Origin of the sequence: Rhodoblastus sp. (genome assembly GCF_019449565.1) — a bacterium.
Taxonomy (GTDB): domain Bacteria; phylum Pseudomonadota; class Alphaproteobacteria; order Rhizobiales; family Beijerinckiaceae; genus Rhodoblastus.
Genome location: NZ_JAGRPM010000040.1, coordinates 1 through 93,410, shown reverse-complemented (window position 1 = coordinate 93,410; position 93,410 = coordinate 1). Strand labels below are relative to the sequence as shown.

The 93,410-nt window shown below is 62.2% G+C and carries 70 protein-coding genes and 3 pseudogenes; 37 read left to right on the top strand and 36 right to left on the bottom strand.

Features of this window, described 5'->3' with window-relative positions; all coding sequences use genetic code 11:
* Together QZ409_RS10710 and QZ409_RS10705 are read left to right on the top strand one after the other, a co-directional pair.
* Positions 1-295: pseudogene (locus QZ409_RS10710) on the top strand (hypothetical protein); the annotation flags it as partial.
* Between the two features lie 327 nt (positions 296-622).
* Entirely contained in the window at positions 623-1,564 is a 942-nt protein-coding gene (locus QZ409_RS10705) for a formate/nitrite transporter family protein (protein WP_296710557.1), read from the top strand.
* Positions 1,565-1,606: 42 nt separating this feature from the next.
* Here QZ409_RS10705 and QZ409_RS21715 read toward each other — a convergent pair whose 3' ends face one another.
* The 8 genes from QZ409_RS21715 to pflB all read right to left on the bottom strand — a co-directional run bounded on the left by QZ409_RS21715 (position 1,607) and on the right by pflB (position 10,699).
* Positions 1,607-2,113 (bottom strand): potassium channel family protein, encoded by a 507-nt coding sequence (locus QZ409_RS21715; RefSeq protein WP_342394836.1) that lies wholly within the window; start codon positions 2,111-2,113, stop codon positions 1,607-1,609.
* A gap of 24 nt (positions 2,114-2,137) precedes the next feature.
* Entirely contained in the window at positions 2,138-2,971 is an 834-nt protein-coding gene (gene scpB / locus QZ409_RS10695) for a methylmalonyl-CoA decarboxylase (protein ID WP_296710554.1), read from the bottom strand.
* A 72-nt stretch (positions 2,972-3,043) separates the two neighbouring features.
* Positions 3,044-3,517, bottom strand: coding sequence for a hypothetical protein (locus QZ409_RS10690; RefSeq protein ID WP_296710550.1), 474 nt, complete (start codon positions 3,515-3,517; stop codon positions 3,044-3,046).
* Positions 3,518-3,673: 156 nt separating this feature from the next.
* Positions 3,674-4,891: an acetate/propionate family kinase gene (locus QZ409_RS10685; protein WP_296710547.1), complete on the bottom strand. Its 1,218-nt coding sequence runs from the start codon at positions 4,889-4,891 to the stop codon at positions 3,674-3,676.
* 5 nt (positions 4,892-4,896) lie between these two features.
* Positions 4,897-5,865, bottom strand: a complete 969-nt coding sequence (locus QZ409_RS10680; protein WP_296710542.1) for a phosphate acetyltransferase — start codon at positions 5,863-5,865, stop codon at positions 4,897-4,899.
* Between the two features lie 63 nt (positions 5,866-5,928).
* Positions 5,929-7,533 carry a YidE/YbjL duplication gene (locus QZ409_RS10675; protein ID WP_296710540.1) on the bottom strand — a complete coding sequence of 535 codons (1,605 nt, stop codon included), beginning with the start codon at positions 7,531-7,533 and terminating at the stop codon, positions 5,929-5,931.
* A gap of 54 nt (positions 7,534-7,587) precedes the next feature.
* Positions 7,588-8,418, bottom strand: a complete 831-nt coding sequence (gene pflA, locus QZ409_RS10670) for a pyruvate formate-lyase-activating protein (RefSeq protein WP_296710536.1) — start codon at positions 8,416-8,418, stop codon at positions 7,588-7,590.
* A 13-nt stretch (positions 8,419-8,431) separates the two neighbouring features.
* On the bottom strand, positions 8,432-10,699 hold the full coding sequence (pflB, locus tag QZ409_RS10665) for a formate C-acetyltransferase (protein WP_296710534.1): 2,268 nt from the start codon (positions 10,697-10,699) through the stop codon (positions 8,432-8,434).
* A 347-nt stretch (positions 10,700-11,046) separates the two neighbouring features.
* Between pflB and QZ409_RS10660 the strand changes: the two genes are divergently transcribed.
* Together QZ409_RS10660 and QZ409_RS10655 are read left to right on the top strand one after the other, a co-directional pair.
* On the top strand, positions 11,047-11,622 hold the full coding sequence (locus tag QZ409_RS10660) for a hypothetical protein (RefSeq protein WP_296710532.1): 576 nt from the start codon (positions 11,047-11,049) through the stop codon (positions 11,620-11,622).
* A gap of 118 nt (positions 11,623-11,740) precedes the next feature.
* The gene (locus tag QZ409_RS10655; RefSeq protein ID WP_296710530.1) at positions 11,741-13,003 is read left to right on the top strand and encodes a DUF2254 domain-containing protein; all 1,263 of its coding nucleotides are present in this window, start codon (positions 11,741-11,743) and stop codon (positions 13,001-13,003) included.
* An 84-nt stretch (positions 13,004-13,087) separates the two neighbouring features.
* Here QZ409_RS10655 and QZ409_RS10650 read toward each other — a convergent pair whose 3' ends face one another.
* A complete protein-coding gene (locus QZ409_RS10650) occupies positions 13,088-14,770 on the bottom strand; it encodes a SulP family inorganic anion transporter (protein ID WP_296710528.1) in 1,683 nt (560 codons plus the stop codon).
* Positions 14,771-15,022: 252 nt separating this feature from the next.
* Between QZ409_RS10650 and QZ409_RS10645 the strand changes: the two genes are divergently transcribed.
* From QZ409_RS10645 to QZ409_RS10625, 5 genes are all read left to right on the top strand, one after another.
* Entirely contained in the window at positions 15,023-15,916 is an 894-nt protein-coding gene (locus QZ409_RS10645; RefSeq protein ID WP_296710525.1) for a transporter, read from the top strand.
* A gap of 184 nt (positions 15,917-16,100) precedes the next feature.
* Positions 16,101-17,207: an AI-2E family transporter gene (locus tag QZ409_RS10640; RefSeq protein ID WP_296710522.1), complete on the top strand. Its 1,107-nt coding sequence runs from the start codon at positions 16,101-16,103 to the stop codon at positions 17,205-17,207.
* A 44-nt stretch (positions 17,208-17,251) separates the two neighbouring features.
* Entirely contained in the window at positions 17,252-18,130 is an 879-nt protein-coding gene (locus tag QZ409_RS10635) for a carbonic anhydrase (RefSeq protein ID WP_296710519.1), read from the top strand.
* Positions 18,131-18,450: 320 nt separating this feature from the next.
* On the top strand, positions 18,451-18,732 hold the full coding sequence (locus tag QZ409_RS10630; RefSeq protein ID WP_296710518.1) for a hypothetical protein: 282 nt from the start codon (positions 18,451-18,453) through the stop codon (positions 18,730-18,732).
* Between the two features lie 332 nt (positions 18,733-19,064).
* Complete coding sequence (locus QZ409_RS10625; RefSeq protein ID WP_296710517.1) at positions 19,065-20,393, top strand: TAXI family TRAP transporter solute-binding subunit; 1,329 nt, start codon at positions 19,065-19,067, stop codon at positions 20,391-20,393.
* A gap of 780 nt (positions 20,394-21,173) precedes the next feature.
* Here QZ409_RS10625 and ggt read toward each other — a convergent pair.
* The 5 genes from ggt to QZ409_RS10600 form a co-directional block, all read right to left on the bottom strand.
* On the bottom strand, positions 21,174-22,841 hold the full coding sequence (ggt, locus tag QZ409_RS10620; RefSeq protein ID WP_296710566.1) for a gamma-glutamyltransferase: 1,668 nt from the start codon (positions 22,839-22,841) through the stop codon (positions 21,174-21,176).
* A gap of 499 nt (positions 22,842-23,340) precedes the next feature.
* Entirely contained in the window at positions 23,341-25,362 is a 2,022-nt protein-coding gene (locus QZ409_RS10615; RefSeq protein WP_296710514.1) for a S8 family serine peptidase, read from the bottom strand.
* A 123-nt stretch (positions 25,363-25,485) separates the two neighbouring features.
* Complete coding sequence (locus tag QZ409_RS10610) at positions 25,486-27,342, bottom strand: RiPP maturation radical SAM C-methyltransferase (protein WP_296710513.1); 1,857 nt, start codon at positions 27,340-27,342, stop codon at positions 25,486-25,488.
* A gap of 356 nt (positions 27,343-27,698) precedes the next feature.
* Positions 27,699-28,022 carry a hypothetical protein gene (locus QZ409_RS10605; RefSeq protein ID WP_296710511.1) on the bottom strand — a complete coding sequence of 108 codons (324 nt, stop codon included), beginning with the start codon at positions 28,020-28,022 and terminating at the stop codon, positions 27,699-27,701.
* Positions 28,023-29,119: 1,097 nt separating this feature from the next.
* Positions 29,120-30,439, bottom strand: coding sequence for an HlyD family type I secretion periplasmic adaptor subunit (locus QZ409_RS10600; RefSeq protein WP_296710507.1), 1,320 nt, complete (start codon positions 30,437-30,439; stop codon positions 29,120-29,122).
* 150 nt (positions 30,440-30,589) lie between these two features.
* Between QZ409_RS10600 and QZ409_RS10595 the strand changes: the two genes are divergently transcribed.
* The 7 genes from QZ409_RS10595 to QZ409_RS10565 all read left to right on the top strand — a co-directional run bounded on the left by QZ409_RS10595 (position 30,590) and on the right by QZ409_RS10565 (position 41,343).
* The gene (locus QZ409_RS10595; protein ID WP_296710504.1) at positions 30,590-32,305 is read left to right on the top strand and encodes a type I secretion system permease/ATPase; all 1,716 of its coding nucleotides are present in this window, start codon (positions 30,590-30,592) and stop codon (positions 32,303-32,305) included.
* Complete coding sequence (locus tag QZ409_RS10590) at positions 32,302-33,594, top strand: OmpA family protein (RefSeq protein WP_296710501.1); 1,293 nt, start codon at positions 32,302-32,304, stop codon at positions 33,592-33,594. Before QZ409_RS10595 ends, QZ409_RS10590 begins: the two co-directional genes overlap by 4 nt.
* A gap of 20 nt (positions 33,595-33,614) precedes the next feature.
* Positions 33,615-35,756 (top strand): SUMF1/EgtB/PvdO family nonheme iron enzyme, encoded by a 2,142-nt coding sequence (locus QZ409_RS10585; protein ID WP_296710498.1) that lies wholly within the window; start codon positions 33,615-33,617, stop codon positions 35,754-35,756.
* 186 nt (positions 35,757-35,942) lie between these two features.
* Positions 35,943-37,682 carry a hypothetical protein gene (locus QZ409_RS10580; protein WP_296710494.1) on the top strand — a complete coding sequence of 580 codons (1,740 nt, stop codon included), beginning with the start codon at positions 35,943-35,945 and terminating at the stop codon, positions 37,680-37,682.
* Between the two features lie 229 nt (positions 37,683-37,911).
* Positions 37,912-39,771, top strand: coding sequence for a cyclic nucleotide-binding and patatin-like phospholipase domain-containing protein (locus QZ409_RS10575; protein WP_296710491.1), 1,860 nt, complete (start codon positions 37,912-37,914; stop codon positions 39,769-39,771).
* Complete coding sequence (locus tag QZ409_RS10570; protein ID WP_296710488.1) at positions 39,768-40,457, top strand: hypothetical protein; 690 nt, start codon at positions 39,768-39,770, stop codon at positions 40,455-40,457. Before QZ409_RS10575 ends, QZ409_RS10570 begins: the two co-directional genes overlap by 4 nt.
* 202 nt (positions 40,458-40,659) lie before the next feature.
* Complete coding sequence (locus QZ409_RS10565) at positions 40,660-41,343, top strand: FecR family protein (RefSeq protein ID WP_296710485.1); 684 nt, start codon at positions 40,660-40,662, stop codon at positions 41,341-41,343.
* Here QZ409_RS10565 and QZ409_RS10560 read toward each other — a convergent pair.
* Positions 41,261-43,315 carry an adenylate/guanylate cyclase domain-containing protein gene (locus QZ409_RS10560; RefSeq protein ID WP_296710482.1) on the bottom strand — a complete coding sequence of 685 codons (2,055 nt, stop codon included), beginning with the start codon at positions 43,313-43,315 and terminating at the stop codon, positions 41,261-41,263. The two genes, QZ409_RS10565 and QZ409_RS10560, sit on opposite strands and share 83 nt — an antisense overlap.
* Complete coding sequence (locus QZ409_RS10555; protein ID WP_296710480.1) at positions 43,308-44,012, bottom strand: Crp/Fnr family transcriptional regulator; 705 nt, start codon at positions 44,010-44,012, stop codon at positions 43,308-43,310. Before QZ409_RS10555 ends, QZ409_RS10560 begins: the two co-directional genes overlap by 8 nt.
* Before the next feature lie 286 nt (positions 44,013-44,298).
* Here QZ409_RS10555 and QZ409_RS10550 point away from each other — a divergent pair, with 286 nt between their 5' ends.
* On the top strand, positions 44,299-44,916 hold the full coding sequence (locus tag QZ409_RS10550) for an ABC transporter permease (protein WP_296710477.1): 618 nt from the start codon (positions 44,299-44,301) through the stop codon (positions 44,914-44,916).
* A gap of 267 nt (positions 44,917-45,183) precedes the next feature.
* Positions 45,184-45,618, top strand: coding sequence for a hypothetical protein (locus QZ409_RS10545; RefSeq protein WP_296710475.1), 435 nt, complete (start codon positions 45,184-45,186; stop codon positions 45,616-45,618).
* On the opposite strand, the gene QZ409_RS10540 is transcribed toward QZ409_RS10545, so the two are convergent.
* Together QZ409_RS10540 and QZ409_RS10535 are read right to left on the bottom strand one after the other, a co-directional pair.
* Positions 45,611-45,949, bottom strand: a complete 339-nt coding sequence (locus tag QZ409_RS10540; RefSeq protein WP_296710472.1) for a hypothetical protein — start codon at positions 45,947-45,949, stop codon at positions 45,611-45,613. The two genes, QZ409_RS10545 and QZ409_RS10540, sit on opposite strands and share 8 nt — an antisense overlap.
* A 331-nt stretch (positions 45,950-46,280) precedes the next feature.
* A pseudogene (locus QZ409_RS10535) lies at positions 46,281-46,433 on the bottom strand (IS21 family transposase); the annotation flags it as partial.
* Positions 46,434-46,535: 102 nt separating this feature from the next.
* Here QZ409_RS10535 and QZ409_RS10530 point away from each other — a divergent pair.
* Entirely contained in the window at positions 46,536-47,012 is a 477-nt protein-coding gene (locus QZ409_RS10530; RefSeq protein WP_296710468.1) for a cyclic nucleotide-binding domain-containing protein, read from the top strand.
* Between the two features lie 244 nt (positions 47,013-47,256).
* On the opposite strand, the gene QZ409_RS10525 is transcribed toward QZ409_RS10530, so the two are convergent.
* A complete protein-coding gene (locus tag QZ409_RS10525; protein WP_296710465.1) occupies positions 47,257-47,394 on the bottom strand; it encodes a hypothetical protein in 138 nt (45 codons plus the stop codon).
* A gap of 26 nt (positions 47,395-47,420) precedes the next feature.
* On the opposite strand from QZ409_RS10525, the gene QZ409_RS10520 reads away from it, so the two are divergent.
* Positions 47,421-49,280 (top strand): cyclic nucleotide-binding and patatin-like phospholipase domain-containing protein, encoded by a 1,860-nt coding sequence (locus QZ409_RS10520; protein WP_296710463.1) that lies wholly within the window; start codon positions 47,421-47,423, stop codon positions 49,278-49,280.
* Positions 49,281-49,387: 107 nt separating this feature from the next.
* Here QZ409_RS10520 and QZ409_RS10515 read toward each other — a convergent pair whose 3' ends face one another.
* From QZ409_RS10515 to QZ409_RS10505, 3 genes are all read right to left on the bottom strand, one after another.
* On the bottom strand, positions 49,388-50,164 hold the full coding sequence (locus QZ409_RS10515) for a hypothetical protein (RefSeq protein WP_296710460.1): 777 nt from the start codon (positions 50,162-50,164) through the stop codon (positions 49,388-49,390).
* A gap of 192 nt (positions 50,165-50,356) precedes the next feature.
* Positions 50,357-51,676, bottom strand: coding sequence for an HlyD family type I secretion periplasmic adaptor subunit (locus tag QZ409_RS10510; RefSeq protein ID WP_296710457.1), 1,320 nt, complete (start codon positions 51,674-51,676; stop codon positions 50,357-50,359).
* Positions 51,677-51,786: 110 nt separating this feature from the next.
* Positions 51,787-53,625, bottom strand: coding sequence for a type I secretion system permease/ATPase (locus QZ409_RS10505; RefSeq protein ID WP_296710454.1), 1,839 nt, complete (start codon positions 53,623-53,625; stop codon positions 51,787-51,789).
* 900 nt (positions 53,626-54,525) lie between these two features.
* On the opposite strand from QZ409_RS10505, the gene QZ409_RS10500 reads away from it, so the two are divergent.
* Together QZ409_RS10500 and QZ409_RS10495 are read left to right on the top strand one after the other, a co-directional pair.
* Positions 54,526-55,530 carry a hypothetical protein gene (locus QZ409_RS10500; RefSeq protein WP_296710451.1) on the top strand — a complete coding sequence of 335 codons (1,005 nt, stop codon included), beginning with the start codon at positions 54,526-54,528 and terminating at the stop codon, positions 55,528-55,530.
* 161 nt (positions 55,531-55,691) lie between these two features.
* Positions 55,692-56,999 carry an IS701 family transposase gene (locus tag QZ409_RS10495; RefSeq protein WP_296710563.1) on the top strand — a complete coding sequence of 436 codons (1,308 nt, stop codon included), beginning with the start codon at positions 55,692-55,694 and terminating at the stop codon, positions 56,997-56,999.
* 11 nt (positions 57,000-57,010) lie between these two features.
* Here QZ409_RS10495 and QZ409_RS10490 read toward each other — a convergent pair.
* Positions 57,011-57,229: pseudogene (locus tag QZ409_RS10490) on the bottom strand (transposase); the annotation flags it as partial.
* Between the two features lie 168 nt (positions 57,230-57,397).
* Complete coding sequence (locus QZ409_RS10485; RefSeq protein ID WP_296710448.1) at positions 57,398-58,171, bottom strand: hypothetical protein; 774 nt, start codon at positions 58,169-58,171, stop codon at positions 57,398-57,400.
* Positions 58,172-58,341: 170 nt separating this feature from the next.
* Between QZ409_RS10485 and QZ409_RS10480 the strand changes: the two genes are divergently transcribed.
* Positions 58,342-59,049, top strand: a complete 708-nt coding sequence (locus QZ409_RS10480; RefSeq protein ID WP_296710446.1) for a Crp/Fnr family transcriptional regulator — start codon at positions 58,342-58,344, stop codon at positions 59,047-59,049.
* A 3-nt stretch (positions 59,050-59,052) separates the two neighbouring features.
* On the opposite strand, the gene QZ409_RS10475 is transcribed toward QZ409_RS10480, so the two are convergent.
* The 3 genes from QZ409_RS10475 to QZ409_RS10465 form a co-directional block, all read right to left on the bottom strand.
* Positions 59,053-60,111 (bottom strand): adenylate/guanylate cyclase domain-containing protein, encoded by a 1,059-nt coding sequence (locus tag QZ409_RS10475; RefSeq protein WP_296710443.1) that lies wholly within the window; start codon positions 60,109-60,111, stop codon positions 59,053-59,055.
* Between the two features lie 24 nt (positions 60,112-60,135).
* On the bottom strand, positions 60,136-61,518 hold the full coding sequence (locus QZ409_RS10470) for a serine/threonine-protein kinase (RefSeq protein WP_296710438.1): 1,383 nt from the start codon (positions 61,516-61,518) through the stop codon (positions 60,136-60,138).
* Positions 61,519-61,589: 71 nt separating this feature from the next.
* Positions 61,590-62,465: a DUF3365 domain-containing protein gene (locus QZ409_RS10465; protein WP_296710434.1), complete on the bottom strand. Its 876-nt coding sequence runs from the start codon at positions 62,463-62,465 to the stop codon at positions 61,590-61,592.
* Positions 62,466-62,541: 76 nt separating this feature from the next.
* Between QZ409_RS10465 and QZ409_RS10460 the strand changes: the two genes are divergently transcribed.
* Positions 62,542-63,879, top strand: a complete 1,338-nt coding sequence (locus QZ409_RS10460; protein WP_296710430.1) for a peptidoglycan-binding protein — start codon at positions 62,542-62,544, stop codon at positions 63,877-63,879.
* 691 nt (positions 63,880-64,570) lie between these two features.
* On the opposite strand, the gene QZ409_RS10455 is transcribed toward QZ409_RS10460, so the two are convergent.
* The 5 genes from QZ409_RS10455 to QZ409_RS10435 all read right to left on the bottom strand — a co-directional run bounded on the left by QZ409_RS10455 (position 64,571) and on the right by QZ409_RS10435 (position 69,432).
* Entirely contained in the window at positions 64,571-64,951 is a 381-nt protein-coding gene (locus QZ409_RS10455; protein WP_296710426.1) for a methylglyoxal synthase, read from the bottom strand.
* A complete protein-coding gene (gene pgi, locus QZ409_RS10450) occupies positions 64,942-66,627 on the bottom strand; it encodes a glucose-6-phosphate isomerase (protein ID WP_296710423.1) in 1,686 nt (561 codons plus the stop codon). Before pgi ends, QZ409_RS10455 begins: the two co-directional genes overlap by 10 nt.
* A 137-nt stretch (positions 66,628-66,764) precedes the next feature.
* Positions 66,765-67,715: a carbohydrate kinase gene (locus QZ409_RS10445; protein WP_296710421.1), complete on the bottom strand. Its 951-nt coding sequence runs from the start codon at positions 67,713-67,715 to the stop codon at positions 66,765-66,767.
* The gene (locus tag QZ409_RS10440; RefSeq protein ID WP_296710418.1) at positions 67,712-68,203 is read right to left on the bottom strand and encodes an RbsD/FucU domain-containing protein; all 492 of its coding nucleotides are present in this window, start codon (positions 68,201-68,203) and stop codon (positions 67,712-67,714) included. The genes QZ409_RS10445 and QZ409_RS10440 overlap by 4 nt, the downstream gene beginning before the upstream one ends.
* Positions 68,203-69,432 (bottom strand): ROK family transcriptional regulator, encoded by a 1,230-nt coding sequence (locus QZ409_RS10435; protein WP_296710415.1) that lies wholly within the window; start codon positions 69,430-69,432, stop codon positions 68,203-68,205. The genes QZ409_RS10440 and QZ409_RS10435 overlap by 1 nt, the downstream gene beginning before the upstream one ends.
* Before the next feature lie 270 nt (positions 69,433-69,702).
* Between QZ409_RS10435 and QZ409_RS10430 the strand changes: the two genes are divergently transcribed.
* The 10 genes from QZ409_RS10430 (at position 69,703) to QZ409_RS10385 (ending at position 83,647) form a co-directional block, all read left to right on the top strand.
* A complete protein-coding gene (locus QZ409_RS10430) occupies positions 69,703-71,307 on the top strand; it encodes a sugar ABC transporter ATP-binding protein (RefSeq protein WP_296710412.1) in 1,605 nt (534 codons plus the stop codon).
* 56 nt (positions 71,308-71,363) lie between these two features.
* Positions 71,364-72,341, top strand: coding sequence for a ribose ABC transporter permease (locus QZ409_RS10425; RefSeq protein ID WP_283364728.1), 978 nt, complete (start codon positions 71,364-71,366; stop codon positions 72,339-72,341).
* A gap of 32 nt (positions 72,342-72,373) precedes the next feature.
* A complete protein-coding gene (locus QZ409_RS10420; RefSeq protein WP_296710408.1) occupies positions 72,374-73,303 on the top strand; it encodes an ABC transporter substrate-binding protein in 930 nt (309 codons plus the stop codon).
* 27 nt (positions 73,304-73,330) lie between these two features.
* Positions 73,331-74,770 carry a carbohydrate porin gene (locus QZ409_RS10415; RefSeq protein WP_296710405.1) on the top strand — a complete coding sequence of 480 codons (1,440 nt, stop codon included), beginning with the start codon at positions 73,331-73,333 and terminating at the stop codon, positions 74,768-74,770.
* 171 nt (positions 74,771-74,941) lie between these two features.
* On the top strand, positions 74,942-76,420 hold the full coding sequence (gene zwf / locus QZ409_RS10410; RefSeq protein WP_296710402.1) for a glucose-6-phosphate dehydrogenase: 1,479 nt from the start codon (positions 74,942-74,944) through the stop codon (positions 76,418-76,420).
* Positions 76,417-77,136 (top strand): 6-phosphogluconolactonase, encoded by a 720-nt coding sequence (pgl, locus tag QZ409_RS10405; protein WP_296710399.1) that lies wholly within the window; start codon positions 76,417-76,419, stop codon positions 77,134-77,136. The genes zwf and pgl overlap by 4 nt, the downstream gene beginning before the upstream one ends.
* A 39-nt stretch (positions 77,137-77,175) precedes the next feature.
* On the top strand, positions 77,176-79,008 hold the full coding sequence (gene edd, locus QZ409_RS10400) for a phosphogluconate dehydratase (RefSeq protein WP_296710397.1): 1,833 nt from the start codon (positions 77,176-77,178) through the stop codon (positions 79,006-79,008).
* On the top strand, positions 79,005-79,649 hold the full coding sequence (eda, locus tag QZ409_RS10395; protein ID WP_296710393.1) for a bifunctional 4-hydroxy-2-oxoglutarate aldolase/2-dehydro-3-deoxy-phosphogluconate aldolase: 645 nt from the start codon (positions 79,005-79,007) through the stop codon (positions 79,647-79,649). Before edd ends, eda begins: the two co-directional genes overlap by 4 nt.
* 293 nt (positions 79,650-79,942) lie before the next feature.
* The gene (locus tag QZ409_RS10390; RefSeq protein WP_296710560.1) at positions 79,943-80,347 is read left to right on the top strand and encodes a DUF3307 domain-containing protein; all 405 of its coding nucleotides are present in this window, start codon (positions 79,943-79,945) and stop codon (positions 80,345-80,347) included.
* 147 nt (positions 80,348-80,494) lie between these two features.
* Entirely contained in the window at positions 80,495-83,647 is a 3,153-nt protein-coding gene (locus QZ409_RS10385; RefSeq protein ID WP_296710388.1) for an autotransporter-associated beta strand repeat-containing protein, read from the top strand.
* Between the two features lie 43 nt (positions 83,648-83,690).
* Here the strand turns inward: QZ409_RS10385 and QZ409_RS10380 are convergent, their stop codons facing one another.
* Both QZ409_RS10380 and QZ409_RS10375 read right to left on the bottom strand, forming a co-directional pair.
* Positions 83,691-84,419, bottom strand: coding sequence for a FecR domain-containing protein (locus QZ409_RS10380; RefSeq protein ID WP_296710386.1), 729 nt, complete (start codon positions 84,417-84,419; stop codon positions 83,691-83,693).
* 102 nt (positions 84,420-84,521) lie between these two features.
* On the bottom strand, positions 84,522-86,756 hold the full coding sequence (locus QZ409_RS10375; RefSeq protein WP_296710384.1) for an adenylate/guanylate cyclase domain-containing protein: 2,235 nt from the start codon (positions 86,754-86,756) through the stop codon (positions 84,522-84,524).
* 151 nt (positions 86,757-86,907) lie between these two features.
* On the opposite strand from QZ409_RS10375, the gene QZ409_RS10370 reads away from it, so the two are divergent.
* The 3 genes from QZ409_RS10370 (at position 86,908) to QZ409_RS10360 (ending at position 91,264) form a co-directional block, all read left to right on the top strand.
* On the top strand, positions 86,908-87,369 hold the full coding sequence (locus QZ409_RS10370; RefSeq protein WP_296710381.1) for a cyclic nucleotide-binding domain-containing protein: 462 nt from the start codon (positions 86,908-86,910) through the stop codon (positions 87,367-87,369).
* 71 nt (positions 87,370-87,440) lie between these two features.
* On the top strand, positions 87,441-90,071 hold the full coding sequence (locus tag QZ409_RS10365; RefSeq protein WP_296710378.1) for an FAD-dependent oxidoreductase: 2,631 nt from the start codon (positions 87,441-87,443) through the stop codon (positions 90,069-90,071).
* Positions 90,072-90,199: 128 nt separating this feature from the next.
* Positions 90,200-91,264 (top strand): patatin-like phospholipase family protein, encoded by a 1,065-nt coding sequence (locus tag QZ409_RS10360; protein WP_296710376.1) that lies wholly within the window; start codon positions 90,200-90,202, stop codon positions 91,262-91,264.
* Between the two features lie 140 nt (positions 91,265-91,404).
* Here QZ409_RS10360 and QZ409_RS10355 read toward each other — a convergent pair whose 3' ends face one another.
* Both QZ409_RS10355 and QZ409_RS10350 read right to left on the bottom strand, forming a co-directional pair.
* Entirely contained in the window at positions 91,405-92,613 is a 1,209-nt protein-coding gene (locus tag QZ409_RS10355; RefSeq protein WP_296710374.1) for a TAXI family TRAP transporter solute-binding subunit, read from the bottom strand.
* Between the two features lie 98 nt (positions 92,614-92,711).
* The gene (locus QZ409_RS10350) at positions 92,712-93,308 is read right to left on the bottom strand and encodes a hypothetical protein (protein ID WP_296710371.1); all 597 of its coding nucleotides are present in this window, start codon (positions 93,306-93,308) and stop codon (positions 92,712-92,714) included.
* Positions 93,309-93,410 lie beyond the last annotated feature (102 nt).

Sequence of the window (93,410 nt, the reverse complement as noted above, 5' to 3'; positions counted from 1 at the left end):
GATCATCCGCGAATCGCACAAGGCGGGCGACCGGATCGACAATCAGCGCTTCAAGGACATTTTCAGGGAGCAGTTGCAACTCGTCGCGCTCGATCCCGAGCGGGCGATCGCCGCCTTGCCCAAACTCGCGCCTGCCGGAAGTCCGGAGGCGGTCAAGGCGTTGGATGCGCTGCATCTCATGATGGACGCGCGCGGCGCGCCGCCCGAAGAAGGCCAGCGCCGGCTCGCGGCGGTCGAGCAATTGCTGGGTCCGAGAGCAAGCAAGACCAAAGCGCTGGGAGGACGCGATGTATGACGCGCCGAAACAGATAGCGTTGAAGTTTCATTTTGCCCGGCGGCGAAAAGTCGAACGTCGCGCCATTGGCCCAGGCTGGGCCTTGCGGAGGCCCGCGAAAAGGCGGAAGCTGGCTGTAAAGCCTTGCTGAGGTTCGACCCGACGCCGGCATCGGCGTCGCGGCGCAGAATTCGCTCGTCAGCCAGCCGGAAGTTCGGGGCGAGGCGAAGACTTCCGGTGGCGGCCAGCCGGTCCGAAATCGGGATCAGGCTCAAAGCTCGGATGGTTGGCGCGACCGCGGCGCCGGGCGCGGCGATCTGACGAGGATTTTCTCGAGGATCTCTCGAAATGTTGGATCAATCTCCCGATAATTCGGTTGGGACGCCCGCCCGTTTCGGCGCCTTCGATTCTCTTCTGCCAGCGGCGATGGCGAAGCGCGCGGAGGAAACAGGCGCGCGCAAATGCGCGGTGGATCCGGTCTCCCTCCTAGTCCTGGCGGTTCTCGCCGGCGCCTTCATCTCTTTCGGCGCCATCTTCGCTACTACCGTCAGCTCCGGGAATATCGTTGGAACGATCGGCCCCGATGGCGCGAAGTTCACGGCGAGCTTGCCTTACGGAATAATGCGACTTGTGACCGGTGTTGTATTTTCCGTCGGTCTGATCCTAGTTGTCGTTGGGGGTGCCGAGCTTTTCACTGGCAACAACCTCATCGTCATCGCCTGGGCGAGCGGGCGTGTGAAAACAAAAGACCTTCTGACCAACTGGCTCATCGCCTTTGCCGGAAACTCTCTTGGCGCGGGACTTACGGCAGTCCTGATGTTCTTCACGACGCAATACACGTTCGGCGGCGGAGGCGTCGGCCTGACGGCCTTGTCCATCGCCAAGGCGAAGGTCGAACTCGGCCTGGTCCCGGCGTTTGCCCTGGGCGTCATGTGCAACACGCTCGTCTGCCTCGCCGTCTGGATGTGTTACAGCGCGCGAACGACCGCAGGCCGCATAATCACCATAGTCCCGCCGATTGCGGCCTTCGTCGCCGCCGGTTTCGAGCACAGCATTGCGAATGTTTATTTCCTGACGATCGCCCTCCTGATCAAGGACTGGGCGCCCGAGACATTCTGGCGGGCCATCAATCAGTCTCCGGCCGATTTCGGCTCGCTGACATGGACGTCCGCAGGGTTTGAGAATCTCCTCCCGGTCACCATCGGAAATATGATCGGCGGCTCAGTTATGGTCGCCGCTGTTTATTGGTTCATCTATCTCCGCGGCGCCATTCCGCCACAGGCGAAGTGAGAAGGCGCCAGCCGTCTCGCCAGACCGAATTGGCAATGACCTTCAACTCCGCCTGTCTGTCCCTTGAGCGTCCAAGGCGCGCACGGCGATGGCTGCAATAAGCCCCATGAGCACCACACCGACCATGCCAATAATTACCGCGCCCACGCGAGAAATGAAATGTTTCGGCGCGAAATCGCCGTAACCAATCGTGAGTCCCGTAATGGATGTGAAATAAAGAGATTCCCCTAGCGACCACTGTTCAATGTAGCCAGCGATTATGCCGAGTATAAATTGAATAAGGAGGAGGGCGGACACGATTGGCCATAATATTTTTAATTCCGCCCAGAGCGCCAATCGAAAGCGTCGCCTCATCTGCGCGCTGGTCAATTCAGTCTGCGGCATCACGCCCTCCATCAGATTGCCGAGTCGGCTCGCTGTGATTGCGGTCGATTTTACGAGCTCGCTTTGTGCATTGAAATGGTTTCGCCGCGTGAGGGGCTGACCAGAGGCTTCCTGTCGCAATGACAATTTTGATCGATCCCCGCTGACGCCATCGAGATCGTTCAAACGGCGCTGGCGCCAGCAATTCGTTCAAAATTTCGGCGGCCGTTTTTCCAGAAAGGCTGCGATGCCCTCACGGTAATCGGGACCAAAATAGACATCGCGGCGTAGTCCCTGCAGATATTCATATGTGTCCGGGTTGATGGAAACCGCGCCGCTGATCGCGCGCATGGCTTCCTTGAACGCGCCGATTGCCGCCGGTGAACGGGTGGCGATATGACGGGCGAAGGCCAGGGTCTCCGCCTCGAGCGCAGCCGCCGGAACGAGGCGGTTGATGACGCCAACCCGTTCCGCGCGCTCCGCCCCGATCGGGTCGGCGGTGAAGAACATTTCCTTCACGATGGCGAGCGGCAACTGGCTCATGAAATTGAGGATCCCGACCATGTTATAGGGAAGCCCGATCTTGGCGGGAGTGATCGCGAAGGCGCTGGTCTCATCGGCGACAACGAGGTCGCAGGCGATGACCAGATCACAGGCACCGCCCCAGACGGAGCCGTGGACCATGGCGATAACAGGAGCCGGAAACGCCTTCACCGCGCGCAAGAGTTGCTCCAGCGGGTCGTCATAGGGGAGAGGATCCTTGCCCGCCTTGGGCAATTCGTCCACCGAATAGCCGGCCGACCAGACGCTGGCGTTTTGCGCCGATCGGAGGATGACGACGCGGGCCTGCCGCGACCTGAAATTTTCGAGGGCGTCCAGAACGGCGGCGATCATCCTCTGGCTCAGCGCGTTGCGCTTGGCGTAATGGTCGAAGGCGATCACGCCGATATGATCCTGGAATGAGGTCTGGATCGGCGACGCCGACGCCACGGCGCCAGCGGTCTTGTCGGCTGCGGGCGTGGCTTCCTTGCTCCCGTCGTTCATGGCCGCGCATCCTGGCTATCGAGGATTTTCAAAAGCGGCTTCGGCTCGACGCCGAAGCCGCAACCGGCGTTCTCAAGGGCAGGTGTCCCAGAAGCCCGAACGCCGCGAAGCGTCTCTGTAATACCAGCACAATCCGGCGGCCGGCGCCCGTGTCGTGGCGTAAGCCGCGGCTGCCCCCGCCGTCAGGACGCCGACGGCGGCGCCGGCCGCGATCGCTCCGCCGGCTGGCCAGCCATAGCCGCGCCCCCAGGCGCCGCGTCCGCCGACGACGACCGTATTGCGGCCGCCGCGATATACATTGTGTCCCCCGCGATAAACATTGTGACCACCGCGATAAACCCCGGCCCGCGCGCCGCCTCCGCGATAGGCGCCGCCATGAACGCCGCGCGCTCCGCCACCATGGAATCCGCCGCCGCGCGCGCCGCCGCCGCGGCCGCCACGCACGAAAATCGGCGAAATCCCGCCAGAATCGTTCACGGAAGCGATTGGCATCGCCGCCGCAATGTCGGAAAACATGAAAAACGTCGCGACTGCCGCAATGAACATCCGCATTTTTCTTTGAACCATTGTCTTGCCCCTTTTTTCGGTTTGTCACCCGGCAGCGCGCCGTACTCTTGCATTCACGGATTATCAATCGCGGCGAAGGCGCCACGGCGCGGCGCAATTCAAGGGTTCATCAACCAGACGGCCCAGCGATTGGAATCAATCTGCGGTCTTCTCCTTCGTCGAACAGAACGCGTCTTGTTTTGAAAGCGTCTCCAGAGTGTGGCGCGCAATCATCAATTCCTCGTTGGTCGGCACGACATAGACGGGGACGCGACTTTCGGATGCGGAAATGACGGTTCGGCGTTCGCGATTGGCCTCGGCGTCAAGCGTTATGCCGAGCCAGGCGAGCCTCTGGACAATCCGTGCGCGCATGGTCGGAGAATTCTCGCCGATTCCCGCCGTGAAGACGAAACCATCCAACCCGCCCATGGCCGCCGCCAGCATCCCTGCGTTGAGGCCGACGCGATAAGCGAAATAATCGAGTGCGAAAACCGCTTTCGGATCGGCGCTGGCCTCAAGCTCGCGCACGTCGTTGCTGACGCCCGAAAGCCCCTTCAAACCGCATTCGCGGTACAACATGTCCTGCACCGCGCCGGGGCTCATGCCCTTTTCCATGATGAGGTAAAGCACCACGCCGGGGTCGATCTGCCCGGGCCGCGTTCCCATCGGCAAGCCGTCGAGCGCCGTGAATCCCAGAGTGCTTTCCACGCTTCGGCCGCCCGCGATTGCGCACATTGAAGCTCCGCTGCCGAGATGGGCAACGATGACGCGGCCGTTCGCGACTGCCGGCGCGATCTGACGCAGGCGTTCGGCGACATATTCGTAGGACAGCCCATGAAAGCCGTAACGCCTCACGCCTTCCTCGTAAAAGCGCAGCGGCAGCGCGTAATGGTCCGCCAATGCGCCGTGACCGCGATGAAACGAGGTGTCGAAACAGGCGACCTGCGGCAGCCCGGGGCGACGCTCCAGAAGCGCGCGCATCGGCGCCAGATTGTGCGGTTGGTGGAGAGGCGCGAGGGAAATATAACGACGGAGCCGCGCAATAATGTCGCGATCGACGCGAACCGGGTTGACGAAATCAGGCCCGCCGTGGACTACGCGATGGCCGACAGCGACCAGATCAACCTTCTGCGTCTCGCGCAACCACGCCCCGGCTTCAAAAATTGCCGCCTCGAGGTCCGGTATTTCGTTCGATTCAAAGGCCTTGTCGATCAGCGCCGCCCCGTCGCCAGCCGCCGCACGCAATCGGGGCCTCATTCCGACGCCATCGATCTGCCCTCTGACCAGACAATCGAGATCTTGCGATCCACTGATCGCAAAGACCTGAAATTTGAGGCTCGATGAACCCGCATTGACGACGAGGATCGTTTCCATGGCGCTCACTCCGCCGGGGGCGCTAAGTCGCGGCGGCGCGCGTCGGCATAAAGCGAGGCGATGGCGCAGGACGCCATGCGGGTGCGGACGGAATCGGCGCGCGAGGTCAGGATAATCGGGACGCGGGCGCCCAGCACGATTCCGGCGGCGTCGGCATTGGCGAGGAAACTGAGGTTCTTCGCCAGCATGTTTCCCGCTTCGAGATCCGGCACGACAAGAATCTGGGCCCGGCCAGCGACTTCGGATTTGATGCCCTTTATGCGGGCGGCTTCGAGGTCGATGGCGTTGTCGAAAGCCAGCGGTCCGTCGAGCACGCCGCCGGTGATCTGACCGCGTTCGGCCATCTTGCACAAAGCCGCAGCCTCGATCGTGGACGGAATATCGGGCGTGACGGTCTCGACAGCGGAAAGTATGGCGACCCGCGGGACGCCCATTCCGAGTCCGACGAACAGGTCGATCGCGTTCTGGACGATGTCGCGCTTGACCTTGAGATCGGGAAAAATATTGATCGCCGCATCGGTAATGAACAGCGCGTCGGGATAGGTCGGGACGTCCATGATGAAAACATGGCTGATCCGGCGCGCGGTGCGCAGGCCGGTCGTTCCGGACGTGACGGCGCGCATCAGTTCGTCGGTATGCAGGCTGCCCTTCATCAGGAGTTCGCCCTTGCCTTCGCGAATGAGCGCGACGGCCTGCGCCGCCGACGCCTCGCTGTGCGGCGCGTCGACGAGAGTGTAATGGGAAATATCGAGGCCCGCTTCGCGCGCGACTTTCTCGATTTTCGCCTTGGGTCCAACCAGGACCGGGACGATGATTCCGGCTTCGACGGCTTCGACGGCGCCCCTGAGCGAGGTCTCGTCGCAGGGGTGGGCGACGATCGTCGTCGCCGATGGCGCCTCCTGCGCCCGTGCGATCAGCCGCTCGTATTTCTCGTGGCGCATATGAACCGGTTTGTCAGCTTCGGGCAATGTCATGACAATCAAACCCCGTTCGAATGTTCTAATTCTGCTGTAATGCCTGGCTCGAGCTTTAGTTCATCACCCGCCTGCTCCCGTGCTCAAAAGCAGGCCGACGACCTGCACGGCGATGACCTTCGCGATCGTCATCGAAGGGAAAATCATCGCGTAGCCGATATCCGGACGTTCGGTCGGCGCCATGCGCGTGGAATAAACCAGAATGGCGGGGTTCCCGGTCGCGCCCGACGCGACGCCAACCAGATCGTCGAATGGGATTTTCATCACGAAGTGACCCACCAGCAGGACAATCAGCACGGTCGTCAGCAGGACGGCGGCGCCGATGAAAAGCATCGACAGTCCCGCTTCCGAAAGGGTCTTCACGAAGGGCTGCCCCGCGTTGACTCCGACCGCCGCGAGGAAAATCGCGAGTCCAAAATTCCTGAGAACGATATTGGCAGGCAGCGGCATGGTCCAGAGCATCGGCCCGGTGCGACGCAGCTTGCCAAGGATGAGCGCGACGATCAGCGGTCCGCCGCCGATTCCCAGCGTAACAACTCCGACGCCTGGAATCGGAATCGGGATCAGTCCAAGCAGGACGCCGAGGACCATGCCGATCCCGAGCGAGACATAGCTGAACTCGGCGGCCGCCTTCACGGAGTCGCCGAAAAACCGCCTGATATCTTCCTTGTGATCCGGCGACGTCAGCACGCCGACCCGATCTCCGAATTCGAGCTCCAGATCTGGCGCCGGCACCATGTCGGCGTCATATCGACGAACATGCAGAATTTCGTGCGGGAACCCCGGCGGCAGCACAAGTTTTTCGAGCGGCACGCCAACCACATTGGCCTTGCCCACGAAGACCCTGATATAATCGAGGTCGGAGCGATCCTTGAGAAGCCGGCCCTGCTCCACCTTCCCGAGCCGTTCGGCTTCTTGCGAAATCGTGGCTTTGCTTTCGGCGATGACGAACAAGCCGTCTCCAGGCGCGAGCATGATTTCGTCGGTGGGAAGAAGATTTTCTCCCGACTTGCGGATCATGGTGACCTGAAGGCCTTGCGGCAGTTTCGCGTTGAGTTCGTCGAACCTTTGTTTCGGGAACTGCTCGCCGAGCGAAATTTCCGCCATGTGGAAGTGCGGCGTCTTGTCCGGAAATTTCGGCTTGACCTTCTGGGTCATGAAATAGATGCACAGGATGGGACCGATCACGCCGAACGGATAGGCGATCGAATAGCCGATCGAGGGCTCCTTGTTCTGCATGACGTCCAATGCCGCCTGCAGGGTGGCGGTGCTCGTCATCGATCCGGCAAATATGCCGAGCGTGTGGCCGAGCTTGATGCCGAAAGCGTGGCCCAATCCGAGCGCCACCACGAGACCCGCCGCAACCGCGATGAGCGCCAGTAGATTATATCGCCGGCCAGCCGGCCCCGCCATGCCCTCGAAGAACTGCCGCCCGTAGAGGATGCCAATCCCGTAAAGAAACATGATCAGGCCGGTCAGGCCGATCGGACCGATGATCTGGGCCTTGGGCGCAAAAGCGCCGATCGCTAGGCCGACGAACAGAACGCCGCCAACCCCGAGCGAAAATCCGAAAATATTGATTTGGCCAACGAGATAGCCGAGACCGATGGCGAGAAACGCCGCAAGAATCGGTTGGCTCCCGATGATTTCGCGAGCAGCGTCTAACATGGGGGTCATTCCTGGCAAGGAGGAAAAAATGAATTCGCGCGGGCGCCGGCTAGTCTAGCGGACGTTGCAGCCCGCGTTTTGAAATTGCTCGAACACGCGCTCTATGAGATCCGGCGTAGGCGTCGGCGTGTCGACATGTTTGTATTCGAGCTTCATCGCCTTCCATTTGAATGCGCCGAGCTGATGGAAGGGTTGCACCTCCACCCATTCGACATTCTTCATCGGGGCGACAAAGCGCGCGATTCCCTCGACATTCGCCGGATCATCCGTGAAGCCCGGCACCAGCGTGAACCGGACCCAAACTGGCTTGCCCATGGCGGCCAGGCGCTCGGCGAAGCGCAAGGTGGGATCGAGATCCCTGCCGGTCACCGCGCGATAGGTCTGCGGATCTGAGCTCTTGATGTCGAGCAGGACGAGGTCGAGGTTCTCCAGATATTTGTCGTCCACACGGTCGCCGAGATAGCCCGATGTCTCGATCGCCGCGTGAAGCCCCATCTGCTTGGCTGCGGCCAGAATCCGCCGGGTGAAGGCGAGTTGCACCATCGGCTCCCCGCCCGAAATCGTCAGGCCGCCGTTAAGCGCGCGGAGCGCCGGAGCAAAGCCGGCGAGCCGATCGATGACCTGTTGCGCCGAGATGTAAGTCCCGTCCTTCAGATGCCAGGTATCGGGATTGTGGCAATAGGAGCAGCGCAACAGGCATCCCGACAAGAACAGCACAACGCGCAGCCCCGGCCCGTCATAGCGCGACGCCGTTTCGTAGGAATGGGCGTAACCGAATGCGCCCTCGCCCTCGTCAGGCAATTGGCCTTCGTCGGGAGCGTCGGGAGAAATCCCGACGCGCAGGTCATGGCGGCTGCCAGGCTCCAGGATTCCGAGGTGTGACATCGCACATCCTCCCTCAAACCTGGCCGTGGAAGGTGCGGCTGATCACGTCTTGCTGCTGCTCGCGCGTCAGTCGGATGAAGTTGACGGCATATCCTGACACGCGGATGGTAAGCTGCGGATATTTATCCGGGTTCGCCATCGCGTCTTCGAGCGTTTCCTTGTCGATGACGTTCAGATTCATGTGGAATCCGCCCGCCCCGAAATACATGTCGAAGGCCTTGGCCGCCTCGCTGATAAGCTCCGCATCGCTCAGGTGAGCCTTTTGGGGTGCGACCGATACGGTATAGCTGATGCCATCCTGCGAATCGCGATAAGGCAGTTTCGCTACCGACAGGCACGAGGCGAGCCAGCCATGGCTGTCGCGGCCGTGCATCGGGTTGGCGCCGGGGCCAAAAGGCTCGCCCTTGCGGCGGCCGTCCGGCGTATTGCCCGTCGCCTTGCCATAGACGACGTTCGACGTGATCGTCAGCACGCTCTGGGTGTGAACCGCGTTGCGATAGGTCGGATGCTTTCGCAGCATATTCATGAAGCTGGTGACAAGGCCGGCGGCGATGGAATCAACGCGGTCGTCATTATTGCCGAATTGCGGGACCGGAGCCTCGCTTTCGTTGACGTAGTCGACCGCCAGGCCGCGGTCGTCGCGCACGATCCGGATCTTCCCGTATTTGATCGCGGCGAGGCTGTCGGCCACCACGGAGAGCCCGGCGATCCCGAACGCCATCGTGCGCAGCATGTCGCGGTCATGGAGCGCGAACTCCAGGCGCTCGTAGAAATATTTGTCGTGCATATAGTGGATGCAGTTCATCGCATGCACATAGGTGCGCGCGAGCCATTCCATGGTGGCGTCGAACTTGGCGACCACATCGTCGTAATCGAGATACTCGCCGTTCACTGGCAGAGCGGGCGGCGCGACCTGTTCGCCCGAAACCTCATCCCGGCCGCCGTTGATCGCGTAAAGTAACGCCTTGGCGAGATTGACGCGGGCGCCGAAGAACTGCATCTGCTTGCCGAGCCGCATCGCCGACACGCAACAGGCTATGCCATAATCGTCTCCCCAGAACGGCCGCATCAGGTCGTCGTTTTCATATTGCAGCGACGACGTCTCGCGGCTGACCCTGATGCAATAATGCTTGAAGCTTTCCGGGAGGCTCTTCGACCAGAGGACCGTCATATTGGGCTCGGGCGCCGGCCCGAGATTGGTCAGGGTATGCAGCATACGGTAGCTGCTCCTGGTCACCAGCGTATCGCCGTTCAGGCCCATCCCGCCGACGCACTCGGTCGCCCAATAGGGGTCGCCGCTGAACAGGGCGTCATAATCCGGCGTGCGCAGGAAGCGGACGATGCGCAGTTTTTGCACCAGTTGATCCCAAAGCTCCTGCGCGCCCGCCTCATCCAGGGCGCCTTCACGCAGATCGCGTTCGATATAGATGTCGAGGAAGCTCGAAACGCGGCCGATGGACATCGCCGCGCCATTCGCTTCCTTGATGGCGCCCAGATAGGCCAGATAGGTCCATTGGACCGCCTCTTGCGCATTCGCCGCAGGCCGCGCGATGTCGCAATCATAGCGCTTCGCCATCTCGGCGAGATCATCGAGCGCGCGCATCTGCTCGGCGAGCTCCTCGCGGGAGCGGATGATTTCGTCGGTCGGCCACATGTCGTCGATCTGCGCGCGCTCGGCGCGTTTGGCCTCACACAGGCGGTCAATTCCATAGAGCGCGACACGACGGTAATCGCCAATGATGCGACCGCGACCATAGGCGTCCGGCAGGCCGGTGATGATGGCCGCCTTGCGGCACTTCATGATCTCCGGCGTATAGGCGTCGAAAACGCCGTCGTTGTGGGATTTGCGATATTTCGTGAAGGCCTCGTGGACCAGCGGATCGGGCTCGAAGCCGGCGGCCTTGAGCCCCGTCTCGACCATGCGCAGGCCCCCGTATGGAAAGATGGCGCGCTTGAAAGGCTGGTCGGTTTGCAAACCGACGATCACTTCATTGTCGCGATCGATATAGCCTGCGTCATGCGCCAGGAGGTTCGACGGCGATTTCGCATCGACGTCAAGCACGCCCTTCTTGCGCTCGGCTTCGAAATAAGGCTGCAGCTTGGCCCAGACTGCCTTGGTGCGGGCGGTCGATCCGACGAGGAAGGACTCGTCGCCGCTATAGGGCGAAACATTGCGGATGATGAAGTCGCGCACGTCAATGGCGCGGCGCCAGTCGCCCGCCTTGAAATCCCGCCAGCAATCCTTTTGTTGACGCTCTTTGAGTCCGACGCTTCCTTCCATGATCGTTCTCCCGGTTGCGATGGCGTTTTTACTTAATTTTTTCTTATTTTTTATGCGCCTTGTGCAGCTTTAGTATTCATAATGCTCGATTATTGTCGCTTATCAATGTCAAAATGCGTTGTTTTAGGTCAAATCGGTAATTTAGGGTTGGACGAGTGGCATCACTTTTTCGTGCGTCTCGACTCCCCGGGGCGCAATGACATCCGGCGTTAAGACTTATGTTTAATCGGTCACGCGATGCGGCTGCCCCAAACGCGTCCCTGGTTCACTCCAGGCTGAGGACGCCGCGCGCTGCGGCCATCGCCGGGATCCTTTTTTCCGCGCTTTTTATCTGTAGCCTCGCGCTGTTGTGGCGTTCGCTGCCCGTCGACCCGCGCGAGACCGGCCTCTGGCTCAAAGAGGGGGCCGGGACGGTGTCCTTCGCCCTCGGCCTTCTGCCCTTCGCGGGCGTAGCCTTTTTCTGGTTCCTCGGCGTCTTGCGCGATCGCCTCGGGCCGAGGGAAGACAAGTTTTTCGCGACCGTTTTCCTTGGCAGCGGCTTCCTGTTCCTGGGCATGATATTTGTCGCCGCGACTGCGTTGGGGGCCCTCGTTCAGGCCTATCTGGTTGCGCCGGACACGCTTCCGGGTTCGGCGACCTTCGCCTTCGTGCGCGCGTTCACATATGACCTCATGCATATTTACGCGCTGAAGATGGCGGCCGTCTTCATGATCACGACGTCCACCCTAGCCATCAACAGCCAGCTCACCCCGCGCTGGATCGCCCTTCTTGGCTATGCCTGCGCCGCGTTTCTTCTCGTCGGGAACGCCTATCTGGACTGGGTCTTTTTCATTTTTCCGTCCTGGGTTCTGCTGGTCAGCGTCTTCATCCTCAAAGACAATCTGTGGGGAAGCGCAACGCGAGGGAACCACACGCCCGAATAACGCTTAAGGCAAGCGAGAGGCGCCGCGGAAGCGCCCCCAATTCCAACTGGTCCGAAACAGCCGGACCGTCGCCCGCCAGCCCGTCCACTCCGCCGAACCAAACGCCTGCGAGACTTAGATGCAATTATGGCTCATACCGATGATCTATGTCGGGGCGGCAGTGCTGGCAGGTCTCACCCTGCCGCGCCTGGAACAGGCTTATCTTACGGCCTACACCCTCAGCGTCTCTGTTTCGTCAGCGCAGGCCTATCTGTCTGCGGCCGCCTCGGGCATGATGTCCCTGACGGGCATTGTGTTCGCCATGGCTTTCGTCATGGTGCAATTCAGCGCGATCGCCTATTCGCCGCGACTTGTGCTCTGGTTCGCGCGGGATCCGATCACCTTTCATGCGCTAGGCGTTTTCGGGGCGAGTTTCGTTTACGCGCTCTTCACGCTGGCTTGGGTCGATCGTGGGGGGTCGGGGAGCGTCCCGCTCGTCTCCTCGCTTTTTGTGGCGATCATGATCCTCTACAGTCTGCTGCTTTTTTCGCGGCTGATGCAGCGGCTGAGCGACCTTCAGATCTCCAACGTGCTTCACGCGATAGGAGACCAGGGCCGCGCCATCATTCGCGAACTTTTCCCGCCAATTTCCGCAAGCGCGCCGGCTGGAGACGATGCCGGAGGGAGCGCGCTTGACGATCAAGCGCTCGGACCGGCGATTCAGGTGCTGCGTTATACAGGCGCGCCTCGCACAATAGCTACAATCAATACCGTCACGCTCGTCCACCTCGCCAAACGGGCGAACGCGACCATCGTCATGCTCAGCGCGGTGGGAGATACATTGGTCCATGATACGCCGATTCTGCGCGTCCATGGCGCCGGGCCTCCGCTTGGCGACAATGAATTGCTGAAAACAATCGAAGTCAGGCGGGAACGGACTTTCGAGCAAGATCCCAAATATCCCATCCGTCTCCTGGTGGATATTGCGATCAAGGCCCTGTCTCCCGCCATTAACGACCCGACCACGGCGGTTCAGACGATCGACCAGATCGAGGATCTCTTGCAAAGGCTGGGCGGCAGCCGCTTGGCGACCGGCGATATCAGGGATGCGGACGGAGTCCTTCGGCTGGTGATGCCCATGCCGTCATGGGAAGACTATCTGACCCTGTCCTTCGATGAAATCCGAATCTACGGGGTGATGTCGGTCCAGGTCTTGCGCAGAATGCGATCGGCCTTGGTCAGCCTCATGGCTTCGCCGCTGCCGCAGGCGCGGATCGAAATGATTCGAACCTATCTCACCCACCTCGACGCGGCCATCGCCGCCTCGCCGCTCGATCTCCACGACCAGACCATGGCGAGCCAGGAAGACCGACAAGGCATCGGTATGTCTCGCCGCCATTAAATCGGCAAAGGCTCCCGCGGGCCAGGTACAATGTCCAAAATCTGCTCGGCGGAACCGGTTCCAGCGCGTTCCTCCCCGACCGGCTTACTGCTCGATGGAACTCGTTTCGGCGGCCGCTCCTTGCGCCTCGAAGGCCGCGACCGCCTCCTCGACGGTGCGGAACATGCGCGCGCGTCCCAGATGTTCCGCCAGCTCCGATCGCTGGACCAGCTCCATAGCCTCGGGATTGAGGGAGGCGAGCCACAGCTCCACGCCCGCCTTGCGATATTTCTCCTCCGCTTCGATCATCATCTTGAGCGCGGTATATTCCAGGCCGGGTATCGCGGAACAGTCGAGCAGGACGGTGCGCGGAGAGGAGGCTTTCATTAGGAGATTGATCTTCCCGCCCGCGTTTTCGGCATTGCCGAAATAGATGCGTCCCACCGGCCGGACAATCAGCAGGCCGGGGATTCGCTCGTCGTCGGGATGATCGGACTCGCGCGCCCGGAAGCGATGCGAGCCGGGAATGCGCAGTATTTCATCGACGCGCGGATCATTGGTGAGCCGGATCAGGCTTGCCATCGACAGAATGATGGCCGCGACGACGCCCTTGAGCGTTCCCAGCGTCATGACGCCGAGGCAGGCGACCACCGCCCAATGAAATTCGATGCTGCGAACCTTGCGGATCGCCGCCATGCCCGCGAAATCCACCAGCCCGATGGAATAGGCGATGACCACCGCCGCCAAAGTGGCGTGGGGCATCAGCGCGAGCACCGGCGCCAGGAAGAGCAGCGTCGCCAGCGCCGCCGCCGCGACCACCATCGACGTCGCCTGCGTGCTCGACCCTGCGTTGAGCGCCACCGAGGTCTGGGAGGTTCCGCCGCCCGCCGGCATGGCGCCGATGAAGGCGCCCGCGGCATTGGCGGCGCCGAGCGCGAGCAGTTCGCGATTGGCGTCGAGCGGCGGATCGCTCGGCCGCACGAAGGCGCGCGCCGCCGCAATCGACTCGGTAAAGGAAATCAGGGCGATGCCGCCCGCCGCCGGCCACATCGCCTCGAACAACGAGGGCTGCGGCAGCTTCAGCGCAGGAAACCCGCCCTGGATCGTCCCGACGACGCTGACACCGGTGGCTTCAAGACCGACGATCGCGGAAGCCGCGATGCCCACGGCCACCGCGAGCAGCGGCGCGGGAGCTTTCGGCAGGAAGCGTTTTGACAACGCGATAATGCCCAGAGTCGCCAGAGCCACCACGAGCGTGGGCCATGAGATGGCGGACAGATGCGTGGCGATCGACGCCACGTCGCGGAAGAAGCCTGCTTTCTGGAAGTGGATTCCCAGCAACTTGGGTACTTGATCGACGATGATGACCAGCCCCACGCCGGCCTTGAACCCTGTCAGGACCGGCTCGGAAATGAAATTGGCCACGAAGCCGAAACGCAGGGCCCGCGCGGCCAGCAGCATCGCCCCGACAAGGAAGGAAAGGGTGGCCGAGGCGACGAGTGGATCGAGCGACGGATTGGCGGCGAGCGCCTCCCCGATCGCGCTCGCGCACAGGATCGCGATGGGCGTCGTGGTGCTGACGCTCAGCAGCCGCGAGGTGCCCAGCACGGCGTAAATCGCCATCGGGACCAGCGCCGAAAACAGCCCCGCCTGCACGGGCAGCTGCGCGATCGTCGCATAGGCCAGCGCCTTGGGCAGGACGACGGCGGCGGTCGTCAGCCCGGGTATCAGGTCCGCGGCGAAATATCGTTTTAGGACGCTTCCCGCCTTCTGGAAGGTGTCACTCACACTGGGCCTCGCCATGGCGTCACGAAACCGCCATTCTAGCGCAACCGCATCGGGCATTCCCGCAATTTTCTACGAACCAGAGAGCGTTGACCCTATAAAGTTGCGTTCGGCCGCCGCCCAACAGGCGCGAGGATAGCGCTTTCTTGTCGCTTTAACGCTTTCACGAGCCGCCTCGCAACGATAGACATGGTCCTCGGAGGGCTTGGTGGAGAGATGCGCGGGACCGTTATCCAAGATCGCGGTCGAGCATGGATGGGCGTCGTCGCCATCGTTTTTGCAATGGCCTCATGCCGCGCCCACGCCCAGGAAATGGAGCCGCGCTCCTATTCGGCGGCGCCAGTGGGGACCAATTTCGTGCTCGGCAGTTTTCAGCATGGCTGGGGCGACGTCGCGCTCGACGCCTCGCTCCCCATCTCCAATGTCAAAGCTGTGGTCAATGCTGGCGCCCTTGGCTACAGCCACACTTTCGGCCTGTTCGGACAGACGGGCGCCGCCGCCGTGCTCCTGCCTTATGTCCGGGGCGATTTGAGTGGCGATGTCGACGGACAGGGCAAGCAAATCACACGCGAGGGACAGGGCGACATCGTCTTCCGCTTTTCGCAGAACCTGATCGGCAGCCCGGCCCTGACGCCGGAGGAATTCGCACGACGCTCGCCGGAAACCACATTCGGCGCGAGCTTGGCCGCCGTGGCGCCGACCGGCGCCTATCATGACCAATATCTCATCAACGTCAGCTCCCATCGTTGGGCGTTCAGGCCAGAAATCGGCGGATCGCATCCAATTGGAAACTGGTTCGTCGAGGGCTCTGCCGGCATGTGGGTCTTCACGCCCAATACCGACTTTTACGGCGGCCATGTGCGCGGCCAGGAACCGCTTTGGACGCTCCAGGCGCATATCGGCTATAATTTCGGACCCGGTTTCTGGGTCTCGCTGGACGCGAACCAATATATGGGCGGAAGAACCAGCCAGGACGGCGTCGCAGGCAATAATTACCAGTCCGTCTTCCGCTATGGCGCGACGCTTTCCGTCCCGCTCGGCAATGGCTTCTCGGCCAAGGCGTCCTGGGGAAGCTGGTTGACCGCGCGTAATGGCGGGGCGTTCGACAGGATCGGGGCGACGCTCCAATATCGCTGGTTCGACCGCTGACGCATCTCATGCGCGGCGCTGTTTTTCTCCGGCGGGCCCTGAAGAGAAAGAGTCCGCCTCGTTGTCGGGCTGTTGCTTCGCTCAAAACATGGGCGACGCGCGTTTGCCCGGTTCGCGAGCGCGTTGATTTCATGAATATTCAGCTTAGCATGTGATTTTAGACATTTCCTGTGGTGACTCGATCATGACGCCGTTCCCCACGCCCGACGCGGACTTCGAACGGCGCCTTGCGCGCCGCCTCCTCGAGGTCCTGATCCGCGCCGCCCTTCTCCTCGGGATGGCGCTGCTCTGCTACCGCGTTCTCGCCCCCTTCCTTCCGCTCGCGATCTGGGCGCTGATTTTCGCGGTGATATTCCACCCGCTGCACTTGCGCGTCGCGGCGCGCCTTGGCGGCCGGCCCGGGCTCGCCGCGACCCTCCTGGTGCTGCTCGGAGTTGTCGCATTCGTCGTGCCGATCGGCGTGTTGATGAGTTCGCTGGGCGATTCCATCCGGACCCTGATCGAGGCCGTGCAGCAGAACACCTTGCGGATACCCTCTGCGCCCGAGACAGTCGCCGCCTGGCCGCTCATTGGCGGAAAACTCCACGCTTTCTGGAGCCGGGCGCATGACGATCTGCCCGCGCTGGTGCAAAGCATGCAGCCCAAGATCAGCGATCTCGCCAGCGCCACGCTCGGCTTCGTCGCGAGTATCGGCGGCGGTCTGCTCGCCTTTCTCGGCGCGCTTGTTCTCGCCGGCATCTTCCTGGCCTTTGCGGAAAACGGCGCCAGCGGTTGCCTGTCCGTCTTCGAGCGCGTCGCCGGGCAAAAGCGCGGGGCGCGCCTTGCGCGGCTCTCCATCGCGACCATTCGCGCCGTGGCGCTGGGCGTCGTGGGGGTGGCGCTTATCCAGGCGATCCTCGTCGGCCTTGCCCTCCTCGTCGCGGGAGTGCCGTGGGCCGGCGCGCTTGCAGCGGTGGTTCTGGTGCTTGGCATCGCCCAAATTCCCGCGGTGATCGTAACGCTGCCGGCGATCGTCTGGATCTGGACGCGCGGCGGCGGCACAGGCGAGGCGATCATCTACACCGCGCTTCTGCTCGTCTCCGGCATGGCGGACAACGTGCTCAAGCCGCTGATGCTCGGCCGCGGCGTGGATGTGCCGATGCCCGTCATCCTCGTTGGCGCGCTTGGCGGCATGGCGGCGGGCGGAATCATCTGGATGTTCGTCGGCGCAACCCTGCTGGCCCTCGCCTGGCAGGTTTTCACCGGCTGGGTCGACGAGAACCCCGACGAAAACCTCTCCCCGGGAGGCTAATGTCCGCATCATAAAGCCCCCGGCTTTGTCGGGGATATTTACCAATGGTGATGAGCATGAAGTCCGTGGAGATTATCTATCGATACGGCGCGCAAACTGAACCAGTCCGCCCGCGGCCGGTAGATTCAGGCGCGGCGCGCCAACGTCTGGACGAAGGCAATCATGCTTTTGCGACTTTGCTAGACAGTATGGCGGGCGACGAAGCTGTCGCCAGGCGCGTCATCCAGGTGGATCCGCGAGATTTTGGATTGGGCGGCGGCGTCGGCGAGAGCCCCAAGCAGAGACCCTTTGCCGCAGTGCTCGGATGCTCCGACGCGCGGGTGCCAATTGAACTAATCTTCAACGAGGGGCCCAACGACCTGTTCGTCATTAGGGTCGCTGGAAATGGTCTCGGAAGCGAGGTCCTTGGCAGTCTGAAATATGCCGTTGAACATTTGGGCGGCAGCATAAAGATTATCGCGGTGCTCGGTCATAGCGGCTGTGGCGCAGTATCCGCCGCAGTAGATATCTTCCTGGATCCGAAACGATATTTGGAGCTCGCCACCAGTCATTCGCTTCGCAGCATCCTGGATAGGATACTCGTTGTTGTGCAGGCGTCCGCAATGCGAATGGATGAGATGTTTGGACCAGATGTCGTGCACTATCCCGGGTATCGCACTGCGCTCATCGAAGCGTCAATCGTGGTCAACGCGGCGCTTGCCGCCTATACGGTGGACAAGGAGCTAAAAACCCAGGCGTGCGGCGAAATCAAAGCGGTATATGGCGTTTATATTGTCGAGAGCCGCGAGGTTTGGGCGCCCCACCGCGGCACAGCCATGTGGACCGGACTCGCGGATCCGCCGGCCGATATCGAGAGCTTTGCTGAACTCGGAAATGCCGTACTCCATTCGGATCGAATTTCATCAATCCTGAAAGCGAAGTGAGCGTTGCAATTCATCGCGCCTCTCTGGCCGCCGTCAGTCGTTTGAGACAGTTCGCGACGCTCAGGAACGAGAGGCTCTGGCTCGCCGGGGTTCGATTTCGCCCGACCCGAACGTGATGGCGCAGCGGCTTTGGATCGTCTGGCGATCCCGCCCGGGTCCGCCTTTCCAGGATCAGTTATGAGTTTCGCGACAAAATTCTTGATCTGGCCTTCCAAGCAAGCCCGCCGACGCCTATTTTGAATCCTGACGGTCCTGTCGTCGAGCGAGAATGCCGCGCCGCGGAATGCGTGGGGGTGGTTGTCGCGAAATCGGAGCCCAAAATGCGAGCCGAGACATTGTTGCGGAAACTCCATTTCCAGGAGGCTCTCTCCGAAGATGTTCTCAAAGCATATCTCGATAAAATCGGGTCAGACGGCTCGCTTCCGTCTGGCGAAGTTCCGAGTTTGCTTGAGTTGATCATGCAAAGAATTGACAAGGTCTCCATCGAAGACATCAAGGCGGTGTCGAGCCTTGTCTGCGGAGATCGTCTCTCAACGGGAAACGCGGGAAAAATTGACGAGAACCATGCAATGCGGGTTATCGTTTCAAAACTTAAAAAGTGACAATTTCATTGGCGAGCGCCGACGAGCTGGGGCGGCTTCGATGTAGGACACTGGATGCTCGCTTCCTCATTCCCGGTCACGCAACGGCTGCCTGGAGTCCTTTTCACGCAACGGCTGCGTGGAGCCCCTTGGAGCCGTGACGTGACCGGCCGATAAAAATGGGCGAACGACATTTGGCTCATGACGAGACGACCAAGGCTGGAACAGGGGGCGGCTTTGGGCGGAATGCGATGATCGCCAATCCACCCAGACAGTTCAATTGAGACAACCGATAGCATCGCCCGCAGCTCGCGTTTAGCATGTCGCTTCGTGAGGCATCGAGGACGCAAGCCATGGGCAAAACCGCGACGCAACGCCGGGTATATGTATCTATCGGATTGGGGCTCTGCGTCGGCTTGCTGGCTCTCGCGTACATCCATTTCACGCGTCCGGTCACCCTGACGCTCGCGGTGGGGCCGTCGGGTTTCGAGGACTCCGCCTTTGCGGCGTCTTTAGCCCGCGCGCTCGCCAGTTCCGGTTCCCGCGTCCGGATTTCGGTCCATCCGACTGCGGGCCCCACGCAGGCGCGTGAACTCCTCAAGGATCGCAAGGTCCAACTCGCCATCATTCGCAACGAAGGGCAGATTCCCAGCAATGTGCGCGCGGTTGCGATCCTGCACAGCGACCCGGTGGCGATCGTGGCGCCCAAGGCGGCGAAGATCGACAACCTTCGCGAACTCGCAAATAAAACAATCGGCCTGATCGGGCCGCCCTCGGCCAATGCTGATCTCATGGCCGCTTTCCGGCAGCATTACCGCGGCAAATTCCAGGCGGTCGAAATTCCGCCCGGGCCGGGCCAGGTCGCCGCTGCACTGAATGCAAAGCAGGTGGACGCGGTGCTGTTCCTGGCGCCGACAACACGGGCGACAGTTGTTTCCGAAGGCTGGGCGGTCGTGCGTCGAGCGACCGGCAAGTCGCTGGACTTAGTGCCCATCGACGACGCTGAGGCCTTCGCAGCCTCGTTTCCGGCCTATGAGGAGGCGGAAATACCTGCCGGTCAATTGGCGGGAGCGCCGCCAGTGCCTGCAGCGGCGGTGGATAGCTTGCAGGTGTCGACCTATCTGGTGGCCGACCAGTCCGTGAAGGATGACTTGGTGGCCGAACTGACCCGTTTTCTGTTCGAGAACCGGCACAAGCTGGTCGCCGATGCGCCTGTAGCCTCGTTAATGAAGGTGGCGAGCACCGACAAAGACGCGGTTATTCCCGCGCATACCGCCTCCGCGTCCTATTTCGACGGGGAGGAAGAGACATTCATGGAGCGTTACATCGACTGGCTCTGGATCGGTCCGATGCTCGCAGGCGGGGTGTTCTCGGCGTTGGTGGGCTTGTGGCGGTTCGTCGGGTTTTCAAAGGGCTCGGCCGATGCGGATCTGTTGGAGCGTGTGCCCGCGGTGATCGACGCGATCCGGGCCGCGTCCAGCCTTGAGGAACTAGACGCCATCCGGACCGGAATCGATGCGGCGGTCGGGCGGCTCTCGCTAGATACCGTTGAAGGGAAACTCGAAGATAGCAACGTCAACGCCGTCACTGGCGTGGTCGCCTATCTCGACCGCCTGCTATCGGAGAAGCGGCTGAGTCTCGAAGCACGAGATCGCGCATTGGAGGTCAGCCGGCACCTATGAGGAGAGCCTCGAGGAGATCGAGTTTGGCTCGGCCGTACACTTATACCGCTTGACCAGCTTACGCCGAACCGGCGGGAGTTCGAACGCGTTCCTGGTCTGATGGTGACCGACTGGCGAACATGGCAGGAAATCGCTAGCGGTTACTGCTTTCGAACCGATTTCCTCCCGTGCGGGTCCGCTAAAATTTTATAACGTAATTTCAATAAGATAGGTGTTCGCGGTTTTATCCTGAGTGGCGCGCCATTTTCAAAACAATTTTCGATATACAGCCGTGAACCGGAGCGCACGCCCGTGCAACCGGGAGACGCAAGCGCGGCCATCCCTATGACAGGGTAAAGCGTAAGCGGGACCGCGCGGTTACACGCGGGTTACAAGTTCAAAAAAATGACCGATTCTCGCGAAACTGCCGCTATGGGCGGAAAAACGGCCAGTACCCTTACAGTCTGTTTCTTGACCCCAGGCGGTCCGTCGTCGATCACCGCATAAATGTCTCAATGCGGTGGGAAGCGGCCAGTGCGGCTTCGACCCGCTTTGATCCCAAAGCGATCTCAAATGTTTCCGCTCATTCCCAGGCTCGCGTCAGGAAAGAGGCGGCGTTATTGTTCGGGGCAATTGAACGCGAGTTGCAAAATTGACGCCGACCTCCGTGCCCAACGTCACCTTCCACATCCGAGTCAGAAATGAGGAGCATGGCGGACCGAATCCGTTCGAATGGAAGGACGTCTCCTCCTTCCGTAGCCCGAGGCGGTCGCCGGGTTTGATGGAGTGGTTCAGATTCTGTCAGTATCCCACCGCCAGAGTCCCGCGCTGTCGAAGATCGGACGCGCCGGTCAGCGTGCCGTCGCTTGCACGCGCAATTGTGTTCGCGGAGCCTATCGCCGCCCGTACGACGACCCTGTGGCCCATTGCCTCCAAAAGCCGGATTGTGTCTGGCGAAACGCCACGCTCGACACGCAACTCGTCTGGCCAAAGTTGGTCATGAACGCGCGGGGCATTCTCGGCTTCCGCCGCATTCAACCCATGGTCTATTACGTTGACGAGGATCTGCGCGACGGTCGTGATGATGGTCGAACCGCCGGGGCTGCCGGTGACAAGCTCGACGTGACCGTCCTTGTCCAGCACAAGGGTCGGACTCATCGATGAAAGCGGGCGCTTCGCGGGCCCGGGCTCGTTGGCCTCCCCGCCCAAGAGCCGATAAGCATTTGGGGCGCCAGGCTTCGCGGCGAAATCGTCGAGCTCGTTGTTCAGGAGCACCCCTGTGCCCTCGGCGACCAATCCGGAGCCATAGGGAAAATTCAGCGTATAGGTGTTGGACACGGCGTTGCCGTCCTTGTCTACGATCGAGAAATGGGTTGTCTGGTCGCTTTCATATCGCATCGGATCGCCCGGGCGAATTTCAGAAGCCGGGCGCGCCTTATCCTGAGCAATCAGCGCGCGAAGGGAGTCAGCGTAGGGCTTCGACACCAGGCCCTTGAGCGGAACCTTCACAAAGTCGGGATCACCGAGCCACTCGGCGCGGTCAGCGTAAGCGAGCTTTTCAGCCTCCGCCATCGCATGGATCGAAGCGGCCGAGTTGAGGCCCCATTCCCGTATAGGAAAACCTTCGAGAATGTTGAGAATCTCGATCAAATGCGCGCCGCCCGAAGAAGGTGGCGGCATCGACACGACAGCATGGCCACGATATGTCCCGACGACCGGCTCCCGCTCGGCGGCGCGATAGTTCGAAAGATCCGCCTCCGTCATGCGCCCACCCGCTGCCTGCACCGCATCGACAATTTTGCGAGCGACCGGGCCAGTATAGAAGCCCGTGGCCCCTTCCCGCGCTATAGTCTCGAGTGTATCTGCCAGGTCATCGAGGGCGATGTGGTCGCCGAGTTGCGGCAAGCCGCCATCGCTCCTCAGGTAGATCCGCGCCGAGGCCGGCGAGCGCGCAAGCATCGGCTGGGCGAACGGCAAGGAGTCGGCGAGACCCGCGTCGACGGTCAATCCCTTGCGCGCCAGCGCAATAGCCGGCGCGACAAGCTCCGCGAAGGAGAATTTGCCTGATCCATATTTGCGCCACGCGAGTTCAAGGCCTGCGACCGTTCCAGGGACGCCGATGGCCAAACCGGAAAAGCGCGATTTGGAGGGATCGGCTTCACCTTTGGCGTCGAGGAAATCGTCCTTCCTCGCCGCCGCCGGAGCGGTTTCTCGATAGTCGATGGCGGTCGTGTTGTTGAACTCAGCGCGATGGATCAGCATGAAGCCTCCCCCGCCGAGGTTCCCTGCGGCTGGCAGCGTCACTGCGACCGCGACCGCTGCATCGACCGCATTGCCGCCGAACCGCAACACGTCCAGCCCGATGCGCGAAGCCTCCGCTTGCTGGGTGACAACCATGCCGTGCTTTGCGAGGATCGGTAGCGCGGTGGCGTAGCTGCGGCTGACCGGCGGGGGCAGCGGATCCCCCAGCGTCGCAATAGGAAAGAAGGCAATGAGGCCGACGAGGGCGCGAACGAGCTTCAAGGCGGACCTCCAATGATAGGAGGACGTTAGCACAGCTCTCGCCAGCGCGTGCTCAGACCGGTGATTCTGCATTTGACCGCTCCCCGCCCATGGCTGACGCCGAGGGTCTCGATTGGGAATTTCTGCTTGGGGTCAAATTGCGACGGCCAAAGTTCGTCTCGTTGCGGTCTTACGACATAAAGGTCCCGGCGGCGGCCATCGCACACTCAGTGGACGTTCCGATAATAAAATGAACTAGCGTTCGGGGCGACTTTCGCCGGCAACCGCACTGACGCGGCTCATCGCGGCCAAGGAATCCCTCGCATAAGCTCGGCGGCGCAGTCGCGCCCAACTAGGACGCTCAGGCTCTCAACTGTGAGGCTTGGAATACGGTCGCAACGGCGGCGGTGGCGCGACCCGCAGCACCAGCGGAGAAGCGAGCGGCAAACGACGCGCTCGAACTGCGTCAGCCACCATAGGATGCGATCGCGTCATACTGATCGTCTGTAAGGCCGAGCGCGCCGCGGATATCGCCCAGTTGCCGGAATGGTCGGCGCGCGATCAGAATCCGCGCTGTGATCGGCAAAAGCTGAAACTTCGCGATCAAGGTGTCGAGATCGTCGTTATTGACGGCGGCAAGACCGGCCGGGGCCGAGTTGGCGACCGGCGCATCGACAACCTGCGCACTTACGCCGAGGGCCGCCGCCGCATTGACCAGGCCACGGCCCATTCCGGCGTCGGACAAAGGCGTCGCCGTCCCCTCGAGGCGGGTTCGCAGGTCGCGTGCGGCCAGATCAGGAAATTTTGATAGGACAAGAGCTGCGACGCCTGCGACATGCGGCGTGGAAAAGGATGTGCCGAAGTCGACCGTCGCGGATCCGCCGAGCCCTGAGGAGGTGATGTTTTCGGCGCTCACATCGGAGCCGCTGCCGCCAGGCCCCGCCAGATCGACCGCTGCGCCATAGAAAGAATAGGGCGCGCGGCTTTGGTCGGGTGCGACCGCCGCGATCGACATTGTCGAAGGATAGTCGGAGGGATAATGCGGTTGGCTGGGGCCGTCGGGCCAGTTTCCCGCCGAGCAAACAACCAGCGCGTTGCGGGAGGCGGCGATATTGACGGCGTCGCGGATGGCGGCGATGTCGCCCGTAGTTTTCCAGCTGATGCTGATGATGAGCCGGGTGTCCGGCGAAACGAAATCCAGCGCGTAAAGGATTGCGTCGCGGCGGCGGCCGTAGCTCTGCGTCGTGCCTTCCAGCGGAACCTTCAGCGGCAGGACGCGGCATTGCGGGCAAAGGCCCCGAATTCCCATCTTGCCGTTGCCGACCAGAAGGCCTGCGATGAAAGTCCCGTGGCCTTCCTCGTCGACAGGATCTGGACTGCTGTCGTCAGCGAAATTCCATGTCTCGGACGGAGGCCTCTGGACGACGCCGCCAGCGAGAGCGGAATGCGTGATCTCCACACCCGTATCGATCACCGCCACGACGACCTTCGCGGAACCAATGGTCACGCCCCACGCCTCCGCCGCGCGGATGAGATCGAGATTCCATTGGAGTCCAGCCGATTCCGTCTCATTGGCTGCAGGAATGGCTTTTAACGCCGCCGATTCCAGATCGTTCAGACCAATAAAGGCAGGCTCCGCGAATTTGACCTTGTCGGAGGCGTTGAGCGCCGCCAGCGCCTTCATGAGCGCGGCCGGGTTGGTGGCGCCCCCCGGGATGCGGATCGTCAGCAGGCCAGCCGCGCGATGGCGCTCCTCGACCTCGACGCTGATCGACGCGAGAAGCTTGTTCTGCTCATCGGGCGACACGCCTTGACGGAACTGAACCAGGCAGAGCGCCCCGTCGGCGTAACGCGTGCAGCCATCCCGGTCCAGGAAGCTCGGCGTGATGCTTTCGACCGAGGGCTTCTGGCGCAGCGATGCGACAGGATCGGCGCCGGACTCGACCTGACCGGCGTCGTAGACCGCATATTGCTGCGGCTTCTGCGAATGTGCCGACAGCAGTTTCAAGCCTAGCGGATGGCCGACGTCCCCGGCGCTCTCCGTCTGCCCTTCCGCAAAGCGCACCAGCATGCGCGAGCGATCCGGGACCAAACGGACGACGTCGCCGCTCAGCTTGTCCTGGTAGCTGAACTCCGCGGCGGAGAAGAAGCTCGCCAGCCGGGCGAAACCCGCGGGATTGCCGGCGAACAACCGCCGCAGTTCGAAAAGACTGTAATAGGGGCGGCCCGCTGCGATGGCTTGCGCCCGATCCGGCGCGATCTGGGCGATTCGCGCGATATCCGCGACCGAGGCGTCGTTGATGTTCAGCAGCTGAACGTTCAATCCGTCCAGCTTGGCGGCCGAGGCCACCGGCAGCGCCGCTGCCCCAGCTTCTGGCGACGCGAAGGGCCGCTGCTGAGCGAATGCGCGAGCCTGAGCCATGGTCACGCCGAGCAGGACGGCGAGCTGTTCCTCGCTGGCGTTGTTCAGTGAAATGGTCTGCGCCATCGCTCACTCCCTTCGCGTCGCGGACGGTTCCGCATCGCGGGCGTCTCTCTGCGCCCGGCCATGTCATCGGCGCTTCAATAGGCGCAACCGGGTCGGATGCCGCGCTCGCGTCCCGCTGTTTGCCTAGCGCCCGGGCGTCGCCGGGATCGCCAGGCTGAGGAAATGTCCGCTTTCATGAAACATCAGGCCTCGGCCCGTGAATTCGTGCAGCGCCTCGGCGATCTCGTCCTCAGACTCATTCAGTTTCAGCGCGTCCCGAACCCCGGCCGCGGTCATGGCCCGGTCGCTGCAGCAGAGGTAGATGTCCGCCAGCGCACCCTGAAATGTGTAAGTCCCGGACTTTTCCACGTCGCGCAGATCGTCGATCTGCACGAAGCCAGGCGCAGACCAATAGTTCAGCGTCGGTCGCGTATCCTGCTTCCAGGCCGCCTGCCAGGAGCGGACCCAGTCCCTCGTGCTGACATAGACCTCGTCGGGCAAGGCGCCTTCGAGCGCGTATTCGAAGAAATAGGCCACCCGTTGCAGATCGACGCTTGAGGGATAGACGAAGCCGTAGCTGGTTTCGGGGCGCACGAAATCGGCAGGAAAACTGCGCCGGTCGGTGAAGAGCGGGCTGAACCGCTCCATCCAAATCCGGCCGGCTCCGGTTGGCGGCTGCAAATGGGCCAGCTGGGTCATGATGGAAAGCTGGCTCTGGTAGTCTTCCTCGGTTTCTCCAGGGAAGCCCCAGATGATGTTCCAGCCGACATCGATGCCGTAATATTGCGCCCACCGCAGCAGATTAATGTTCTGGGTGGCGGACACGCCCTTGCGCATCAGTTTGAGGATATGACTGTTGAGGGATTCGACGCCGGGCTGGATCCTCTTCACGCCCGCGTCGCGCAGCAGCCGGATCTTGTCGCGCGTGAGGTTGGATTTGACCTCGTAGAAGAACTGGTAGTCGGAGCGGTCGGCGACGATTTTCGGAAAAAACGACGCGAAATAGTCGTGGTCCGCAATATTGTCGACGGCTTCCAGCATGAAGCTGCGGTAGCGCCGCACCAATTCCGCGAGCTGCTCGCGCAGCAGCGCCGGGCTCTTCGAGCGGAACGCCATCGTCCCGCCATTGAGGCCGCAGAACGTGCAGTGGTGCTTCTGGCCCCACCAGCACCCGCGCGAACTCTCGAAGGGAAGATAGACCAGGCGCCGGGACATGTCCGGGATAAGGCCCACGCTTCCGGCGCGGGTGAAGAATTCCTCGTAATCCGGGAGGGGCAGCTCGTCGAGCCGCGAGAACGGCGCCCGCGGCGCGCGCGCCGCGCGTGAGGTGGCTTTCGACACCACGCCTGGCGTCGTGGCCGGGTCGTCGCCATCCGCCAGCGCGTGGAGAAAGGCCGGAAACGCCTCGTCGCCCTCGCCGATGATGGCGTAGTCGATGCAGTCGACGCCTTCGACTAGGCCCAGCCCCATGTCCCCCTCGAAATTCGCCCCGCCGAAGACTGTGATCAACTCGGGGAAGCGCTCCTTGAGCCGCGCGGCCAGCGCGAAGGCGGCGACGTTTTGCTGAAAGGTCGAAGTGAAGCCGACAACGCGGTACGCGGACCAGTCGATGCTGTCGAGCATCCGGTCGAGATAACGCGGAACTTCGCGGTTGCGGATGTCCAGCAGGGCGTTTCGGTCGACGCCCAGATCGGCGAGCAACAACTCGGCCTCGTCGCCGAACCGGTTGAGCAGGGCGCCGTCGCGATCCGGCGCCTCCGCCCCGAAAGCCGCCGGGGAAAACAGCCAGTCGCCGAACATGCGGCCCCTGTGGTGGACGAGCTGCTCATAGAGCTTCGGCCCGATCTGCTGCGCGAAATCGAGGTTCAGATGAAATGTCGTGGCGGGAAATCCATGCCGGTCCGCAATCGCCCGCAGCAGGCCGAGCTGGAGGGACGGGCGGTAGATCGACACGAAAGGCATGTTGACCAGAGCGACAGGCCAGGCCTGCGGCCCGGACATGATAGCGGCCGCATAGGCTGCGTCTGCTGGGAGCAACTGTAATTGAGGCATGTCTTCATCGGCCCTGGTCGGAAAACCCTTGCGGGAATTCGGGACAGAAAACCCTGTGGCGCGTTCGCCTTTCGCCTGGAAAGCGCAGCCTGGGCATGGGAGCGATAGAGTTGGAACGAGATGGGCTGCGACACGGCGGCTGGATCAATGGCGGGCGCCGAATGAACTGCCGAGATCGGCGCAGTCAATTCGGCGCCGAGGAGGACGCACTACAGGCTCTGCGGCTGTCGCGCGCTGGCCGAACCCGGATGCGCCGGCAAGGGCTGGCTGTCATCCGGGAGGCTTCATGCCTTGTCCGGGCGGTGTTACCAGACGACGCCGATGCCAACGCCGCTCGCTGCCGCGCCAAGGCCGGTGCGAACGCTTAGGTTGGCCGCTCCAAGTTGCTGGAAAGCCCCCTTGAAGCCGCTGGAGAGGCTTGCAACGCCCGACGATGGCGCGGCCAATCTTCCGCTTTCCTGCTGCCCGGCGCTGGCCACGGTCGACATGCGGCTGGAAAGCGCCTGACCGGCCAATTTGAAGATTCCAAGCAGTAGGGCCTTCTCCGTGTCAGTAAGCACCGCTGCCATTTCGTCGAGCTTGCTGGCCAGAGCAGCGATGTCCTCTGGCGTAATGGTTTGGTCGGCCATTATTCGGTTCCTCCGCTCGTTGAAGCTGTCTCGCGCAGCTTGCGTTGGGCAATTCGCTGCATGAAACGATGAATCTTCTTCTTAGTCGCGATGAAATACAAATAATTAATTTTTGATTATATCGCGGCCATTAAGCAAGCAAAACTCGCATAATGATACGATGTTAGTCAACGATAAAGCACGTCAAACATAAAATTGTAAATAAATAGTTTGTGATATGCGATTAATATAATTGTTATATGTGTAATTTTTAAAATAAATATTAAATAAAACTGACAATTTACTAGAAAATATGTGAATAAATTGAAATTAATACTATTTTATAATAAAAGTATGCATTTTGGCATGAAGCCGTCCAAAGCTGCGTCGACTTTCCTGGCGAACCTGAATTTCTTCGCGGCCGGCCACATGGCAAAGCCATTGTGCGTCCGATGCGGTCCGGGCAACTAACCCGCACTTGTGCAGTTCTGTTCTCAATACACAGCTTCCCTAAATCGCCTGGCATTGTGTCTGTGCAGAAAGACAACTCGCGCAACTTTGCCGTCGCGTCTTGGACCGTTCTCGGTCCGATTCTGTTGAAAAACTCTTTTTTGGCCGCTCATCTCAATTTGCAGCCCCGTTGAGCCGGCCAGTATAAAAAAGATGCGGGGGACCAGTAGGTTTGACGAAAAATCCGCTGAAAACCACCGCATCCATTTCTAGACGCCATTGAATGCGAAGAGTCGGTCGCCATCGTATTTGGCGGGATTTTTGAGGTGCCCAATTTTTCGAGTTTTTCAACAGAATCGGTCCCGAAGCAGACCTTCCGTCTATGGTCGCAAGCCGCCGAATGACGTCATTGCCGAGGCAATGTTGACTGGGCCAAGCGTTCGAGTCTGGCGCCATATATAGTGCCATGGACGCTAACCGGATTCGCCCAGATCAATCCTCGTTCTCAAGCTGGCGAAAATGAAGTAGATCCCTGCGACAATTGCGAATCCCCTCGCTGTGCGCGGCCCCGTCATTAGGGCGACAGAGGGGCGGTCGATTTCATCCTCGCCTGCCGTTCGAACTGACAGAAACCCGATGAGTCGTCCTGCGCATCGACAGGGCGCCAATCAACGCTCGCGCATGCTCTTGGAAAGCGCACCCCGCACCGGCGCAAGCAGATATTGCAAGGACGTCCGCTCGCCGGTTGCGATCAGGACGTCGGCGGGCATGCCTGGAACGAGGGTCGTCGCGATGTTTTGCGGCAGGTCGTGAAAGTCGATGCGCACCCGCGCCGCGTAATAGGGCTGACGCGTGTTTTCATCGATCAGCGTGTCGGCCGAAACGCTTTCGACTTTGCCGAAGATCGGCGCGGCTTTTTTGAAGGCGGGAAAGCGGACCTCGGCCTTTTGTCCTGGCGCAATGGATTGAATATCGTTCGTCGACACGCGCGCGGAGAGGATCAGGCTGTCGCCGGTCGGCACAATCTCGGCGAGCGTCTCGCCTGGACGCACTACGGCGCCCGCCGCGAAAACCTTCAGGTTTTGTACGACGCCCGTTCGTGAAGCCCGCACTTCGAGTCGGTTCAGGACATCGTCGGCGACAGCGAGTTTTTCGCGTAAATCCGCCTCTCGCGCCCGCGTTTCGGCCAACTGCTGGGCGATCTGCTCCTGGACGCGCTGGCGCGCCTGCTCCATTTGCAAGCGGGTCTCCGCCACGGATTGTTCGAGCCGCGCCATTTCCCCTTTGCCGGCGCCGAGATCGCCTTCAAGCCGGCTCTTTTCGCGCTCCATCGCGCGAAATTTGTTGCGGGCGAAAAAGCCCTTGTCCACCAGCGGCGCGACGGCCGCCATTTCCGCGGCGAAACTCTCCAATTGCGCGCCGGTGGCTTCGGCGCGGATTCGGCGACCGTTCATGTCCTCCAGCGTCTGGTTGATTCTCGCTTTGTAGATCGCCTCGTCGCTCAGGCGCAGGCGCAAGCGGTCATCAAACTGGCGGCGTTCGTCGGACAGCAAGCGCTCAACTTCGGGCTCCACTTGCCGAGCGATAAGGGCGGCCGGGAAGCTGATAGCCGCGGCGCCGTCGCGCTCCGCCGTCAGTCGCGCTTGCTGTGCGCGGACGGCGTCATACTGGAGGCGCGTCCTTTCGCTGTCCGCGCGGGCGGAAATCGGCGCGAGTCGGAACAAAACGTCGCCTTCGTTGACGGTCTGCGCCTCGCGCACGGCGATCTCGCGAATGATGCCGCCTTCGAGATGTTGTATCGGCTTGCGTTCGCTTTCGACCGATACCTTGGCCGGAGCGATTGCCGCGCTGTCGATCGGCGCTGACGCAGCCCAGAGGCCAAACAGGCCGGCGACGGTGGCGATCGAGACATAACCGACGCGGGCGTAGGGCGCGTAACTGGGCCGCTTCGTCCTGACGGAACGTTCACTGCATGTCATCACAGTCATATGGGCCTCCTGTGGCGGGGATCGACGACGCCCAATTAAGCGCGGGATTGGGCGCCCTGCATGTTCCGGCGGGAACAGGCGTCGTCGCCGTTGTGGCGCCACTCTGGCGAAGACGTCGCGGAGCATCGCGACAGTTTAAGGGAGCCCGTCATGAGCCAGGCCAAATCGCCCACCGCCCTTTCGATCGCCACCCGCGCCTGTGTTCCGGCCCTCGGCGCCACCTTCGTGCTGAGCCTGTTCATCAACGCCAGCATGCTGGTGTCGCCGATCTATTCGATGCAGATCTACGATCGGGTTCTGAGCAGCCGGAATATCGGAACGCTCGTCATGCTGACCCTCATCGTGTTCGCCTTCCTGGCGCTTTACGGTCTGCTGGAATACGCCCGCGCCGGCGTTCTGGTGCGGGCGTCGGTGGATTTCGACGAGATCCTCCGGGAACCTTTGTTCGAGACGTTGATGCGGGCGCAGCTCTCGCCCCGCCATCGTTTCGGCCAGCAGATGATCCGCGACGCCGACCTGTTTCGCGAGAGCGTCGCGGGGGGCGTCGCCACAACGCTCTGCGACCTGCCCTGGACGCCGATCTATATCGGCATGTGTTTCATGCTCCATCCTTTGCTCGGCTCGGTCGCGCTCATCGGCGGCGTCTCGCTGTTTCTCCTCGCCTGGGCTTCGGACCTGTTCACGAAGCGCAGCGTCCTGGAGGCCTCACGCCTGTCCATCGAGGCGCAAGGCATGGCGGCGTCCACCCTGCGCAACGGCGAAATCGTCTTCGGGCTCGGCATGGGCGATTCTCTGCGCGGCCGTTGGGCGGACCTGCAGGCCGCGGCCAACGCCGAAGCCGCCAGCGGCCACGAGACCAGCGCCACGATCAACGCCGTCAGCAAATTCGCGCGCGTCGCCGTCCAGACCGCGCTGCTGTTTTGCGGCGCCTGGCTCGCCGTCGATGGCGAGATTTCGCCCGGGGCCATGTTGGCGGCGTCGATTGTGATGGGGCGCGCCCTTGCTCCGGTCGAGATGGTCGTCGGCAATTGGAAGCGGATCATCGGCTGCCGCGCGGCCTATCAGCGTTTGCAGGCGCTGTTCGAAGCCTTTCCCGACTCCGCCGCCGCGCTTGAACTGCCGCGGCCCAAGGGCAAGCTCGAGGTGAACAGCGTCGTGATCTGGCCGCCCTTCGCCGTCAAGCCGTCAGTCAAATATTTGAGCCTGTCGCTCGAGGCCGGCGAGAGCCTTGCCGTGGTCGGCGCCTCGGGAAGCGGCAAATCCAGCCTGTTGCGCGCTCTCGCCGGCGTGTGGGCGCCGGGCGACGGCGTCATTCGTATCGACGACGCCGATTACGCCCAATGGGACAAGCAGCGGCTTGGTAGGCATATCGGCTATGTTCCGCAGACAATCGAACTATTCGCCGGGACCGTCGCCGAGAACATCGCTCGCATGGGCGAAGTGGATGAGCAGAAAGTGTTCGCGGCGGCCCAGCTCGCGGGCGCCCATGACGCTATTCTGCGGCTGCCGCTCGGCTATAACACCCAGCTTGGCGATGGCGGCGTCGGTCTCGCGGGAGGCATGCGCCAGCGCATCGCGCTCGCCCGCGCGCTCTTCGGCGATCCGAGCCTTGTCCTGCTCGACGAGCCCGACTCGAATCTCGACGAGGAAGGCGAGAAAGCTCTGGGCGAAGCTTTGTCGTCGTTGAAAAATTCCGGCAAGACATTCATTATCGTGACGCATCGCCCTGCGGTCCTGTCGATGGTCGACAAGCTGCTCGTCATGTCCTTTGGGCAGGCCCTGGCGTTCGGCAAGCGGAACGAGGTTCTCGCCAAGGTCCGAGGCAATCGGGTTGCTGTTGTCGCTGATGCGGGAGCGCAGTCATGAACATTGTTCGAACCTCGCTCTTCGCCCTCGCGTCATTGGTCGGCTGCGGCTTGTTCCCGCCTTCCGCAATTCCGCCTGCATTCGCCGAGGACGCGCCGCAACAGGTTGCGAAAGTCCCGACGCCTGTGCCCTTCGACGAAGCCGTCGACGTCGCCGCCCGCGCCGTTCTCACGTCCCTGCCGCGACCGCCCCAGGGGAAGTCCGTCGAAGTCGTGATCGATCCGCTCGTCGATGGCGCGACAGGCGCACGCTCGGTCGCGACGCGGCGCATGGGCGAGAGGATCGCCGCGCTCGCGGCGAAGGAGTTTGCCTTCGTTCGGATTGTTCCATTCAACACGGAGACATTGGCGCGGCGTCCCATCCTGCTGATGGGCGCGATCGCAGCGCTGGCCGGAGCCGGTCAGGTCTCCGCCCCGCCGCCCCCGCAGACTGCGGCCGGCTCCGTCTCGCCGCCGCAGTCTCCGGTCTATGCGCTGTGGTTCACCGCCGCCGATCTGTCCACAGGCAAGGTCTTAGGTCGGGGCGTGGCTCGCGCGTTGGGCGGCGCCGTCGATCCGACGCCCTTCGCCGCCTATGCCGAAGCGCCAGTCTGGACGGCGGACGCCGCCGTACAGGGCTATATTCAAACCTGCCGTAAGGCCAAGCCGGGCGATGCGCTGAATTCGGCATACGCCGATCAATTGTCGGCGTCGGCGGCGCTCGCCCAGGCGGAGGACGCCTATAATGCGCGCCAATTCCGCCGCGCCCGGCAATTATATGACGAGGCTGCCGATCTGCCTGGCGGGCGACAGTTGCGCACGCTGAATGGGCTCTATCTCGTCAATATGCGCCTCGGCGATCGCGGCGCAGCGGATGCGGCTTTCAGTCAACTCGTCGATTTCGGGCTGGATTCCGACCGGCTCGCCGTGAAGTTCCTTTTCCGCGTCAATGCCGCGTCCTTCGCCTATGTTCGCGAGGCGCGCGCATATCCGCAATGGCTGGACGCGATTGCGCGGAAATCGTCGGCAAAGGCGACTTGTCTGGAAATCGTCGGCCATACGAGTCCGACAGGCCCGCCCGCCCTCAACGAACGATTGTCGCTGCGGCGCGCGGAATTTGTGCGTGACCAGCTCGCCCGGCGCGATCGCGGGCTTTCCAAGCTCATGATCGCGCGGGGCGCGGGTTCGTCGGAGCCGATCGTCGGAACAGGCCGCGACGATGCGAGCGACGCCCTCGATCGCCGCGTGGAATTGCTCGTCGTGAAGTGCGGCGAGCCGGGAGCAAGCCCGAACAGGCAGGGAATGCGCTGAACGCCAAGGGAGCGTTTGAAATGGGGGATCAAACGCTTTCCCCGGGCGACGTGGTCGCAGGCCGATTCCGGATCTCGGGAGAACCGAGAAGGGCGGGAGGCGTCCTCCTCTGTGAGGCGGTTGAAATCGTCTCGGGCGATTCCGTTCAGCTCGCGGTCTGCGCGGATCCGGAGCCCGCCGCCACAGACGAATTTCTCGCCAGGGCGAAGCGGATCACGGCGCTGAGCCGCGCCAGCATTGCTTCAGTGCGGGAAATTCTGCTCGAAGGCGACGGTGCTGTCGCGGTCTGCGACGCCCCGTCGGGCGTCGACCTTTGGGCATGGCGGCGCGCGCTCGGCCGCGCGCCGACCGCTGCGGAATTCGACAAGATCGCCGGCCAATTGCTCGAAACGGTTTCCGCGCTTCACGGCGCCGGCGCGCTTCACCTCCGCATTACGCCCGGCGCGATCACGATTGGCGCGGACGGCCATGCGACATTGGCTCCTTTCGGCGCGCCGTTCGGCGACGACGCGGAAGCCGACGCTTTCTCCCCGCCGGAGATCGCGGCCGGTTGGTCGACTCCGGCGGGTGAGCGTTCGGACGTCTTCAGCTGTGCTGCGACGCTAACCGCGCTGATCAGCGGCGGCCCTCCACCGAACGCCGGCGGCTTGCCCGCGCCAGTCGCGGCGGCCGGCTCCGACATCCGACCCGAAGCGCTTCAGGCGCTCGCCATCGCGCTTTCCCCAAATCCTTCGGATCGTCCGCCCAGCGTCCGCGCACTCGCCGCTTTGTTGTTCGATTTCTCGTCGGACCCGCGGCGCGCGCCGAGCGCCGCCACTCCCGGCGCCACGGTCAAGCCTCCGCCGCAGCCGCGCATTCAACGAAGCCGCGGAACGGCAACATGGGGCGCGCTGGCGGCGCTCGCAATCCTCCTTCTTGGTGGTCTCTATGCGCTCGATTTTTCACCGCCCTGGCGGGAAATGGCGCGACGGGCCCGAGGCGGGCCACCGGAATTGGCGCTGCGCTCCGGCGAGACTGCTCCGGAGGCGCCCGCTTCGCCGATGAGGCGGGCCGAAGATCCGAAGCTTCCTTCCTTGCCACCCAAGGCGGACTCAATCGAAAAACCGGAGGCGAAAGCGCCGCCTGAACCCCGCAAGGATGCGCCGGACCGCCTGCCAGAAGTTGCCTCCATGACCGATCGGGACGCGTTGGTGGCGCTGGCGAAGGAGGGAACGCCGGCAAGCCAGCCGGCCAAGGCGCGTCTCGAAAGTCTCGGCTATATTCTGGCGCGGGGCGGCGCGGCGCCCGTCTGGCTGAAGCCAGGAGAAGGAGAAATCTTCCGTGATTGCGCCGAATGCCCGGAACTCGTTCTAATTCCGGCGGGTGAATTCTTGATGGGCTCTGCAAGCAATGAGCCCGGGCGTAACGATGACGAAGACGACACGCCGGGATCAGGCGGGTCTCCTGTCGCGATCAAGATAGCGGCGCCTTTCGCCGTCAGCCGGAGCGAAATCACCCGCGGCGAATACGCCGCCTTCGCCGCAGATACGCGACGCTCCGCTGATGGCGGCTGCTTCGGCCGCAGCGGCGCGCTCAAGCTCGATCCCGCTTTGTCCTGGCGAGATCCGGGATTTCCGCAAGACGACCGCCATCCCGTGGTCTGCGTCAACTATGAAGACGCGCGCGCTTACGCCGAATGGCTCTCGAATCGCGCTGGCGTCCGATACCGGCTGCCCAGCGAGGCCGAATGGGAATATGCGGCTCGGGGCGGCGCAAGCATCCGCGCGCGGTATTTTTTCGGCGACGGCGTCGAAGACCTCTGCGCCTACGCCAACGGCGCCGATGCGACCGCACATGAACGCAACGCGGATTGGGTCGTCGCGCCCTGTCGCGACGGTTTCGCGTGGACGGCGCCGGTCGGCAGTTTTCGTCCGAACGGCTTCGGCCTGCGCGACATGCTCGGCAATGTCTGGGAATGGACGTCCGATTGCGCTTCCGACAGCCTGTCGCATGCGGCGCGCGGCGGACCTGCCGGTTGCGCGCCGGAAGCCAACCGGATTCTGCGCGGCGGTTCATGGAGCGACCCCCCCGCGCGCCTGCGTCCTGCCGCCCGTGTCGCGGGTCCGCCCGCCGCGCGCGATCAGATCGTGGGCTTCCGCCTGGTCCGCGAACTCGCCCGTTAGACCGGCAAGCGCCAAAATCGAAGCGAGATTTCGCAGAGGCGCCGCTCAATCGACAATGGGCGTTCCCTGGGGAACAGCCGTCAGCTCTCCTGAAGCGCATGGTCCTGATCACGGCGAAGGGCGATCGTCCCGGCCCGTGATCGGAAGCAACCCGGCCCAGAGGGCCCACGCGAACAGGAGAGTAAAATGGCAGACGACATCTTTGGAGCTATCGCTGGCTTTGTCGGCGACGTCGCGCAGGCGGCCAGCGACACCGGCAAAGCCGTGGTCGATACGGCCGAGGACGTGGTCGACGCGGTCACGGGCGCGGCTAGCGACGCCGCGACCGCCACATCGCACGCCGTCGGCGAGGCCGCGCATGACATCGCCTCCGGCGTGTCGGGCCTCGTCAGCGACGTCGGCCACGTGATCGCCGGCGCGGGTAGCGCCGTCTCCGAGGCGGCCGGCGAAACCGCCCATGTCGTTGAAGGCGTCATCAGGGGCGCCTCCCAGATCGCGAGCGGCGTCATTTCCGGCGCGGCCGGCGCCGCGACCGCGATCTCGCAAGGCGCCGCCGAGGCTGTTGCGGACGTGGCCGGCGCTGTCAAGGATATCGGCAGCGGCGCTTTGCACGGCGCGGCGGCGGCCGCGAGCGGCCTCGCCGACGCGCTCGACGGCCATGGCAGCGTGGGCGGCGCCGTCAATCAAGGGCTCGCCGCTCTCGGAGGGGGCGTCGCCAACGCCGCCAACGAGGTCGTGCAGGGCGCCAACGCCATCGGCGACGCGGTCACCCATGCCGCCGGCGCAATCGTCAACGGCGCCGGAACCGCGGTGGCCGGCGCGGAGACGGCGGGCGCGGCCATCGGTCAATTTGCTGGCGATGTCGCGAACGCGGTTTCCCATACTGTCGGCGACATTGGACGGGTCGTGGGCGACATCGCCTCCGGCGTCGGACAGGCGGCGGGCGACCTTGCGCATGCCGCAATTGGCGGAGTCAGCAGCGTCGTGAACGGCGCCGTCGAAGCCGCTCATGACGCCGCCAGCGGCGCCCTCCATGGCGGCGCCAGCCTGCTCAACGGACTGGCGGGCGCTCTGGACGGGACCGGCTCGGTTCAGGCCGCTGTCGGCCAGGCGACCGGGGCGGTCCTCGACGGCTTCCAGCACGCCGGACAGGATCTCGCCGGCGGCCTCGTCAACGGCGCGGCGAGCGTTGTCAGCGGCGTCGGGGCGGCGGTCGGCGATATCGCCCATGGCGTGACGACGGCCGTGCAGGATAGCGGCGTCGCGTCGCATCTCGGCGCGATTGGCAACCTCCTCGGCGCGGTTGGTCACGACCTTGGTTCCGCCGCCGGCGGGGTCGTGGCGGCGACCGGCGCCCTCGGACAAGGCCTGGCCCAGGCCGCGACCGACATCGGCGGCGGTATCGCCGACGCCGGAAAGGCGATCGCCTCTGGCGCGGCCGTAATCGGCAAGGATCTTGGCGCCGTGGCCGATTCAGCGGGCCATACCGCCGCCACGATCGGGCAGGCGGCGGGAGACGCCGTCAACCATCTTGCCCAGGATGGGTTGCGCGGCGTCGCCAATGTGTTGACGCACCTCGCCGATAGCCTGTCGTCTTCGGGCCACGATGGCGGAACGGCGTCTTCGACAAGTGGGACGGCGAGCCAGGCCATCCATGCCACGCCTGGCGTCTCCATCGACGCCAGCAGTTTCGGACACAGCATTCCGACGAGCGGACTGACCGCCGCTCTCAGCACGCTGCATCCGGTGGTCGACCCGCACCTGCCTCCGCCCGTCCATGGCGGCGGCGTCGTCGACCCGGCGCCGCAACACGGCGCGGACCTGCATGTCGTGAGCCACGCGATCGACGTTTCGGCGGTCCATCTGGATCATGCGCCAATCGTCCACGCGCCGGTGGTCGCCCATTTCGACGCGGTCCACCACTGACTGGACCGCTGCCGAAAACATCGCCAACAAAGAGCGCCCGCGGCCAGACGCCGCGGGCGCTCGCTCTCGACTTCGCGTCATGTCCTTCCGCGCGGCAAATGTCGCGCAATCGATAGCGGTTGGGCGCCAGAATGGAAACTTGCGCGCGCGATGGCGTTGTCGGTTTGGCGAGGCTTGACCGCATGAAAAACGGCAGTGCGGAATAGGGTTCAAAAAAGGAAACTGAAGCATGAGTCCCGTGGATCGGCCCGACGAACAGGGTTTCCGGGCCGATCTGGGCCCAAGGGAGCTGGCCGAGATCAGAAAGGCCATGCGCATCCGCCGAGTAGCGCGCGGCGAGGTTCTCATCGAACAAGATTCGCTTGCCGAGACGCTTTACATCGTCAATTTCGGTCTGTTCGAAGTCAAGCATGGACCTGATACGCAGCCTGTGGCGGAAATCACCGCTGGACAGTTGATCGGCGAAATCGGCTTTTTCGCCGGTGCCCCACGGACAGCCTTCGTGATTGCCGCGCGAGATTCGGAAGTTCTCGAAATCAATCGTGACGAGTTCGACTCGCTGACCGCGCGGGTTCCGGAAATTCTTCGCGCCGTGACGCGTGCGCTCGGCAAGCGTCTCGTTCGTCTTGCGTCCAATGTGCGGGACAGCGAGAAGGCGCGTCCGCTCAACCCGTTGCGCATGGCGGCGATTATCCCGGCGGGTTCCGATGATATTTGCCCCGATTTTGTCCAGAGGCTTCGCGAGGAAATTTCCTCTCGAGCGCGCGCCGGCTTCCTGACAGGAAGCGCCGCCGCCGCGTATTTTGGGGGACGAACCCTCGATCGTCACGATCTGGAGAATTGGCTTGCGGACGTCGAGCGCAGCCACGATCTCGTCGTTTGCGTCGCCGACTTTGACTTGACCGAGTGGACGCAAGCTGTGCTGCGCTCATGCGATCAGGTTCTGCTCGTCGCGGGCGGATCGCCTGAGGCGCTCAATCCCGTCGAAAGCTTGGCCTTGGAGCTGTTTCCGAAGGCGCGGCGGCGCCTGATCCGCGTCGTGGCGCGTCGTGGCGCTTACGCATCGCCAAGCGCGACCTGGCTGCGCCAGCGCGACGTCTTCATGACGCATCACGTCGCGTTGCAGGACGACGACGATTTCCACAGCCTCGGACGATTTCTAGCGGGGCAGGCCATCGGCTATGTCGCTGGCGGCGGCGGCGCCTTTGGGCCCGCGCATGTCGGGATTTTTCGGGCGTTTCGCGAGAGCGGCGTCGCATTCGATATTCACGGCGGCGCCAGCGTCGGCTCGGCGATGGCCGCAGCTTTTTCGCTGCTGATGGAGCCGGATGAGATCAAGGCCGCGATGAAGGAAATGTTTGTGCGGCGCCGCGCATTGAAGCGCTGGACCTTTCCCCGCTATGGCTTGCTCGATCACGAGGTGTTCGACGAGGAGCTTCGTTTGCGCTATGGCGTCGGCGCGATCGAGGATGTCTGGAAGCCCTATTTCGCGGTCGCAGCGGACCTCTCGACCTACGCCATGCGGGTGATGCGCGAAGGCCCGCTGTGGCAGGCCATTCGAGCTTCCTGCGCGATTCCGGGAGTCTTGCCGCCGTTTTTCGACGCGGCGGGCCACATGCTGGTCGATGGCGGCGTTATGGATAATGTCCCCGTCGCGGCGATGAATTCGCTCAAGAGCGGCCCCAATCTGATCGTCGATCTTCGTCCGAGAGAGCATTGCGTCTTCGATTTCGACTACGATTCCATCCCGGGACGACGCGCTTTGCTGGCGCGCGCGTTCAATTCCCTGTCGGGCGGGAAGCGGCTCCCAGCCTGTCCGAGCCCCGCCGGCGTTATCCAGCGCAGCATTTTCGGCAATCGCCATCACCTGCAGGACAGCGACGATCCTCTCGCGCTAGTCCTGCGCCCGCCCGCATTCAAGGGCTCGAACTTCATGAACTGGGATCAACACGCCGAAGTGCTCGACGCGTCCTATGAATGGGCCCTCACCATAATCGAAAAGCTTCGCGCGCAGAGCGATCCGGCCTTGGCGGCCATGCTACGCCTCTCCGACAGGGACGTTCGTCGCGCGGGGAGCAACGCGCAATGACGGGCGACGCCGATCCGAAGGATTTTGCCGCACTGCTCGCTCATGTTCCTGTCGATGGGGACGCCAAGTCGGAACTGTTTTCGATGATGGCGGAAGGGGATCGCTTCTATCACGGCAAGTCGCATCTAGCGCAGCTTTGGCGTACCCATCGCCGCTTCGCCGCGGCGGAAGGCTTGGTCGCGCCGGGGATAGAAACCTTGGTCGCTTGTGCAATCGCCTATCATGATTGCGTCTATGACAGCAGTAAGCGCGATAACGAGGAGCGGTCGGCGGAAGTCTGGATGCGCGCCAGCGCCCGCTCGGCGCTGAACGAAGAAGATCGCCGATGGGTCGCCGAGACGATCCTGGCGACGCGCGACCATCTCGGCTATCGCGAAAAGGAATACGGGACTTGCGCGAGCGGCGACGAAAAAATGGCCGGCGCAAGCTTGCGCGACCGCGCGCGAATTTGGGCGCTGGATCTCGATCTGACGCCGCTCGGCGGAACGGCGACGGCGTTTGAGCGCGATACGGCCGCGCTGCGTCGCGAGGCGAAGCATCTGACCGATGAGGATCGGGACGCCGGCAGGCTGGCCTTCCTGCGCCGTTTTATCGGAACGCCGCGCATCTTTTGGTCGCCCACGCTCGCCGACGTCTTCGAGGGGCCGGCGCGGGCGAATCTTTTGCGCCAACTCAATCGAGTGTGAGGGGCCGACGAAGGGAGGAAAGCTGAAGCCGGGCGGCTCCGGTCCGGGCTGGGATATACGCAGGAGACATCGTCGGGCGGCGCAGGCCGGATCATCAGCCGAGCCATTCAGTTGACACATTTCGCGGTCGGTCTCACGATGTAAGGCGCTTTTTTCCGGCCCTTCCGCCGGGACATTCGCCGATCTTTCGCCGGGGTGATACATGATCTATGCGCCCTCCAACCTCAATGCTGGTTCCGGCTGCGCCGAAGGCAGCGTCCTCCGGCGCGCGGCCGCCGACGATATGAGCCGACGTGTCGTTCTGACCGGCGCATGCGCGTGGACGACGGGCTTCGTTCTCGCAGGCGCGGCGCGAGCGGACGCGGCGGTCGGGAGGATCGGTTTTTCGCAGGGCGAGGCGTTTCTTGATCGCGGTCGCGATCGGCTCGCGGCGCAAGAGGGTGTCGATATATTGCTTCGCGACGTGGCGACGACAGGCGAGGAGCCGTCGCGGCTCGATCTGCGCCTCGGCGCGGCGACACGTATTCGTCTCGGCGCCAAGGCGAGGCTCGAAATCAGCCGCATCGTTCCCGGCGTCGCCGCCACTGTCACGCTTCAGAATGGTCCGGCCTTGATCGAACGCGGTTCAGGCGCTGAACCGGATTTCCAGTTGACATCGCCATTCGCTCTGCTCGCAGCCCGTGGCACCACCTTTTTCGCCGGGCCCAGCAAGGGCGTGTTCGGAATTTTCGTCCGAGACGGCGTCGTAATCGTGCGCACGCGCCGCGGTTCGGTGACGTTGAAGGCTGGCGAGGGCGCCGATATCAAGGCGCCCGGGGCGGCGCCGACTCCGGGCAAGCTTTGGGGGCAGGCGAGGATTGACGCGGCTCTGGCGTCGGTGGAGTGACGCTAAGGCCTTCCCGCTTATCAAGACCCTCCCGCGTATCAAGAGCTTCCGGCGTATAGACTTCGACGGATGCGCTGAAGCCGCGCAATTGCGTTTTCCCGATTGCGACGAGGCGCGTCCGTCTGATTGCGCCGGCGGCGCCCGGGCCAATACAGATGCTGGAACCGAATTCCTTGTTGGCCGCCTCGAGCCGGGCAGCGGCGTTGGAGACGCCGCCATGCGCCGTGTAGTTCAGTCGGCGCTCGCCGCCCACGTCGCCCACAATGGCCCTGCCGGTTTCGACGCCGATCCTGGTCCTCCCAAATCCCGCCGCTGCGGGCATGGATGCGCTCCGAAACGTCTGGGTGAAATCGATTATCGCCATGGCGCAGGCCACCGCGCGATCGGCGTGATCTTCCATATCGAGCGGCATGTTGAAAAATGCGTGCACGGCGTCTCCGACGATCAGATCGATCATGCCGCCGTTGTCGATGATGATGCGGCAGACTCCGTCGAAATAAGGGTCGAGCAACGCGATCAGCGCCTTCGGCTCCAGCTGCGTCGTCAGCCTCGTAAAATCCTCGATGTCGGTGAAAAGGGCGGTGACGACCCGCATCTCGCCTTCTCGTTTGAGTCTTTCCGGATTTGCGACGATGGCTCGCACCACGTGGGGCGCGAGATATTGTTCGAAGCGCTGACTGATCAGCGCCTTCAGACGCCTTGTGCGCGCGAAGGCGACGCTGGCGGCGACATTGCCGCCGATGAAGGCCGCGGCGGTCGGCGCCGCCGGGTTCAACAGCAAATGCGCGTTGAGAAAGACGGTGGCGACCGTGGCGAACCAGGCCAGGATCAAGCCCGCTAACGCCGCAAAGCCGAAGGCCGGACCGCGAAAAAGCATCAGGCCGACGCTGGCCAATCCCAGCAGCGCCGAAGCCGCGACCGTAAGCGCCAGCGCGGCGTGCGGCTCGTGCGGCGCGGTTCCGTCGAGCAATTGCTCGACCGCCTCCGCCTCAATTTGCACGGACGACGTCAAGACATGGGAGGATGTCGATCTGAGGGCTCCCGCCTGCGGCGCGCTCGAACCGATCAGGGCCGTCGCGTCCGCCAGTCGCGCGTCGACAATCCTGTCGTCGAGCAGATCGCTTGCCGAGAGGGTTCGGTTGCGCCAATGGGAGTGCGCGGACCAATGGATGCGCATGGCGCCGCCCGGATCGAGCGTCGCCGAACGGCCGCCAAGAACAACGCGCCGCGGCGAGTCGAGGTCGATCATCGCTGCGCCCTCTGCGATGCGTGCGGTCTCCAGCGCCAGGCTTGGCGCAATTTGACCCTGCGAAACGAACAGCAGCGGAACACGCCGCACCAGACCGCCGTCCTCGCCGAACAAGGACTGCACGCCCAGGCCCAGCGCCGCGTCGGCGAGTGGCGGATAGGGACCGCTGAAGCCGTCGACCATTGTCGCCAAGCCGGGATCGGGCTGGCCGCCGCCAATCGGGTTGAAAGCCGGCGGCGGCCCTCCCGGCGCGGCGAGCGCGCCAAGAACGCTCGGCGCCTTGCGCAGGGAGCCCGCGAAAAACTGATCGGTGTCGGGCATGGCGTCGGCCAGCGGCCGAACGGCTTCGCCGCCGGGAAGCCCTGACAGTTTAGTGGCCAGGGCTCGTGGCGAGTCGCGGTCAGGGCCATCGAAATAAATGTCGATTGCGACGGCTTTTGCGCGCGCGAAGGCGAGCTTATCGACGATAAGGGCAAGCTTCGCGCGTGGCAGCGGCCACCCGCCGAAACGCGAGAGCGTCGCCCTGTCAATGTCGATCACGACGACCTTGGCCGTTGCATCTTCGCGCGGAAAGGCGGCGTAAAGGAGATCGAAGGCGCGTTCGCGGGCGAGCGTTGCGAGCCGGGCCGGATCGAGGACCAACAGCGCCACGAATAACGCCACCGCAAGCGCGCCGGCGAGCGCGGGCAGGGCGTTGGCGTCATAGGAGGTCGGCCTACGCATTGTCGCGGCCGTCGGCGATTTCCTGAAGGGCATGCACGTCGACGAGAAGGCCGTGCGGCGTGCGCGAGGCGACGGCGGCGCTGTCCCATGCGACCAGGATCTGGTTCACCTTGGGCCGGCTGGCCGCGACCAGATTGGCGAGCTCGCCCTGCGACATTTCGAACTTGATGGTCACGCGTCGCGCATCGGCGTTGGTCGCGATCGCCAGGTGCAGGAAAATCCGCGCCAAGCGTTGTTCAAGCGGCATGAGGGCGACCGCTTCGAGCTGTTCGGTCGTATTGCGCAGACGAGCGCAAAGGCCGCGCAGCAATGCATTGGCGAATCCGGCGTCATCGAGCAGGATTTTCTGGAATTGCGCCCGAGAAACGGTCGTCAGCGCGCAATTGGTCATTGCAGTGGCGTCGGCCGTACGCGGGCCGTCGTCGATCAGCGAAATTTCACCAAAGACGGCTCCTGCGCCAACGTGGCGGATGGTGAGTTCGCGTCCTTCCACAGTGTTGACGGAGAGGCGCACACGTCCCGACCTGACGATGAAGATCGCAAGGTCAGTGTCATCGCCGCGCAAAAAAATCGTCTGCCCGGGGATGAAACGCCGCTCCTTCGCGGCGGCCGCAACGCGCGCGAGTGCATCTTCCTCGCAATTCTGGAATAAATCGACCTGACGCAAATGTGCGATGACATCGGCTATTTGTGCCATGCGGAATCCGATCAGGGCGCAGGTCAAGGACATGAATTGCCGTAATCTTCGAACAATAGCACAGGCCGTGGGTCGACTTGAAGGCGGGAGTGACGCGGTTTCGAGGGAACAGCGCGAATGCGGCTCGCCCTGCATGATGCAGGGGTGGAAGACCCAGGCAGCATGGCGCTGAGGTCGCGCGGCGCGTTGAACGGCAGATCACCTTGCATGACGGGAAGATCATTAAGGATGACGCCGCGCCGAATGAGGGACCGAAACCGAACGATCTTATCCTGAGCGAAAAACTATGAATCTATTGGAAAGCATGCGCATCGCGACGACCGCGCTGCGCGCCAACAAGCTGCGAAGCGCGTTGACGGCGTTGGGGATTGTCGTCGGAGTGGCGGCGGTCGTTTGCATGGTGTCGGTCGGGGCAGGCGCTCAAGCGGAAGTTTCCGAAAAGATCCGCACTCTTGGCGCCAACCTCCTGTTCGTCGTCCCCGGGGCGCAAAATTCTGGCGGAGTCAGGCTGGAAGCGGGAACGCGGCCAACGTTGACCGAAGAGGACGCTGCGGCAATTCGCCGCGAACTGACCGATGTGCAGGTCGCCGCCCCCTTATTGTCGCGCTCCATGCCCCTTGTTGCCGGAAACAGAAACTGGACGACGCTGGTTGCCGGAATCAACACCGACTATCTGGTGGCCCGTGAATGGCAGATAACAGCGGGCCGCACGTTCGCGGAGAATGAGATGGAAACCGGCGCGAAAGTCGCGATTGTTGGATCGGCCATTGTCGAGGCCTTGTTCGAAGGCCGCGATGGCGTCGGCGAGACGTTCCGTGAAGGGCGCGGCGGCGATGGCGGATGTGACCGGCGAGATACAAATGTTGCTGCGGCAGCGGCATCGCATTCAGCGAGACGATCCTGACGATTTCGGAATCGAAAATCCGGCTGACGTCCAGCGGTCTTACAGCCCACGATCAGATCTGACCCTTGGTCCTGGGACTGATCCGTCGCGCCTTGGTGTCCGTACAATTTCTCACAATCTATCAGTCGCCCCTCGTCGCGGCTGATGGTGCTCCCGCAACATCTTGCGAGCCACTAAATGCGAACGATTCTTCTAGCTGCAATGGTCGGGTCTACGGCCCTTGGAAACACGTCGTTCGCCCAAGTCCAAACCTGCTTTCGAGGTTGCTTGACGGCGAAACTGACCTCGTCCGCCATCGAGGACGAGGAGATCCGCAGCTTTATGAAAGGCTGCAGAGACGATTGTGAGGCGGAGGCGCACGACAGGCTCGCTTCACGCGGCCTAGCCGGACAAATTGCGGCCTGCATTCCGGAACCGGTGGCAGACGCAGATTTGAAGAAAATTCGCTCGGCAAGTGCTTCTTTTCTCGCCTATGCGAATGCATTCACCTGGGATCTGCACAACATACTGGACAATAAAGTGGTCGTCCGGATCGAAATGAGCACCCAAAATCTGAGTTTGCAGGATGTCGTCATGTCCGCTGGCGGAACGGCTCTTCCCGGGGAAACCGCAACCTTCCTCATCTCTGGTTTCTACGATGGTTATCCAAGCGTACGGGTGACAACGCGAATTAAAGCGATCTATGCTTGCGAGCTTAAGTGATCGGCAACCGTTCGGGCGCGAGGGGGACTTTGTGATCTAGCTCGTATTGGTTACGGCGCTCGATCGGTTCGCCGATGGCCGCGAGCATTTCCACCTTGATCGATTTCATGGCCCCGACATAAGGCCGAACCTTCCGCGTCCGACCTGGTTGGCAAATCGTCGTGGCGATGGTCGCCTGTGTCACGTCGGGATTCAGCGGAAGTCCCCCGGACAGCGCCGAATGAGCAATCAGAGCAAATGCCGTGATCAATGCAAAGCGGAGCAAGGGACATGGCCTCGTGAAAAGATTCTCGCTCTCGACTGTTTCAGCGTTTTGCATGATCGGCGACAAAAAAACGCCCGCCCGTACTTCCGGGGCGAGCGTTTAGCAGTTGCGGGACGGGAGGCTGGCCCGCGTCTTTGTACGATGCGCCGGAAAGCTTGCCGGGTCCTTACTAAAACGGGCCGCTGGTACATCCGCAGCGGCCCGTCCATTGGCTTGAGCCCTCGGGAGGAAGACTTCAGCTTGTATTCCATGTGGGGGCGTCCTCGTCGGACGACAAGGGCGCGCCCACCACGGCGCAGGTGAGCCGCCCTCATCCATTGTTCGTCCAAGCCATTTTGATCGCCGAACCCATCCTCGGCGGGGTCAAGCTCTTGGTCTGTGTTGATTTTCGCTTCGAAGCCTGCTCATCATGATGAAGGACAAGGGCGAGGATCTCGACCATTTCCCTGTCGCCGCCTTGCCGCTTGAGAAGATGCTGTTGCAAGCGTCTGAAGGCCTCCGGCAGATCGACGAAGGGCGCGCCATTGCGCAAGTCAGGCGGCGCGCGACGGCCGGCAGACTTCGGGAAAGGCAAGCGTCCCATGGGCAGAGCGTCGCGCTGCTAGCCGAAGGCAGTGCTTTCAAGTCTCGCTAGCGGGAGTATAATTAGATCATGGCTATCAGTTCGCCTGATCTGAAAGCATTCTTGGTCGCCACACCTTTCTTCGGTGGCCTCTCGGACGCAAGGCTCGATCTCCTGGTCTCAATGCTGGTCGAGCGCCGGTTTGATGTCGGCGCCACTGTCGTATCGGAAGGAGAACCGGGGCGCTCAATGTATATTGTTTACCGTGGCGCGCTCGCGGTGAGCAAGCGTGGGAATTCAGGGCGCGTGATTCGCATGGCGGATCTCGGGCCGGGTGATTTTTTTGGCGAAATGACGCTCATCGAAATGCAGAACCGATCGGCCACTGTCGTTGCCGAGAGCCCAACCGTGCTGTTCGAACTCACGGCCCAAAGCCTCTATGCGTATTACAAGGCCGACATCCACGCCTATGTGATGGTGATGCTGAATATCAACCGTGAGCTCTGTCGGCGGCTCCGCCACGCCAACAATCGCATTGCCGAGTTGGCAGATGCCGCACGCGAGTAAATGGCGCGAAATCGCGCGGGCCATGCGGGTTGAGAGGAAAATGCGCAATCTCAATGCCCACATCGCAGCAATGGCCGATTAACGCCACAGTTTGGCCGTTCGCGCCTATGTGCCGCGCGGCCGCAATGGGTCATTATTCCCGGTTCATCGACGGCTCCCGGGGTCTGCCAACGACAGATACGGCCGAATTGTTCAGCGGCGATCGAATTGTAGGTCGCCTTTTGGCGGCGCCGCAACCAATCCGTCACAGATCGAATTGCTCAGGAGGGCTGACCGCTTCATCCACCTCGATTTCGCGATAGCGGACGGCGCTCTCCAGCTTCGTGTGCCCGAGCAGGAGCTGAGCCGCCCTTAAGTTGCTGGTCTTTTTGTAAATTTGCACGAAATCGCTGTTCGCGGGAGGCGCCAATGGGTGGGACCGCAGGGACCAAATCAAACATTCAGGATGCGGATCGCGCGATCCTGGCCGACGCCCTTGGAGCGAAGTTTGGCGTCGCGTTTCAACAGTTCGATGATGCTGAATTCGAATTGCTTGTGCTCGGACCGAAGGAGATCCTCTTCGAAGAAGGAGATCAGGGCGCGGACGTCTATGTCGTCCTGGGCGGTCGCCTGAGAGCCTTCCGCCGGACGTCCAAAGGCTCTGAGATCTTCAATGAAATGGGCCGCGGCGAAACCGTTGGCGAACTTGCGTTCCTGTTGAATGCGCCGCGATCTGCAAGCGTGATGGCGATCCGGGAAACACGTATCGCCCGTTTCAGCCGTGCGGACTTTGAGTTGCTGTTGTCGCGCAGGCCTCAATTGGCGACCGAGATCATGCGTCTCGCCATTGAACGATTTCGCAACAAGGAAAGAACACGTTCTACAATCTGGCGACCAGTTGTGATCGCTGTTTTGAAATTGTCTCCCCAAGTCGACATCATCGGATTTGTGCATCGTTTGGCAAAAGCGCGATCAAAGCTCGGCGGCTCCAGCGAGGTTGTCACGAAAGCCGATCTCCCTCGCTGCGCCACTGAGGAACCCGGGCCCTTTACGCCCCATGGCTCTGTCGCTCGATTCCTGAACGATCGGGCGGCGGTCAACGAGGCACTGTTTGTCGTCGTCGACTTGGGCTCAATGCCATTCGCCGCGCTTTGCTTTCAGCTGGCCGATGAAATCGTGCTTGTTGCTTCAGGCAGCGATGCGCCGCAAGAACCGTTGCATGAGATGCGGGCGGTCGACGGAGACGCAAACTTCCCCCGCGCCAATCAAACGCTTGTCTTGTTATATCGGGCGGGCGCCGGGCGACCGCTCGGCACGAACGCCTGGCTCTCTCAATATGATGTGCTCAGGCATTTTCATGTGCGGGAAGAGGCCGATCGCGATTGGTCCCGTCTGGCGCGAGTTCTGGCGGGTCAGGCGGTGGGCCTCGTCCTTTCCGGCGGCGGCGCGCGAGGTCTTGCTGAAATCGGGGTCCTTCAAGCATTGCATGCCGCTGGCGTCGACCCGGACTACCTTGGGGGCACGAGCATTGGAGCAATCATCTCCGCGTTCGATGCGATCGAAATTCAAGGTGAAACGCTTGTCGAGACGGGAAGGGCCGCTTTCAAGGCGAATTTACTCAAAGATTACAACATTGCGCCGGTCGTGTCGCTGATCAAGGGAATGAACGTCCAGGACGCCCTTCGCCGCATTATCAAGAGGACATTCGGATCGGATGACGTGTGCAGCGAGGATACGTGGAAAACACATTTTTGCATTGGATCGAATTACTCCGGCGCGAGAGAGGAAGTCCTTCGGCGCGGTCTCCTTTGGCGAAATTTAGTCGCCAGCGCATCGATACCCGGGATCTTTCCGCCACAAATCATCGATGGAAATTTGATTTTTGACGGCGCGACATTCAACAATTTTCCTGTCGACGTGATGGAGCAGCAGGGAGCGGCTTATATCATCGGCGTGGATATGCTCGCTGAAACCGACACGAGGATTGCGTCGGATCGTTTCCCGAACGCAATCAGCTTACTGGTCGATCGATGGAGAAGGCGCTCGGGACGGCGCTATCAACTTCCCTTGTTGCACGAAACCTTATTCAACGCGGCGCTGCTCGGCTCGCAGGCAAAGCAACGCTTGATGCGTTCAAGAGTCGACCTGAATATTGCCCCGACGATCGAAGGTGTCGGTTGGCTCGATTGGAGTCGCTACGACGATATTGTTCAAATGGGATATGAGACAGCGAGCCGTGAAATCGAAAAACTGGATTCCGGGATACTGATGCGGATCCAGGCAAACTGAAATCTGGCCGTCGGCAACAGATCTCGGATGCTTGAAATTATCTTTCCTCCAACAACGACTCGGCGACCAGCGCGAGCCTGCAGAGCCAAAGTCAATTCTGAACTCAATTATCGCTTATCTTCGCCGATCGCCTTCAGTTTGCGGCGCAACTCTTCGATACATCGCCCAAGATTAGCCGCCGCGTCACGGCTCCATCTCTGACGCGTTTCCTTGCAGCGAAAGAGCAGAGCGTCCCGCTCGCGAAAGCGCGTGAGCATCGCAATTTGTTTGCGATAAAAATCGGCATCAGGCGTCATCGCGTTTTCCAACCGAAGCTTGTGGAGGTTGGCCTCGAATTGGTCCCAGGAAGAAGCGAGAGATCCCAGGTCTAGGTCGAGAAAAAGGTCGAAATCGTTATAAAATCCGGGATATCGCTCGATATCTGGTTTTGCGTGGAGATGATCGGCTGTGCCCATGATCAAATCCTCGACCGCGCTGGCCTCGCCTGCGCTGTGGGCGGTATAACGCCTGAAAAGATCCGCGCTTGCCCGCACATTGTCGCGGTCGGCCCGGGGGGCGCCGTCATGATCGCGCAAGTCATAGACTGCGTCATGCCAAAATGTGGCGGCGATGATTATGTCGCGACGTTCGGCGACGTTCGACAGCGAAGCCAATCTTTCGAAGATTTCATCAATATGTCGCCACGTGTGGTAGGCGCGATGCGCTTCGCCGTAGCGCGCAACAAGCTCTGCCCACGCTCCCGGCTGGTAGCTGGCTTCACCCGGCAGCCAATATCGTTCCTTTATTCTGGCGGCCAACGCATCTATTCGCTCAGGTTCCAATAATGAATTCATGGGTTCGACCGTTACAAGGCTTGAGGCCGTTTTCAATGTTGTGCCAGCCATCTCCGGCTCCGGACGACGCCGGGCCCGCCGCGCGCCGGCATCCGTCGAATGATTGGGGCGCCCAATCTGCGGGCGCTTTCTGACGTCGCGGCGGGGCGATGTGCGTCCCATTTGCGCAGCGACCATTTCTTCTATGTTAGGAACCGCGCTGCGCTCCGGATGTTCCGCATTGTGCCCGTCCTCCTGTCCGGCTCACTTTTCACGGAAGACAAGACCAAGCTTGTCAGTCAACGGCTGGGTCAGGTAGGCGATCACGCTTCGCGCCTCGCCACGGATCAGGACTTCCGCCGGCATGCCCGGGAAGAGCTCCTTACCCTGAAGTTTGGTCGCCTCATGCATGGGGATATCGATTTTCGCCATGAAATATGGTTGACCCGTATGCTCATCCTTCAGCTGGTCGGGCGAGACATTGGCGACCACGCCGTCAAGTTCGGGCGGCGTAGGAAGTTTCAGCGAACTCAGCCGAACCGTCGCCGGCTGACCGGGATGGACTTCGTCTACTTCGTCAGGGCGTATTCTCGCCGTGACCTGAAGCGGTTCGTTGCTGGGAATGATGGACATCACGGATTGCCCGGGAGAGACCACCCCGCCCAGCGTATGGACCGTCAGTTCGTTCACATAGCCCGTCCGCGGCGCCTTGATCTCCAGTCGCTGGAGCCGGTCGCGGGACGCGGCGCGCTCCTGTTCCGCCTGTGCGATCTTCTCGACCACCGTTTGCAGTTGCGTGAGGATATCCGATTGTCCGCTCTTCCTGGTTTCGGCGATCTTGAAATCGGTCTCGGTCAGTTGCGAGCGGGCGCTCGCGATCCGAGCCTCGGTATCGCCGATTTGCCCTTGCAGGCGGCTAACCTCCCGCTCGGTTTGCCGGAGGACGGGGCGGCGCATCAGGCCTTTCTGTTCCAGCATCCGCTGGTCTGCGAGATCGGCAGCAGCTTGTTCCATTTCGCCCCGCACGGCTTTCAATTGCTCGGAAAGTCCGCGGACCTGGGTCTCGATCTGCATGTGGCGCTCGGCGAGCTGCGCCAGCTGGCTCGCACGGGTCGCCCGTTTTTCATCGAGCAGCTTCTGCTGCGCCATGATGCTGGTTCGCAACGTCTCCTGCGCATTGGGCGTGTCGAAGGGCAAGGCCGGATGGGCGATCCTTTCCGAGTCCTGCTGCTCCGCTTCAAGCCGAGCGCGCTCGGCGACGAGGTCGATGAGCTTGCGCTCGAGTATGCTGGAATCGCTGACGACTTTCGCGGCGTCCAGACGGATCAGGACCTGACCTTCGTTCACCAGTTGTCCTTCGCGAACCATGATGGCCCCGACAACCCCGCCTTCCGGATGCTGGATGGCTTGAGTACTCGATTTCACGCCGAAGGTGCCCGAAACGACCACCGCGCTGTCGATCTTTGTCGTCGTCGCCCATCCGACGACGCCTCCGCAGACGACTGTCACGCTGGTCAGGAAAGCGCGCATCAGTTTGCGGATCGAGTGTTCGTTAGCTGCGAGGTCGGCGATGAAGTCGGTCATTTCTTCCCCCTGTCGGCGTTCGCGGCGGGCGCAGGGCCTCGCTGCTGGTCGCCGTCGACTATGGCTCCGGGAGGCCGCCGGCGCTGTGAGGCTCATCACAGCGCCGGATGTCATGCGGTCGCGGCGGCGCTCTCGGCGATGTTTAGCGGTCGCAGCCGCATAGTCTCGGTTGTCGCCGGCGCGGGCGCGGGGCTCTCCCGTCCGCCCACAACCTCCGCGGGTTTGTGAGGCTGGCCGGCTCGGGGGAAAAGGGCGGCGAGAACGTGCTTCTTGCTGCCGAACATTTCCGCGCGGCCGTTGCGCAAGGACAGGATCTTGTTCGCTGCGAAGATCGCGCTCGGCCGGTGGGCGACGATGATGACGATCTGGCCCTTCAGGCGCATGCGCTGGATCGCTTCGTTGAGCGATTGTTCGCCGAGTGGGTCCAGATTCGAGTTCGGTTCGTCCAGCACGACCAGGAAGGGGTCGCCGAAGACGGCGCGCGCAAGCCCGATGCGCTGCCGCTGGCCGCCGGACAGGGTCATGCCGCCTTCGCCGACCGGCGTATCATAGCCCTTGGGAAAGGACAGGATCATTTCATGGACGCCGGCGAGCCGCGCCGCCTCAACCACCTGCGCCGTGGTCGCGTCCTTGCGGAAGCGCGCGATATTTTCGGCGATGGTCCCGTCGAAGAGTTCGATCGATTGCGGAAGGTGGCCGATGGCGTCGGCGAGGATCTCCGCCGAATAATGCGAGATCAGGGCTTGGTCGAAGCGGACTTCGCCACGCGCGACCGGCCAGGCGCCGACGAGCGCGCGGATCAAGGTGGACTTGCCGCATCCGCTCGGGCCGATGACGCCAAGAGCATCGCCCGACTCGATTTCAAAGGACACGCCAGCCACTGTCGCGTTCGTGCTTCCCGGAGGCATGATGGCGATATCGCGCACCGAGAGCGTCTTGCTGGGGCGCGGCATGCCATGCTGCTGCTGCTGGGCCGCCGGCAACATCGCCGACAGAGCCCTGACGCGCTTGAAGGCCTGCCAGGCCGCGGCGGTGGCGCGGGAGTAGGCGATCACCTGATCGATGGGCGCAAGGGCGCGGCCAAGAATGATCGAGCAGGCCATCATCCCGCCGGGCGACATGTTTGCGTCGATGACGAGATAGGCGCCGAGCGCGAGGATGCCCGATTGCAGGACGAGACGCATCGCCTTGGAGATGGCTCCGAAAATGCTGGCCTGGTCCGCCTGCACGCGCGCATGCGCGATGGCGCTGACATAGCCGCCGCCCCAGCGTTTGCAGAGATCGTCGCCCATGCTCATCGCCGCAGCCGCTTCGGAGTTCCGGCGCGCGTCCATCAGCAGACTCATGGTCGATGTCGCGGACTGGCCCGCGACGTGGGAGGACGCCTTGGCGAGCATTTGATTCACGACGCTGAGCGCGACGAGCAGGACCGCCCCAGAAATGGCCATGGCGGCGAGAAGCGGATGCACGATGTAAAGGATGGCGAAGTATAGCGGAATCCATGGCAGGTCGAGGAGGGCCGCGGGGCCGCCGCCCATCAGGAAGTTCCGGATGGTCGCCAGGTCCTGGAGCGGATCATATTGCCGCGCATGAGGCCCGAAGTGGAGCGGAAGACGCAGCGTCGCCTGGAACAACGTAGGGGCAAGCTTGTGGTCGAAAGTTATGCCGACGCGCGCCATCAACTTGCCGCGCAGACCATCCAGGAAGCCATAGAAGCAATAGAGCAGCAGCGCCAGGAGACAGAGCGCGACAAGAGTCGGGACGCTCTTGCTGGTGAGCACCTTGTTGTAGACCAGCATCATGAACAGCGGGCCGGTCAGCATGAGCACATTGCCCAGGCAGCTGATGCCGCTGACGCCGATGAGCGGCGCCCGCAGACCGCGGATCGCCTGACAAACTTGCAGGTCCGGGCTTTCAGTTGTTTTGCTCGTCTTGGAACGCGCGCTCATGGCAATCATCCTCTCGATCTCGCATCGGCGCCGTGCGCCTCTCGTTGTGCAGCATCGGCGCGAACGTCGCCGGGCGCAGTGAGGTGGGCCACAGGTGGGCGTCGGCGGTCGCTCGAAGTGAAACGGCCTCGCTGGTTGGAGCTATCAGATTCACACATTTCGAATACGCCGGGGCGCCGGGCGTTAGCTCACACAAACGGCCGACCTCGACGCATGTTTGGCGTTAGCGCGAAAACAGCGGCGGGTGAAAATCGATTGCGCGGGGTGAAAACCCTTTCGGACCTACGGATTTTTGTTCGTGTTTTGTTTCACATGAAATGCTTGCGCCGAATTGTCGCCCTAAAATCGCGATGGGACCGAGGCGCCTGCTTCTCATAACTTATTGTTATAATGATAAATTTCGTCATTGCGCACGGATAGGGGACCGGCGCGCTCCTTGCGTTTCGCCGTACGCGGCGCCGAGCGATGCCCCCACAACCGCGAGGTTGTACAAGGTGAAAATGGACCATTTTTCGCGCGAAAATGACCCGAAATTGCAGAAAAACGCAGGCTTTCTCACAGTTTTGCGCACCAGTTTACAACCAAGAATTGAGATTCGCCGCAGCGACAGCGCGGCCAAGCTTCGGAAGCCAGCACCCGTTCGCTCTCCGCCCAACGAACCATGACGAGAATCGCGGGGAATTGGGCGAATCCTTCTCCCCACAGGGCGTTCGCGAAACGCCCGTCTAACGACGGGCTATGGCGGGAGAAGGCAACCGGCCTCGTCCGGCGTCCAAGAATTAAATCTGGTGTGATGCAATTCACATCCATCCCCAGAGAATTCGTTCAAAGTCCAAACATCGCCGAAGGGAAAAGTTAGGCGATACCGACCCGCAACTCTCATTGTAAAGGAACTTACCCATGCCTACTTGGTACGATGCATTCGGCGCTGAATACAACGCCAGCAACTCGAACTATACCGATCAGTCTCAGAGCAATCCGACTGCTGTGGTCGGCGGCAGCGTCCATTCTGTCGACGTGCACAATGACCAGAGCAACGCCACCTTCCAGCAGGCCCATGCCGGCTCCGGTGGCTATGAGGCTCCCTCCTTCGGCAGCGATGCGACGAACTACAACGAGACCCATCAGTACCAGAACAACCCGACCGCCGTCATCGGCGATCACATCGGTTCGGTCGACGTGCACAACAACCAGAGCAACTACACCGAACAGCAGGCCGATGCCCACTCCGGTGGCTATGAGGCTCCCTGGTCCGGCAGCTATGCGGCGAACTCCAACGCGACCCAACAGTCCCAGTACAACCCGACCGTCGTCATGGGCGATCACATTGGTTCGGTCAACGTGGACAACAACCAGAGCAACGAAACCCACCAGCAGGCTGACGCCCACTCCGGTGGCTATGAGGCTCCCTGGTTCGGCAGCTCTGCGGCGAACTCCAACGAGACCTATCAGTCCCAGAACGACCCGACCCTCGTCTTCGGCGGCAGCGGCGGCAGCGTCGGTCATGTCGACGTGCACAACAACCAGAGCAACGAAACCTACCAGCAGGCCGATGCCCACTCCGGTGGCTATGAGGCTCCCTGGTTCGGCAGCTCTGCGATGAACTCCAACGAGACCCATCAGTATCAGAACAACCCGACCCTCGTCTTCGGCGGCAGCGGCGGCAGCATCGGTTCGGTCGACGTGCACAACAACCAGAGCAACGAAACCTTCCAGCAGGCCGATGCCCACTCCGGTGGCCATGATTTGCTCGGCTTCCCCTCTTCCGGCGGGGCGAGCAACTTCAACTTCACGACCCAGATCCAAGCCGACCCCACGATCGTCATCGGCGATCACATCGGTTCGGTCGACGTGCACAACTCGCAGAGCAACGCGACGGAACAGCTTGCGCTTGCTCACCACTGATCATGACGGCCTGGAGCGCTACCGGCTGCAAGCTTGTGGCGCTCCCTCCCCGGCCTATTGACGGCAAGGCCCCACTGTTTTGTGGGGCCTTGTCCGTTTCGCGGCGACCGGATTGGGGCGCATCGAGTCCCTAGCACTACTTTGGCAGATTAACGGATTGGCTGAAGCCGTTCGTTGAGAAGCTGGGGCACAAGAAACGGCGGCAGATGTGCCCGTTATATGTGGCGGAGCTAATCGGACCGGGAGACCGCAAGAGCATAGAGCCGATGGCGGCGCGTCTGGCGGCCGCTCATTATGACCAGCTGCATCGTTTCATCTCGGACGGAATGTGGGACGGCGCGCCGCTCGAGGCGGAATTGGCGCGGCAGGCGGATCAGCTCGTCGGCGGGTCCGACGCCTTTCTGGTCGTCGACGACACGAGCCTGCCGAAGAAGGGCGCGCATTCCGTCGGCGTCGCGCCGCAATACGCCTCCATGCTGGGCAAGAGAGCCAACTGCCAGACATTGGTTTCTCTGACGCTGGCGCGTCAGGACGTCCCAATTGCCGTCGGCTTGCGATTGTTCCTGCCGGAAAGCTGGACGAGCGACGCCGCGCGCATGGAGAAAGCAGGCGTTCCCGAGCCGTTTCGCCGCGCCTTGACGAAACCCGAAATCGCGCTTGAGGAGATCGACCGCCTAATGACTTCGGGCGTGCGCTTCGGCGCCGTTCTCGCCGATGCAGGCTACGGCCTGTCCGCCTGGTTCCGCCAGGGGCTGAGCGCCCGCGGACTCGCCTGGGCGGTGGGCGTTCCCAAACATCAAAAGGTCTATCCCGCCGGCGTCTCCTTGATCTTTCCTGTGGCGCAACGAGGGCGGCCGCGCAAGAACCAGATCCCCGATCAGCTCTCGGTGGCGGCCGAGACGATGCTGGCCGACGCCAAGTGGAGGAAAGTCAGCTGGCGGCGCGGCGTCAAAGGCCCGCTGAGCGCCCGTTTCGCCGCCCTGCGCGTTCGCGTCGCCGACGGGCCTCCTCAGCGCATCCTCGATAAAGGCCAGCAGCACATGCCGGGCGAGGAGGCGTGGCTGATCGGCGAATGGCGTTCATCCGGCGAGCGCAAATATTATCTGTCCAACCTGTCGGCCAAGGCCGGGCTCAAGAGGCTCGCCGCCGCCATCAAGGCCCGCTGGGTCTGCGAGCAGGCCCATCAGCAGATGAAAGAAGAGTTGGGCCTTGATCACTTTGAAGGACGATCATGGCAGGGGCTGCACCGGCACGCGCTCATGACCATGATCGCCTATGCCTTCCTGCAGCATCAGCGTCTCAAACAGACGAAGCGGGAAAAAAAGAATCCGGAACGGCCCGCCGCAGCCGACCCTGCCGGCGATCCGACGCGCCGTCATCAAGGCGCTGTCCCGCAAGCAAGCCTTGGAGCGATGTCCCCACTGCCGAAGGCGCAGCAGAATCCCCGCGAAATAGTTCTGCCAAAGTAGTGCTAGAGCCCCTAACACAACACCGGATATAAGGTTCTGAAGCAGATTATGGCGGTGGCGAGAGTGAGGAAGGCGAGGTAGAGGTCGGCGCTTCGCTCGTAGCGGATGATGAGGCGTCGGAACCTGCTGAACTTTGCGATGGACCGCTCGACGACCCAGCGATAGCGGCCGAGTTTGTGGGAGGCGTCGACGCCTCTGCGCGCGTTCCGAGGGATCATGCCGCGCTTGCGCAGGTCGCGGCGGGATCAAGGATTCGAGCTCTGACCAAAGTTCGTCGGGAAGAAGTCTTCTAGCCATCCAGAAAATTCATCCAGACATAGTTAACAAAAGGTTATGTTAGGAACTCTAAGCAAAGGTCCCGCGCGATGGCGGGGCCTTCGATGCGGCTCAGGAGCGGGTCAGGCGACATGCGCGAGACCGGCGGGGTGGGGATCGATATGGCTTTGCTGCGAGGACAAAGCGTCGACATTGCCGCCGACTTCGATCGTGCCGCCATTTGCTGCATTGAAAATGATATTCGTCGTCTCGAACTGCGCATTGTGCAGGAAGCTCCCGAAATCGTGCGAACTGGCCGACGTCAGCGACGTCGATTGACTTCCAAGGCCTTCCACATTTCCGCCGACTTCGATCGTCCCGCCATTCGCCGCGTTGAATATGATGTTCGTCGTTTCGAACTGCTCGTTATGCAGCAGGCCGCCACTGCCGCCGGAATCAGGCGCGCCGAGCGCGACCATCTGATGGGCCAGGGCCTCGACATTGCCGCCGACTTCGATCGTGCCGCCGGGGCCGGCTTCAAAGATGATGTTGACGATTTGGCTCACCTGGTTCAGCGCCGCAAAGCCGCTGCTCCCGCCGAAATGCTCGATCGGGTCAAAGCCCGCCGGACCGGTCAGTCCGCCGCCGAGGACATGCTCGAACCCGCCGGCTTCGCCCCAGGCCGCCGGCCCCCAGCCGAGACCTCCGCCATGGTCGAATTGACCATGTTCGGCCGGGCCCTGCCCGTGAATGTCATGATGCGAACCCTCCGACCACCGATCGTGGTCGCCGTGGTGGAAAGAATGGTGATGGGGATGGCGCCCATCTGAATCATGGGACGAATGACGCTCGCGCCCGTCGCCGGTCGCGTTGAACTCGCGATCGTGCTGCCTTTCCGTTTGCGTTGCAATATCCATTTGGGACTCCTTCTCTGGCTTGGAATACCGCGCCAGCATGGAGGAACGGTCCATCGCAGGCTGTGAAGCGCGACACAGTTGGAAGCCGCCATCGCGCTTGCGCTTACTTTTTTCTGGCGTTGGCCTATTCTGGAGTCTGAAAGCCAGTGCAGCCCTCGCTGGAGCGCCGCATGCCCGAGAAGCCCTCCGAGTCTGAATTCCTGCGCCTGGGCGGGTTGGATATCTTCCGTAAGGTCGCCCCCGGGATCCTGGAGCAGCTGCACCGCCGCTCGCAGCGCAAGACGCTGCAAAAAGGCGAGCTCCTGTTCAATCTCGGGGACCCGTCGGACGCCTTTTATGTCATCGCGTCGGGGCGGATCCGGATCTGGACCGTCTCCGCCGCTGGCGTCGAGGTGACGCTGAACGTGCAGGTCGCCGGCGCCGTCTTCGGCGAGATCGGCATGCTCGACGGCAGCGTGAGGACGGCGGGCGCCTCCGCCATGGCGCCGACAGAGCTCATCAGCATCTCGCGAAAATCGTTCTTCGACGCCCTGGATCAGGATCCCCAACTCGCTCGCAACGTGATCGACCTGCTCTGCCGAAGGCTGCGCTGGACAACGGCTCGCGTGGAGGATGCCGTCCTGCGCCCCGCGGCGCAGCGCCTCGCCCGCATTCTGGCCCATCTGGCCCAGGATCACAGCCGTCCGACGCCGCGAGGACGGGAGATCACCATCAAACTGACCCAGGGCGAACTGGCCCAATGGACCGCGATGTCGCGTGAAAGCTTGAACAAGCTCCTCAACCGCTGGATCGACGATGGCGTCGTGTTTCAGGAAAAAGGCGTGCTGACAATCTGCAAGCCCGATCTGCTGGCGGAACTGGCCGAATGCTCCGAGTGAACATTAACGAGGTCCGGACAGCACAACCTTGGCGTTGCTCAGGAAATTCCTTCGCTCGCTCTCCGTGGGAATCTCTCGCGCCAGCAGCTGAATAAGCCGCTCCATCTCAGTGGCCTCGGCGGCTTTGCGGCGGACGAGCATTTTTGCGATCGGTCCGAGATGGGTCGTGAGGAGTTGAGCCAGTTGATTGAGGCGGGCGACCTCGAGACTGAGGCAGGGCGGCTCAGAAGACGGCGAGTTCCTTCTTTCCGGTTCGGCAATTGTCGCGGGCGTTTCTGGAGGCTGTGGGGCAAACGCCTTCGGGGCGACAGGTTCCGTGAAAAGGGAAGGGTCCATCGCCGACGTGATCGGTTTAGCCAATGGCTCGTCCGGCAGGATGTGGGGCAATTTCGGCGGCGAGGACAAAGCCGATGCATCGCGGTCGGCCTGTCGTGGGGATGGATCGAGAAACGAACTGGAGCTAGGCGCGAAGGTGCGGTCAAGCACGGCGGCGGCCGGGCCGCGCTCGGTTGGAGCCGGGGGCGGAAGCACCCGGAACGTTTCGATCCGTCTCGGGCTGTGCTTGAGCGTGCGCACGCCGCTCTCAACGAAAGTGGCCGCGATGTGGGAGGCGACGGCGTCCATCACCGATGACGAAACGAGTATTCCGCCCGGCACGGCCAGACTCTCCAGGCGGGAAGCGATGACCAGCGCCTCACCATAGGGAAGCTCGTCCTGGAACAGGACTTCGCCGAGATGCAGGCCGATCCGCATTTTGAGGCTATGAAGTTTTGGCGCCGCCGCCAATCGGGTTTGTACGGCGAGCGCGCAGCGTACAGCATCGACTGTGCTCTCGAAGAGCGCAAAGATGCCATCGCCCGGCATCCCGAACAGCCACCCCCCATGTTTCGCCAACTCGTCGATCGCGACCCGACGGGTGATCGAGAGCGCGTCTATGGTGTTGGTTTCGTCAATGGCCATCAGCCCGCCGAAATTGGCGACGTCGGCTGCGAAGACGGCCCGCAGACGGCGGCGGCGGGGCGGAACGGGGCTCGGGACGTCTGGGCCGGCGGTGTCAGTCACGTTCATCTCGTCCGGCCTTACATGTCAGTGCGTCTTGCTTGCCGCCGACCTCTCGCGGAGAGCGAGAAAACGCGATTTTTCGTGCTCGTCGGGGATCCTGTCGGCGAGGCGCCGGTAAAAGTCGTCGCGTCCGACGGCCGTGCGCGCCTCTCTAATGACAATGTGCCTGGCGATGGGGCCGATCGCGGGAACCAGCGAGTTGATCGTCGCCTTGATCTCGGCGTCCGAAATTGTCTCTTGAGCGAAAGCGCAAGCCATTCCCAGGTCTTCCCGCAAAAGCTTTTCCGCGGCTTGGCGGAATTGCGCGATATCGGCGTCGGCTCTGATATGTCGACTCAGACAGGCGACCAACGAGTCGATGTCGCTGGTCTCCTGCAACGCCTGCCTTACGATCACCCTGGCGACCGGTCCCAGCCAATGGGCCAAGGATCGGCTCAGTGCGTCGGCCGCGCTGGACGACAGTTTCGTCGCCAGGGAAGCGCTCAGCTCTTCCGCGGTGGCGTCGTCCCGGCTGGAGGTCCGCGACAATTCGGTCAGATCAACGGGGACGCGGTTGTCATGGGGGCGAGCCTCGATCGCCGCGCTCAGGCTTTCAATGAAGCGTTCCGCGGACTGGTACCGGTCGTCAGGGTTTCTCGCGAGCGCCTTTTGCGCCACTGCGTCGATCTCAGTCCAGAGTTCCGGCCTCAGCGTCATTATGGAGGGGGGCATTTCATTGAGAAGCTTCCGCATGAGTTCCGGGAGGTCGAAGGCGATAAAGGGCTTCGAGCCTGTGAGCAGCTGATAGAGGATCACGCCGACGGAAAAGAGGTCGGCGCGGACATCGGCCGCGCGCCCCAATAAGCGCTCTGGGGCCATATAGTTTGGCGTGCCTACCGCCCCAAGCCCTTGGGGATTGGTCAAGTCGAGAGAGTCGAGACGCGCCACGCCGAAATCCGTGACCTTGATGGACGCCGCTGAAGGACAGAGGATGTTCGACGGCTTTATGTCTCGGTGGATTACGCCCTTCGAATGGGCGTGATCGAGCGCGAGCAGGATCTGGGCCATGACCTCCCCGACTTGCCGGATTGGAATGAGCGTTCCGGACCGGATCACGTCCTCCAGGGTGCCCGCATTGACATATTCCATGATAATGTAAGGGCGGCGTTCGTGCTCCACGAGGTCGAACACGGTCACGATATTGGGGTGCAGGCAGCGCGCCGCCGACTGAGCTTCGGTTGCGAAGCGTTTCAGGAAGCTCTCGGAATCGTCGAAATCGCTAATGATTTCCTGGCGCAAGGTTTTGATCGCGAGCGGCCGGTCGATCTGTTCGTCATAGCCCTTGTAAACAATGCCCATCGCTCCGCGTCCGATCACATGATCGATGCGGTATTTGCCAACCCGGGCGGGAATTGCGTCGGCATTCATTGTGGTTCGTCTTTGTGCTCAGGACCAACTCGAAAAAATGTTGTACGCGGGGCGAATGGGGACAGCCCCGCTCAGGTTTTTTCCAACTCTTTCATCGCGTAATCGAGACTCCGGCGCATCCGGTTGAACGAGCGGGCAAGCGACGCCACTTCGTCCGTTCCCTCATATTGGAACTCGGGATTTGAGGTGTCGCCCATGCTATAGGCCTCCGCGATCTTGGCCATCCGGTTGACAGGTGAAATGACGTAGCGATTGAGCAAAATGTTGAGAAGAACAAGCAAAGCCAGAAAAATACCGCTCGATATGCCTATGAACAGCATCAAATTGCGCCAAACCTTCGTCTCGGTGGCGCTCATGGGTATGGAAATGATCTGGGCAATCAGGGTATCGTTGAGTTTCCAGCCAAAGCCGTTCTTGTTGCCGTAAAGAGCGACCATCGACGGCGGAGCCTTGTCCGCAGTGGAGTGGCAGGTCAGGCAACTCTCGTCTTTGATGACCATTGGATAGGTCACCGTATATTGCTGTCCCTCTTCGGTCGTGCGGACAGTGATGTCCTTGTCTATGTCGCGGTTGGCGCTCAGCTTCTCGATGAGTTCCTGCTCCCAATCCTTGGCGCGGTTAGCGGGGTTCGTTGGATTGAGCGCCGCTTCCTTGTATGAATATTGCGGATAATACTTCCGGAAGTTCCGGAATACGGTGTGGGCCGAAAATGAAGGAATGGTTTGGGGAAGAAATTGGATTCCGGATTGATCGTCAAGGAGAGGCCGGATCTCGTCAGTTGTATATTTGCGCACCGACAGGGCTTCGGCCCGCAGCACGTCGATCTGCGCTTGCAGTTGTTCCATGGCCTCCCGGCGGGAAAGCTGATAGAATGGCCACAGCGACAGGGTCAGTCCGACGAGATAGCAGGACAGAAGAACAATATTGAAGCGTAGTCCCAGACCCATCGGAAAACCCATAGGATTGAAGGCTGGCCAGCTCAAATTGCTTGACGGACGTTAAACCAAATCCGGTAGAAGCGCGATGGTTTCTTTTGGCGGAAGGATCACGCATTTTTGGGCGCCGGCGTGGCTCTCAGGCGTCCGCACGGCGAGCGTCAAAAAGCGGATTCGACGCCGAATAGCCTCGGTCGCCGCTTCCGCGGCGCTTGTTGTGGCTCTGACTCCCTCATGGGTCGAGGCCGCGGGGCGGGTCGCCCTGGTGATGGTCGGCGAAGACTACCAGAAACTTCAGAAATCGAACGTGAGCGCCAAGCAAGCGGGCGAAATCGCCGAGGCGCTGCAGGCCAAGGGCTTCGAGGTCCTGCTGGGTACGAACCCGACCAACGCTCGGGCGCGGGCCATCCTTCTGGATTTCTCCCGCAAGGCGAGCGACGCGGATTTCGCGATCGCCTTCATGATGGGCCACGTGGCCGCCGCGGGCGGCCAGAGTTATTTCCTCCCTGTGAACACGGAATTAGGCGCCTCTACGGATCTCTTCTCCCGCGGCATTTCCATCTCCTCGGTCGCTCAAATCGTCGGAAAGGCCCATGCTGGAGCTGTGGTCGTACTGATGACGTCGCCGATTTTCGAGAACGCGGTCCCGGGACTGGATACGCGCCCGCAATATGCGACGGCAAACCCGACCTCCGTCGTCACCGTCTTTTCGTCCTCGCCGAAAGTGTCCGTGTCCCGCATTGACGTGGTGAGCGCGCAAGCGGCCGACGCTACCGCAAGAGTGCTCCTGCTACCGGCGCCAAGTCTCGCGGAGCTTGTCAAGGCGGCGTCCGCCGACGTCGGCGCAGTCTTCGGCGCGCCCGCAGAGATCAGTCTCGAAAAGCCCATCCCGGCGCAGGAAAGCACTGCGTCTTCCGGGGCGCAACCTGCTCAGGCCAAGCTGGTGGGCGATGCGCAAGACAAGCAAAAAGGCCGCGCCGACTCCGAACGACGGTCCAAGGACGACGAGGTTCAGGCGGGCGCTGCGCGGCTTCAGCTGCAGCAGGCGAAAACGGAATTGGAAAAGGCCAAGGCGGAAACGCAGCGAGCCCAGGCCGAAGCGTCGCGCGCAGAGGCTGAAGCTGAAAAGGCGAAGGCTGAAGCTCAGGCCGAGCTCGCAAGAGCGCGGACGGCGAATGCGAATGCTTCCGAGCAAGTGCCCACCGTCTCTTCCACTCCGGTCGATGAAAAATTCCTCGGTAAGAGGCAGCGCGAGCGGATCCAGGAACGTTTGAGAGACATGAGCCTCTATACGGGGCCGATCGACTCCATCATGGGTCCTCTCACCCGTGAGGCCATCATGGGCTACCAGCGCGGCAAGGGCGCGAAAGTGACGGGATACCTTACGCCCGAGCAGTTCCAGGCGCTTCTCCCCAACGGGGATTGAGGCGGATAGGAGTCGCCACTGCTTTGTGCGCCTGGCGACGGCGAGATCCCGTTCGGTCTTTGTCGACGGGCCGCGGGTCAGACAAATTGGCGCTGTCTTGGGCGCTGTTATGTCCCCCCGCCGCGCCTTCAACCGCCAATCTGAGAACAGCGCAAGCCGTGTTCACCGCTCGGACGATGGGTCACGGCGCATAGGCGACGTAGATTTTTTTTCCCGCGCTGTAACGCGGGGCACATCCTCGGACGCCTGTAGATGCTCAACTGTCGGTCGGGTCGCATCAATCTTAGGTCGGACCAGTACTGCAATTGACATCAAGCAGAGCAATGAGGAGCGGATGATGAACGCTAATGAAAATCCTGGCGTCGGCGATTTTTCGCCACTTGAGTTTATGATCAGTCTTGATCCGGATCGATCCTTCGTCGTCCGCGAAATGCGCGGACGCATCGACCGCGCGTTCGCTGAGCTTTCAAGTGCGATCCTGTTCGTCCGAGAAGTGTGCCTGGCGCGCGGATGCGCTTCGGTCATGAAATTCGACCAGAGCCTCGCTTGCATTCGCGCTGCGGGATAATCCTTACCGCCGCGCCCGATGTCCTCCGGCGCGTCAGCCTTTCTCGTGCGGTCTCAGCAAGAATGGCGTTGCGAAGGAGCTGGCGAGCGGCTGCAGGAAATCATGGGGGATACGGCTTTTCCTTCAGGGCCTGAGCATGCCGCTCGCGACGATCTGGTCGGCGCTGGCGGAGTTGAACGCGCAAGGCGTGTCGTAAACGAGGGCGAGCCGCAGGAGCGCCTTCACATCGACGTCATGCGGCATGGACGTGAGCGGGTCGGGGAAGAAGACCAGAAGATCGATCTTTCCTTCCGCGATCATGGCGCCGATCTGCTGGTCGCCGCCGAGCGGACCTGACTTTACGAGATCGATGCGGAGGTCCGGGCAGGACTCATGGAGCAATGTTCCGGTCGAGGCCGTGCCGATCAATCGATGAGCGCGCAAATGCGCTTCATGACGGATGACCCAATCGGCGAGGGACTTTTTCTTTTCGTCATGGGCGATGACGGCGATAGTCAGGGGCATGGCGAGACCTCCGTGGGAAGGGAATTTTGCGGCGTTGGCGATGCGAGCGTCCGAAGATGCGCGACCAGGCCGGAGGTCGAGGCGTCCTTGCCGGTTGCGGATTCGACGCCCGACACGATGGGGAGCAGATTTGTCGCCAGTTCCTTGCCGAGCTCGACGCCCCATTGATCGAAGGCGTTGATATTGAAAATGGCGGCTTCCACGAAAACGCGATGCTCATAGAGCGCGATCAGCCGTCCCAGCGCGTAGGGGTCGAGTTTGCGATAGGCGATCGTTGTCGACGGGCGATTGCCGGGAAAAGCCTTGTGCGGGGCAAGTATTCGCGCCGCCCCTGCGTCGCTGGTTTTTGCAAGGTGGATCGCCTCGGCATCGCCGGCGCTTCTGCCAATCATCAGCGCCTCTGATTGCGCCAGGCAATTGGCGATCAACAGCAAATGGTGATTGGCGAGACCGGCTTCATGTCCCTGCGCCGCGACGATGAATTCACAAGGGATCACGTCCGTGCCCTGGTGCAGCAGTTGATAGAATGCGTGCTGGCCATTCGTGCCCGGTTCGCCCCAGATGACGGGACCGGTCGGTCGCGCTACGGGCTCGCCGGACAAGGTCACGCCTTTCCCGTTCGATTCCATATCGAGCTGCTGAAGATAGGCGGGCAGGCGGTGGAGCCGCTGGTCATAGGGAAGGATCGCCCGCGAGGGATGGCCGCAAATATTGCGATGCCAAATGCCGATAAGGCCGAGCAAAACGGGCAGATTTTCATGTAGGGGCGCGGAACGGAAATGTTCGTCCATCGCAAAAGCCCCGGACAGAAAAGCTTTGAAGCGCGCCTCGCCGATGGCCAGCATCAAGGGGAGGCCGATAGACGACCAGATCGAATAGCGGCCGCCCACCCAATCTCCGAAACCGAAGATACGATCCGGCGCGACGCCAAATTCAGCGGCGCGCTCGACCGCATTGGAGAGGGCCACGAGATGCGCGGCCGCCGCAGTCTCTCCCAGCGCGAGCGCGAGCCAATCGCGCGCCGCCGTGGCGTTGGTCATGGTCTCGATTGTGGTGAAGGTCTTGGAGGCGGCAATGACGAGCGTCCGCGCCGGATCCAAATTCTTGATCGTATCCGCGAGATGGGCGCCATCCACATTCGAGACGAAGTGCAGGCGCGGCCCGTCATGGTAGGGAGCGAGCGCCTGCACGGTCATGACAGGACCCAGATCCGACCCGCCGATGCCGATGTGGATCACATCGGAAAAGCTTTGTCCGCGCGCGGTCTTGATCAAGCCTGAGCGGACGCCTTCGGCGAAACGGCCGAGGCGCACGAGTTCGTCGCGTATTCCCGGCATGACGTCCTTGCCGTCCACGACGACCGGATGATCCGTCTGATTTCTCAGCGCCGTATGCAGCACGGCGCGATTTTCCGTGATGTTGATCGGCGCGCCGTCGAACATCGCTTCCCGCCTTTGCTCGACTTTGCAGGCTTCGGCCAGTTGAAGCAGAAGGTTGAGGGCGGCCTTGCTCAGCGCGGTCTTCGAAAAATCGAGCAGGAGATCGTCCAGCCTGGCCGAGAAGGCTTCGAAACGGCCCTCGTCGGCGGCGAAAAGATCGACGAGCGGCTGATGTGCGGTTCTTTCGCGCTCGATCGCAAGCTGCTTCCAGATCGCTTCGATGTCATCGCTTTTCATGGTTTTGAAGCCTCTTTTAGTGATGGAGCGGCTGATCCAAGGCGGCCGAAAGCCGCCGCCGTTTTGGGAAACGTCGTGATGGGCCGCCTCTTGTCTTGTTTTTCGCGCCGGCGAACCGGCGCCGAAAGGGGCGTCGCCTACCCGCTGACCATCGCCGCGACTTCCGTCTTGCGCGGCAGGTCAGCGCCTTGCCGGGAGCAGGTGATGGCGGCAGCCGTCACCGCGAAATCAATGGCGCGTCCCAATTCCTGCGCGGTTAGGCCGGCGACGCCGCTCTTGGTCAATTTCCCCGATTTGTTCAGGTAGCTCAGGATCGCGGCGTGAAACGTATCGCCCGCGCCGACCGTATCGACGACATTGATCCGCTTTCCGGGGACGGAAATCTTCTCCCCGCCTTTCAGATAGCCAGTCGCGCCATTGCCGCCGTGGGTGACGAGGACCAGCGTTGCGCCCGCCGCGAACCATCCGGCGACGACCTCTTCGATCTGAACCTCTTCCCCATAAGCCAGAGCGATGTCTTCCTCGCTCGCCTTGACGATATCGGCGAGCGATAGAAAGGCGTCAAAGCGTCTTTTCCAGGCGGCGAGATCCGGCGTGACGGTCGGGCGAAGATTGGGATCGACCGATATGACCCTGCGCGCGGCTTCCCGCTGCGCCAGCGCAAGATAGGAATCGGCAACCGGCGCCACGGCCAATGTATAGGACCCGAAGGTCAGCGCGCAAACCTCGTCCGGCAATCGGTTTGGCATCATGGAGAACGTTACCTCCCGATCGGCCTTGCCTTCGCCGTGAAACGAATAGCTCGGCTGGCCCGAGGAATCCGTCGTGATGACCGAAATGGTCGTCAGCCGGTCCGAGTCGATGACGAATTTGAGATCGACCCGCTCCGCTTCCAGCTTTCGCCGCAGCGCCAGGCCGAAACGATCGGAGGAAATCCCCCCGCAAAAGGCGACTTTTTCGTCGAGACGGGCGAGGCCAATGGCGACATTCATGGGAGAGCCGCCGAGCGTGACGCGCGCCGCCAGTCCTGAATCCGGATTTTCATCGACGAACAGGTCGACCAGGGCTTCGCCGCAAACGAGAATCATTGCTCGAGCCTTTCGATCTGAGGGGTCTGGCGGCGCTTCTCGGTCACGCCGGCGCGGGCTTCGGCGTCAACTTCGATGACGCCCTTGCGCAGGATGATATTGCCGTAAAGACGCCGTTCGCCGGACGCCAAAATCAGGTACGCGGATTTGACGCGGTCGTAGAACGACTCGCCCAACAGCGGCGCGACAAGGAGTCCCGGCTCATAGGCGGCGACGAGTTCATCGAATTCCATATGGATCGCATGCTCGGGCCGATCGGGAGGGACAGGGCGAAAGGCAGCGGCTTCAACCATGCGATCGAGCGGCAAAACGGTCAGGACGGCCTCAAGCATGGCGGTCGCCGAATGGCCGTCGGCGCGCAGGCAGCGCTTGGCGTGGGCCTGCGCGGGATAGTTTGCGTCCACGATGGCGATTTCATCGCCATGGCCCATCGCGCGCAACGCGCGCAACAGTTCAGGTCCGAGCAAGGGATCGATGCCCTTGAGCATCATGCGTCTCCTTTGAAAAGAACATTCTGGTCGAGCAGAAATCGAGAGAAGAAGGGAAGGCTCGCAGCGCCCATGGCGCGGGCAGTCGCGCCGATCGACCCTTCGTCAATTTCGAAAGGCGAGAGTCCCTGCAGATCGGAGGCGCTGGCTTTTTCGCGCACCGAAGCGACCAGCCGGTGCCGGATTTCGGCGGGAAAGCCACCGTCGATGATCACACGGTTGAAATCGAGCACGGACACCGAGGCGACGATGGCCTGGGCGAGGGCGTCCGAAGCTTCCTCGAGCCAATCATCAAGGATCGGGCCGAGGCTGTCCCACGCCTGGGATTTGAAGAAAGCGACCGGATCGATGTTGGCGGCGATCAAACGCTGCTCCAGGCTGTGTAGCGAGGCTGAATGTATCAGTTGCCGCTTTTCCAAAACGGCGGTTTTCCTGTTCCTGACGAGGACTGGCATGGAGCCGAGCGCGCCGGCATTGCCCTGACGCCCCGGATAAAGCGCGCCATTCAGAACGATGCCGCCTCCGGCGAAATAGCCGATGAAGAAATAGAGGAAGTCTTCGTATTCGCGCCCTTTCCCGAAGGTCAGCTCAGCGCCGCAGGCGGAGGTCGCATCATTCGAAATCGAAACCGGCAATCCTGACAGGGTTTCGAGATCGGTTTGAAGGTTGCAGTTCCGCCAGGCCTCGAGAGCCGCGTCGGGAGCCCCGACTTCGCTACACCAGTTCCACAGTTCGAAGGGAACCGCGACGCCAAGGCCGGCGATCCTTTGCTTCTGGGCGCCGCTCAACTTGTCGGTCAGCTCGTTCAGGCCCTTGGCGGTGAACGTCAGAATTTCGCTGACATCCGGATAGGCGTAGGAGCAGCGGATCTGGTCGCGAACGGAGCCGACAAAGTCCATCAGCATAAGGTGGGCGGTGCGGCGGCCGATATGGAGCCCGACCGAATAAGCGCCGTCAGGATTGAGTTTCAACGGCACCGAGGGCTGGCCCACCCGGCCGCGGTTTGGCTCCATGCGAAGGAGCAATCCGTCCGCTTCAAGCGACCTCACGATGACGGAAGCCGTCTGCGCCGACAGGCTGGTCATCCTGGCGATTTCGGCCTTGGGCAGATGGCCGAAACGGCGCACGAGGGAGAGAACGAGCCGTTCGTTATAGGCCCGGACTCCGAGAAGATTGGTGCCGCGAGATTTCTCTCCGGCCAGGGGCGTCGCAGCTGCGTCAAAAATCATCAGGTCTGTCCAGGAACGAAAAAACGCGGAAATTCTCTATTGTGCCTTGGCGCGGCGCAAGCGCCGCCTTTCGGCGTCGAGGCCTGTGCGTTGATCTCAACATGCCCCATATCGGCCTCCGCGTCAATTAATAAACCAAAATGATTTATCTATTGACAGGAGGGCGGACTGGTGGGAGGTTAGGTCACCGGAACAGACACAGAGGCGCGACAAACAGCGTCCGATCGATGAGCGAGGCTCATTCAGGACCGTGTCAGTTGGGGAGGAAACATGTCGGAGATCGAGTTGCGATCGGCTGGCCCGATCCTGGAGATGCGCAATATCTCCAAGACGTTCGGCAAGCTCAGGGCGCTGCGCAATGTGCAGTTCAGCGTCGCCGAAGGCGAAATTCACGCCTTGATGGGCGAAAACGGCGCCGGGAAATCGACGCTCATGAAAATTCTCGCCGGGGCCATACGCCCCGACGCCGGATCCGAAATTTCAATCGGCGGAACCCTGGTCGCCATGACCGGGCCGATGGCCGCAAAGGCGCTCGGCATAGCCGTCATTTACCAGGAGCTTTCGCTCTCCCCCAATCTGAGCGTCGCCGAGAACATCTATCTCGGGCGCGAACTTCGGGGGAAAGGCCTGGCTGCCGGCTGGCTCGATCGGACCGCGATGATCGAGGGCTCCGCCGAAGTGCTGCGACGCCTCGGGGCTTCTTTCACGGCTGACGCCAAGGTTTGCGATCTCACCCTTGCCGAGCGGCAGCTCGTCGAGATCGCCCGCGCCGTCCATTCCAATTCGAAAATCCTGATCATGGACGAGCCGACGACGACGCTTTCCGAGCGGGAAACGGAAAGGCTTTTCACGATCATTCGCGCATTGCGCGATGAAGGTCTCGCCATTGTCTACATCAGCCACCGGATGGAAGAGATTTACGAGCTTTCGGATCGTGTGACAGTCTTGCGCGACGGAACCTATGTCGGAACGTTGGAAACGCATGCGATCAGCCCGAACGCCATTGTACAGATGATGGTCGGGCGCGACATCTCGACTTTCTACAAGAAGAATCATGACGCGCATAATCTTCGCGGCAAACCGATTCTTTCGGTCAAGGGAATGTCCGACGCCCGGCGCGTCAAGGACTGCTCGCTCGAACTGCATGAGAACGAGGTTCTCGGCATCGCCGGGCTGGTTGGCGCCGGACGCACCGAATTGGCGCGCCTGATCTACGGCGCCGACAGGTCCAGCGCGGGCAGCGTCGCGGTCGATGGCGTCGTCAAGCGGATCGCGACGCCGCTCGACGCCATTCGCGCCGGCATTCTCTATCTGACCGAGGATCGCAAGGAGCTTGGGCTCTTCCTCGACATGTCCATTTGCAACAACATCAATGTCGGGGTCGCCAGCCGGGACGCCCGCATGGGCGGCCTGCTCAATTTCCGCAAGAGCCGGGAGCGAAGCGCCCAGGCGATCAAGGACCTCAATATCAAGGTAACCTCGCCAAAGGGACTTGTCGGCGCTCTTTCGGGCGGCAATCAGCAAAAGGTCTTGCTGTCGCGTCTGCTGGAGCTGAACCCTCGGGTGCTGATCCTCGACGAGCCCACGCGGGGCGTCGATATCGGCGCCAAATCCGAGATCTATCGCCTGATCGACAACCTGGCCCAGCGCGGCATCGGCGTCATCGTCATCTCGTCGGAATTGCCGGAGCTGATCGGCATTTGCGATCGGGTTCTAGTGATGCGCGAAGGCCGCATCGCCGGCGAACTAGGCGGTCCGACCAACGCCGCGATCAACCAGAACAATATCGCCGCCATTCTGACGGCGGCATCCGAATGCGATGTCCCCGAACATCGCCACCCCCAATATTCGAACCTGGAAAGCCGCGCATCATGAACGCATCAACCGGGAATGCCTTGCAGGATGCTTTGAAGAAGCATCAGCTCAATTTTATGCCGCTCATCCAAACGATGGGCATGCTGCCGGTTCTCCTCATTCTGTGCATCCTGTTCCAATTGGTCACGGGATATGCGGAGACCGCCGATTTCAGCCACGCGTGGCAAAGCGGTCGGTTTCTGAGCTGGCAAAATCTGTCCATCATCGCCCAACAGGCTTCCATCAATACGGTCTTGGGCGCCGGGATGACCTTCGTCATATTGACGGGGGGAATCGATCTCTCGGTCGGGTCGATCCTTGCAGCCTCCGCAATGGTCGCCGTCTCGATTTCCCTGGTCCCCGGCGCCTCCTTTTTGGCTTTCCCCGCGGCGCTCGCCGGAGGTCTGGTCCTGGGTCTGTGCAATGGCGGCCTGATCGCCTTCCTGCGGCTTCCGCCCTTCATCGTGACGCTTGGGTCGATGACGGCGGTGCGTGGTCTCGCCCGGCTGCTCGGCAATGACACGACCGTCTTCAATCCCGATCTGCCCTTCGCCTTTATCGGCAACGGTTCGATCTTCAACATCCCCTGGCTCGTCGTCATCGCTTTCGCGACCGTCGTGATTTCCTGGGCGGTCCTGCGCCGTACGGTTCTCGGCCTGCACATTTATGCGGTCGGCGGCAGCCCCGACGCCGCCCGGCTGTCCGGCATCAGGGTGCCGCTTGTGCTGCTCTTCGTCTATGGCGTCTCTGGCCTTTTGTCCGGCCTCGGCGGCGCCATGTCGGCGGCTCGCCTCTATGCCGCCAATGGCTTGCAGCTCGGCCAGTCCTATGAGCTCGACGCTATCGCCGCGGTCATTCTGGGCGGAACCAGCTTCGTTGGCGGCGTCGGTTCGATCTGGGGAACCCTGATCGGCGCTCTGATCATCTCGGTCCTGACCAATGGTCTCGTCCTGACCGGCGTCTCGGACATCTGGCAATTCATCATCAAGGGCTTCGTCATCATCGGCGCCGTCGCGCTCGACCGCTATCGCCTGCGCGGCTCCGCGCGGACTTGAACCAACGCAAAAAAATCAACGGGAGAAACGCCATGTCTAAATTCAAGATCGCGGGCGCGCTGCTTGCCGCCATGCTGACGCTGCCGGCGGAGGCAAAGGAACTCAAGTCGGTCGGTATTTCGCTCGCCTCACTGGGCAATCCCTTCTTCGTCGCCATTTCGAAGGGCGCGGCGGCGGAGGCGCAAAAAATCAACCCGAGCGTCAAGGTGACGACCCTGGGTTATGATTACGACCTCAACAAGCAATTCAACCAGATCGACAATTTCATCGCGGCCGGCGTCGATCTCATTCTGCTCAACCCGGGCGACCCCCATGCGGTGGCCCCCGCCATCAAGCGCGCGCAGGTTGCGGGCATTGTCGTGGTCGCCGTCGACACAGCCGCCGACGGCGCCGACATCACGATCATGACCGACAATGTGAAAGCTGGCGAAGAAGCATGCCAGTTCATCGTCGACAAGCTCGGCGGGAAGGGCGATGTCATCATCGAAAACGGCCCGCAGGTTTCTTCGGTGATCGATCGCGTGACAGGCTGCAAGAAGGCGTTCTCGGCCGCTGCCGGAATCAAGGTGCTCTCCGCCGATCAGGACGCCAAAGGCTCGCGCGACGGCGGCCTTGCCGTCATGCAGGGCTATCTGACCCGTTACCCGAAGCTCGACGCGGTCTTCACGATTAATGATCCGCAGGCCATCGGCAGCGACCTCGCCGCCAAGCAGCTCGGGCGCACCAATATTGTCATCGCGTCGGTCGATGGCGCGCCCGATATCGAAAAGGCGTTGAAGTCGAATACCCTGATCGAGGCCTCCGCCAGCCAGGACCCTTATGCGATGGCCAAGCTTGGCGTTCAGCTCGGCAATGACCTGCTCAACGGGAAAAAGCCTTCCGCTGCGACCACCCTCATTCCGCCTCAACTCGTGACCCGGAAAAACGTGTCCGAATATGCGGGCTGGGAATCTCATCGTTAAGCGCAATCGGTCAGGAGGGAGGACGAAATGTCACGAGTTTCAATCGCAGCCTTGGCCGGATCGGCCGCGCTGTTCATGGGAGCGCAAGCCTTCGCGCAGCAAGCGGGTTCGGACAAGGCGACCGCGTCGCCGGGTTTCGGCGCAAGCGTCAGCGACGTCGTCGGCGCGCGGGTGCAGGACAGCTTCGCCAATGTCGGGCAGACCCTGTACGACCATGGCGTTACCGTGTCGTCCAGCTATACGGCGGAGCCGGCGGGCAATCCGGTCGGAGGAATCAGCCGGGGCGCGACCTACGCTGGCCAGGTCTATTTCGGCCTGGACATTGACCTCGGCAAAATGCTCGCCTCGCAAGCGGCGAAAGACACTTATGTCCATTTCGCCATGGTCGATCGGCAAGGCATCCAACTGTCCCGCTATTATATCGGCAGTTCTATCGGGCCTCAGGAAATCTATGGCATCCAGAGCGTGCATCTCGCGGTGTTCACGCTCGAGCGCAAGTTCTTCGATGACCGCCTGGATGTGACGGTCGGGCGCAGCCCCGCCAATATCGCCTTCCTGGATTCGCCGATTTACTGCCATTTCATGGTGAACTCGACCTGCGGCAATCCGGCGCTGATCTATTTCGCCAGTAATTTTTCCGGATTTCCGTCGTCGAGCTGGGGCGGCGACGTCAAGGCCTGGCTAACCGACAAGATCTACCTCCACGGCGGCGTCTGGGAGGTCAATCCTCTCGATCACGACCAAGCCTATCCGTGGGGAATCTGGAGCACGGCCAATGCGACCGGCGCGATTGTCCCCTTCGAGGCCGGCTATGCGACCAGCTTCAAGAATGACGATCTGCCGCGCCATTATCAGATCGGCGGCTGGGTCGACCGCTCCTCCTATACCAGCCCGATTTATTCCGAGAATGGCGGCTTCGCGGCGATCAATGGCCAGCCCTACGCGACCTTGTTTGGTCGCTCGGGCGTCTGGGCGCGCTTCGATCAGATGATCACGCGTCCCGATCCTCACTCCAATCGCGGCCTGACCGTTTTCGGCGTCTTCATGAGCGCGACCTCCGGTCAGCCGGTCATGCAGCAATATTACGAACTTGGGCTGCTGCAGCAGGGAACCTTCGCTGGGCGTGACGCCGACACGCTCGGCTTCGTCGTCAACCTGGAGAAGTGGAGCGACAACGCGCTGAACAATGTGCGGTTGGCGCGCGCCACCGTCGGCAGCTTCACAAAGCCGCCGCCTTACATGGTCATGATGGAGCTGAACTACGGCTGGCAGATCACGCCAGCGGTCCAGCTTTCGCCGAACCTGCAGGCTATCATCAACCCGGATAACCTCAACGAGCCGAAGCGGGCGAGCAACATCCCGAGCGCCTTCATCGTCGGCTTCAAACTGAATGTCGACCTCGCGAAAGCGGTCGGAATTGGCGCCGAGGATATCAGCAGGAACGAGCGGCAGCAGAAAGTGTTCTGACTTGGTCCGGCGCGGCTGAAAATTCTGTCGTCAAGACATTCAGCCGCGCCGCTCCCGAAGCTCACGCAAAAAATTTCACCCGACGCCGCCGAACCGCCTGAGCGCGCCGGCGCTGCCTGAACACGAACATGCGGATCGATCACCGTGAAACACGAGACAGGTTTCTCTGCAATGACCACACAAATTCTGCAAGTCGAGCCGTTCGATCTGGTGGTTTTCGGCGGGACCGGGGACCTGTCCTATCGCAAACTTTATCCGGCCTTGTTCCGCCGCCATATTGAAGGCCAGCTTTCGCCGGGGACACGCATCGTCGGCGTGTCGCGCCAGCGCATGAGCCGCGAGGAATTCGCCTTCGCCGTCGCCGACGCGCTGAAGCGCTTCGATCCGGCCCACGTCATGGACTCCGACGCGCTTGAAGCCTTCGTCGCTTTGCTGGATTACGTCACCGTGGATGCGGGCGGCGACGCTGGATGGGCCGATCTCGGGACAATTCTGGGAGACGATCCGGCGCGAGTCCGGGCTTTCTATCTCGCCACATCGCCCGAATTATTCGGCAAGATCGCGAACCGGCTTTCATCGCATCAATTGATCACGCCTGCCGCGCGCGTGATCGTCGAAAAGCCGATCGGCAAGGATGGCGCCTCGGCCGCCGCGATCAACGACGCCCTGGGCGCGGTGTTCGCGGAAAGCCAGATTTATCGAATCGATCATTATCTCGGCAAGGAGACGGTGCAGAATCTGATGGCCTTGCGTTTCGCCAACGCCCTGTTCGAGCCGCTCTGGAACTCCGGCCATATCGATCATGTGCAGATCACCGTATCCGAAAGCATCGGCGTCGAGAGCCGCGCGGGCTATTACGACAAGTCCGGCGCGCTGCGCGACATGGTGCAGAACCATCTCCTGCAACTGCTCTGTCTCGTCGCCATGGAGCCTCCGGCGTCGCTGACCGCAGATGCAGTGCGCGATGAAAAGCGCAAGGTGCTCCAGTCGCTGCTGAAGGTCGATGCGGGCAACGCTTCCGAGCGGACCGTACGCGGACAATATCGCGCGGGCGCGGCGTTCGGCGAGGCCGTGCGCGGCTATATCGACGAAGTCGGCGATCCCGACACCGTCACCGAGACCTTCGTCGCGTTGAAACTCGAAATCGAGAACTGGCGCTGGGCGGGCGTTCCTTTCTATTTGCGCACCGGCAAGAGATTGCCCGAACGGATTTCCGAAATCGTCGTGGTCTTCCGCAAAGCTCCGCACGCCTTGTTTCCGCCGAGCGCGGGCAAGGTTCACCAGACCAAGCTCGTCATCCGGCTCCAGCCCGATGAAGGCATCAAGCTCTGGCTCATGATCAAGGAGCCGGGACCGGGCGGCTTCCGCCTTCAGCACGTGCCGCTCGACATGAGCTTCGCCGAAGCCTTCGGCGTTCATGCCCCTGAGGCCTATGAGCGGCTGCTGATGGACGTGATCCGGGGCAACGCCACCTTGTTCATGCGGCGTGACGAAGTCGAGTCCGCCTGGGCGTTCATCGATCCGATCCGTCAGGCGTGGGCGGACTCGAAAGAGGCGCCCCGCCCCTATGTCGCGGGCAGTTGGGGTCCGTCGGCCTCTGTCGCCCTGATCGAGCGCGACGGCCGGACCTGGGTCGAGGACGGCGAATGAACGAGTCCCGGCCCAAAGCCCCAACGGCGGTCGCGCTTCGCACTTTCGAGACCAGCGAGACGCTGGCCGCCGCGCTGGCTGCTCGCGTCGCCAACGCCTTGACGGAGCGCTTGCGAGAGGTCCCGCGCGCGGCGCTCGCCGTGTCCGGTGGCGCGACGGCGGTTCGCTTTTTCGAAGCGCTCTCCGAGCAGAAGGTCGACTGGAGCGCGGTCGACGTCACGCTGGTCGACGAGCGTTGGGTCGATGAAAAGTCCGAGCGCTCGAACGCCCGGCTTGTGCGCAAATGCCTCTTGCGCAATGCGGCGGCTGCGGCGCGCTTCATTCCACTGACCAACGCGAGCCCAACGCCCGAAGGCGGAATCGACGAGGTCGCCGCCCGTATCGAAACATTGCCGCTTCCGCCGGCCGTCGTCGTCCTTGGCATGGGCGAAGATGGCCACACAGCCTCATTCTTCCCGAAGGGCGAAGGTCTGGCGGAAGCCTTGAACCCTTCGACCGAACGGAAGGTGGCGATCATTCGCGCGCCCGGGGCCGTCGAGCCGCGCGTTACGCTCACCTTTCCAACGCTCCGGAACGCGGGCCTGATCCTTCTGCACATCGAAGGCGCGGCCAAGCTACGCGCCTTGCACGCGGCCGAGCAGCGGGGGCCGGTCGAAGACATGCCAATTCGGGCCTTTTTGCGCGGGGAACCGCTGGAGACGTTCTGGCGCGTTTAGCGTTGTTAACGCGGGGCGATCAGAAATCGAGGACAGATCATGACGATGTTGAACGACAGAATTGGCGAGGTCGCCGAGGCGATCGCCCGCCGCAGCAGGGACGCGCGGAGGCGCTATCTCGACCGGATCGCCGCCGCCGCGTCAGCCGCGCCTCAGCGCCGGCGCCTGGGCTGCGCCAATCAGGCGCATGGCTTCGCCGCCTGCGCCGCCGACGACAAGGCGGCGCTGCGCAAGGGTTCGACGCCAAATCTGGGCATTGTCACCGCCTATAACGACATGCTCTCCGCCCACAGGCCTTATGAGCGTTATCCCGAACTGATCCGGTCAGCGGCGCGCGTTTTTGGCGCGACCGCCCAGGTCGCAGGCGGCGTCCCCGCCATGTGCGACGGGATCACCCAAGGCGAGGCCGGCATGGAGCTCTCGCTGTTCTCTCGCGATGTCATCGCCCTTGCGGTGGCCGTCGCCATGTCGCACCAGACCTTCGACGCTGTCGCGCTGCTTGGCATCTGCGACAAGATCGTTCCGGGTCTCGTGATCGGCGCTTTGTCGTTCGGACATTTGCCGGCCATTTTCATCCCGTCGGGGCCGATGCCGTCGGGCGTTCCGAACGCCGAGAAGAACCGCGTCCGCCAGCTCTTCGCCGAGGGCAAGGTCGATCGGGCCGCGCTGCTGGAGGTGGAGGCCCGCTCCTATCATGCGCCAGGCACCTGCACATTCTACGGCACGGCCAACACCAATGAGATGCTCATGGAATTCATGGGCCTGCATCTTCCCGGCTCGTCCTTCGTCAATCCGGATACGCCTCTGCGCGACGCCTTGACCCGCGCCGCGGTCCGGCAGGTCATCGGCCATAGCGCGTTGGGCGCGCAATTCCTGCCGGTCGGCCAGATGATCGACGAGCGCTCCGTCGTCAATGCGATGGCCGGCCTCGCCGCAACCGGCGGCTCGACCAACGCCGTGATCCATCTCGTCGCCATGGCGGCGGCGGCGGGGCTGACGCTGGACCTGCGCGATTTCGAACAGGTCGCCGAAGTCACGCCGCTGCTGGCGCGGGTCTATCCGAACGGACAGGCGGACGTGAACCAGTTTCATGCGGCGGGCGGCACCGTCTATGTCATCCGCGAATTGCTGGGCGCCGGGCTGCTGCATGCGGACGCCGCCACTGTTTTCGGGGGGACTTTGGCCTCCTATAGCCAGGAGCCGACCCTCGGCGAAGATGGCGAGGTCGCCTGGCGCGAGGGTCCGGCGTCGAGTGGGGACGATACGATATTGCGGGGCGTGCAGACGCCCTTCAGCGCCACGGGCGGTTTGCGCATCCTCGAAGGCGATCTCGGCAGGGCGGTGATCAAAATCTCCGCGGTCGCGCCGGAACGGCATGTCGTCGAGGCGCCGGCGCTGGTGTTTCATTCGCAGGAAGCGCTGCAGGCGGCCTTCAAGGCTGGGGAACTCGAGCGCGACTTCATCGCCGTCATCCGATTTCAGGGGCCGCGCGCGATCGGCATGCCCGAATTGCACAAGCTGACGCCGCCGCTCGGCGTGCTGCAGGATCGCGGCTTCAAGGTCGCGCTCGTGACCGACGGCCGGATGTCGGGCGCTTCGGGCAAAGTGCCCGCGGCGATCCATCTCACGCCGGAAGCTCTGGACGGCGGATCCATCGCCAAAGTCCGGGATGGCGACCTCATTCGGCTCGATGCAGTCGCGGGAACGCTGACGGTTCTGGTTCCCGCCGAGGAATGGGCGGCGCGTCCGCTCGCGACCGAAGATCTATCCGCCTCGCATGTCGGCGTGGGCCGCGAACTCTTTGCCCAGTTTCGGGCGTCCGTCGGGCCCGCCGACCGGGGCGCCAGCATTTTTTCAGGAGCGACCGCATGACCACGCAACTGCCGCAAGACGGACTCGAAGACATTCTGCGCCGCGCGCCGGTCGTTCCGGTCGTCGTGATTGAAAAGCTGGCCGACGCGGCGCCCTTGGCGCGCGCCATGGTGGCTGGCGGCTTGTCCGTCATCGAAGTGACGCTGCGGACTGAAGTGGCGCTGGAAGCGATCCGAATCATTGCAGCCGAAGTCGAAGGCGCGGTGGTCGGCGTCGGCACGGTGCTCAACCCGCGTCAACTCGCGGCTGCGCAGGAAGCTGGCGCGCGCTTTGCGGTGTCGCCGGGGGCGACGGAAGCCCTGCTGGACGCCGCGGCCTCATTAGGGGCGCCGCTATTGCCTGGCGTTGCGAATGCTTCCCAGGCCATGGCGCTCATCGAACGCGGCTATCGCTTCGCCAAATTCTTTCCCGCCGAGCCAGCCGGCGGGGCGCCCTATCTGAAGGCGCTGGCCTCGCCCTTGCCGCAATTGCAGTTTTGTCCGACGGGAGGCGTGACGCTTGAAAGCGCGCCGAGCTATCTTGCGCTTCCCAACGTCATTTGCGTCGGCGGTTCATGGATGCTCAAGCCTGAAACGATCGCAGCGCGCGACTGGGCGGCGGTGACCGCCGCCAGCAAAAATGCAGCGCAACTGCGGAATTGATCGCCCGATGTTCGCTGGGCGATTCCTTGGGCCTGCCCGAAGCGATGACTTGGATCCCGCGCGGCGCGGCGCCCAAGGATCAGCCCTTGCAGCAATGTAGGGACCACGTCGCGAAGCGAGTCAGGGAATGACGCCGTCGCTCACCAATTTGTCCTCGCCAGCGCGGTATCGCCTTGGGGCAGGGGGATAAAGCATCGGCGATTGAAGGGCCTTTGGTCTTCATGCTATCTCGTTCAAGCGCGTCGCCGACGGAACGCGTGGCGACGTTCCTCAACGCCAATCCTGACGAGAGCATGACGACATTTTCGGCTGACCTGTCGATTCCTCTCGGCGCGCTCGTCTTTTGGATGCTGGTCCTGACCGGCAAGCATATTTTGTGCGATTTCCTGTTGCAGACCCGCTGGATGGCGCTCGGCAAGGACGCGCCGAAAGGCTGGGCTATGCCGCTGCTGGTCCATTGCGCCATCCATGGCGTTGTGACGACGCTTGGGCTTCTCGTGCTGGCGCCGCAATTCTGGTTCCTCGGACTGGTCGATTTCGGCATTCATCTGGGCGTCGACCGCGCCAAGGGCTATTGCGTTGCGACTTTTCGCCTGACCGGGCAGGACGCCTGGTTCTGGTGGTTGCTGGGCATCGATCAGGCGATCCATCACCTTACCGATTTCGGCCTCGCTGTGCTGCTCGCCGCAAATAGGTGATGTGCTTCCCCGGCAACAGGGAGGCGCCGAATCGGAGAAGAGGCTTTATTTCCCAAGCTCTTGCAAGGCATGGGCTTGACGGAGCGCAGGACGCTCGCGCAATCATGCCGGGAACCCGCCAGCCCCTTCAACGAGCCGGCCCGACCGATGCACAGGCGCCATATCCATTCTTTCGTCCTGCGGGCCGCCTTCGCCGCCGCAGGCGTCGCCGTTGCCAATTTCGGGCCGGCCGCCGCGCAAACGCTCGATCTCGCCGGCGCCAATCTTTCCGTCGACACGCTCAATGGTTTTACGAGCGTCACCAATAGCGGTCGTCTGCCTTCGATCCTGACCATCGGGATCAATGGCGGCAGCTCGACCTTCGCGGGAACCATGGCCGACGGCCTAAGTTCTTTCGGGGTCATCAAGGTCGGCCCGGGCGCGCTAACCTTGACCGGGACGGCAACGCAGACCGGCGACACCGGCTTCCCTTTTCCGGGCGCAGTTCCGATCACGACTGCAGTCACCGGTGGAACGCTGGCGATCAACAGCGGTGCCACCCTCGGCGGCGGGACTGTCGCCGTCAGCAACGCCATTCTCGCCTCGACCGGCGGCGCGCCGGTCACGATCGTCAACCAGATGCTCATCGGCCTCGCCTCCAAGGCGGCTGCGACGGTCGACACCAGTGGCGGCGACATCCACATCGCATCGAACATCCTCGGCTATCAGCCGCCGAGCAGCCCGCTCGCCTCCGACGGCGGGCTGATCAAGACTGGGGCCGGATCGCTTTATCTTGATTCCGCGGCAGGAAATCTGTTCGGCGGCGGCGTCCAGATCCAGCAGGGGGCGGTCGTCATTTCCGTCGCCCAGGATCTCGGCGCGCCGTCCGTAGCGACATTGGCGACCCTTGCGCCCGGGGCGACGCTGCGCTCCGTCGCCGACATCAACGGCGGCTTCGGCGGCGTTTTCTCGCTCGGCTGCGCCGCGCCTGGAAGCTGCGGCTATGGCAATTTCTCGCCCGATGCGGGCACGACCCTGACCGTCAACAGCGACGTTACGGGCGCCGGCGGCCTGCGTATGAGCGGCCTGGGGACGCTTTATCTCAATGGCGCCAAGACTTATACGGGCGGCACGCTGGTTTCTTCGGGAACTTTGGCGATCAACGACGCGACTGCTGCGAGCGCTGGAAGCTTCGGTCTCGAAAACGACGCGCGATTGCTGCTCATGGCCGGGGGCCTCACGATCTCGCCGACGTCCTTCTCGCTCAACGGGCAGGGAATCATAGACACCAATGGTTTCAACGGCTCGATCGGTTCGGCGCTCGTTGATGGCGCGGCGACCGGGTCGCTGGTCAAGGACGGCGCCGGAACGCTGACCCTCAACGCCGTCGCGACCTATGGAGGCGGCACGGAAGTTCGGGCCGGGACGCTGGCGATGGGCGTCGACAATGCGCTTAACCGACTGACGACCGTCACTGTTGACAGCGGCGCGTTCTTGAATCTTGTCGGCCACGCGTTAACGCTCGCGGCAATCGGCGGCGCGGGAACGATTTCGGGGGGAGGGCGCATCGCATCGCAGCTGATTGTCGGCGGAACCGGAGCGTCCTTTGCTTTTGACGGACTGCTGACCGATGGGGCGGGCCGGCTGATCCTGACCAAACAGGGCGCCGGAACGCTAGCCCTGAACGGCGCGAATAGTTTTTCGGGCGGCGTCAATCTGCTTGGCGGCAAGATTGTCGTCGGTTCCGCCACGGCGCTCGGCAGCGGTCCGGTTTCGATGGACGACGGAACGACCTTGGCCTTTTCCGTCGCCAGCATGACGCTCGCCAATCCGATCCATTTCACGGGCGTGACCGATCCGACCATCGATACCGGCGCTGGCGCGATCACCTTCTCCAACAGCATTTCCGGCGCCAGCAGCTTGACGAAGATCGGCTCGGGGGCGCTGATCCTGACCGGCGCGAGCACCTATACCGGCGCGACCTTGGTCTCGCAGGGCTTGCTCGAGGTCGACGGCTCTATCGTCTCTCCGGCCACGGTCTATGCCGGCGCGACCCTGGGCGGCGTCGGCGCGGTCGGCGCGATCGATGTCCTTGCGGGGGGCGTCCTGGCGCCGGGCAATGCGGCGCAGCCTTTTGGAACGCTGCATGCGACTGGCAACGTATCCTTAGCGCCGGGTTCGATCTTTTCAGTCGCCTTCTCGCCCGCCGGATCGAGCCTGCTTGCGACGACCGGTTCAGCAAGCGTCGGCGGAACGGTCGCGGCGCTCTGGAGCGGAGGCGCGCCGACCATCGGTTCGCGCTACACGATCCTCACCGCGGCGGGCGGTGTGACGGGCGCCTTCTCCGGCCTGACAGTTTCTGGCCTGGGCTCGCTTCTGCCCGTGTTGGCCTATGATTCCAACGACGTCTATCTGGCCTTCAATGGCCTGACCCGGCAGGCGGCGCAGAATTCGTTTCAGACGCAGGCCAATGACCGCTTTGGCGCCCTCGTGACCTATCAGGTGCTCGCCAGCATTCTCGACGGCTTTAACGAACAGATTAATTGCACCAATTGCGTCAGCGCCTTCGGCTCGGTGGGCTCGCTCAGCGCCGGCGTGCATGGCCGCTACGCGATCAACGACGATCTTGCATTGCTTGGCGGCGCGGCCTTTGCTCAATATCACAGCGGCGAAGTCGAAGTGACCAGTTCGCCGATCTTCCTCGCCGCTCTTCGCTACGACAAGACCGAATGGGGCGCGTCGCGGCCCTTCGCCGAAATCGGCGCCGCCGCCTCTCCCTGGCAGAATGTCAACTACAGGCGCGGCTATTTCGATGGCGTCGCCCTACGCCAGGGCCGGGGCGCGTCCAATGCCGACTCCTATGACATATTCGGCAAGGCCGGCTGGGTCACGCGCTGGTCGCCGGTCGACGAAGGCTCGGTCTATGGCGGCCTGTCGCGCGTGTGGCAGAACGCCGGCGGCTTTGTCGAAACCAGCCTCAACAACAGCTCGCCGGCGACGATCTTGCCGGGAATGGACGCAATCAATGTCGCGCGCTTCGGCGCGCAATGGACGCATCTTTTCGTTCCCAATGTCGAAAGCCAGGTCAACCTCGCCTTGGCGCAATCCTTCGGATCGCAGAGCGGCCTGCGCGGCTCGATCCTCGGCTACAGCAATATCCAGACCAGGGGCAATGACTATACCTGGGCCGAATATGGGCTACGGCTGGGCTATCGTGTCGCACAAGGGCTTGTGGCGGATGTTTTTGCGGATGGAACGCTCGGCGCTGAGCCGGTGGGCGTGACGATCCACGGCGGCGTCGATCTGCGCTATTCTTTTTGACAAATGCGCTTTGACAAAAGCCTATGGACGGCGGTCCGCCTGATCAGCGTCCGCAGAGCCGGCCGGCCGGCGTGGCCCCAGGCGCGCTGAGTCCGGCGTAACGGTCACGGCGGCAAAGCGCGGGGTCCGGGCCACAGGCGGCGTCGGCGAAGGAAAATGGCTTCTGACTTGGCTGGGCTCCGGCCGAGGTGACAACAATGGTGTCGCCGGGGCGAACCAGTTCGCCGCAATGATAGGTCTTCAATTGACGCGCGTTGAGTCGGCGCGGGTCGCCGTCAAAATAAGCGCGCGGACAGACTGCAGCGCCGCCCTCGACGAGCGTGACAACCGTGCGTCCGGGCCGGGCATGGATGTCGAGCACCGTGCCGCGCACCCCGATTGTCGCGTTTCCAGTGCGGATCTCATAGGAGTCCTTGGGCGAATTGCCGGAGCTGAAACGGAACGCGCCCTTGGCCAGATTCACCGCCGCCTGGGAATAGCTGGTCTGGTCGTTGAAGACGAAACGGTCGAGCTTGACCGTGGAAACGGGGCCCAGCGCCAGATTGGTGGCGTCAACGAACACGAATTTCGCCGAACTGTCCTGGCCGGTGCGCACAGTCTCGTCGCGGAAGACGGAATCGTTGACGCGAAGAGGCTGGACCGCGCCCGCGCTGATTTGGGCGACATCATTATTGGCGAGGGCCGTCGCGCCGATGCGATCCTCCGCCCGCGCGCAGGAAAGCGCGAGCGCGCAGGAAAGCGCGGCAGGCAGGGTCCGTAAGGCTAGGGACATGATGGGTCCTGGAAGGGATCGTCGTTGCCGAGACTATAGGGCAGGGCGCGCGCTTTGCCCACGTGGGCCGGCGTCAAAACCCGGGATGTTGCAGGAATGCGTCTATTTCGCATCAAGCGCCAGCAGGGCGGCCGGCGCTTCTGAGCGTTCCTCCTCCGCCAAAGCGGCGAATCGCGTCTTGAAAACGCGGTACAGCGCCCCCCAATTCGGGGCGGCGGATGCTTCGAGCGCCTCGGCAAGTCGCGCTGCGCGTGCAAAATCCGCCGCATGGAAGGCCGCGAGCATGTCTATATGCGCGCCGCGCCAGCTCTGGAATGCGTCGGTCGCGGCGAGAGCGGCGTCGCCGACCAGAGCGAAGACGCGGGTCGGCGCGGCGCGGCCCTTAACGGCGAGGCCGCCGAGGTCGAGCCATGCGGCTTCAGGCGCGCGATCCGCGACCGTCTGCGCCGCGATGATGTCCACGCCATAGGCTTTGCTTGCGCCTTCGAGACGGGAGGCGAGATTGACGTTGTCGCCCAGCGCCGAATAATCGAACCGCCGTGCGGATCCCATGTTGCCCACGCTGCAAGGGCCGAGATTGAGGCCGATTCCCATTCGCAAGGGCAGGACGGCGCCGCCTGCATTTTGTTGCCGCGCGCGATTGAGCTCTTCCAGCGCGCCGCGCATGGCGAGCGCCGCTGCGACCGCGCGCCGCGCGTGGTCGGCGACATCGAGCGGCGCATTCCAGAAGGCCATGATGGCGTCCCCGATATATTTGTCGATCGTGCCCTCGGCGATGAGGATGGCCTCCGTCATCGGCGTCAGAAAGGCGTTCATCAGCTGCGTCACCTCCTGGGCGTCGAGCCCTTCCGACAATTTCGTGAAATCCCGCAAGTCGGCAAACATCACCGTCAGCTCGCGCGTCTCGCCGCCCAGAGCGAGGCGCTCGGGCTGCTCCGCCAGACGCTCCACCACGACAGGGGAGAGATATTTGCCGAAGGCGGTTTGAATATGCCGACGCGATGCGATCTCGGCGCGCCACAGCGCCAGCAGGCCGGTCAGAGTCTGCCAAGCGACGGAGAGCGAAGGCTGCGCCGGATCGAGCAGCAGGCCCGACTTCGAAAAGGCCATGAAGGCCCCGCCAAAAAGGCCGGCGACGATCAGGGCGCCGGCGCCGCCGCCGGCGAGAGGCGACAGCGCCGGCAAAATGAGGGCCATCAGCAGGGTCAGCAGCAGCGCGGCGACAAGTTCCGCGCCGGGGCTCCAGTCGGGACGCGCCAGCAACGTCCCGGAAAGCATCTGTTCGAGGATCTGGGCGTGGATTTCGACGCCGGGCGCGGCGGCTTCGAGCGGCGTCGCCTTGATGTCTCCAAGACCCGCCGCCGTCGGGCCGACGAGGACGATCCGCCCCTTGATCTCGTCTTCCGCCACTTCGCCGCGCAGCAGCGCCGCGATCGAAATCATCCGGCGCGGGTGCGAAAGCGAAAAACGCGGCCGGATCGCGCCCTGGGCGTCTGTCGGGATCGTGAGTTCGCCAATTTTGATCGCATTGACGCCGGTCCGTGCGCCGAAATCGCTTTGGCCGCTGGCGTTGGAGCCCCGGATTACGACTGTCGAGGCGCCCGATGCAAGGCGCAAGGCTTCGAGCGAAAGCGCCGGAAACAGAAGGTCGCCAAACCGTGCGACCAGCGGAACGCGCCGCACCACCTGATCGTGGTCGGGAATCCAGTTGATCGCGCCAAGTCCGGCCGCGGCGCCGGCCAGCGGGGGCAAAGGCGCGGCGATTCCCGCGAAAGCCGGAAAGAAGTTCGTGGAATCGTCGCCAGCCATGGCGAACCCGGCCTTGGGCGCCATTCGGGGCGCGCGCGGCGCGCTCCCGGCGGACGAAAGAAAACTGAGCCCCATAACGCTGGGCGCCTTGGAGAGCGCGCTGGCGAAACGGGAATCATTGCTCGGCGTCTGCGCGAGCTTTTCCGCCAGCGCTTGCGCCTCTGCGTCCTTCGGCAAAAGGGCCGCGAGCGAATCGGGGTTGAGCCGGTCCGGCTCGGCAAACACGACGTCGAAACCGATCGCGGCCGCGCCCATTTCGCGCAGCCTGTCGGTCAGTTCCGCGAGGCGTGTCCTCGGCCAGGGCCATTGCCCGAGCGCGGCCAGGCTTTGTTCGTCTATGGCGGCGACGCGCACGGGCGAATCCGGATCGAAACCTGCGGGATCGAGCCGCTGGAAGCGGTCGAACACGCTGTTGCGGAGATCGACCAAAAAATCGGGCCGGCTCAGGCCGAGCGCGGCGGTCGCGGCCAGGTTGAAGACCACGACGAGGCGATAAAAACGCGACCAGGATTTCCGTCTTTTGCGCAAATGCGTCCCCCGCCTTGACGCCGCATGAAAGGCTCGGTCATTATCCCGCAATAGCGCACACATAATGTAAAGCTTTCGACCGCCTCAACATGAGTTTCGCCGGACGCGGTCGAGCGTCCCGACTTTCCAGCCAGGATAGAAGACGGCTTCAATGGCGCTGAATCTATTCAATTATGAAGATCCTCAGGCCGATGTCGTCGGCGCCGGGGGACGAATCCTCGGCGATCTCACCGATTCCGAATGGACGAGCTTTCTCGGCCTGATGGAGCGCCGCAGCTTCCATAAGGGCGCGCAGATTCTCACCGCCGGGGAGCGAGACCGCACGCTCTATCTTATCGCCTCGGGCGATGTGGAGGTCGTCGTGGAGGGACCCTCGGGCCGCCGCCGCCTGGCGACCATCGGCGAGGGCTCGGTTTTCGGAGAAATGTCCTTTTTCGACGGCGCGCCGCGTTCGGCCCATGTCATCGCGGAATCGGACGTCGAGGTTCTGGCCCTGCATCAGGACCGATTCGAACAGCTTGCCGCCTGGCATCCGCGCATCGCCCACAAGCTGTTGATGGACCTCGGCCGGGTGCTGAGCCAGCGTATCCGCCGCCTCAATCTTTCCGTCTGATCCTTCTCCGCGACTTGACCTGAATATCCCAGCGCCCCGGGGGGGCGCGCTCTGCGATGGAGCCCCGCGCGATGGCAGCAGTATCCGCGAGCAAAATTTTCGACAATTACAGCAAGATCGAACCTCGCGTTCCCGTGGCGCTCTGGCATGTCCTGCGTTTCGCGACGCTCGCAATCACTTTCGCCGTCGCCGCGATCCTGTGGTTCACGCCCGACCTTGGCCTGTTGTTGTTTTGGGGCCTCATCATTCCGGTCGTGCCGGCGCTGCTGGTCGTTGCGCCGGGATTGTGGCGGCAGGTCTGCCCCATGGCTTTTCTGAACCAGATGCCGCGCGCCTCGGGCTTTTCGCGCGAGAACACTCTGCCGGAGGGCCTGCAGGGAGCAGCTTTTTCCATCGCGGTCGGCGTTTTTTTTCTTGCCGTCGCGATGCGCGTCCCGGATCTCAACCGCGACGGACCCGCCGTCGCCCTGGGCGTTCTCGCGGTCCTCGCCGCTGCTTTCGTTGGAGGATGGATCTACAAGGGCCGCAGCGGCTGGTGCGGCACCTTCTGCCCGCTCGGCCCGATCCAACGCGATTACGGCCAGGCCCCGCTGGTGATGGTGCGCAACGGCTATTGCCCGACCTGCCTCGGCTGCCAGAAGAATTGTTACGACTTCAACCCGCGCGCGGCGATCTTCGGCGACATGTATGACGACGATCCGCGTTATGCCGGACAGCGCCGTTTCTTCATGGCGATGATGCCGGGCATGATCCTCGGCTATTTCTTGCAGGGTCCCTCGCCGTCCTATGGCGAGCCCTGGCACTTCCTTATTTTGCTCGCGGCGACCTGCGCCTCCGTCGGCCTCTACCAGATCATTGTCAATTTCTTCGCGCTCAATCCGTTTCGGGCCGCCAATCTGTTTGCCGGTCTCGCCATCATCGCGTTTTATTATTTCGCCGGGCCGATCGTGGTGAAGACGGTGGGCCAGCTGGCGCAGTTCGCGCCGCCTGCGGCGCTCTCGGAGGCGAGCCGAACGCTTGGCCTTGTCCTTGCCGCCGCGGTGTCCGTGCAAGGCTGGCGCAACGAAAAGGTTTTTCGCGAAGCGTCGAAATCCGCCGATCAGGTTCATGTCGACCAGAGCCGGGCAAGCCTACGCGAACGTCTCGCGAGCTCCACGGCCGCCATGGTGGTCGAGCAAAGCTCTGGCGCCTCCTTCCCTGTTGCGCCGGACCAGACGCTCCTGGATGCGCTTGAAGCGGCGCGGGTCAAGATCAATTTCGGCTGCCGCGCGGGCATGTGTGGCGCGGACGCCGTCGCGGTCTGCGAAGGCGAAGGCAATCTGTCGCCGCCGGGCGACGACGAATTGGCGACGCTGCGACGCCTCGGTCTGGAAGGCAAGGCGCGTCTGGCCTGCATGTGCCAGGTTTCCGGGCCTGTGGTAATCGACGTCGATACGCGCAAGGCCAAGGACAAGCCGGCGGCCGCTGCGGCCAAGCCCGCGCTCGATCCGGCCAAGGCTTTGGGGCTGGGCAAGGTGGTGGTGATCGGCAATGGCGTGGCGGGCCTCGGCGTGGTCGAAGCCCTGCGTCGCGCGAGCGCCTCGGTCGAAATCGCGGTCGTGACCGACGAGCCGCACCATTTCTATAATCGCATGGCGATCGGGCGCGCCATCTATGGCCGTTCAGGGCTGGACGGCCTCGCGTTGCTGCCCGACGAATGGTACGAGGCCAACCGCATCGAAGTCTGGCGCAACACCAAGGCGACGCGGATCGACCGCGGCGCGAAGAAGGTTGTGCTGGGCGCCGGCGAGCCGCTCGCCTATGACCGCCTCATTCTCGCCACCGGCGCGCGCGCTGCCTCGCCGGGCGCGGATTATGACAAATATCCCAACGCCTTCGTGCTGCGCACGGCCAATGACGCGCTGGCGATTCGCGCGCGGGTCCAGGGTCATCAGGTTCGCAAGGCCGTGGTGATCGGCGGCGGCGTTCTCGGCATCGAAGCCGCCGACGCGCTGCATCATCTGGGCCTCGACGTGACCATCCTCCAGCGTTCCGGCCGTTTGATGGATCGCCAGCTCGACGAGATCGGCGCGTTGAAACTGACCCAATATCTCGAAGCCATCGGCGTCCGGGTTGTGACCAACGCGGCGATCGAGAGCTTTGTCGGAGAGGAAATCCTGCGCTCGCTTCGGCTTGCGAGCGGGGAGGAGATTCCTGGCGACCTGTTCATCGCCAGCGTCGGCGCTGTCTCAAACGCGGAACTCGCACGCGGCTGCGAGCTCGAAGTCGGGCGGGGCGTTAAGGTCGACGCCTTCATGCGGACCTCGGACCCCGACATTTACGCGGTCGGCGACGTCGCGGAATTCCCCGGCGCCATGGGCGGGCTATGGCCGGTCGGTTCGGCTCAGGCGGCGACCGCGGCGGCCGCGATCCTTGGCGCCGCTAAACCTTATGTTGTTCCGAACCTGCTGTTGCAGCTCAAATGCGACGGCATCGATTTGCGGAGCTTTGGCCGCGTCGATCCGCAGAACGACGACGAGACCTTCACCGCTCAGCAGGACGACAAGGCCTGGTGGCGGCTCAACGCGCGCGACGGTCAGTTGGTTGGAGCCGTTTTTGTCGGGCCGCCAGGCGAGTCGCGCGAATTCACCAAGGTAATCAAGGCGGGAGGCGGTCTCGACGCGATGTTGAAAAGCGTTGGCGCATCAGCGTCGGTTCAATAAGCATTTCGAATTATTGACGCCGCCAGAGCCTGCGCGGTCAGGCCAGCATGACGGGAAATTTCTGGCGCCGGGCAAATGCGTGGCGCCCAGAACGAAACTTCATTCGGCAACGCGGCGGGGTTGAGACTATGACTGCTGATTCAATACCGGAAGCAGTGAGAAAGCCCCGTTCAAAGCCTGCAGCGAAAACCATAAATTTGGCTCTCCAAGGGGGTGGCGCGCACGGCGGCTTCACCTGGGGCGTGCTCGACCGGCTTCTGGAGGAGAAAAGTCTCACTTTCGAGGGGATCAGCGCGACCAGCGCCGGGGCGATGAATGGAGCGGTCCTCGCCTATGGACTTGCTGTTGGCGGCCGCGAAGGAGCCCGCGAGGTGCTTGCCGCATTTTGGCGGCGCATCAGCGACGCCGCCCGCCTCGGCCCTCTTCAGCCTAGCCCCATGGATTGGATGCTGAAGGACTTCTCATTGAGCTCGTCGCCGGCGTTTGCGATCCTTGGCTTCATGACGCGTTTATTGTCGCCCTATCAGTTCAACCCGATGAATTTTAATCCACTCAAGGATGCAGTGGAGCAGTCGATTGACTTTGACGTGCTGAAAGGGCCGGATTGTCCGGTCAAGCTCTTCCTGTCTGCAACCAATGTTCGCACGGGCAAGATCAAGGTCTTTGAAAAGGACGAAATATCGGTGTCGGCGGTGCTGGCTTCGGCGTGCCTTCCCACGATGTTTCAAGCGGTCGAGATCGACGGCGAGGCCTATTGGGACGGCGGCTATATGGGAAATCCGCCGCTTTTCCCGCTCATCTACAACTGTCGGAGCGCCGATATTCTCATCGTCCATCTCAACCCTTTGTACCGTAGCGAAACGCCGCGAACCGCAGACGAAATTTTGAACCGCATTAATGAGGTCAGCTTCAATTCCTCGCTTATGCGCGAGATGCGCGCGGTGAGTTTTGTGACCAAGCTCATTGCTGAACATCAAATCATTGATCCCGCGCTCAAACATGTTCTGATCCACAGCGTTGCGAATGACAAACTCATGAATAGCCTCAATGCCGTGAGCAAATATAATGCTGACTGGGATTTCATCACCCATCTTCGTGATCAGGGGCGTCGGTGCGCAAGCGACTGGCTCGCAGCGAACTTTTCCAAGCTGGGCATAGAGTCGACAGTCGATATCGACCAGGCTTATCTTTGAGTTGAGATGACGGACCGCTTCAAGGAGCAGCGGGGCCTTTCGGCGAGAAATGTCGATTAGCGACGCGAGTGTCGGAAGCTTTTGTTACAAGTATGTCTTCCTCGAAAGCGTCGTCGCCGGCGATCTCGTCGAGAAGCAGCCTATTGTCCTTTTTCTTGTAACTCCAGATATCTCATGAATTGAGTTAAAAGCTTTTCTCGCTCGCTCGCAGACAAGCTTTTAAGACGAGAGGTCGCAGTGTTGTTTTCGATGAAACGCTCAAACGCCGCTTTTAACTCGGAACTGGGTTGGTCGGCCGCTCCGCCGCTTGGCGTTTGCACGGTGGCAATGACTTGATGGGATGCAAGCCAATCTGCCGCGGGTTTGAACCGCGTCCAACCAGGGATTTCGGCCGATAGATTAATTTCGCTCCACTTAGGATGCCGCGCAGCGCTGTGAAATTGATCAATCTTTCCGAAAAATTCCTGTACGAATTTATTTAGTTTCCTATAGCGATCGGAGTCTTCCGGCCAGGCATAGGCAACCAGGAGCGCCCTGTTCGCCACAGTCGCCACAGAAGTTCCTTCGTCAATTAAATTAGGATACTGCTGATGCGTTAATTCCGCAGGTAGGTAATAAGATAATATCCCGCTTAGATCGTGATCTGGCAAGCTTTCTTCGTCGAGCGGTAAGAAGTGAACCTGATCCTCGTTCTTCGCTCTAGAAAGTGCTGCTTGAGGCGCTCCCGTAAGAACGATCATTGCCGAGATTTCACCGTTTTTCAGTTTCTGCATCGCCTCATCATTATCGTAATTCGTCTTCTCGACATCGATTTTGAGGGCGTCAAAAATGACGTCGGCGCTGACCTCCGTCTGGCTTGACTTGAGATTGAAATTTACCCGCTTGCCGCGCAGATCATCAAAGCTCTTTATCTCGTTCCTTGCGAGAACATGAAATTCGGAGTTGTAAAGTTTAGTTATATACTGAATTGACTTTTCAATATTCGCATAAAGGACTGGATCCCTTTTCTTAAGCAGACGAAGGTTGTCCTCATCGACAACGCCCATATCGATACCTTTCAAGAACAGAACATCGTCTGCATTTTGTAGGCCGCCGACGCCCAAGACGGGCAAGACCCGCAAGCCCCCAGGCCGCAAGTCGTTCACAACATTGCGGATGTCTTCGGCGAATCGAGCGCAGGTGCAGGAGAGGCCAGACACGACAATGCTGACGGCAATATCGTTTGTCTCACGCATTTTTTTTTGATGCCGATCCAATCCTTTCTCGGCGCTTGCCAAGTGAAGTGGCGTCACCAAAAACAAGCATAGAAATATCAATCCATTTCTTGCTGATATACGTATGGCGCTCATGACCTTTTCCTCGAAATGGCGAACTGACTTCGATCGATCTGAGTTTATTCCAAGGTTGCGAGAGGTTTGGTCCAAGAACGGAACCGAATAGGCGCCGTTTAGTTCCGCCTGATGGTCAGCACCTGTAATTCTCGTGACGCGTCTGGCGATCCGAGTTCGTTAGCTCTTTCGTACCAGTGCCGCGCTGTGGCTAAGTCTGGCGAAAGGCCGTGCACCTGGAGTTCCCCTAGCGTGATCGGATTGTAGGTCCCGGCCAGTGTGAAGGCTGCGCGAGCATTGCCCGCCTCGGCCGCGCGCTGCAGCACCAAACGCGCCGCTGCAAGATCACCGCTCGCGACCAATTCGGTTCCGCGCTTCAACAAAGCAGCCGTCTCGTCGGGCGAGAGCTGACGGATCGCTTGATTTCTTGACTTTGCTGGTGGAGGCGCTTCGTTCTGAACCTTGGCCTCAGATCGCGTTTCCCCCGAGAGCTTTATCTCCGCAACTTTCTCCGCCACCCATTCGAATCGCAATCGTCCCATTTCTGAGGCGGCGTTAACGTCTGAACCGACAATCAATGAGACAGTAAGTTCCATGACGCCGACAAAGTGCGGCGGCGGCCAGATCACGGCATCTTTGCTATCCTTCGCGTATAGCAACCATCCGCCATCGCCCAAAGTGTTGATTTCCGTTTGGAACTGACCCGGGATTTTCACTGAGAAGTGACCCGCCTTTTTATGTTCCTGCGGTCAGGTTTTGGTCAAGGCATTGGCTTTCTCCTTTCGTCCTTTTGCGGTTGCGGCGCTGGCCTTGAAGCG

Excerpts from the sequence above, each read along its gene's own strand:
- QZ409_RS10585 (WP_296710498.1), top strand. The coding sequence starts at position 33,615 with ATGGGGGATCAAACGCTTTCCCCGGGCGACGTGGTCGCAGGCCGATTC.
- QZ409_RS10645 (WP_296710525.1), top strand. The coding sequence starts at position 15,023 with ATGGGCGTCGTCGCCATCGTTTTTGCAATGGCCTCATGCCGCGCCCAC.
- QZ409_RS10600 (WP_296710507.1), bottom strand. The coding sequence starts at position 30,439 with ATGACTGTGATGACATGCAGTGAACGTTCCGTCAGGACGAAGCGGCCC.
- QZ409_RS10415 (WP_296710405.1), top strand. The coding sequence starts at position 73,331 with ATGTCACGAGTTTCAATCGCAGCCTTGGCCGGATCGGCCGCGCTGTTC.
- QZ409_RS10630 (WP_296710518.1), top strand. The coding sequence starts at position 18,451 with ATGCGAGCCGAGACATTGTTGCGGAAACTCCATTTCCAGGAGGCTCTC.
- QZ409_RS10615 (WP_296710514.1), bottom strand. The coding sequence starts at position 25,362 with ATGGCGCAGACCATTTCACTGAACAACGCCAGCGAGGAACAGCTCGCC.
- QZ409_RS10590 (WP_296710501.1), top strand. The coding sequence starts at position 32,302 with ATGAACATTGTTCGAACCTCGCTCTTCGCCCTCGCGTCATTGGTCGGC.
- QZ409_RS10470 (WP_296710438.1), bottom strand. The coding sequence starts at position 61,518 with ATGAATGCCGACGCAATTCCCGCCCGGGTTGGCAAATACCGCATCGAT.
- QZ409_RS10445 (WP_296710421.1), bottom strand. The coding sequence starts at position 67,715 with ATGATTCTCGTTTGCGGCGAAGCCCTGGTCGACCTGTTCGTCGATGAA.
- QZ409_RS10550 (WP_296710477.1), top strand. The coding sequence starts at position 44,299 with ATGAATCTATTGGAAAGCATGCGCATCGCGACGACCGCGCTGCGCGCC.
- QZ409_RS10390 (WP_296710560.1), top strand. The coding sequence starts at position 79,943 with ATGACGACATTTTCGGCTGACCTGTCGATTCCTCTCGGCGCGCTCGTC.
- QZ409_RS10565 (WP_296710485.1), top strand. The coding sequence starts at position 40,660 with ATGATCTATGCGCCCTCCAACCTCAATGCTGGTTCCGGCTGCGCCGAA.
- QZ409_RS10385 (WP_296710388.1), top strand. The coding sequence starts at position 80,495 with ATGCACAGGCGCCATATCCATTCTTTCGTCCTGCGGGCCGCCTTCGCC.
- QZ409_RS10425 (WP_283364728.1), top strand. The coding sequence starts at position 71,364 with ATGCCGCTCATCCAAACGATGGGCATGCTGCCGGTTCTCCTCATTCTG.
- pgi (WP_296710423.1), bottom strand. The coding sequence starts at position 66,627 with ATGAAAAGCGATGACATCGAAGCGATCTGGAAGCAGCTTGCGATCGAG.
- QZ409_RS10430 (WP_296710412.1), top strand. The coding sequence starts at position 69,703 with ATGTCGGAGATCGAGTTGCGATCGGCTGGCCCGATCCTGGAGATGCGC.
- QZ409_RS10460 (WP_296710430.1), top strand. The coding sequence starts at position 62,542 with ATGGTTTCTTTTGGCGGAAGGATCACGCATTTTTGGGCGCCGGCGTGG.
- eda (WP_296710393.1), top strand. The coding sequence starts at position 79,005 with ATGACCACGCAACTGCCGCAAGACGGACTCGAAGACATTCTGCGCCGC.
- QZ409_RS10625 (WP_296710517.1), top strand. The coding sequence starts at position 19,065 with ATGGGCAAAACCGCGACGCAACGCCGGGTATATGTATCTATCGGATTG.
- QZ409_RS10640 (WP_296710522.1), top strand. The coding sequence starts at position 16,101 with ATGACGCCGTTCCCCACGCCCGACGCGGACTTCGAACGGCGCCTTGCG.
- QZ409_RS10435 (WP_296710415.1), bottom strand. The coding sequence starts at position 69,432 with ATGATTTTTGACGCAGCTGCGACGCCCCTGGCCGGAGAGAAATCTCGC.
- QZ409_RS10575 (WP_296710491.1), top strand. The coding sequence starts at position 37,912 with ATGAGTCCCGTGGATCGGCCCGACGAACAGGGTTTCCGGGCCGATCTG.
- QZ409_RS10705 (WP_296710557.1), top strand. The coding sequence starts at position 623 with ATGTTGGATCAATCTCCCGATAATTCGGTTGGGACGCCCGCCCGTTTC.
- QZ409_RS10365 (WP_296710378.1), top strand. The coding sequence starts at position 87,441 with ATGGCAGCAGTATCCGCGAGCAAAATTTTCGACAATTACAGCAAGATC.
- QZ409_RS10515 (WP_296710460.1), bottom strand. The coding sequence starts at position 50,164 with ATGGCTGGCACAACATTGAAAACGGCCTCAAGCCTTGTAACGGTCGAA.
- pflA (WP_296710536.1), bottom strand. The coding sequence starts at position 8,418 with ATGTCACACCTCGGAATCCTGGAGCCTGGCAGCCGCCATGACCTGCGC.
- QZ409_RS10360 (WP_296710376.1), top strand. The coding sequence starts at position 90,200 with ATGACTGCTGATTCAATACCGGAAGCAGTGAGAAAGCCCCGTTCAAAG.
- QZ409_RS10420 (WP_296710408.1), top strand. The coding sequence starts at position 72,374 with ATGTCTAAATTCAAGATCGCGGGCGCGCTGCTTGCCGCCATGCTGACG.
- pgl (WP_296710399.1), top strand. The coding sequence starts at position 76,417 with ATGAACGAGTCCCGGCCCAAAGCCCCAACGGCGGTCGCGCTTCGCACT.
- QZ409_RS10510 (WP_296710457.1), bottom strand. The coding sequence starts at position 51,676 with ATGACCGACTTCATCGCCGACCTCGCAGCTAACGAACACTCGATCCGC.
- QZ409_RS10505 (WP_296710454.1), bottom strand. The coding sequence starts at position 53,625 with ATGAGCGCGCGTTCCAAGACGAGCAAAACAACTGAAAGCCCGGACCTG.
- QZ409_RS10595 (WP_296710504.1), top strand. The coding sequence starts at position 30,590 with ATGAGCCAGGCCAAATCGCCCACCGCCCTTTCGATCGCCACCCGCGCC.
- QZ409_RS10440 (WP_296710418.1), bottom strand. The coding sequence starts at position 68,203 with ATGCTCAAGGGCATCGATCCCTTGCTCGGACCTGAACTGTTGCGCGCG.
- QZ409_RS10555 (WP_296710480.1), bottom strand. The coding sequence starts at position 44,012 with ATGGCACAAATAGCCGATGTCATCGCACATTTGCGTCAGGTCGATTTA.
- zwf (WP_296710402.1), top strand. The coding sequence starts at position 74,942 with ATGACCACACAAATTCTGCAAGTCGAGCCGTTCGATCTGGTGGTTTTC.
- pflB (WP_296710534.1), bottom strand. The coding sequence starts at position 10,699 with ATGGAAGGAAGCGTCGGACTCAAAGAGCGTCAACAAAAGGATTGCTGG.
- QZ409_RS10610 (WP_296710513.1), bottom strand. The coding sequence starts at position 27,342 with ATGTCCGGGCCGCAGGCCTGGCCTGTCGCTCTGGTCAACATGCCTTTC.
- QZ409_RS10500 (WP_296710451.1), top strand. The coding sequence starts at position 54,526 with ATGCCTACTTGGTACGATGCATTCGGCGCTGAATACAACGCCAGCAAC.
- QZ409_RS10370 (WP_296710381.1), top strand. The coding sequence starts at position 86,908 with ATGGCGCTGAATCTATTCAATTATGAAGATCCTCAGGCCGATGTCGTC.
- QZ409_RS10690 (WP_296710550.1), bottom strand. The coding sequence starts at position 3,517 with ATGTTCATTGCGGCAGTCGCGACGTTTTTCATGTTTTCCGACATTGCG.
- QZ409_RS10680 (WP_296710542.1), bottom strand. The coding sequence starts at position 5,865 with ATGACATTGCCCGAAGCTGACAAACCGGTTCATATGCGCCACGAGAAA.
- QZ409_RS10380 (WP_296710386.1), bottom strand. The coding sequence starts at position 84,419 with ATGTCCCTAGCCTTACGGACCCTGCCTGCCGCGCTTTCCTGCGCGCTC.
- edd (WP_296710397.1), top strand. The coding sequence starts at position 77,176 with ATGACGATGTTGAACGACAGAATTGGCGAGGTCGCCGAGGCGATCGCC.
- QZ409_RS10485 (WP_296710448.1), bottom strand. The coding sequence starts at position 58,171 with ATGGATATTGCAACGCAAACGGAAAGGCAGCACGATCGCGAGTTCAAC.
- QZ409_RS10580 (WP_296710494.1), top strand. The coding sequence starts at position 35,943 with ATGGCAGACGACATCTTTGGAGCTATCGCTGGCTTTGTCGGCGACGTC.
- QZ409_RS10455 (WP_296710426.1), bottom strand. The coding sequence starts at position 64,951 with ATGCCCCTGACTATCGCCGTCATCGCCCATGACGAAAAGAAAAAGTCC.
- QZ409_RS10530 (WP_296710468.1), top strand. The coding sequence starts at position 46,536 with ATGGCTATCAGTTCGCCTGATCTGAAAGCATTCTTGGTCGCCACACCT.
- QZ409_RS10685 (WP_296710547.1), bottom strand. The coding sequence starts at position 4,891 with ATGGAAACGATCCTCGTCGTCAATGCGGGTTCATCGAGCCTCAAATTT.
- QZ409_RS10465 (WP_296710434.1), bottom strand. The coding sequence starts at position 62,465 with ATGGGTCTGGGACTACGCTTCAATATTGTTCTTCTGTCCTGCTATCTC.
- QZ409_RS10635 (WP_296710519.1), top strand. The coding sequence starts at position 17,252 with ATGGTGATGAGCATGAAGTCCGTGGAGATTATCTATCGATACGGCGCG.
- scpB (WP_296710554.1), bottom strand. The coding sequence starts at position 2,971 with ATGAACGACGGGAGCAAGGAAGCCACGCCCGCAGCCGACAAGACCGCT.
- QZ409_RS10355 (WP_296710374.1), bottom strand. The coding sequence starts at position 92,613 with ATGAGCGCCATACGTATATCAGCAAGAAATGGATTGATATTTCTATGC.
- QZ409_RS10520 (WP_296710463.1), top strand. The coding sequence starts at position 47,421 with ATGGGTGGGACCGCAGGGACCAAATCAAACATTCAGGATGCGGATCGC.
- QZ409_RS10560 (WP_296710482.1), bottom strand. The coding sequence starts at position 43,315 with ATGCGTAGGCCGACCTCCTATGACGCCAACGCCCTGCCCGCGCTCGCC.
- QZ409_RS10570 (WP_296710488.1), top strand. The coding sequence starts at position 39,768 with ATGACGGGCGACGCCGATCCGAAGGATTTTGCCGCACTGCTCGCTCAT.
- QZ409_RS10605 (WP_296710511.1), bottom strand. The coding sequence starts at position 28,022 with ATGGCCGACCAAACCATTACGCCAGAGGACATCGCTGCTCTGGCCAGC.
- QZ409_RS10480 (WP_296710446.1), top strand. The coding sequence starts at position 58,342 with ATGCCCGAGAAGCCCTCCGAGTCTGAATTCCTGCGCCTGGGCGGGTTG.
- QZ409_RS10655 (WP_296710530.1), top strand. The coding sequence starts at position 11,741 with ATGCAATTATGGCTCATACCGATGATCTATGTCGGGGCGGCAGTGCTG.
- QZ409_RS10675 (WP_296710540.1), bottom strand. The coding sequence starts at position 7,533 with ATGTTAGACGCTGCTCGCGAAATCATCGGGAGCCAACCGATTCTTGCG.